The organism is Streptomyces sp. NBC_01717, assembly GCF_036248255.1.
Lineage (GTDB): Bacteria > Actinomycetota > Actinomycetes > Streptomycetales > Streptomycetaceae > Streptomyces.
On sequence record NZ_CP109178.1, the window covers coordinates 565670 to 676512 of the forward strand.

General features: G+C 68.4%; 114 protein-coding genes and 13 pseudogenes (2 of these 127 running past the window's edge). 71 read left to right on the forward strand and 56 right to left on the reverse strand.

All coding sequences use genetic code 11. From position 1 onward, the window contains the following. The 3 genes from OHB49_RS02725 to OHB49_RS02735 form a co-directional block, all read left to right on the forward strand. Positions 1-644: the final stretch of an MFS transporter gene (locus tag OHB49_RS02725; RefSeq protein ID WP_443079633.1), read on the forward strand. The gene continues 811 nt to the left of window position 1, outside the view; 644 of the gene's 1455 nt are visible here — the last part of the coding sequence; its start codon lies beyond the left edge, outside the window; the stop codon is at positions 642-644. 95 nt (positions 645-739) lie between these two features. After that, positions 740-1288 carry a cysteine hydrolase family protein gene (locus OHB49_RS02730; protein WP_329157578.1) on the forward strand — a complete coding sequence of 183 codons (549 nt, stop codon included), beginning with the start codon at positions 740-742 and terminating at the stop codon, positions 1286-1288. Between the two features lie 123 nt (positions 1289-1411). Next, positions 1412-1942, forward strand: coding sequence for a GNAT family N-acetyltransferase (locus tag OHB49_RS02735; RefSeq protein ID WP_329157580.1), 531 nt, complete (start codon positions 1412-1414; stop codon positions 1940-1942). A 754-nt stretch (positions 1943-2696) separates the two neighbouring features. Here OHB49_RS02735 and OHB49_RS02740 read toward each other — a convergent pair. Beyond that, positions 2697-2966: pseudogene (locus tag OHB49_RS02740) on the reverse strand (hypothetical protein); the annotation flags it as partial. A 76-nt stretch (positions 2967-3042) separates the two neighbouring features. Next, positions 3043-3174 (reverse strand): hypothetical protein, encoded by a 132-nt coding sequence (locus OHB49_RS02745; protein WP_329157581.1) that lies wholly within the window; start codon positions 3172-3174, stop codon positions 3043-3045. Between OHB49_RS02745 and OHB49_RS02750 the strand changes: the two genes are divergently transcribed. Further along, a complete protein-coding gene (locus OHB49_RS02750) occupies positions 3175-3525 on the forward strand; it encodes a VOC family protein (protein WP_329157582.1) in 351 nt (116 codons plus the stop codon). Between the two features lie 238 nt (positions 3526-3763). Here OHB49_RS02750 and OHB49_RS02755 read toward each other — a convergent pair whose 3' ends face one another. Both OHB49_RS02755 and OHB49_RS02760 read right to left on the reverse strand, forming a co-directional pair. After that, the gene (locus tag OHB49_RS02755) at positions 3764-4582 is read right to left on the reverse strand and encodes an SGNH/GDSL hydrolase family protein (RefSeq protein WP_329157584.1); all 819 of its coding nucleotides are present in this window, start codon (positions 4580-4582) and stop codon (positions 3764-3766) included. Next, positions 4569-5138 carry a PadR family transcriptional regulator gene (locus OHB49_RS02760; RefSeq protein WP_329157586.1) on the reverse strand — a complete coding sequence of 190 codons (570 nt, stop codon included), beginning with the start codon at positions 5136-5138 and terminating at the stop codon, positions 4569-4571. The genes OHB49_RS02755 and OHB49_RS02760 overlap by 14 nt, the downstream gene beginning before the upstream one ends. An 86-nt stretch (positions 5139-5224) precedes the next feature. Between OHB49_RS02760 and OHB49_RS02765 the strand changes: the two genes are divergently transcribed. Continuing rightward, entirely contained in the window at positions 5225-5656 is a 432-nt protein-coding gene (locus OHB49_RS02765) for a nuclear transport factor 2 family protein (protein ID WP_329157587.1), read from the forward strand. Between the two features lie 907 nt (positions 5657-6563). Here OHB49_RS02765 and OHB49_RS02770 read toward each other — a convergent pair. From OHB49_RS02770 to OHB49_RS02790, 5 genes and pseudogenes are all read right to left on the reverse strand, one after another. Continuing rightward, complete coding sequence (locus OHB49_RS02770; RefSeq protein WP_078853137.1) at positions 6564-6737, reverse strand: CsbD family protein; 174 nt, start codon at positions 6735-6737, stop codon at positions 6564-6566. Positions 6738-7015: 278 nt separating this feature from the next. Beyond that, positions 7016-7372 (reverse strand): DoxX family protein, encoded by a 357-nt coding sequence (locus OHB49_RS02775; RefSeq protein ID WP_030980383.1) that lies wholly within the window; start codon positions 7370-7372, stop codon positions 7016-7018. A gap of 280 nt (positions 7373-7652) precedes the next feature. Beyond that, positions 7653-8134, reverse strand: a pseudogene (locus tag OHB49_RS02780) (transposase); the annotation flags it as partial. Positions 8135-8386: 252 nt separating this feature from the next. Beyond that, a complete protein-coding gene (locus tag OHB49_RS02785) occupies positions 8387-9382 on the reverse strand; it encodes an SRPBCC family protein (RefSeq protein WP_329157592.1) in 996 nt (331 codons plus the stop codon). 6 nt (positions 9383-9388) lie between these two features. Continuing rightward, positions 9389-10177 carry a histone protein gene (locus OHB49_RS02790; RefSeq protein WP_329157594.1) on the reverse strand — a complete coding sequence of 263 codons (789 nt, stop codon included), beginning with the start codon at positions 10175-10177 and terminating at the stop codon, positions 9389-9391. A gap of 521 nt (positions 10178-10698) precedes the next feature. Between OHB49_RS02790 and OHB49_RS02795 the strand changes: the two genes are divergently transcribed. The 9 genes from OHB49_RS02795 to OHB49_RS02835 all read left to right on the forward strand — a co-directional run bounded on the left by OHB49_RS02795 (position 10699) and on the right by OHB49_RS02835 (position 15074). Further along, positions 10699-11289, forward strand: a complete 591-nt coding sequence (locus OHB49_RS02795) for an RNA polymerase sigma factor (protein ID WP_329157596.1) — start codon at positions 10699-10701, stop codon at positions 11287-11289. Further along, complete coding sequence (locus tag OHB49_RS02800) at positions 11280-11837, forward strand: Asp23/Gls24 family envelope stress response protein (RefSeq protein WP_329157598.1); 558 nt, start codon at positions 11280-11282, stop codon at positions 11835-11837. Before OHB49_RS02795 ends, OHB49_RS02800 begins: the two co-directional genes overlap by 10 nt. Before the next feature lie 44 nt (positions 11838-11881). Further along, complete coding sequence (locus OHB49_RS02805) at positions 11882-12319, forward strand: Asp23/Gls24 family envelope stress response protein (protein WP_329157600.1); 438 nt, start codon at positions 11882-11884, stop codon at positions 12317-12319. Beyond that, the gene (locus OHB49_RS02810) at positions 12316-12636 is read left to right on the forward strand and encodes a hypothetical protein (protein WP_329157601.1); all 321 of its coding nucleotides are present in this window, start codon (positions 12316-12318) and stop codon (positions 12634-12636) included. Before OHB49_RS02805 ends, OHB49_RS02810 begins: the two co-directional genes overlap by 4 nt. Positions 12637-12740: 104 nt before the next feature. After that, positions 12741-13241 (forward strand): Asp23/Gls24 family envelope stress response protein, encoded by a 501-nt coding sequence (locus OHB49_RS02815; protein WP_329157603.1) that lies wholly within the window; start codon positions 12741-12743, stop codon positions 13239-13241. 157 nt (positions 13242-13398) lie between these two features. Further along, positions 13399-13608: a hypothetical protein gene (locus tag OHB49_RS02820; RefSeq protein WP_051879454.1), complete on the forward strand. Its 210-nt coding sequence runs from the start codon at positions 13399-13401 to the stop codon at positions 13606-13608. Then, the gene (locus OHB49_RS02825; protein WP_329157609.1) at positions 13580-13981 is read left to right on the forward strand and encodes an Asp23/Gls24 family envelope stress response protein; all 402 of its coding nucleotides are present in this window, start codon (positions 13580-13582) and stop codon (positions 13979-13981) included. Before OHB49_RS02820 ends, OHB49_RS02825 begins: the two co-directional genes overlap by 29 nt. After that, positions 13978-14505 carry a DUF6286 domain-containing protein gene (locus OHB49_RS02830; protein ID WP_329157612.1) on the forward strand — a complete coding sequence of 176 codons (528 nt, stop codon included), beginning with the start codon at positions 13978-13980 and terminating at the stop codon, positions 14503-14505. The genes OHB49_RS02825 and OHB49_RS02830 overlap by 4 nt, the downstream gene beginning before the upstream one ends. Continuing rightward, complete coding sequence (locus OHB49_RS02835; RefSeq protein ID WP_329157614.1) at positions 14502-15074, forward strand: hypothetical protein; 573 nt, start codon at positions 14502-14504, stop codon at positions 15072-15074. Before OHB49_RS02830 ends, OHB49_RS02835 begins: the two co-directional genes overlap by 4 nt. 118 nt (positions 15075-15192) lie before the next feature. Here the strand turns inward: OHB49_RS02835 and OHB49_RS02840 are convergent, their stop codons facing one another. Together OHB49_RS02840 and OHB49_RS02845 are read right to left on the reverse strand one after the other, a co-directional pair. Further along, entirely contained in the window at positions 15193-15714 is a 522-nt protein-coding gene (locus OHB49_RS02840; protein WP_329157616.1) for an HAD domain-containing protein, read from the reverse strand. 201 nt (positions 15715-15915) lie between these two features. Continuing rightward, on the reverse strand, positions 15916-17004 hold the full coding sequence (locus tag OHB49_RS02845; RefSeq protein WP_329166337.1) for a glutamate--cysteine ligase: 1089 nt from the start codon (positions 17002-17004) through the stop codon (positions 15916-15918). 248 nt (positions 17005-17252) lie between these two features. On the opposite strand from OHB49_RS02845, the gene OHB49_RS45740 reads away from it, so the two are divergent. Then, positions 17253-17642 carry a hypothetical protein gene (locus OHB49_RS45740; protein WP_443079480.1) on the forward strand — a complete coding sequence of 130 codons (390 nt, stop codon included), beginning with the start codon at positions 17253-17255 and terminating at the stop codon, positions 17640-17642. A 200-nt stretch (positions 17643-17842) separates the two neighbouring features. Continuing rightward, positions 17843-18295 carry an SRPBCC family protein gene (locus OHB49_RS02850; protein ID WP_329157618.1) on the forward strand — a complete coding sequence of 151 codons (453 nt, stop codon included), beginning with the start codon at positions 17843-17845 and terminating at the stop codon, positions 18293-18295. 152 nt (positions 18296-18447) lie between these two features. On the opposite strand, the gene OHB49_RS02855 is transcribed toward OHB49_RS02850, so the two are convergent. Next, a complete protein-coding gene (locus OHB49_RS02855) occupies positions 18448-19233 on the reverse strand; it encodes a VOC family protein (RefSeq protein WP_030979032.1) in 786 nt (261 codons plus the stop codon). A gap of 591 nt (positions 19234-19824) precedes the next feature. Here OHB49_RS02855 and OHB49_RS02860 point away from each other — a divergent pair. Then, positions 19825-20385, forward strand: a complete 561-nt coding sequence (locus tag OHB49_RS02860; protein WP_030979034.1) for a hemerythrin domain-containing protein — start codon at positions 19825-19827, stop codon at positions 20383-20385. 270 nt (positions 20386-20655) lie between these two features. Further along, positions 20656-21810: a magnesium and cobalt transport protein CorA gene (locus OHB49_RS02865; RefSeq protein ID WP_329157625.1), complete on the forward strand. Its 1155-nt coding sequence runs from the start codon at positions 20656-20658 to the stop codon at positions 21808-21810. Positions 21811-22202: 392 nt separating this feature from the next. Here the strand turns inward: OHB49_RS02865 and OHB49_RS02870 are convergent, their stop codons facing one another. Further along, positions 22203-22673 (reverse strand): ArsI/CadI family heavy metal resistance metalloenzyme, encoded by a 471-nt coding sequence (locus tag OHB49_RS02870; RefSeq protein WP_329157626.1) that lies wholly within the window; start codon positions 22671-22673, stop codon positions 22203-22205. A gap of 96 nt (positions 22674-22769) precedes the next feature. Here OHB49_RS02870 and OHB49_RS02875 point away from each other — a divergent pair, with 96 nt between their 5' ends. Next, the gene (locus OHB49_RS02875) at positions 22770-23153 is read left to right on the forward strand and encodes an ArsR/SmtB family transcription factor (RefSeq protein ID WP_329157628.1); all 384 of its coding nucleotides are present in this window, start codon (positions 22770-22772) and stop codon (positions 23151-23153) included. Between the two features lie 92 nt (positions 23154-23245). Here the strand turns inward: OHB49_RS02875 and OHB49_RS02880 are convergent, their stop codons facing one another. Beyond that, positions 23246-23416 carry a hypothetical protein gene (locus tag OHB49_RS02880; protein ID WP_329157630.1) on the reverse strand — a complete coding sequence of 57 codons (171 nt, stop codon included), beginning with the start codon at positions 23414-23416 and terminating at the stop codon, positions 23246-23248. 59 nt (positions 23417-23475) lie between these two features. On the opposite strand from OHB49_RS02880, the gene OHB49_RS02885 reads away from it, so the two are divergent. The 3 genes from OHB49_RS02885 to OHB49_RS02895 all read left to right on the forward strand — a co-directional run bounded on the left by OHB49_RS02885 (position 23476) and on the right by OHB49_RS02895 (position 26882). Beyond that, the gene (locus tag OHB49_RS02885; protein WP_329157632.1) at positions 23476-24483 is read left to right on the forward strand and encodes an NAD(P)H-dependent flavin oxidoreductase; all 1008 of its coding nucleotides are present in this window, start codon (positions 23476-23478) and stop codon (positions 24481-24483) included. Between the two features lie 593 nt (positions 24484-25076). Further along, on the forward strand, positions 25077-26114 hold the full coding sequence (locus OHB49_RS02890; RefSeq protein ID WP_329157634.1) for a YihY/virulence factor BrkB family protein: 1038 nt from the start codon (positions 25077-25079) through the stop codon (positions 26112-26114). Positions 26115-26357: 243 nt separating this feature from the next. Continuing rightward, the gene (locus OHB49_RS02895; protein ID WP_443079634.1) at positions 26358-26882 is read left to right on the forward strand and encodes a GNAT family N-acetyltransferase; all 525 of its coding nucleotides are present in this window, start codon (positions 26358-26360) and stop codon (positions 26880-26882) included. 78 nt (positions 26883-26960) lie between these two features. On the opposite strand, the gene OHB49_RS02900 is transcribed toward OHB49_RS02895, so the two are convergent. The 3 genes from OHB49_RS02900 to OHB49_RS02910 form a co-directional block, all read right to left on the reverse strand. After that, on the reverse strand, positions 26961-27941 hold the full coding sequence (locus OHB49_RS02900; RefSeq protein ID WP_329157638.1) for an aldo/keto reductase: 981 nt from the start codon (positions 27939-27941) through the stop codon (positions 26961-26963). Between the two features lie 213 nt (positions 27942-28154). Next, positions 28155-30185, reverse strand: a complete 2031-nt coding sequence (locus tag OHB49_RS02905; RefSeq protein ID WP_329166339.1) for a prolyl oligopeptidase family serine peptidase — start codon at positions 30183-30185, stop codon at positions 28155-28157. A 325-nt stretch (positions 30186-30510) separates the two neighbouring features. Then, complete coding sequence (locus OHB49_RS02910) at positions 30511-31056, reverse strand: YciI family protein (RefSeq protein WP_329157640.1); 546 nt, start codon at positions 31054-31056, stop codon at positions 30511-30513. 137 nt (positions 31057-31193) lie between these two features. On the opposite strand from OHB49_RS02910, the gene OHB49_RS02915 reads away from it, so the two are divergent. From OHB49_RS02915 to OHB49_RS02930, 4 genes and pseudogenes are all read left to right on the forward strand, one after another. After that, positions 31194-31721 carry a nuclear transport factor 2 family protein gene (locus OHB49_RS02915; protein WP_329157643.1) on the forward strand — a complete coding sequence of 176 codons (528 nt, stop codon included), beginning with the start codon at positions 31194-31196 and terminating at the stop codon, positions 31719-31721. A 401-nt stretch (positions 31722-32122) separates the two neighbouring features. After that, on the forward strand, positions 32123-32593 hold the full coding sequence (locus tag OHB49_RS02920; RefSeq protein ID WP_329157644.1) for an SDR family NAD(P)-dependent oxidoreductase: 471 nt from the start codon (positions 32123-32125) through the stop codon (positions 32591-32593). A gap of 347 nt (positions 32594-32940) precedes the next feature. Beyond that, positions 32941-34116, forward strand: a complete 1176-nt coding sequence (locus OHB49_RS02925; protein WP_329157646.1) for a UDP-N-acetylglucosamine--N-acetylmuramyl-(pentapeptide) pyrophosphoryl-undecaprenol N-acetylglucosamine transferase — start codon at positions 32941-32943, stop codon at positions 34114-34116. Between the two features lie 397 nt (positions 34117-34513). Continuing rightward, positions 34514-34785 (forward strand): annotated as a pseudogene (locus OHB49_RS02930) (transposase); the annotation flags it as partial. A gap of 118 nt (positions 34786-34903) precedes the next feature. Here the strand turns inward: OHB49_RS02930 and OHB49_RS02935 are convergent. Then, a pseudogene (locus tag OHB49_RS02935) lies at positions 34904-35400 on the reverse strand (GNAT family N-acetyltransferase). 122 nt (positions 35401-35522) lie between these two features. On the opposite strand from OHB49_RS02935, the gene OHB49_RS02940 reads away from it, so the two are divergent. After that, complete coding sequence (locus OHB49_RS02940) at positions 35523-36059, forward strand: phosphate-starvation-inducible PsiE family protein (RefSeq protein WP_329157649.1); 537 nt, start codon at positions 35523-35525, stop codon at positions 36057-36059. Here the strand turns inward: OHB49_RS02940 and OHB49_RS02945 are convergent. Continuing rightward, complete coding sequence (locus OHB49_RS02945; RefSeq protein WP_329157651.1) at positions 35987-38209, reverse strand: FUSC family protein; 2223 nt, start codon at positions 38207-38209, stop codon at positions 35987-35989. The two genes, OHB49_RS02940 and OHB49_RS02945, sit on opposite strands and share 73 nt — an antisense overlap. Positions 38210-38467: 258 nt before the next feature. Between OHB49_RS02945 and OHB49_RS02950 the strand changes: the two are divergent. Then, a pseudogene (locus tag OHB49_RS02950) lies at positions 38468-39471 on the forward strand (IS5 family transposase). A 19-nt stretch (positions 39472-39490) separates the two neighbouring features. On the opposite strand, the gene OHB49_RS02955 reads toward OHB49_RS02950, so the two are convergent. Together OHB49_RS02955 and OHB49_RS02960 are read right to left on the reverse strand one after the other, a co-directional pair. After that, positions 39491-40612 (reverse strand): hypothetical protein, encoded by a 1122-nt coding sequence (locus OHB49_RS02955; protein WP_329157653.1) that lies wholly within the window; start codon positions 40610-40612, stop codon positions 39491-39493. Between the two features lie 112 nt (positions 40613-40724). Beyond that, on the reverse strand, positions 40725-41021 hold the full coding sequence (locus OHB49_RS02960; RefSeq protein ID WP_329157655.1) for a hypothetical protein: 297 nt from the start codon (positions 41019-41021) through the stop codon (positions 40725-40727). A 78-nt stretch (positions 41022-41099) separates the two neighbouring features. On the opposite strand from OHB49_RS02960, the gene OHB49_RS02965 reads away from it, so the two are divergent. Next, positions 41100-41243 carry a hypothetical protein gene (locus OHB49_RS02965; protein WP_329157657.1) on the forward strand — a complete coding sequence of 48 codons (144 nt, stop codon included), beginning with the start codon at positions 41100-41102 and terminating at the stop codon, positions 41241-41243. A gap of 110 nt (positions 41244-41353) precedes the next feature. Continuing rightward, entirely contained in the window at positions 41354-43822 is a 2469-nt protein-coding gene (uvrA, locus tag OHB49_RS02970) for an excinuclease ABC subunit UvrA (protein WP_329157659.1), read from the forward strand. A gap of 278 nt (positions 43823-44100) precedes the next feature. Here the strand turns inward: uvrA and OHB49_RS02975 are convergent, their stop codons facing one another. Then, positions 44101-45294, reverse strand: a complete 1194-nt coding sequence (locus OHB49_RS02975; protein WP_329157661.1) for an MFS transporter — start codon at positions 45292-45294, stop codon at positions 44101-44103. A gap of 260 nt (positions 45295-45554) precedes the next feature. Here OHB49_RS02975 and OHB49_RS02980 point away from each other — a divergent pair, with 260 nt between their 5' ends. Beyond that, complete coding sequence (locus tag OHB49_RS02980) at positions 45555-46445, forward strand: LysR family transcriptional regulator (protein ID WP_329157663.1); 891 nt, start codon at positions 45555-45557, stop codon at positions 46443-46445. Between the two features lie 142 nt (positions 46446-46587). Here the strand turns inward: OHB49_RS02980 and OHB49_RS45745 are convergent. The 3 genes and pseudogenes from OHB49_RS45745 to OHB49_RS02990 form a co-directional block, all read right to left on the reverse strand. Beyond that, positions 46588-46980 (reverse strand): annotated as a pseudogene (locus OHB49_RS45745) (PucR family transcriptional regulator); the annotation flags it as partial. A 9-nt stretch (positions 46981-46989) separates the two neighbouring features. Beyond that, positions 46990-48702 (reverse strand): annotated as a pseudogene (locus tag OHB49_RS02985) (FAD-dependent oxidoreductase). After that, a complete protein-coding gene (locus OHB49_RS02990) occupies positions 48702-48965 on the reverse strand; it encodes a UBP-type zinc finger domain-containing protein (protein WP_319329921.1) in 264 nt (87 codons plus the stop codon). The pseudogene OHB49_RS02985 and the gene OHB49_RS02990 overlap by 1 nt, the downstream one beginning before the upstream one ends. Between OHB49_RS02990 and OHB49_RS02995 the strand changes: the two genes are divergently transcribed. From OHB49_RS02995 to OHB49_RS03005, 4 genes are all read left to right on the forward strand, one after another. Then, positions 48958-49611: a hypothetical protein gene (locus OHB49_RS02995; RefSeq protein ID WP_329157668.1), complete on the forward strand. Its 654-nt coding sequence runs from the start codon at positions 48958-48960 to the stop codon at positions 49609-49611. The two genes, OHB49_RS02990 and OHB49_RS02995, sit on opposite strands and share 8 nt — an antisense overlap. A 99-nt stretch (positions 49612-49710) precedes the next feature. Continuing rightward, positions 49711-49917, forward strand: coding sequence for a CBS domain-containing protein (locus OHB49_RS45750; protein ID WP_443079635.1), 207 nt, complete (start codon positions 49711-49713; stop codon positions 49915-49917). 44 nt (positions 49918-49961) lie between these two features. Further along, positions 49962-50204, forward strand: coding sequence for a hypothetical protein (locus OHB49_RS03000; protein WP_329157670.1), 243 nt, complete (start codon positions 49962-49964; stop codon positions 50202-50204). After that, on the forward strand, positions 50191-51309 hold the full coding sequence (locus tag OHB49_RS03005; protein ID WP_329157672.1) for an acetate/propionate family kinase: 1119 nt from the start codon (positions 50191-50193) through the stop codon (positions 51307-51309). Before OHB49_RS03000 ends, OHB49_RS03005 begins: the two co-directional genes overlap by 14 nt. A gap of 573 nt (positions 51310-51882) precedes the next feature. Here OHB49_RS03005 and OHB49_RS03010 read toward each other — a convergent pair. Together OHB49_RS03010 and OHB49_RS03015 are read right to left on the reverse strand one after the other, a co-directional pair. Next, positions 51883-52155: a hypothetical protein gene (locus OHB49_RS03010; protein ID WP_329157675.1), complete on the reverse strand. Its 273-nt coding sequence runs from the start codon at positions 52153-52155 to the stop codon at positions 51883-51885. After that, positions 52155-52307, reverse strand: a complete 153-nt coding sequence (locus OHB49_RS03015; RefSeq protein ID WP_329157676.1) for a hypothetical protein — start codon at positions 52305-52307, stop codon at positions 52155-52157. The genes OHB49_RS03010 and OHB49_RS03015 overlap by 1 nt, the downstream gene beginning before the upstream one ends. 26 nt (positions 52308-52333) lie before the next feature. Here OHB49_RS03015 and OHB49_RS03020 point away from each other — a divergent pair, with 26 nt between their 5' ends. Then, the gene (locus OHB49_RS03020) at positions 52334-53065 is read left to right on the forward strand and encodes a class I SAM-dependent methyltransferase (RefSeq protein ID WP_329157678.1); all 732 of its coding nucleotides are present in this window, start codon (positions 52334-52336) and stop codon (positions 53063-53065) included. A 339-nt stretch (positions 53066-53404) separates the two neighbouring features. Here the strand turns inward: OHB49_RS03020 and OHB49_RS03025 are convergent, their stop codons facing one another. Both OHB49_RS03025 and OHB49_RS03030 read right to left on the reverse strand, forming a co-directional pair. Next, positions 53405-53971: an HD domain-containing protein gene (locus OHB49_RS03025; RefSeq protein ID WP_329157679.1), complete on the reverse strand. Its 567-nt coding sequence runs from the start codon at positions 53969-53971 to the stop codon at positions 53405-53407. Between the two features lie 278 nt (positions 53972-54249). After that, positions 54250-54816 (reverse strand): TetR family transcriptional regulator, encoded by a 567-nt coding sequence (locus OHB49_RS03030; protein WP_030979065.1) that lies wholly within the window; start codon positions 54814-54816, stop codon positions 54250-54252. Between the two features lie 150 nt (positions 54817-54966). On the opposite strand from OHB49_RS03030, the gene OHB49_RS03035 reads away from it, so the two are divergent. From OHB49_RS03035 to OHB49_RS03055, 5 genes are all read left to right on the forward strand, one after another. Continuing rightward, complete coding sequence (locus OHB49_RS03035) at positions 54967-55905, forward strand: SDR family oxidoreductase (RefSeq protein WP_030979067.1); 939 nt, start codon at positions 54967-54969, stop codon at positions 55903-55905. Positions 55906-55968: 63 nt separating this feature from the next. Continuing rightward, the gene (locus tag OHB49_RS03040; RefSeq protein ID WP_329157680.1) at positions 55969-56811 is read left to right on the forward strand and encodes a DUF1206 domain-containing protein; all 843 of its coding nucleotides are present in this window, start codon (positions 55969-55971) and stop codon (positions 56809-56811) included. A gap of 318 nt (positions 56812-57129) precedes the next feature. After that, positions 57130-58278 (forward strand): PP2C family protein-serine/threonine phosphatase, encoded by a 1149-nt coding sequence (locus tag OHB49_RS03045; RefSeq protein ID WP_329157682.1) that lies wholly within the window; start codon positions 57130-57132, stop codon positions 58276-58278. 154 nt (positions 58279-58432) lie between these two features. Beyond that, entirely contained in the window at positions 58433-59200 is a 768-nt protein-coding gene (locus OHB49_RS03050; protein ID WP_329157685.1) for a D-Ala-D-Ala carboxypeptidase family metallohydrolase, read from the forward strand. A 102-nt stretch (positions 59201-59302) separates the two neighbouring features. Then, the gene (locus OHB49_RS03055) at positions 59303-59770 is read left to right on the forward strand and encodes a DUF5990 family protein (RefSeq protein ID WP_329157686.1); all 468 of its coding nucleotides are present in this window, start codon (positions 59303-59305) and stop codon (positions 59768-59770) included. 113 nt (positions 59771-59883) lie between these two features. Here OHB49_RS03055 and OHB49_RS03060 read toward each other — a convergent pair whose 3' ends face one another. Further along, on the reverse strand, positions 59884-60591 hold the full coding sequence (locus tag OHB49_RS03060; protein ID WP_329157688.1) for an SDR family NAD(P)-dependent oxidoreductase: 708 nt from the start codon (positions 60589-60591) through the stop codon (positions 59884-59886). Positions 60592-60692: 101 nt separating this feature from the next. Here OHB49_RS03060 and OHB49_RS03065 point away from each other — a divergent pair, with 101 nt between their 5' ends. Next, entirely contained in the window at positions 60693-61523 is an 831-nt protein-coding gene (locus tag OHB49_RS03065; RefSeq protein ID WP_329157690.1) for a helix-turn-helix transcriptional regulator, read from the forward strand. Positions 61524-61689: 166 nt separating this feature from the next. Here the strand turns inward: OHB49_RS03065 and OHB49_RS03070 are convergent, their stop codons facing one another. Together OHB49_RS03070 and OHB49_RS03075 are read right to left on the reverse strand one after the other, a co-directional pair. Next, entirely contained in the window at positions 61690-62334 is a 645-nt protein-coding gene (locus OHB49_RS03070) for a DNA alkylation repair protein (protein WP_329166340.1), read from the reverse strand. Between the two features lie 71 nt (positions 62335-62405). After that, positions 62406-62603 carry a hypothetical protein gene (locus OHB49_RS03075; RefSeq protein ID WP_329157692.1) on the reverse strand — a complete coding sequence of 66 codons (198 nt, stop codon included), beginning with the start codon at positions 62601-62603 and terminating at the stop codon, positions 62406-62408. 225 nt (positions 62604-62828) lie between these two features. On the opposite strand from OHB49_RS03075, the gene OHB49_RS03080 reads away from it, so the two are divergent. Continuing rightward, a complete protein-coding gene (locus tag OHB49_RS03080; protein WP_329157694.1) occupies positions 62829-63242 on the forward strand; it encodes a YciI family protein in 414 nt (137 codons plus the stop codon). 1 nt (position 63243) lies between these two features. Further along, positions 63244-64389 (forward strand): RNA polymerase sigma factor, encoded by a 1146-nt coding sequence (locus OHB49_RS03085; RefSeq protein ID WP_329157695.1) that lies wholly within the window; start codon positions 63244-63246, stop codon positions 64387-64389. A 206-nt stretch (positions 64390-64595) separates the two neighbouring features. On the opposite strand, the gene OHB49_RS03090 is transcribed toward OHB49_RS03085, so the two are convergent. From OHB49_RS03090 to OHB49_RS03110, 5 genes and pseudogenes are all read right to left on the reverse strand, one after another. Next, a complete protein-coding gene (locus OHB49_RS03090) occupies positions 64596-65675 on the reverse strand; it encodes a sensor histidine kinase (RefSeq protein WP_329157697.1) in 1080 nt (359 codons plus the stop codon). Beyond that, positions 65668-66384: a response regulator transcription factor gene (locus OHB49_RS03095; protein WP_329157700.1), complete on the reverse strand. Its 717-nt coding sequence runs from the start codon at positions 66382-66384 to the stop codon at positions 65668-65670. Before OHB49_RS03095 ends, OHB49_RS03090 begins: the two co-directional genes overlap by 8 nt. 68 nt (positions 66385-66452) lie before the next feature. Further along, entirely contained in the window at positions 66453-67160 is a 708-nt protein-coding gene (locus OHB49_RS03100; RefSeq protein WP_329157702.1) for a VanZ family protein, read from the reverse strand. Positions 67161-67839: 679 nt separating this feature from the next. Continuing rightward, a complete protein-coding gene (locus tag OHB49_RS03105; protein ID WP_329157703.1) occupies positions 67840-68835 on the reverse strand; it encodes an iron-containing redox enzyme family protein in 996 nt (331 codons plus the stop codon). Then, a pseudogene (locus tag OHB49_RS03110) lies at positions 68832-69236 on the reverse strand (VOC family protein). Before OHB49_RS03110 ends, OHB49_RS03105 begins: the two are co-directional and overlap by 4 nt. A gap of 416 nt (positions 69237-69652) precedes the next feature. Here OHB49_RS03110 and OHB49_RS03115 point away from each other — a divergent pair. The 4 genes from OHB49_RS03115 (at position 69653) to OHB49_RS03130 (ending at position 73711) form a co-directional block, all read left to right on the forward strand. Beyond that, on the forward strand, positions 69653-70897 hold the full coding sequence (locus OHB49_RS03115) for a histone protein (protein ID WP_329157704.1): 1245 nt from the start codon (positions 69653-69655) through the stop codon (positions 70895-70897). A gap of 6 nt (positions 70898-70903) precedes the next feature. Then, a complete protein-coding gene (locus tag OHB49_RS03120; RefSeq protein WP_329157706.1) occupies positions 70904-71938 on the forward strand; it encodes an SRPBCC family protein in 1035 nt (344 codons plus the stop codon). 329 nt (positions 71939-72267) lie between these two features. Then, the gene (locus OHB49_RS03125; RefSeq protein WP_329157707.1) at positions 72268-72798 is read left to right on the forward strand and encodes a hypothetical protein; all 531 of its coding nucleotides are present in this window, start codon (positions 72268-72270) and stop codon (positions 72796-72798) included. A 325-nt stretch (positions 72799-73123) separates the two neighbouring features. Beyond that, positions 73124-73711 (forward strand): histidine phosphatase family protein, encoded by a 588-nt coding sequence (locus OHB49_RS03130; protein WP_329157709.1) that lies wholly within the window; start codon positions 73124-73126, stop codon positions 73709-73711. A 15-nt stretch (positions 73712-73726) separates the two neighbouring features. Here OHB49_RS03130 and OHB49_RS03135 read toward each other — a convergent pair. The 10 genes and pseudogenes from OHB49_RS03135 to OHB49_RS03180 form a co-directional block, all read right to left on the reverse strand. Beyond that, positions 73727-74041: pseudogene (locus OHB49_RS03135) on the reverse strand (transposase); the annotation flags it as partial. A 117-nt stretch (positions 74042-74158) separates the two neighbouring features. After that, positions 74159-74332 carry a CsbD family protein gene (locus OHB49_RS03140; RefSeq protein ID WP_329157711.1) on the reverse strand — a complete coding sequence of 58 codons (174 nt, stop codon included), beginning with the start codon at positions 74330-74332 and terminating at the stop codon, positions 74159-74161. A gap of 17 nt (positions 74333-74349) precedes the next feature. After that, positions 74350-74754 carry a gas vesicle protein K gene (locus OHB49_RS03145; RefSeq protein WP_030979103.1) on the reverse strand — a complete coding sequence of 135 codons (405 nt, stop codon included), beginning with the start codon at positions 74752-74754 and terminating at the stop codon, positions 74350-74352. Next, complete coding sequence (locus tag OHB49_RS03150) at positions 74744-74992, reverse strand: gas vesicle protein (protein ID WP_030979104.1); 249 nt, start codon at positions 74990-74992, stop codon at positions 74744-74746. Before OHB49_RS03150 ends, OHB49_RS03145 begins: the two co-directional genes overlap by 11 nt. Then, positions 74989-75804, reverse strand: coding sequence for a GvpL/GvpF family gas vesicle protein (locus tag OHB49_RS03155; protein ID WP_329157715.1), 816 nt, complete (start codon positions 75802-75804; stop codon positions 74989-74991). The genes OHB49_RS03150 and OHB49_RS03155 overlap by 4 nt, the downstream gene beginning before the upstream one ends. After that, positions 75801-76226 carry a gas vesicle protein gene (locus OHB49_RS03160; RefSeq protein ID WP_030979107.1) on the reverse strand — a complete coding sequence of 142 codons (426 nt, stop codon included), beginning with the start codon at positions 76224-76226 and terminating at the stop codon, positions 75801-75803. Before OHB49_RS03160 ends, OHB49_RS03155 begins: the two co-directional genes overlap by 4 nt. A gap of 106 nt (positions 76227-76332) precedes the next feature. Further along, the gene (locus OHB49_RS03165) at positions 76333-76584 is read right to left on the reverse strand and encodes a gas vesicle protein GvpG (protein ID WP_030979109.1); all 252 of its coding nucleotides are present in this window, start codon (positions 76582-76584) and stop codon (positions 76333-76335) included. 9 nt (positions 76585-76593) lie between these two features. Then, a complete protein-coding gene (locus OHB49_RS03170) occupies positions 76594-77307 on the reverse strand; it encodes a GvpL/GvpF family gas vesicle protein (protein ID WP_329157717.1) in 714 nt (237 codons plus the stop codon). A gap of 3 nt (positions 77308-77310) precedes the next feature. Next, positions 77311-77766, reverse strand: coding sequence for a gas vesicle structural protein GvpA (locus tag OHB49_RS03175; protein ID WP_030979113.1), 456 nt, complete (start codon positions 77764-77766; stop codon positions 77311-77313). Between the two features lie 73 nt (positions 77767-77839). Further along, complete coding sequence (locus tag OHB49_RS03180) at positions 77840-78241, reverse strand: gas vesicle protein GvpO (RefSeq protein WP_329157720.1); 402 nt, start codon at positions 78239-78241, stop codon at positions 77840-77842. Positions 78242-78689: 448 nt separating this feature from the next. On the opposite strand from OHB49_RS03180, the gene OHB49_RS03185 reads away from it, so the two are divergent. Continuing rightward, positions 78690-78845, forward strand: coding sequence for a DUF6131 family protein (locus OHB49_RS03185; protein WP_329157722.1), 156 nt, complete (start codon positions 78690-78692; stop codon positions 78843-78845). A 29-nt stretch (positions 78846-78874) separates the two neighbouring features. On the opposite strand, the gene OHB49_RS03190 is transcribed toward OHB49_RS03185, so the two are convergent. After that, positions 78875-79444: a type 1 glutamine amidotransferase domain-containing protein gene (locus tag OHB49_RS03190; RefSeq protein WP_329157723.1), complete on the reverse strand. Its 570-nt coding sequence runs from the start codon at positions 79442-79444 to the stop codon at positions 78875-78877. A gap of 649 nt (positions 79445-80093) precedes the next feature. Between OHB49_RS03190 and OHB49_RS03195 the strand changes: the two are divergent. From OHB49_RS03195 to OHB49_RS03230, 8 genes and pseudogenes are all read left to right on the forward strand, one after another. After that, positions 80094-80558: pseudogene (locus OHB49_RS03195) on the forward strand (zinc-binding dehydrogenase); the annotation flags it as partial. Between the two features lie 333 nt (positions 80559-80891). Then, positions 80892-81266, forward strand: coding sequence for a DUF2255 family protein (locus OHB49_RS03200; protein WP_329157724.1), 375 nt, complete (start codon positions 80892-80894; stop codon positions 81264-81266). Between the two features lie 56 nt (positions 81267-81322). Then, positions 81323-81988, forward strand: a complete 666-nt coding sequence (locus tag OHB49_RS03205) for an SDR family NAD(P)-dependent oxidoreductase (protein ID WP_329157726.1) — start codon at positions 81323-81325, stop codon at positions 81986-81988. Between the two features lie 285 nt (positions 81989-82273). After that, a complete protein-coding gene (locus OHB49_RS03210) occupies positions 82274-82483 on the forward strand; it encodes a ferredoxin (protein WP_326746178.1) in 210 nt (69 codons plus the stop codon). Continuing rightward, positions 82473-83846 (forward strand): NAD(P)/FAD-dependent oxidoreductase, encoded by a 1374-nt coding sequence (locus OHB49_RS03215; RefSeq protein ID WP_329157729.1) that lies wholly within the window; start codon positions 82473-82475, stop codon positions 83844-83846. Before OHB49_RS03210 ends, OHB49_RS03215 begins: the two co-directional genes overlap by 11 nt. A gap of 31 nt (positions 83847-83877) precedes the next feature. Beyond that, entirely contained in the window at positions 83878-85083 is a 1206-nt protein-coding gene (locus OHB49_RS03220; RefSeq protein ID WP_329157730.1) for a cytochrome P450, read from the forward strand. A 338-nt stretch (positions 85084-85421) separates the two neighbouring features. Beyond that, positions 85422-85892, forward strand: a complete 471-nt coding sequence (locus tag OHB49_RS03225) for a MarR family winged helix-turn-helix transcriptional regulator (protein WP_329157731.1) — start codon at positions 85422-85424, stop codon at positions 85890-85892. After that, on the forward strand, positions 85889-87961 hold the full coding sequence (locus OHB49_RS03230) for an MFS transporter (protein ID WP_329157732.1): 2073 nt from the start codon (positions 85889-85891) through the stop codon (positions 87959-87961). Before OHB49_RS03225 ends, OHB49_RS03230 begins: the two co-directional genes overlap by 4 nt. A gap of 148 nt (positions 87962-88109) precedes the next feature. Here OHB49_RS03230 and OHB49_RS03235 read toward each other — a convergent pair whose 3' ends face one another. After that, a complete protein-coding gene (locus OHB49_RS03235; protein ID WP_329157734.1) occupies positions 88110-88730 on the reverse strand; it encodes a GNAT family N-acetyltransferase in 621 nt (206 codons plus the stop codon). A 313-nt stretch (positions 88731-89043) separates the two neighbouring features. Here OHB49_RS03235 and OHB49_RS03240 point away from each other — a divergent pair, with 313 nt between their 5' ends. Then, the gene (locus tag OHB49_RS03240; RefSeq protein WP_329157736.1) at positions 89044-90069 is read left to right on the forward strand and encodes a PP2C family protein-serine/threonine phosphatase; all 1026 of its coding nucleotides are present in this window, start codon (positions 89044-89046) and stop codon (positions 90067-90069) included. A 137-nt stretch (positions 90070-90206) separates the two neighbouring features. Here OHB49_RS03240 and OHB49_RS03245 read toward each other — a convergent pair whose 3' ends face one another. Further along, positions 90207-90341 carry a hypothetical protein gene (locus OHB49_RS03245; RefSeq protein ID WP_267881607.1) on the reverse strand — a complete coding sequence of 45 codons (135 nt, stop codon included), beginning with the start codon at positions 90339-90341 and terminating at the stop codon, positions 90207-90209. Between the two features lie 231 nt (positions 90342-90572). Here OHB49_RS03245 and OHB49_RS03250 point away from each other — a divergent pair, with 231 nt between their 5' ends. Continuing rightward, positions 90573-90974: a PPOX class F420-dependent oxidoreductase gene (locus OHB49_RS03250; protein ID WP_030979145.1), complete on the forward strand. Its 402-nt coding sequence runs from the start codon at positions 90573-90575 to the stop codon at positions 90972-90974. A 135-nt stretch (positions 90975-91109) separates the two neighbouring features. Then, a complete protein-coding gene (locus OHB49_RS03255; RefSeq protein ID WP_329157739.1) occupies positions 91110-92042 on the forward strand; it encodes an aminoglycoside phosphotransferase family protein in 933 nt (310 codons plus the stop codon). A gap of 351 nt (positions 92043-92393) precedes the next feature. Here the strand turns inward: OHB49_RS03255 and OHB49_RS03260 are convergent, their stop codons facing one another. Continuing rightward, positions 92394-93626, reverse strand: a complete 1233-nt coding sequence (locus OHB49_RS03260) for a hypothetical protein (RefSeq protein ID WP_329157740.1) — start codon at positions 93624-93626, stop codon at positions 92394-92396. 401 nt (positions 93627-94027) lie between these two features. Here OHB49_RS03260 and OHB49_RS03265 point away from each other — a divergent pair. Both OHB49_RS03265 and OHB49_RS03270 read left to right on the forward strand, forming a co-directional pair. Next, positions 94028-94219 (forward strand): annotated as a pseudogene (locus OHB49_RS03265) (IS481 family transposase); the annotation flags it as partial. A 149-nt stretch (positions 94220-94368) separates the two neighbouring features. After that, positions 94369-94734: a nuclear transport factor 2 family protein gene (locus tag OHB49_RS03270; protein WP_329157742.1), complete on the forward strand. Its 366-nt coding sequence runs from the start codon at positions 94369-94371 to the stop codon at positions 94732-94734. A gap of 87 nt (positions 94735-94821) precedes the next feature. Here the strand turns inward: OHB49_RS03270 and OHB49_RS03275 are convergent, their stop codons facing one another. After that, on the reverse strand, positions 94822-95655 hold the full coding sequence (locus tag OHB49_RS03275) for an aquaporin (protein WP_052190092.1): 834 nt from the start codon (positions 95653-95655) through the stop codon (positions 94822-94824). A 38-nt stretch (positions 95656-95693) separates the two neighbouring features. Further along, positions 95694-96008, reverse strand: a complete 315-nt coding sequence (locus OHB49_RS03280) for an ArsR/SmtB family transcription factor (protein ID WP_030979158.1) — start codon at positions 96006-96008, stop codon at positions 95694-95696. A gap of 296 nt (positions 96009-96304) precedes the next feature. Between OHB49_RS03280 and OHB49_RS03285 the strand changes: the two genes are divergently transcribed. After that, positions 96305-96724, forward strand: a complete 420-nt coding sequence (locus OHB49_RS03285) for an arsenate reductase ArsC (protein WP_030979159.1) — start codon at positions 96305-96307, stop codon at positions 96722-96724. Between the two features lie 271 nt (positions 96725-96995). Beyond that, positions 96996-98627: an IS200/IS605 family accessory protein TnpB-related protein gene (locus OHB49_RS03290; RefSeq protein WP_443079481.1), complete on the forward strand. Its 1632-nt coding sequence runs from the start codon at positions 96996-96998 to the stop codon at positions 98625-98627. A gap of 8 nt (positions 98628-98635) precedes the next feature. Here OHB49_RS03290 and OHB49_RS03295 read toward each other — a convergent pair whose 3' ends face one another. Both OHB49_RS03295 and OHB49_RS03300 read right to left on the reverse strand, forming a co-directional pair. Beyond that, on the reverse strand, positions 98636-99244 hold the full coding sequence (locus OHB49_RS03295; protein WP_329157751.1) for a DJ-1/PfpI family protein: 609 nt from the start codon (positions 99242-99244) through the stop codon (positions 98636-98638). A 410-nt stretch (positions 99245-99654) separates the two neighbouring features. Beyond that, the gene (locus OHB49_RS03300; RefSeq protein ID WP_329157752.1) at positions 99655-100569 is read right to left on the reverse strand and encodes a helix-turn-helix transcriptional regulator; all 915 of its coding nucleotides are present in this window, start codon (positions 100567-100569) and stop codon (positions 99655-99657) included. A 276-nt stretch (positions 100570-100845) separates the two neighbouring features. On the opposite strand from OHB49_RS03300, the gene OHB49_RS03305 reads away from it, so the two are divergent. The 4 genes and pseudogenes from OHB49_RS03305 to OHB49_RS03320 all read left to right on the forward strand — a co-directional run bounded on the left by OHB49_RS03305 (position 100846) and on the right by OHB49_RS03320 (position 105928). After that, positions 100846-101880: a zinc-binding dehydrogenase gene (locus OHB49_RS03305; RefSeq protein ID WP_329157754.1), complete on the forward strand. Its 1035-nt coding sequence runs from the start codon at positions 100846-100848 to the stop codon at positions 101878-101880. 85 nt (positions 101881-101965) lie between these two features. Continuing rightward, positions 101966-102817: pseudogene (locus OHB49_RS03310) on the forward strand (aldo/keto reductase). A gap of 147 nt (positions 102818-102964) precedes the next feature. Further along, on the forward strand, positions 102965-103858 hold the full coding sequence (locus OHB49_RS03315; RefSeq protein WP_329157756.1) for an aminoglycoside phosphotransferase family protein: 894 nt from the start codon (positions 102965-102967) through the stop codon (positions 103856-103858). Between the two features lie 531 nt (positions 103859-104389). Beyond that, positions 104390-105928: a glycoside hydrolase family 43 protein gene (locus tag OHB49_RS03320; RefSeq protein WP_329157759.1), complete on the forward strand. Its 1539-nt coding sequence runs from the start codon at positions 104390-104392 to the stop codon at positions 105926-105928. Positions 105929-106086: 158 nt separating this feature from the next. On the opposite strand, the pseudogene OHB49_RS03325 reads toward OHB49_RS03320, so the two are convergent. Further along, a pseudogene (locus tag OHB49_RS03325) lies at positions 106087-106680 on the reverse strand (oxidoreductase); the annotation flags it as partial. A gap of 19 nt (positions 106681-106699) precedes the next feature. Here OHB49_RS03325 and OHB49_RS03330 point away from each other — a divergent pair. The 3 genes from OHB49_RS03330 to eccCb form a co-directional block, all read left to right on the forward strand. Further along, positions 106700-106846 (forward strand): hypothetical protein, encoded by a 147-nt coding sequence (locus OHB49_RS03330; RefSeq protein WP_329157761.1) that lies wholly within the window; start codon positions 106700-106702, stop codon positions 106844-106846. 258 nt (positions 106847-107104) lie between these two features. Continuing rightward, positions 107105-107551 (forward strand): hypothetical protein, encoded by a 447-nt coding sequence (locus tag OHB49_RS03335; protein ID WP_329157762.1) that lies wholly within the window; start codon positions 107105-107107, stop codon positions 107549-107551. Further along, positions 107514-110843: the 5' portion of a type VII secretion protein EccCb gene (eccCb, locus tag OHB49_RS03340; protein ID WP_329157763.1), read on the forward strand. The gene runs 1002 nt beyond the window's last position; only the first 3330 of its 4332 coding nucleotides appear in the window; its start codon is at positions 107514-107516; the stop codon falls past the right edge of the window. The genes OHB49_RS03335 and eccCb overlap by 38 nt, the downstream gene beginning before the upstream one ends.

Consider the following 110843-nt stretch of genomic DNA (forward strand, 5'->3'; position numbering starts at 1 on the left):
TCGACGTACGCGTACTCGGCGGCAACCTGCCGATGCTCGCCACCTACGCCCGGACCCTGCTCTCCTACGTGGTCAGCTACGCCTTCCTCTACGGCTACACCCAGTGGACGCAGGAGGGCCGCGGGCTGTCCGCCTCCCAGGCCGGCCTGGTGCAACTCCCGCTCTTCGCCACCGCGATCGTCGTCTCCACCCTCACCGGGCGCCACCAGGCCATCCGCGGGAAACTCCTCGTCGGCGCCGTCGGCCAGATCACCGCCTGCGCCCTGCTGCTCCTCCTCCACGCCCACAGCCCCCTGTGGATGCTCCTGGCCGTCGTGCTCGTCCTCGGGGTCCCGCAGGGCCTGAACAACCTCGCCCTGCAGAACTCCGTCTTCCACCAGGCCGACGCCGAACGCATGGGTTCCTCCGCCGGGCTGTTGCGCACCTTCGGCTACCTCGGCGCCATCATCGCCTCCGCCGCCGACGGCGCATTCTTCGGACAGCACGCCGACACCAGCGGCTTACACCACCTCGCCTTCTTCATGCTCGCCGTCAGTGGCCTGTTCCTCGCGGTGACCGTCATCGACCGCTCCCTGCGCCGCATCGGAGCCCCACCCGACGACGACACCACCACCGAGACCCAACCCCAGGACACCCACCGGTGACCGAGATCTCCGGGCCCCGCCCGACCAGAACCGCCCCACGGCACCCTGCCGCACAGGAGCGACCCGACCCACCCCGCAACACGTGAGGACCAACCGTGACCAACACCGCCCTGCTCGTGATGGACGTTCAGCAGGCCATCACCGAGCGCGTCCCCGACCCCGCCTTCACACCGCGCCTCGCACGAGCCGTCGCCGCCGCGCGGGCCGCGGGCGTCCCCGTGGTGTACGTCGTCCTCGGCTTCCGCCCCGGCCGCCCCGAGGCCAAGTCCAGTCCCTCCTTCAGCGCCCTGCCCGACGGCGCCTTCACCGAAGGTGACCCCGGAGCCACCATCCACCCCGACGTCGCGCCTCGACCCGGCGAAAGCATCGTCACGAAGAAGCGCGTCAGCGCCTTCGCCGGCAGCGACCTCAACCTCGTCCTGCGCGGCGGCGCCATCGACCACCTCGTCCTGACCGGCCTCGCCACCAGCGGCGTCGTCCTGTCCACCCTCCGCCAGGCCGCCGATCTCGACTACCGCCTCACCGTCCTGGCCGACGGCTGCGGCGACGCCGACCCCGAGGTCCACCGGGTGCTGACCGAGAAGGTCTTCCCCCGCCAGGCTGACGTCACGACCATCGACGCCTGGATCTCCGACCTCGCCTGACATCACCCACAGGGCTGCGCCGAGCCGGGGCGCGTCCACCCAACAGCTCGACGAGAACGGCGATGTCCGCGCGCGCGAAAGTGGTTTGCCGACTTGGATGTCGCGTGAGTAGCGTCGCCTTTTATGCCCCCGACTCTGCGCACCGAGCGTCTACTCCTCGAGCCGTACCTCTCCGAGGACGAAGAGGGCTTCGTCGCTCTGTTCCAGGACACCAGGGTGTCGCAGTGGATGGGTGACGGCACCGCTTCCGAAGCAGCAGACCGCGCCCTGTTCGGGCGCATCTTCACGAAGGTGTACGCCCAGGACCTGTTCGATGTCTGGGCTGTTCGTCGCAATGGACTCCTCGTCGGGCATGCCGAGATCAAGCCGAACGATGTCCTCGGAGGCCACGAGATCATTTACGCTCTGTCGCCGACGGCATGGGGGTCCGGCCTGGGGACCGAGTTGGCCGAGGCGATCGTCGCCCATGGTTTCGACACCCTCGGGCTGACCAAGGTGTACGCCACTGTCGACCCGGCGAACGAGGCCTCGCTGACCCTGCTGGACGGAATCGGTTTCGAGCATGTCCAGGACATGAAAGAGGATGACGGCAGCACCACCCACGTGCTGGCCCGCCGTCTGACCGCAAGCGGCAAGTCGCCCCTCGCCCCATAGGGGCGAGAGCCGGCCGCTTGGGTGGCGGACACCTTCGAGACCTCAGGAATCGCACTCCGGCCACGGCGCAGGTGCAATTACCTCCGAGGCGCCCCTGTACCAAGCGGCACGACCGCACACCCGAACGCACAAGTACCGCAGCGGGGTACCTCCTCCCTTCTGCTGGTCACGTATGTACTGGGGCCTGGGCCTGCGCCCGTCCAGGGCTGGAGCCGGCGGGAGCACCGCCGGTTGGAGGGCTGATCACTCCTCCATCACGGCATCGCATTGCGCACAGACCAGCTGGGCGTACTCCGCTGTGTACCACGAGGAATCGGGATCCGTGGGCCGGCCGGGAGATGACTCCATGGCGAAGGTGTCCTTACCACAGAGGGTGCGCGGCCCTGGGGTCGTGGTGGACCCAGGGGCGGCTGGCGCTGCGTGCACGCAGCGGACGGGTCGCCCCTCAACCCGTGATACACCGGTCAAGGATCGCGCTGCACTTGGCTGATCGAGCTCGTACATCACGAAGATCTCGCTCATGTCCTGACGGTAGGCCGATACAGCGGTTCATGCAGTGGGACGTGAGACATACCGGCGTGGGCCGCCCTCGCCGCGATGGCCGCGGCACCCTTCAACTTGTCCGTCAGTACGCCGACGCCGCCAAGGGCTCCCGACTTGCCCAGGAGGACGCAGCCGCAAACGGCGGGAATGTGCGACCTTGCGGACCGGGCGGCCGAGCTGGGAAGCCAAGCAGTAGCCCGGAAGCCACGCTTCAGCCCCGGGCGATGGACTCTTCGATGAGGGCCACGGTGGCGCGGGGATCGTCGACCTCGATGACGAGGAGGTCGTAGGTCTCGGCGTCGGCGAGTTCGATGACGACCGCCTTGTCCGGGTTCTTCACCTCCCAGAAGAGGCGTTCACCGTTGCTGAGGAAGCGGCCGGCGGTGATCACACCGGGGAGGTTGGTGCCACCGACGCGGATGCCTTTCCGTTCACGGGCGATGCCGGGGTCGTGGGTGGCGCCACGCACGTGGGGCAGCGGTGGCGGGGTGGATCACGTGGGCGAGGTGGTTGCGGAGGGTGGTCAGATACAGGCTCCGTTTGGAGCCGAAGACTCCTCAGGGGGCGCCCCTGGCGATGCCGATCCAGGTCACGGCGGGCTCGAACGCCTTCCTGTAGGCGCCGTCGCGCTGCCGGCGGCGGAACAGACGCGGCAGCGCGGTGTCCGCGTCGGGGCTTACCCTGACCACATGATCACCGGTGGACACGTCATCATTTACAGCCGTGACGCAGAAGCGGACCGGGCCTTCTTCCGGGATGTGCTGGAGTATCCGCACGTCGATGCGGGAGGCGGCTGGCTGATCTTCAAGCTTCCGCCGACCGAGATCGCCGTGCATCCCACGGACGGTCCGGAGACGCAGGAGCTCTACCTGATGTGCGACGACATCAGCGCGACGGTGAAGAACCTGGCCTCGAAGGGCGTGGAGTTCACGCAGGCAGTCACCGATGCGCGCTGGGGACGGCTGACCAGGTTCCGTCTGCCGGGCGGCGGCGAGGTGGGCATGTACGAGCCCCGCCACGAGCGAGCTACCGAGCTGTAAAGCGCACATGCCGTACAGCCTGCGCTCGCTGGAACCGACCGACGAGATCACCGTCAAGGCCCGCTGGTCGGAACCCGCGACGCAGAGTGCAGGTCACGTACTGCGCCATTTCCGCCCAGCCATGTGTCGGCGTACGCACAAAAGGGGCCCAGCCGGGCACGAATGAACGTGCCCACTCCGGTGTACAGCACAGCGCGGAACCCTTTCGGGAGAAGCCTGCCCGGTGCAGATGCCCTCCCTACGGCGATTCCCATGGACCGGTGTCTGCCGGGGAGTCGGGCGTGGTGCTCAGGGGCAGGAGCTGAGGGCGTTTTGCGGTGCGGCCGTCGCCGGAGGACCGGCCGCGCAGACGGCGTGCGAGCCAGGGGCCGAGGAATGCGGCCGCCCAGCGCAGTTCGGCTGCTGCGGCTTGCCAGCCGGCAGGGACCGCCTGTGGAGGCAGCGGGAGCGTCCAGGCGTCGTCGCTTCCGGGCAGGTGCATGGCGTGGGCGACGGCTGCAGCGATCCGCTCGTGGCCCAGGGGGCTCGCGTGGAGTCGGTCAGCGCTCCACAGCCGTGGGTCGGTGGTGACAGCGTGCCCGGCGGTGTCGGCGACCGTTACCCCGTGCCGGGCGGCAGCAACGCGGATGCGGGCGTTGAGGTCGAACACGCGGGACCTGACCGGCCGGGCAAGTGGCGCGATCTTCCCGACGTCGGGGAAGGTGAGGGTCACCACGTGGGCCCCGGTGGCTGTGAGCGCGGCGAACACTTCTTCCAGATGCCCGGCCACCTCCGCGGCGTCGAACCGGGGCCGGAGCAGGTCGTTGACCCCGGCGACGACGGTCGCCAGGTCGGGACGCAGGGCCAGGGCGGGCTCCAGCTGTTCGGTGCGGACCTGGCCGGCGACACGTCCTCGTACGGCCAGGTTGGCGTACTCGAGAGAGGGGTTGACGGCCGCGAGGCGCTCGGCGAGCCGGTCGGCCCAACCCCGTAGACCGATGATGTCGTCGCCGTCGCCGAGACCTTCGGTCTGGCTGTCGCCCAGGGCCACGTAACGCAGGTATTCACCGCTGTTCATGACTCGTCCGCCTTTCCCGCAGTACAGCTGAGATCCGCAGGCACCAGTCCCGGTTGCCCTGTTCAAAGGCCAGGCCGCGCAGGCAGGTCAGGTACGGCCCGATCCGCTCGCCTCGACGCAGGAACTCTTCCTCGTCCGCTTCGCCGCGCATCTGTCGCAGCAGCTTGCCGAAGAGCTCGATCCTGGCCTCGGCTGCGGACGCTCGCTCTTCGAGCTGCTCGATCACCGGCGCGGCGCCGATGTGGTCGGCGGCCTGCACCTTGACGAGCAGGTCGTCGCGGATGAACGAGGGCTTCGATACGGATGCGGCAAACTTTTCCAGCTCGGCGAGGCCGGCGTCGGTGACCCGGAACAGACGTTTGTTGGGCCGGGTTTCCTGGACCACCTGCCGACCGGCGACCAGCCCTTCCTTCTCCAGCTTGGTCAGCTCGGCGTACAGCTGCTGGGGCAGTGCGTGCCAGAAGTTCGCGACGCCGATGTCGAACGCCTTGGCCAGTTGGTATCCGCTGTATTCGCCGTCCAGCAGCGCCGCCAGCACGGCGTGTCGCAAGGCCATCGAGGGTGCCCCTTCCCTTTCCTTGTCCGCCACTGCATCATACTCAAGAAAATGACTAGTCACATTCTTGAGTATCAGGAGGGGTCATGGAGACTGCTGAACGCTTCCGCACCATCGTGGAGAAGCGCGACCTCGCGGCGCTGGAAGACCTGTTCACCGAGGACATCCGCCTCTACAGCCCGGTGAAGTTCACCCCCTTCGAGGGCAAGCCCATGGTGCTGGGACTCTTCGGCGTCCTGCTGCGCGCCTTCGAGGACTTCCGCTACACCGGGCACTTCGAGGGCGCGGCCGAGACCAGCACCGATGGCGAAGAGGCTCCGTCGGCGATCCTCCTCTTCCGGGCCACCGTGAACGGCAAGGAGATCCACGGCATCGACCTGCTCCAGTTCGACGAGACGGGCCGGATCAAGGAGTTCACCGTGATGGTCCGCCCGCAGTCCGCGGTGCACACCCTGGGCGAGGCGGTACTCGCCGGCCTGGTCGCCGACGGCCTCATTCCCCGGCCCGACGGCCGCTGAAGCGGACACATACGGGAACGGCCGCCCCGACACCAAGGATCCCGGTGCCCGCCGAGCCGCCACGCATCCTCGTTCGAGCCACTCCAGAAACTGGGCAACTGTGCGTTCGCGGAGCGGCGAGCGTCGGCGGGCGAGCGTCGGCGGGCGTGCGTCGGCGGGCGTGCGTCGGCGGGCGTGCGTCGGCGGATTGAGATGATCTGCGCTCTGGGCGCGGCGCTTGCTGAGCACGATGACGTTCGTGTCGATCAGGCCGCGTTTCGCCCCCCGGGCCCGAGCAATTCCGCCCGGACTCGGCATGCGTATCGCGCTATAGGCAGGTGCTGCTACTGATACCTGGCGCGCACGTTGCCTCCCGGGCTGCTCCGCACGTGAGCGGTCCCACGCCGTTCGAGCACGAAGTTCGAGAAGTTCGAGAGGTGAGGTGGCCGCAACTGCCTCCCACCCTCGCTCAAGCCGCTGGGCGGCGTTCCGGTAGGTGGACTGCGGACATGAGCGAATTCAAGGACCGCTCGGGACAGGTCTCAGACCCTGGCCATCCAGCAGCCCAAGCGCCCTTTCGCGGCAGGCAAGGGGCCCGTTCCCGTCGGTGATCACAGGCGGATCATCGATTCCGGCTTGCCGCAGTCGTCGGAGTCGGTTTGGACAGCCCGCCTTGTGGACTGGACGCCGACCGCCTCGAGACCACCGGAGCCAGTCCGGCTCTCCTCCGGCGCCGGGCGCGTCGACGATGACGCAGTGGGGCCGGGCCTACATCCCGTGCCCGGCTCCACTGGTCGAAGCGGCGACAGAGGGAGGGTCGGCGTGGTTGCGGGAGCATCTGCCGTATCCGGACGGCAATGCATTCTCCGCCGGGCCATGACGCCGGACCCCGCAGCTTTCCTTTCGCACCGGACCTGCCGGGCCCATTTCAGCGCTTGAAGGCGTCCTTCGCCTTCTCCTTCGCCTGACGAACGTCACCCTTGGCCTTCTCGGCGCGACCCTTGGCCGTCAAACCCTCGTTGCCTACCGCGCGGCCGGCGGTCTCCTCCACCTTGCCCTTGGCCTGTTCTACCTTGGCCTTGGCCTTCTGGTCCTTGGCCACGACACTCACATCCCGCTTCTCAAACTCGATGGACAACTTCTAGCTCAACCGTAAATGGCTCCTTGGACGCCATCTACCGACCGGTCGGACCGAAACGGGATTATGTGAAGTCGGGGCGAGATCGAACACCCTCGGCCGACGCCCCCCATCAGCGCTGCCGCGCCCGACGCCCCGCACGGCTCCGACAGCGGTTCGAGGGCGTGATCCGGCGGGACAGTGAGGCAGGGGGACGGCGACGACCGCCATGGTGACGGGCGCGGAACTTCTGGGCCCGCGGGTTACCAGGGGCCGTGGTAGACCAGGCCCAGAACCAGGGCGGCCGCCGCGGTGGCGAGGAACACGATCCCGCCTACGATGTTGCGGGAGCCCACCCGCAGGTGGGCGATGATTGCGCCGATGAAGTACAGCACGAGACCGGAAGCGGCGAGGGTCCCCAGGAACGGCACGGCGAGCCCGGCCAGCAGCCCCACGGTGCCCGCTGCCAGCAACATGCCAAGCACCGGCACATACTTCCGGGGCACGCCTTTCATGTCCGCCTGGGTCTTGGGGTATTCGTGGCCTATCAGGTAGGTGACGGCGGCTGCGCCGTTGAAGACCGCACCGAGGATGGTGACCGTGACGTAGGCGGCGAACACGTTTTCTCCGTTTCTGTCGGGAATAGTGCTGCTGGGCACTCCGTCGTGGGATGCCCTTCTCCTGGACGACGAGCCGGCGACCCGATTTGTGACATCGGCTGGCAGCCGGGCGTGCCAGTGCTGCCGAAGGCCTTCTAACCGTTGAGCAAGACCGCGAGATGGTGCTGTCGGGGCTGGGGTGCTTCCTGTCCGGTGGTGATCGTCCCGGGTCGCCCCGGCACGACACCAGGGCGGCCAACCGACCGTACGCGCTACTCCTGGAGCTCGAACAGGGTTGTGATCAACGGGCGACCCGGATGAGGTCTTTGATCCAGATCATCGAGGCGCGCGGGTGCGGGCCGGCGAGGTAGCTATCTGGGGCCTGTCGTATCGGGTGACGATGCCTCGCCGCGCCTTGAGCTTGTTGATCTGGCATTCCACGGTGTTCCGCTCCGAGTAGGGGTCGGAGCCGTGACCGAGGGGCCGACCACCCCCGGAGAGCCCTGCTTCTTCCGGTGGCGGCTCGGCCCCTCTTCTCCGGGATGACTGCCTCGATGCCGCATCTACGCAGCCGCCGGGCCCAGTTGCCGCAGGACGGGTAGGCCTTGTCCCCGGCAACCGCGTCCGGCCGGGTGCTGCGGCGACCGACTAGCCCTCGGACCCGTATCCGCCCCAGCACGGGGATCAACTGCGGGCTGTCCGCGCGGCCTTCCCCGAGGTCAGGATGAACGCCATTGGACGGCACTTCCGGTCGGCGGCGACGCGGAGAGGGAGATGAACTCCCGCTCCGCCTGCGACAGTTACCGTCGGATACAAGAAGACCTACCGGAACAGCCCCGCCACAAGGGCGAATCCGCAGGTTGATCACAACTCCATGCACGCCCTGGCGGCGCTTCGTTCGCCGGGCAGGTCCTTTATCGGGCCGTCATTCCAGCCTTGCAGCTCAATACTGCGGCATCGCCTCCTGCCGACAGGACAAGGCAGGAGACGGACCGTCACCGTGTGGGCCACCTGGTCCCATGTTGCATGCCGGGATCATTCCTCCCGGTCATCGGCGGCCTCGTCCTCCCACTCGTCTTCCTCCAAGTCCTCTCCGTCGTCCTCTTCTTCGTCCTCTTCTTCGTCCTGTTCTTCGTCCTCTCCTTCGTCCTCAGCATCGCCGTCATCCGCGTCTTCGTACTCGTCGTCGTTCTCCGAGTCCTCGGCCTGTGCTGCTTCTTCCTCTTCCATGGCTTCTTCGTGTGACACGACGACTTCGCCGTCTCGGATCTCGCCCCGCCAGCCTTCCGGCTCGTCCCCGGTGAGAGTGACGTACCGCTGGAAGTGCTTGAAGTCCAGCCGGACCCGGCGGCCCTGAGCCCGCCAAATATTTCCGGTCTTTTCGAAGAACCCGGACGGGTAGTACTCCAGGAGCAGGACGATCCGCGTCAGCGTCGGCGCCAGTTCGTGGAAACTTACGGCACCCTTGGTCGTCCCCTTGGCCCCTTCGGAGGTCCAGACGATCCGGTCGTCCGGAATCTGTTCCTGAACAGTCGCTTTGAAGCTGCGGGATGAGGGTCCGACCTTCACCTTCCAGTCGCTGGACATCTCGTCGCTCATCGAGACGCTGCGAACGCCCTTGGTGAAGCTGCTGAAATCCTCGTACTGGGTCCAGTAGTCGTAGGCCGTGCGAAGAGGCACGCCGACATCGAGGACCTCAATGATGTTCATGCTCTTGCTACTGCCGGACTTGCCCTTGCCGCCGCCGAACGCCTCCTTGACCTTGCCCACGACACTGTCCTTGACGCCTTTGGCCTTCTCGGACAAGAACGCCTTCACGGGGGATTCGCCCCCGAGGACGCGCGAGCCGACTTTGAGCAGTGACCCGCTGTCGGCGGCATCGGTGAGCTGCTCCGTGACATCCTTCAGCTTGTCACTGGCCTTCTCCGCGAGCCGTCCCACCTGTGCTTCCACGAAACCCGACAGCGCCTCGCTCAGTCCCCCCGCCCCCGGCCCCTGCGCCTCTCGCTCCTTCGTCTCCTTCCCAGCCATGTCGGGTTACCTCCCGCGATCGGCGCGCTTGGATGTCTTCTTCGCCGGCCTCCCTGAGGACGCCGCCCTCTTCGCGGGAGCCTGCTTCTTGGGCGCAGACTTCTTCGCTGGGGCTGCCTTCTTCGCGGCCGGCTTCGTCGCAGAGGACTTCTTCCGGGATGGCTCCTTAGACGCCGCTCCGGAAGAGCTCCGGGCAGCGGGGGCCCTCTCTCGCCGTGACGCAGTGCCCCTCTCGGTCCGCCCCGGCTTCCGGGAGCTTCTCCGGCGCTGCGGGCGTTCGGGTTCAGGCTCCTCCTCCTCTTCCTCCTCTTCCTCTTCTTCCTCCTCCGGCCCCTCTTCCTCCGGCTCCTCTTCCTCTTCCTCCTGCTCCGGCCCCTCTTCCTCCTCCGGCTCCTCTTCCTCTTCCTCCTCCGGTTCCTCTTCCTCTTCCTCCTCCGGTTCCTCTTCCTCCGTGTCCTCCTCCTCCGGCTCAGCTCCCTTCTTCGCACCCAGGGCCGTCGTGCGGTCACGGAGCGTGTCTGCGAGCGTCCCCATGCCGCGAGTCGCAGCAGCTGTCACTGCCTTGCGGCCGGCCTCGAGGAGTTCCCCTTTCATCTGGTCCTGCAGTTCGGCCACCTGCGGGATCTCCCCCAGCCTGCGCATTCCCTCGGTAGCGAGCTGGCGTGGCTCAAGGCCGAACCGTTTGCCCGCCAGATAAGTCCCCACGCTCAGCGCGAGTTTGCCTTTCTTCGTGCGGCCCAGCACGTATCCGCCGACAAGGGCAGCGGCGAGAGTCATCTTGGTCTGATCGTCCATGCGCACGTCACCTTCAACGTTTCCGCGAGACCCGCCTGTGCTGCGCAAAGTGCAGCTCTGTGGCTGTCAGTGGTCTCTACCCTGGCGGCGGCCACTGCCGATTTGGGAGCGCAACGAAGGGGGAACCTAGTCCTGCTCACTTCGGGCGGCGCCGGCCCTCTGCAGCCCGGCGGTTCCGGCCACGGCTGTTGGTCGCCTCGGCGCGAGAGCCATCACTCGATGCCGGACCTGTACTCAACTCATTGCCGGTCCTGTACTCACCAGTCTCGCCCGTATCGCGGCAGTCGCATCTTGGAATGCCCTGCCTCCTGATACGGGGCGCGCAGTTGTGGCATCCACGGTTGCGGTCGTCGGCGTCAGCGCCGACCACCGCAGTTGTCCCGGTGTGTGGCAGATACTTGATGTGCCGTGACGTTGGGCGTGGCCGTTGTGTCCTTCTACTGCGAGGCGGGTTCTGCCGGTATGCCAGCAGGTCCGTGAGAAGGGTCCGACAGCCTGCCCGGCGCAGGAAGGTTGTGCAGGTGTCGTCGTCTGCCGGTGTCGGTTCACAGCCCGCCTCCCCGGCCCCGGAGGTGGTACTGGACGATGCCACGTTGGTGGTCCGCGCCCGTGACGGCGACATGCGCGCCTTCGAGGTGCTGGTGCGCCGTTATCAGGGGCCGATGTACCGCTTGGCGGTGCATATGCTCGCGAGCCGTGGCGACGCCGAGGACGTGGTGCAAGAGGTGTTCCTGACCGCTTGGCGGCGGCTGGGGCAGTTGCGGGACGACGCAGCGCTCGTGGGCTGGCTCTACCGGACGACGAGTAACCGGTGCCTGAACATCATCCGGGCACGTAAACCCGTCGCGGAGACTGACCTCGACAATCGCGAATCCGCCGAGGCGGCTGGATCACCGGAGCGGGCGGCGCAGGTCAGCGAGCAGATGATCGCGCTCGCTGCCGCTTTGAAGCAGCTGACGCCCGAGCAGCGAGCATGCTGGCTGTTGCGGGAGGTGCACGGTCGCTCCTATGAGGAGATCGCCGGAGTTATGGGCACGACCCGTACGGCGGTGCGTGGACGCATAGCGCGCGCTCGAGTGCAATTGGCGGAGGCGATGGCTCCATGGAAATGAGCGAAGCTCAGGGCTATGTGCTGCCTTGCGGCCGCGATATGGAGACGGTGTGGGAGCGGCTCGATCCGGCCGACGCCGCCCTGGCTGACACCCATGATCCCACCTGCGAGCACTGCTCTGCGGCTCGGCAGAGCCTGGTGATCCTGCAGGAGGTGACCGGCGAGCTCGCCTCGGCGGAGATCGGACCTCCGCTGGGCTTGGCCGGACGGATCATGTCTGCGGTGCGCGCAGAGGTCCGCCGTCACCACATGCTCGCGCTGCCCGGCGCGGAGCCGGGCGGGGTGCAGATCAGCGAACAAGCGGTCGCTGCCGTGCTGCGATACGCCGCCGATTCGGTCGACGGTGTGCGCGCACGGCACTGCCGGATTTCCGTCACAGAGACCGAGGGCGCGGTGGAGGTGGAGATGAGCCTCGCGGTGGCCTACCGCAGGTTTTCCGCCGACGCCGTCGACGAGGTGCGCGAGCGGGTCCGAGCAGCCACTGCAGCACGGGTCGGAATAGCCCTGGTGCGTCTGGACCTGACCGTGGAAGACCTGTACGACGCATGAAACCCCGCGATCGGGCAGCAGACTGTCGAGAGAGGCTGAAGCACATGGACACGGTGTTCGTTACGTCAACGACCGTGCCGGACGACGAGACACGGGGTCCCCGTGCACAGTGGGTGATCGCCGAGCCCGTGATCGCCGCGCTTGCCGCCCACGCCGCTGTCGGCGTCCCTGGTGTTGTGCGGCTCGAACCCGGCCTGACCGGACTCGCCTCCCAGGTGGCGCGTTCGGTACGCCAGAAGATCAACGGCCTTGCCCCGGCCCCGACCGAGGGTGTGAGAATCACGGTCGACCACTCAGCCGTACCGTCGAACCTCAGCGCCTCCATCGACATGGTCGCCTCCGGGCATGACCAGGCTGGGGCCGTGGGGCGGGCCGTTCAGCGTGAGGTCACGCGTGCCGTCGCCGATGCCACGGGCCTCGCTCCGCAGGCCGTCGTGGTGTCGATCATGGACATCGACTTGTATGGGACCGGTGCGTGGTGACTCCGAGATCAGAACTGACACGCTCACTTCTGGCTGTCCTGGGCAGGATCCCCGGTCTGCGCCCGGCGACCCCCGCCACCACCCACGTCGGCTCACGCGTGCCGTGGAACCTCGACACCATGGCCGTCGGCATCGACGACGAACTCATCGAGATCCGCGTCGTCGCCCTCGCCCTCCCTCTTCCTCCGATCCTGCGCGAGGCCGAGGCCGCCCTGAACGCAGCGCTGAGGGAGACCCCGTGGAAGGACGCTCGTCTGCGCCTTGTCGTCACCGACATCGATGCCACCGCCCTCACCCCCTCTCGATCACGCGAGTGACGCGGGTGCCTGAAAGGCCATGACGTTCTCCCCTGGCACGGGTCGTTCATATGTGACGAGCGCGAAGCCGCCTCGTCCAGAGCCAGGAAACCGAGGAGAGCACCATGACGAACCCGGCCACCACGAATACTGCCGTGCCCTCCACTTTTGCCGCAGGCGACACGGAGAAGAGTGCCACCAGCACACCGGAAGCTTCCTCTGCACAAGCCTCCGGGCAGGGCTCCACCACCATCGCCGATGTCGTCGTCCAAAAGATCGCCGGTCTCGCCGCCCGCGAGGTACCCGGCGTATATGAGCTGGGTGGCGGAGCGGCACGGGCGTTCGGCGCAGTCAAGGGGCGTATCCCCGGAGCCTCCGCCAGCGCCGGACAAGGCGTCTCCGTCGAGGTCGGTCAGAAGCAGACGGCCGTGGACCTGGAGATGCTGGTCGAGTACGGAGTGTCTATACCCGAGTTGGCCAAGGACGTCCGCAACAACGTCATCGACTCCGTCGAGCACATGACGGGCCTGGAAGTCGTCGAGGTCAACATCAGTGTCAATGACGTCCACATCCCCGCTGACGACAGTGACGGCGGCGACCAGGACACCGGCGGCCGCGTCCAGTAGCCGTTCCCGGGCCCCGGCACCGCACACACCGTGCGTCACCCACCGCGGGCACGGGGGCCTGCCCACGGGGTCCATGCGGCGCACGGTCCATGTGTGCGACCTCGCACACCCCGGCTCAATGCCGCATGGCAACGTACGCGCACCAAGGAGAAATGACATGACGTCCACTCAGATGGGTCTCCTGACAGGGCTCGTCCTCGGCCTCGCCGCCGCGTTCGGCGGGTTCGAAGCCTTTCTCATCGTCCTTGTTCTCGGGACGGTCGGGCTGTTGGTAGGGCGATACCTCGACGGCAAGCTCGACCTCGCCCAACTCACCGGCCGTGACAGGGACGACTTCCATGGACACCGCGATCACCACGTCAGCTGAAGGTGAGTCCGGCGACGCGCAGCGAGGCCGGACAACGATCTCCGACCGCACCGTGGAACGCATCGCCGCCCGGGTGTTGACCGAAGTCGAGAACATCGGCGGAGCAGCCGGCCGGCTGCTGGGCATAGCGGTCCCAGGAGAACACGCCGAAGACTCGGCCCGGGTTGCCGCGAAGGTCAGCGGCGACTCAGTTGCGGCGCTCGATGTTCGCCTGTCCGTCGCCTATCCAAAATCCGTCGCTCACACCACCGAAGACGCCCGCGCACGCTTGGTACGCCGCGTTGCGGACCTCACCGGTCTGACCGTGACCCGTGTCGACATCACCGTCACTGCACTGCGCGCTCCCGACTCACCGACCAGGAGAGTCCGATGAAATGCCGGCCCCGCCGCACCATCCCGGCCACTCTCACCGCGCTGGTCCTGCTGGCGGCCTGCGTGCTGATCGCCGTCGTCGCCATTCAGCTGATCATCGGTCAGAGCCCGCTCTTCAGTTACCGCTCCGTCACTGACACCCTGCACAGCACTCACTGGAGCGACACCACCACCCTCATTGCCGGCGGCGCAATTGCCCTGCTCGGGCTACTCCTGCTGGTCGCGGCACTCCTGCCGGGGAAACCGACCGTTCTGCCCCTGACCGGTGACCTGGACGCCGGCATCACGAGGCGTAGCCTGCGCCGCGATCTGCAGAACACGGCTTCGAGTGTCGACGGGGTCAGCAGAGCAAAGCTGAAACTGGGCCGTCGAACGATCGTCGCCCGCATCCGCACCGACCGGACCAACACCGCGGGGCTCACCGATGCCGTGCGCGCCGCCCTGGGTCGGCGCCTCGACCAGGTCACCCCGCTGATCCGTCCGGCCGTGAAGATCCAGCTCCGTGCCACCAGGAACGCACCATGACCAGCCTCAACCGCCCAGCCCGCCTCAACCGCACCCTTCTCGCCGCGTTCGGCGTCCTCCTGCTCGCCTCAAGCTCCTTCGCCGTGGCCGCTCATTTCGGCCACCTCACCTTCCTGGATTCGGACGCCACACTTGCTCCCAGCATCGCCGAGCCGCCCACCTGGGCACTCTGGATTGCTGCCGCCACCGCCATCGTTCTGGGGCTGCTCATCCTGCGCTGGATCGCCGCGCAGCTGACCCGGCGCCCCAAAACCCACACCTGGCACCTCGAGCAGAACCCCGAGCAGGGCAGCACCGAACTGGCTGCGAACACTGCCACCGCCCCCTTCCTCAGGGAAGTCGCCGCCTACCCAGGCGTCCACCACGCCCGCGCCACGCTCGCCGGAACCCGCCAAAACCCCACCCTCGCAATGGTCATCAGCACTGAGCAGGGCGGGGATCTCACCACCATCAACCATCACCTCAACACCCACGGGCTCCCCCGGCTCCGTCAAGCGCTGGACCTCGACACCCTCCCGTTCACCGTCGAGTACCGCTTCACCACCCACGCCGGCATCCGCGCACGCTAGACCGTTGTGGGCGTACGGGTCGTAGATGCCTGCCGGGCTCGGGCTCCCCGGGCAGGGGGCCGCGCCGTGCGCTGCCGCTGGGTCCCCTTGCCGCCTCTTCACGTTCTGAAGGCGAATATCAGATCTGCTGTCGCAGCCACGAGTCGAGAGCCGCAAAGTCGCTATCAGCCAGACCATGGCAGGGATCGACACGATGGAGCAGGGACGGTCCCTGGTGGTGGGCAGCAACCCAAGCTCGATCGATGTCGGTGACCTCGTCGTCGACCCAGGCGAACGGACGCCCCGCAGCCCATTCGACAAGTGCACGGGTCTTCCAGTGCAGTCCGTTCCACGCGTCCTGGTCATCGATGTCGGACGGCTCCGGCCAGACCACCACTGCCATTTGCGGCAGACCGATGCGAGGGGCGATGCACTCGTTCGCGTCAGCCATCCACGTCGTCGCCCAGACCACCTCGCACGGGAGCGCCGCCAGCCGGGGTCCGTGCTCCGGATTGATCCTGGTCAGGAGTGGATTCGCGTCGGCACCGAGCGGTTCAGGACCCCTCGCATAGGTCGGATACGTCTGGGACGCCGCGCCGAATGGGATGAGTGGTCCATCGACATCGAGAAACAGCAGCGAAGCCTGCACAGAGCCAGTCACGGGAGCACGATAGCGACAGACCTCACCGAGGACCGCCTCGATGGCCCAGGCCCGGCAACTGACCGCCGCCCCACTTGCTGCTCTTTCTCGTGGACATCCACGGGCCCCAAGATCCGCAAAGGCTGCCCACAGCGGCAGAATCAGAAAGGGGCGCCCGACCCGTCCTGCAGCCCACGCTGCGATGAGCGCGAGGCTTCGTCGTCATCCTCGGGTGCGCCGTACGCACTCCGTGACGGTGGCGCGGAGGCTACCGGTCCGCCGCATCAGGTCTCTCTGGACACGCGCTCCGTTTCCCGCAGTGAGCAAAGAGCCCAACCCGTCCTCGGCCGCCTTCAGGTCGCCGCTCTCCTCCAGGGCCCCACACACATGCGCCAGCAGCGCACGAGCCACGGTTTCAGCGGGTTCGGGATGCATGGTGAGAGGGTGGAGCAGCCGGTCATCCAGCCCGGAACGGCTTGCTCGCCAGGCAGCCATGCGCAGGAGACTCGTACGGAATTCGGCAGGCGACTCACCGGCTCGCCATTCACACGCCGCTGTCTCGACCAGACCACGAATCAGGGTGGCCAGCAGCACCGTGACCAGCGGATCGAGACACACGTCCGCAACTCTGACTTCGATGGTGGGATAGCGGTGGCTGAGGCGCGCATCAAAGTAGATCATTCCCTCGTCCCGCAACACTTCGGTGTCGAGCAGCGCCTGTATCTGCTCGTGATAGCGCTCCGCGGAGCCGAATACGTCTACCGGGCCCGCCGACGGCCAGCGTCCCCAGACCCTGCTCCGATAGCTGTTGTAGCCGCTGTCCTGGCCCTGCCAGAAGGGCGAGTTCGCGCTCAGGGCCAACAGCACCGACAACCAGGGCCGCACGCGGTCCAGCACGGCGACGCCCTCCTCGTCCGACTCCACCGACACGTGGACATGGCATCCACATGTCAGCTGCTCCTGCGCGGTCAGTCCGAAATGCTGCTCCAACCACTGGTACCGCTCACCGGTTCCGACAGTCGGGCTGACCGGGAGCGGGGACGTGGCCAGCGCAACCACGGCGGCCCCCACATCGGCCGCGTGACCGGCGGCCTCCACCCGTCGGCGGATAATCTCTTCCGCCAACTCGTCCATGTCGGTCTGAGGCCGGGTGGCAAATTCGAGTTGCTGGCGGTGCAGCTCGGGCTCGAAGGCACACTCCCCTTCGGCATGTCCGTCTGCCATGGCCAGAACCGCTGTCGACACTGCCTGTGGTTCACCACTCTCCGGGTGGACCAGAAGAAGTTCCTCCTCAACACCCACGCTCCGCACAGCCGTGCCCTTTCTCCTTGTGCCGAGTGTGCGCGCTTCCGACAGGGCTACCGACCAAAGCATCCCATCTAACCACATATTCGTTCGAATAATTCGCCTCGACTCCCGTGCGCACACTCAGAGCTATGCGGCATCTACCCGATATGCCCACCTTCGTAATGAATGGGATAATTTTTTGCAAGGAGGCTGCGAAGCGTTTTCGCGTTCGCAGACCGGATCCCAGCCCCCACAGGCAGGCAGGTCTACTCATGCCCAAACATCCGAAGCCATCCCAGCCGCCACACGGCGAAGGTCCGAGCCGGCACAAAGGAACCCAGCAACACGGCTGGGCGTCGGACGTGGACGAGACTCGCCAACAGGACAATCCGAGCGCGCATCGGTCCTTCCACCCCGAGGAGCACGCACCCGGCCCGGGACCCGGCAGGAAGGTCTCCAAAGAGGAAAGCCAGGACGTCACCGGAGATATCGCGAAAAGCACCGGCCGCAGAGGCGAAGAGCACGCCAAGGGTTCTGAAGAGGGCATGCACGACACGGGTCGCAGAGGCCGTTCACAGCGCCCCAGCGGCACCAAGGACGCCTCGGCAACCACCGGGGTGGACCCTCAGGATCCCCCCGACAAGAAGTCCAGGCACGGCTAGACCCACTCGATCACCTCATGCCCGGCTCGCGGGCCGGCCCGATCCGGTCACCTGAGGAGATCGGGTGGCAGTACGCAGCAGCTCCGTTCCTCAGAGCTCTGCGTTCCCCGGCCCGCCTGTAATGGGGGCTGTGCGTCGGCTGCCGACGGCCGAGCAATCCGAGAACCTCGACAGCGAAGCCGCATACGTGGGAGGCAGTCATGGCCGTACGGCACCAGCTCATCCTCCGTAAGCCCGGTGTGGTGTGGTCCCTCCTCGAGGACGAAACCCGTTACGGCGACTGGGTCGTCGGCACGCACGAAACCGGTCCGGGGGAAGGCCGATGGCCCGAGGTCGGATCTTCGATCGACTACACGGTGCGTCTGGGCCCCAAGGAGTTCCAGGGCCACACCACCGTCCGTCGCATCGATCGGCCCGGTGCGCTCGAACTCGAGGCAGACAACGGTCCGCTCGGCACCGCACGAATCGCGTTCGACATCCGGCCCTGGGGCGACGACACTCTCGTGATCGTCGACGAACACCCCTTGCGCGGGCCGGGAGGGCAGTTCCACAACGCCGCCCTCGACGCCCTCCTGCAGATCCGGCACCGCACCATGCTCGGGCGACTCGCCAGGGTCGTCGAGGACATGCCGCCCGACGCCGACCACCCGTGAAGACAGCCGACCGACCGCAAGAACGGTACGGAACATCCGTTCGTCCGGGACGGCTCCGAACCGGTCGAAGAGCCCGCATGTCGTCCGCTCTCGGGCCGTCGAGGCCTTGGCCGCGCGCCGGCGGAGGCCCGGTGAGCCCGCCTCCGGACGGCTCAGCCCCCGAACCGGGGCGAGGTGACGGTGAACAGTCCACCGTCCGGGTCACGCAACGTGATCCAGCGGTCGGTCTCGGATTGCTCCACCGGAGAGACGCTGCCGCCCCCGAGGCCGGTGGCCGTCTGAACGGCGGCCTCGATGTCAGGCACCCGGAAATGGACGTGCCAGCGCGGTCTGACCTGCGGGTCGGGAGCAGCCTCCACGGCTCCGCCGCTGAGCCGCGCCACCGTGTCCTGGCCTTGACGAAGTACGACATGATCGTTTTCGTAGGCGACTTGGCAGCAGCCCGGTCGCTCGCCGCCCCAGTCGAGGACTTCGCCATAGAAGATGGCGGCATCGAAGGCATCTCTGGTACGCAGTTCGAGCCAAGCGGGGGCCCCTTTGCGACCCACCCCCCAGTCCGGGATGACCTCTCCCTCCCAGATCCCGAAAACTGCGCCGTCACGGTCCGCGGCCAGTGCCGCCCGGCCGGTGCCGAAGGAGAGGGGGCCGACGGCCAGCGTGGCGCAGCGTTCGCGGATCCGTGCTGTGGTCACGTCTGCGTCGTCAACGGCGAAGTACGGCATCCACGCCACGGCCACAGCGAGATCCCGTGCGAGTGCGCCGATGCCGGCGATCGGAATCCCCTCGTGAAGACCGACGGAGCAGGCATCCCCGAGCCGAGCGGGGCGGAACGTCCAGTCGAGGACAGAACCGTAGAACTGCTGCGCCGCTTCGAGATCGCGGGTCATGAGGCTGACCCAGCACGGAGCGCCGAACATCGCGTGGCTTGAAGTTGACATGCCTGCCATCTCCTCCGCCGTCACATACAACCGGCACGTCCCACAGTAGCGCCGGGCAGGTCGAGCCACTGGGGCTCAGCACCGTACCGGCTGCGGCACAACAGGTGTCGCACCCACCTACCCTTCTCCCGGGCTGCGTGGCTCACCAGCTGTGACAGTGGCCGGCCGCAGACGAACGGCCGCAGGTGTCGCCCGCCGACGGCGGCTCTTCCCCGGGGCCCGCCGGGCCGTCCAGCTCAAGCGCCGCAGAGTGGACCGCAAGTCCGGCAGGATCAGCCCCAAGACCGTCCACACGGCCACCCGCCTCACCGCCGCGCAGGCCACACCCACCCACTCACGAACCTGGTCGAGCCGGTTCTCATATCCGTTCCACGGGCGGACCGCACCGCCCGAAGCAGGGCAGGTGCTGGGCTTGGTGCTGCGTCGCGGGCGTGCGCCGGGGCGTGCGGCAGCCCCCTTTCCCGCGTTCCCGGCCCTACCGCCAGTCCCCCAGCGTGCTGTGCTGGTGTGCGTGTTGAAGAGCTCCGGGGGTACGCGTGTGGAACGGTGAGCTGTTTCAGCTCATGCCATACGAGTGGAGGGGCTCCCCTTATGGGACACGGCGGAAATGTGATCGCGGAACTCACCACCGACCACCGCGAGGTCGACGAACTGTTCGAGAAGATCGAGGCGCAGCCGGTCGGCGACAAGCGGCGCCGGAAGCTGGTCGATGCACTGACCATTGAACTGGTACGGCATTCCGTCGCCGAGGAGATGCACCTGTACCCGGCGGTCCGCAAGCACGTCGAGGGCGGTGACTGGATCGCGGACAAGGAACTCTCCGATCATGCAGAGGCGGAACAGCACCTCAAGGGCCTGGAGGGCCTGGCTGCGGACGACCCGCAGTTCGACCACTTGGTAGCGAAGCTGAAGCTCGAGGTGAGCGAGCACATCCGCGATGAAGAGGAACGGCTGTTCCCTCTCCTCGCCGCGGCTTGCACCCCCGAAGCTTTGAACGAACTGGGCGACAAGGTCCGCACAGCGAAGAAGACGGCCCCCACCCGCCCGCACCCCTCCGCCCCGGACACCCCGCCCGGCAACAAGCTGCTGGGCCCCGGCGTCGGCCTGGTGGACCGGGCGCGCGACCTGCTGACCGGACGCGGCAAGAGCTGAACACCCTCAACAGACCGTGATGAACCGGTTCCCCTTGCTGATCACGGCCTCCGGCCTGGTGCTCGCCCTCCACAGCGCGGGAACGCGCCAGCCGTCCCCGCAGAAGGGGTGCGGTGCCCGGGTGAATCCATCGCGCAGCGGCACGAGAGCAAATAGGCTGTTTTGTGCCGAGGGCCGGTTTGCAAGAGACCTCGCCCGGCCAGGTACCACCTGATTCGGAGCCGCCACACGGACCGAACTCGGGTGGGTTTCCTTCTGGAGGTTTCTGTCATGTCCGATTGGCGGTCGCGTGCGGCCCGAGCAGGTAAGTGGCCGCTGAGCCCGGGCGGACACGGGCCGGACCCCGCCCCCGAGCATTCGATGGATCCACGGGCGGAGCAGGAAGAGCCCCCCGCGTCCCTGGCCCGCAGCGTGGTGGACGCGGCGATCTACCGTGACGGGCGGCGGATCGCGACGCCCTCGACGCTCGAGGAGATCTACGAGCGACTTCCGGGAGAGCCGGGCACCATGGCGTGGATCGGGCTGTACCGCCCTTCCCCCGCGCAGCTGTGGGAGGCGGCGGAGCAGTTCGGGCTGCACGAACTGGCCGTCGAGGACGCCATCGTGGCCCACCAACGGCCGAAACTGGAGCGCTACGGGGACACGCTTTTCGTCGTGCTGCGCTCGGCCCGGTACATGGACGAGGCCGAGGAGGTGGACTTCGGGGAACTCCATCTGTTCGTCGGCCCCGGATTCGTCCTGACCGTACGGCACAGCCAGGCACCCGACCTGGCCATTGTCCGCAAGCGACTGGAGGGCGACCCCGAGCTGCTGGCGCTGGGCCCGGAGGCGGTGCTGTACGCGATCCTGGACGCGGTGGTCGACGGTTACGCGCCCGTGGTGGCCGGCCTTCAACACGACATCGACGAGATCGAGACCGAGGTGTTCGGCGGCGACCCGAAGGTCTCCCGCCGTATCTACGAGCTCTCCCGCGAAGTCGTCGAGTTCCAGCGCGCCACCCGGCCGCTCCTGACCATCATGCGCGGGCTCGAGGCCGGTTTCGAGAAGTACGGCACGGACGAGGAGCTTCAGCGTTACCTGCGTGACGTCGCCGACCACGACACCACCGTGGTCGAGCGCGTGGACAGCTTCCGCGAGATGCTCGGCGACATCCTCACCGTCAACGCCACTCTGGTCAATCAGGCTCAGAACGAAGAGATGAAGCAGTTGGCCGAGGCCGGCCACGCACAGAACGACGAGATCAAGAAGGTCTCCGCCTGGGCGGCCATTCTCTTCGCGCCCACCCTCATCGGCACCGTCTACGGCATGAACTTCGACCACATGCCCGAGCTGCACTGGGTCCTCGGATACCCCTTCGCCATCGCCCTGATGGCCGTGGTCTGCGTCGGCCTGTACGTGGTTTTCAAACGCCGCGACTGGCTCTAGCAGCCCCGTGGGCATCCCTCCGGATCAGCGCTGTGAACTGCTGCCGGGTTGCCGTTAGTTGTCAGCATCGGCCATCGTCGAGCGCCCTTCCACGGCCCGGAGACGGCCCCGGGAGGGCGCTCCCGTGGTGCGATGAGGCATCCGCTTTCGGAGTCCGGGCGCGGCAGCCGCTGTGACAGCTCCGCTCCGGGTGCCAAGCCCGCTCGAGCCCATTCAGCAGTGCAGTTGTGGGCCGCCGTTGATGTCAACGGTGGATGTCGGAGCGACCGCTGGGCACGTCTCGGTGGCCGCGACCGACGCTTGTCCTGCCGGTCCACCCCCACCCGTCGAAGGGCGTCCGGACCCGACGCGGGAGCCCACCCGCCGACGCTTTGATCCGGTGTGCTGCGGCACTAACTGCCGCAGGCGCATCCGGTGCCAATGGCAACGGGCTCGGCCTGCTCGTCGGAGGTGCAGCAGGCGGCCGGTGCACTGCCGGCGCTCTTACCGAGGGTGTCGGCGTCGGCCTTCACGACGTAGACCTCCCAGGGCTCCTTGCCGGGTCCTGAGACCCAGACCTTGTCCTGGAGGGCGTAGCAGCAGGAGGTGTCGTTCTCCTCGAAGGTGGCCAGGCCCGCTTCCTGGAGTCGGCCGGTCGCCGCGGTGACCTGGTCGGCGGACTCGACCTCGACGCCGAGGTGGTCCAGGCGGGTGTCCCGGCCGTCCTCGCCCTCTATCAGAACGAGCTTGAGCGGGGGCTCGGTGATGGCGAAGTTGGCGTAGCCGGGGCGGAGCTTGGCGGGCTCGGCGCCGAAAAGCTTGGAGTAGAAGGCGATCGAGCCTTCGAGGTCGGCGACGCGCAGGGCGAGCTGAACGCGGGACATGACGGTCTCCCTCATCTGATTCTGCATCGACATCTATCGATACAGCTCGACAAGCTTGAGGTTGCCACCGGAATTGATAAGCGTCAACATAGACACATGTCGAAATCAGAGCTTCGGGTTCTCGCGCAGAACGAACAGGCGGTGTGCTGCTCGCCGATGGTCCGCGAACCGCTGGGCGAGGCGGATGCCGTCGACCTGGCACGCATGTTCAAGGCTCTCTCGGACCCGGTGCGGCTTCGGCTCCTGTCGCTGATCGCCTCCCACGAAGGCGGTGAGGCCTGCGTGTGTGACCTGACCGGGCCGTTCGACGTGTCACAGCCGACGATCTCGCATCATCTGAAGGTGCTGCGGGAAGCGGGCCTGGTGGGCTCCGAGCGGCGAGGGACCTGGGTCTACTACTGGGTGCTGCCGGCCGCGCTGGCCCGGCTGTCCTCGCTTCTGCAGACGAGCGACGAGCCGACCGGGGTCGGGGCCCGCTGACGACTTCCACAGCCTCTCCCGGCCACAGCGTCGCAACCGATTTCATCGGTACGCCCGGTCTGGTGACAGTCCTGGTGTGCTCCGGCGTTCAGTCAACCGAGCCGTCCCGCGAGGTCGCCGCCTACCTGACCGCCCGGATTGCCGGCGCCATCGGCGAAGCAGTCGTGGCCGATGCCGTGTTCACCGAATCCGTGGTGCGCCTCGCCACCCACGACCGGTCCGCCGGGCACTTGCATCCGGGCGAAGCGGCCGCGACCAGGCATCCAGCGGCCCTCTTGACATGCCTCCCATAGGCGTTTCGTCAATCCGCTAGTGTTCACCCATGTTGCAGACGAGATTCACCGATATGTTCGGGCTCGCCCATCCGGTGATGTCGGCCCCCATGGCCCTGCACAGCGGCGGGACACTCGCTGCCGCGGTCTCCGCCGCCGGTGGACTCGGCTGTTTCGGGGGTACGCATCCCTGGAAAGGGCCCGACTGGATCCGCGCGGAGATCGCGACCATCCGTGCCACGACGGACCGGCCGTTCGCAGTCGGGTTCATCACGCCTTTCCTCCCTTTCACCGAGCCGCTGTTCGACGCCACGCTGGAGGAGCGGCCAGAGGTCGTCGCATTGTCGTTCGCCGATCCCCAGCCGTGGCTCACCCGGGCCAAGGACGCGGGAGCCCGGGTGATGTGCCAGGTCCAGAACTACGAGGACGCCGCGGCAGCGGTTGCCGCGGGGGCCGATGTCCTCGTGGCGCAAGGCAACGAGGCCGGCGGGCACACCGGGATGATGGGCCTGCTGCCGTTCCTGACCGGGATCGTGCGGAGGTACCCCGATGTCCCGGTGCTGGCCGCAGGCGGCATTGGCGACGGACGAACACTCGCAGCCGTCCTCACCGCCGGTGCGGACGGTGCCTGGCTGGGCACGGCATTCCTCGCCACACCCGAAGCGGTCGAGGTGCACGACATCCACAAGCGCCTGATCGTCGAGAGCGACGGCGGCGACACCGTGTGGACGAGGTCTTACGACATCGTGTCAGGACTGCCGTGGCCGACCGGTATCGGCGAACGCGTCCGCCGCAACCGGTTCACCGACGAGTGGTCGGAACGCGAATCGACGCTGCGGGACCGCGCGGAGGAATTCAGGCCTGCGGAAGGCGCCAACCCGTTCGGGGCCGCGCCCGACCCCGACACCAGCGAGATCATCTACGGTCAGTCGGCGTCGTTCGTCGATGGAGTGCGGCCGGCCGCTGACGTGGTCCGCGCGATCAGCGACGAGGCCGAAGCGATCCTGGACTCGCGGCCCCGCTCGCTGATCCAGCCTGATCGAAACGAAAGACCCTGAGGGCTGTCCCGTCATTCCTGGTGGATCAGTGCGCGGCGTCGGATGCGGTCCATCGCAAGGCGGAGGGGCGTCCTCATACCGGGCGTATTCGGGCGTTCCGACAACGCGGCGAGGTGCCGTAGCTGTCATCGTGCGCCCGCCGGGGATGACGGGGCAGCCTTTAGGTGTCCGGGGCGTCGGGAGCGTAGCCGAACACGTCGCACGGCGTGGAGCGGTCACCAGGATCCGGCCCGATCCGCCTTCGTCCGCCGCTGTTGGTGTCAGCCGCTGATGTCGGACACCGGAGAGCCGTTCAGCGGTCACCAGTCCATACCGCGGCCCTGACGCCCAGGTTGCGTTCGCCGGACGCGCGCATCTGCCTCGCTTCTCATCGGTGACCCATTCCACGTAGGTGGGGTCGGCTGGTCCGGATGGGCGCCATCCAGTCGCCGGGACCTGGCTCAGTGAGTGTGATGGATATGCGGCCGCTCGGCCGCTTCAGTGGGCTGCATGCTGGCCGCCTGCTGGAGGCAGCGGGGTTGCGTGCATGCGAAGCAGAGTGCAACTGAGCGCGTCGGCCATCGCGAGCACCGGCGCCGGAGGAAGGAGTCCATATGGCAACGCCGTCCTCTGACGGGCCGGATCACGCACACGCTGACGTCAACGGCGCCGACCACATCGGCGGCGCGGGCCGGCCGCCCCACGACGGCGAGGGTGGCGACCGCGGCGATGCCGGCGGTCCATCCCGGGGAGATGCCGCGGAAAGCGGTTCGGCCAAGGGCGCTGTGAAGCGCACACTGCGGGAGTTCAAGGAGGACAACCTCACGGACTGGGCGGCCGCCCTGACCTACTACGGAGTCCTGGCGATCTTCCCTGCCCTGCTGGCTCTGGTGTCCATTCTGGGCCTGCTGGGCCCTGCCACCATCGACTCACTGATCAAGAACCTCTCCAGCATCGCGCCCGGGTCCATGCGCGACATCCTCACCACGGTGCTGGAGCAGCTCAAAGGCGGTCAGGGAAAGGCCCTGCTCGCGTTGATCATCGGTGTCGTCCTGGCGCTGTGGTCGGCCTCCGGCTACGTCGCTGCCTTCATGCGGGCATCCAACATCGTCTACGACATCGGCGAGGGCCGGCCGGTCTGGAAGACGCTGCCGGTCCGCTTCGGCATCACCGTGGCCGTGGTGGTCCTCCTGGCCCTCACTGCGGTCGGCGTCGTCTTCACCGGACCACTGGCCAAGAAGATGGGGTCGTTCCTGGGGCTGGGCGACACGGCGGTGACTGCCTGGAACATCGCCAAGTGGCCCGTCATGTTCGTCCTGGTGGTTCTGATCATCATGCTGCTGTACTGGGCCGCCCCCAACGTCAAGCGGCAAGTCCGGCGCGTGGTGCCCGGCGGTGTCCTGGCCGTGGTCATCTGGCTCATCGCCTCCGCGCTGTTCGCCCTCTACGTCGCCAACTTCAGCAGCTACAACAAGACCTACGGTGCCTTCGCCACCCCCATCGTCGCGCTGATCTGGCTGTGGCTCACCAACATCGCGATCCTGCTGGGGCTGGAGTTCAACGCCGAACTCGAACGTGGGCGTGCCATCGACAGCGGCCACCCTCCGGGTGACGAGCCCTATGCCGAGCCCCGCGACACCCGCAAGCTCTGATGCCGGCCGCTTCGATCTCCTGTTGTGACTGTGCCTGATTCCTGCCCTGTGCAGGGGAGAGACGGCGGGCGGGATGGGAACACCCCGCGCACGCCCCGACGCGCGAAGTACCGGTCGCCGTAGCTCCTGTCAGCTCCCGCACTTGCCGACGTGCGGGTGCCCGAGAGTGTGGTGAGCGCATCCGCGACAATGTCCGAGGGGGGGCACCACATGACACCACAGGAAACCATCACGGTGGAGCGCATGGGCGGCTCGGCCGCAGCACAGGCTGAGGACGCGTTCAGACTGGTCTATGCCGACGTCTTTGCGGAACCGCCGTACAACGAGACCGCGGACGACGTCGCGGCCACGTTCCGGCACTTTCGCTGCCAGACCCGCAAGCCCACCTTTCGCGCCGCCCTGGCCCATACCGAGGACGGCGAGCCGGTCGGCATGGCCTACGGCCATCCAGTCGAGCCCGACACAAGGTGGTGGGACGAACTGACCGAGCCGGTGCCCGACGAAATGCGGCGCGAGGACGGGCACCGCACCTTCGGTCTCATGGAACTTGCCGTGCGCGGACCGTGGCGCGGGCAGGGTGTCGCGCGGCGCCTGCACGAGTCCCTGCTTGACGGCATCAAGGCCGCACGGGTGCTGCTGAACGTCCACCCGGACAGCCAGGCAGCGTCGGCCGCCTACCAGACGTGGGGCTACCGCAAGATAGGCGAGGCGCGCCCGTGGCACGGCCCGGACCTCTATGACGTCATGCTGCTCGACCTGCGCACATGACGACCACCTACAAGCGAGTCGCCCACCGGGGATGGAAACCTTCTGCGGCTCGCCCGGAACGGCGCTTTGCCAGACCTCTTACTGCAGCAACTCGGCGACCTCGGACAGCTGGGCCTTGGACAGGGGGCCGCGTTGGAGGGCCCCGGCGTTCTCCTCGGCCTGGGCGACGCTGCGGAAGCCGGGGATCGGCACCGTCCGCGGGCTGCGTGCCCACAGCCACGCGAGGGCGCCCTGTGCAAGCGTGCGGTCGTCGGCGGTGAGCACGTCCCGTACGGCGTTGATACGCGCCCTCCATTGCGCTGCGGGCACGCCACCCTCGTCGAACCAGCGCAGCCACGCGGGCGGCACCGAACGGATGTCCCCCGCTGCGCCGCGGCCCGAAGAGCCCTGTTTGCCGGCGAGCAGGCCCATGGCGAGCGGGCTGCGCACGATCGACGCGAGTCCGTGCTGCTCGCACAACGCCAGCATTTCGGGCGCGTCCACCAGCACATTGCACGCGTGCTGGACCCCCACGCAGTGCTCCCCCTGAGCGAAGAGCGCCGCCCGCCCGGGATCGTCGGTGCTCCAGGCGTACGCGCGAATGAGCCCTTCTCGTACGAAGTCCTCGCAAGCTTCGCGCAGTTCGGTTGCCTCGTCCAGCGGTACGTCGCCCAGATGCAGCTGGTAGACGTCGATCCAATCGGTGCCCAGCCGCCGCAGCGACGCGGTCAGGGCGCGGCGCGCATACGCGACGGTTGAGTCCTCACCGATGAGTGTGCGGGTCTCCTCGTCGAAGACGTTGCCCCACTTGGTGGCGATGACCACCTCGTCCCGCCGACCCGCGAGTGCCCGCCCCAGTACCCGCTCGCTGCGGCCGGTGCCGTACACGTCCGCGGTGTCGAAAAAGGTGACCCCGAGCTCCATCGCCCGACGGATCGCCGCGATGGACTCCTGATCGTCGACGGTGCCCCACCCGAGGGGGTTCCCGTCGGCATCCTGCCACTCACCGCCGATGGCCCAGCACCCGAATCCCAGCGCACTGACCTCGATCTCGCTGTCTCCCAGCGTTCTGTTCTCCATGTCTACGCACGCTACGAGTTGGAGCGCACACGAGGGCAAGGCCGCCGAGTGATCCAGGTTTCCATGTCCACCAAGGTGATCGACCGACCGCTCGAGCCCACCGGCCCGGCTCCCAAGCCGGGGGCCATCCCGGTCACAGCAGTCGAGATCGGACTCCAAGTCGAGCTCCTACGCTGCAGACGCTCCCCTCGGCTCGGGATGAGTCCCGCCCGATCAGCTGGAGTCCGGCAGAACCGGTTGGGTGAGATGCCGCCACAAGAAGGTATGCACCAAGGCGTTGTTGTGGGCGGACTGTTCGTTGTCGCTGGCGCCCGCGTGGCCGCCGCCGGTGTTCTCGTGGAGGAGGACCGGGTGGCCGAGTTCGCGCAGCCGTGCGGCCGCCTTGCGGGCATGGCCAGGGTGGACGCGGTCGTCACGGGTGGAGGTCGTCAGAAGAACCGGTGGGTAGACCTGGTCCGCGGTGAGTTGGTGGTAGGGGGAAAGGGCACGGAGGTGGGAGCGATCGGCTTCGTTGTCCGGGTTGCCGTACTCGGCGATCCAGGACGCGCCGGCGAGGAGCTTATGGAAGCGGAGCATGTCCAGCAGAGGTACCTCGGCGACGATCGCGCCGAACAGGTGCGGGTAGCGGGTGACCATCGCGCCCATGAGCAGGCCGCCGTTGCTGCCCCCGGCGGCGCCCAGCATGCCCGGGGTGGTGATGCCCCGCGCGATGAGGTCTGCGGCGACGGCCGCGAAGTCCTCGAAGGCCCGCGGCCGGTCCGCGCCGAGCGCGGCCTGGTGCCAGTCCGGTCCGTACTCGCCGCCACCTCGGATGTTCGCGATCACGTAGGTGCCGCCGCGCTCCAGCCACGCCCGGCCCGTCACCGCGTCGTAGAAGGGGGTGAGGGAGACCTCGAAACCGCCGTATCCGTGGAGCAGTGCGGGTCCCGGGCCGGTGGGGGAACGGTCGGGACCGATCACGAAGTACGGCACCCGCGTGCCGTCCTGGGAAATCGCGAAGAACTGCTCCGCCGCCAGACCGGCCATGTCGAAGCGGGCCGGAGCCTGCTTGAGGATCTCTGTGTCGACGCCGATCTGCCCGCGGTGGAGGGCGGCGGGCTGCAAGAACCCCGACACTTCCAGGAAGTACTCGTCGGAGACGTCCGGGTCCGTGTCCATGACAGTGACGGCGGACAGCGCCGGGACGTCCGCGAGCGGCTTGCGTGCCCACCCACCGACGGGGGTCGGGGTGAGGACCTCGATGCGGGTGCTGACGTCGCGCATCGTCTCCAGGATCAGATGGTGGCGGGTCCAGGAGTACCCGGTCAGAGCCGTTCGCTCATCCGGGGTGAACAGCACCTCCGCGGTGCGGTCACCCGCCAGGAAGGCGTCGAAGTCGAACGCCAGCAGAGAGCCCGCCCTCTGCCCCAGCCAGTCGGACTTCAAGGTGACGATCAGATGCTGCCGATGGACACGGGTACTGGCGTCATCGGGAACGTCGATCCTGACGAGCGTGGCGTCAGGAGTCAGGAGATACACCTCACTGCGGAAGAAGTCCATCGACCGGGCGACGAAGTCCCGCTCGAAACCGGGTGTGGTGTCGCGCCAGCCCCCGGTCGAGACATCTCCCGCCTCGCCCTCGAAGACCAGGGCGGCTTCCTCCAACGGCGTGCCGCGTCGCCACCTGCGAACCGTACGCGGATAGCCGGAGTCGGTCAGCGATCCCTGCCCGAAGTCCGTGCCGATGAAGACGGTGTCGGTGTCGATCCACCCGATCCGCGTCTTCGCCTCCCCCACCTGGAACCCACCCTCGACAAAAGCCCGAGTGGCCAGGTCGAACTCGCGGACCACAACGGCATCACCACCGTCGCGCGACAAACACACCAACGCCCGGTCGTAATTGGGATGACGCACCCGCGCACCGGCCCACACCCACTTCTCGCCCTCCGCGGCAGCAAGCGCGTCGACGTCGAGAAGGACCTCCCACTCCGGGGCATCCTTGCGGTACTGCTCCAGCGTCGTACGCCGCCACACACCACGGACGTGCTCGGCGTCCCGCCAGAAGTTGTAAAGGAACACGCCGCGACGGATGGTGTAAGGGATGCGGTCCGAAGCGTCCAACACCTCCCGCAGACGCTCCTTCAATGAAGCGAAGCCGGCGCCGGCGGCCAGCACGTCCTCCGTCTCGGAGTTCCGCTCGGCCACCCACTCGAGCGCGGCCTCGCCCTCAACGTCTTCCAGCCACAAATACGGGTCGTCATCCATCACACGCCGAATTGTGCAGGCCCGGAACGCGTGGCGGTACCACATCCACCGAATGTCCGGGCGTGCGCTCTCGGCTGTGCTGCCATCCGGTGCGCCCGCTCGGGCATACCGGACGTACCCGATGGCCACCACGACGGCTGCCCCGGCTGACCGGCGGTGGCTCAAGGGCCATGATCCCGGGGTTCAGGGAAATTGGGGGTGCTTCAGCGCGAACTCACGGCCCGCCGGTGTGCATCAGGCCGATGTGTCCGTGGGCTCGAGTGAGACACGAGGATGCTGAGCGATCCGAGGGGCTCGGCGTGACATCGGCCTGGACGTCCTCGGGTCATGACGGTCGCCCGCCGAACTGCCAGTTGTGTACCTCGATGTCGGCGTACCGGCCCGCGGTCAGGACGGCGCGCGCCGTGTCCGGGTTCGGCGCCCGGACCAATGCCGCAGTACCCAGCCAGGTGGCGCCGCTGTCGGACAGCAGCGGCCCGTAGGCGATCAGCTCGTCACTGTCGGGCGGCACCGTGAGGTCGGCGGCGGGCCCCGTACCGAGGCCGAGCACCAGGTACCTGTTGCCACCGGTCCGGCCGCCGGGGAAGTCCCACATGCTGCGCCTCAACATGTTGCGCCACCGTCGCACCAGCACGTCCCTGTACACACCGGCCTGGTAGCCGGGCTCATCGAAGGCGAACGCGCGGGCAGCGGTGGGGTCGGGCAGGTCGACGATGTGCACGCTGCCGGTGGGTGTGTCGCCGGCGAGAGTCGGACCCCGGGCGATCATCTCTTTCGCGTACCGGTCCATATAGGACCAATGGTCTTCCAACAACTCGTCGCGCAGCTCTACGGATCCGGGCCGGTCGCGGTGGTAACAGAAGAACTCCATGCCCACAGGGTCTCTACAAGGAGGTGACCGGGTCGAGCGAGTTTCACCGCGATCGCTGCCCGGCGCGATCGCTGCTGGGTAGGAATTTTTTCGTCTTCTTGGGCAATAGAGCGTGTATCGAAAGTGGATCTTTGGCTGTGACCGCACATTCGACAGACGTCCTGGACGGCGTAACAGCGCACGTGTCGGCCACCGCTGCCGGGGTTACGCTGATTCTCAGAAGCTGGGAAACCGGGAAATGGATCTCGTCCGACACTTCAGTGATCGGAGGGAACACAGTGGGAGACCAGGAGACCCGAGCGGCGCTGGACCGGCATTGGGCAGCGTCTGCTGCCGGCGACCAGGACGTCGAGCACGAGATCTATCACGACGACGTCATCACTGACTATCCCCAGTCGGGTGAGCGCATCCACGGCCGCCGCAATCTACAGGCGCTGCGCTCGAACCACCCGGCCAAGCTCACCTTCACCATCCGTCGGATTCTCGGCAGCGGGGATCTTTGGATCACGGAATATGTGATCGCCTACGATGGAAAACCCGCATCCACCATCAGCATCATGGAATTCCGCGACGGCAAGGTCGCCCACGAGACCCAATACTTCGCGGATCCGTTCAATCCGCCCGCCTGGCGCGCCGACTGGGTCGAGCCGATGCCCTTCATCTGACGCGCGCCTCCGAACCGGTCGCGTGCCACATCAAGACCAGGGCGGAGCGGGGACTGACGGGGCGGTCCCGGCTTCGGAGTTGAGGGACCAAATCCGGAGCGAGTCCGGATGCTCGCGACGGCGGGAGACCGGCTCCGCTTTCCCAGCCACCTGTTTGAACCAGCCCCTAGCGATACCTGCAGTCAGAGCTGGTGGAGACGAAGACAGCCGGATCCGATCGCGAGTGGGCCCAACCACCACCGCCTGCCCCTTGACCTCGTCAAGCCGCTGGCCGCTGCCATGCCGACGATGGAGACCGAGATCCTTGGCCACACGATCTACATCCTCGGCGCCACCCACGCCCCCAAGGCATCGCCTTCAACAACGCCGGCACCGAGGGCAAGCTCACTCCGGTCACCGAGGTGACCGACGAGAATTACCAGGCCACCTTCGACACCAACGTCAAAGGCACGCTCCTCAGCCTGAAGCACGAGTTCCGAGCCATGCAGGCGCAGGGCGGCGGCAGCATCATCAACGTCAGCTCCACCTACGGATTGATGGGCTACCCCGACCTCAGCCTGTACGTGGGCAGCAAGCACGCCGTCATCGGAATCACCAAGGCCGCCGCCTTGGAGGGCGCCAAGCACGGTATCCGCGTCAACGCCGTGGCCCCCGGCTACACGCAGACCTCAATGTACGAACGCGCCACCGGCACCGGCACCATCCGGGACGCGATCAACTCCGTACTCCCCATGGGCCGGCCCGGCACTCCGGAGGAGATCGCCGCGGCCGTCCAGTATCTCGGCTCCGACAAGGCCGGTTACGTCACCGGCCAGACCCTCACCCTGGATGGCGGCCTGATGGCCGGCTGGCCCCTCTTCCCCGACTCCTGACGCCTCCCCGCCCCTGGCCGGCCCTTCGGCGGGCCGGCCCACGTGGGTGCTGAAACGGAACGAGAGCGTGCTGTCGAGACCCGGTCGGCCGTCACACGGGCCAGAGGTGGGCATCCACGGTGACCTTGATCGTCGCCTCCGGGGCCAACCGGTGCGAAGCGGCGCGATCTACCCGAAGCGGTAGAGGAGGCCGAAGACGATAGCGAGCAGCATGATGCCGCCGACGATCAACTGCTCCCGGGGGACATCGAAGACGTTGAACTTGTCTGGCGCATCTCTGTGACATCACGCCGATGAGCGGCCGGATGTGCGCGTCTGGGCTCTTGGCAGCCAGTAGCGTGCGCCGGATGAATAGTGCTTCCCCTCTCTCGCACACCTTCCGCTTGATCGTCACGGGGGGTGGGACCGGTGGTCACACGTACCCCGCCCTGACTGCGATCCGGACGTTGCGCGGCAGGTTGGCAGCTGAGGGTAGAACGCTCGATGTGCTGTGGATCGGCACGGCGGATGGCTTGGAGGCGCGGGTAGCCCCAGCTGAGGGCATCGCGTTCACCACGGTCGCTACGGGCAAGATCCGCCGTTCCAGCAACCCGCTGAAGATGGTGACTCCGGCCAACGTCCGGGACATGGCCCGGGTGCCGCTCGGTGTGGCGCAGGCTCGGAAGATCATCGCCGATTTCCGGCCGGACGTCGTTCTCGCCACCGGTGGGTACGTCGCTGTCCCTGCGGGGCTGGCCGCCCGCCTGTGCCGACGCCCGCTGGTTCTCCACGAGCAGACTGTGCGCTTGGGCCTGGCCAACCGGAAGTTGGCGAGCTCGGCGACGAGGATCGCGGTGTCGTCGGAGTCGTCGGTGCCGCTTCTGCCGGAGTCGGTGCGGGGTGCCGCCGTCTTCACTGGTAATCCGGTCCGCCCGGAGGTGCTGGCGGGGCACGCGGACAAGGCGGTCGAGGTGCTTGGGTTGCGCGGCTTCGACCGGCGCCTCCCGACCGTGTACGTCACCGGCGGCGCCCAGGGCTCCCAGCAGATCAACGACGTTGTTCGTGACTCGCTGCCGTGGCTGCTGAGCAACGCGAACGTGATCCATCAGTGCGGCCCGTCGAACGTCGGAGCCCTGCAACAGCTCGCGACGGTCATGCCTTCGGAGTTGGCCGGACGGTACTACCTCACTGGGTTTGTTGGCCCGGAGCTCCCCGACGTGCTGGCTCTGGCCGATGTCGTGGTCTCCCGGAGCGGTGCGGGCACGATCGCCGAGCTCACCGCCCTTGGCAAACCGGCGGTGTTCATTCCGCTCGCCTCTTCGGCCGGGGGCGAGCAGGCGCACAACGCCCGTCACTTGGAGGCGGCCGGGGCCGCTGTGGCTCTGCTCGGCGAGGTCACCGGGGCGAGCCTGCGTGACGCGGTGGGCCCGCTCCTCACGGACCCCGGTCGGCGGGACGCGATGGCGAAGCGGGCCCGGGGGTACGGGCGACCGGATGCGGCGGACAGGCTTGTGGACGTGATCCTGTCCGCCGCGTCCGGCTGACCATGTCCGGACGGTGTCCGGGCTGGTCACGGGCGTTGTCCGATATCGGCGGCGTGGCGGTGGCCTGTACGGGGTGGCCCACGGCGGCCGGTCGCGGCGGGATCCGGTGGCCTGCTGGGCGACGGGCTGAAGCGCGCGGCCGAGCTCGGCCATCGCAGCGGCGGCGGCCTCGGCCAGCGGCTGGAACGCCTCCATCAGGGAGCACATCGGAGCGATCGCCTCGGCAAGGACGAGTTCCGTGTGCGGGCCGGTCTCCCGTCGGCGGCGCTGGGCGACGGCGGTGACGGCTTTCAGCTCGCCGCGCAGCGCCGGGTCAAACTCGGGCCCGTTAATCAGCGCGGTGAGCACCTCCAGCCGGCTCCGCCGCGTGCGGGCATCTTGCTGCGGCAGCAGGGGCAGCGCCGTCACCTTTGCCGCTCTCTGCGGTGTGAGCCCGGTCGAGGCTTCATCAGGCAAAACTCAGCGCCGCAGGCTCAACCGAGGCGGTGCCCGGCAAGCCAACTGCGCGCTCTACACCATCGTCCTGGCCCGCCTCCGCTGGGACGCCCGCACTCGCGCCTACCTGGAACGGCGCGTCACCGAGGGCAAGCCGCGACGCGAAGCCTGAAACGCTACGTCGCCCGCGAGATCTACCAGACCATCATTATTCCCAGGAAGAACGTGCTGAGGCCAGCATCAACTGGTTGGCATCCATGCGGGCATCGAGCCCGCCGTTCGGTACGAAGCGACCGTGCTGGTCGCTGCCATCAACGAATGCCTCTGACGTGACGTGTCGTGATCCGGCTGGTCACGCAGGCGCGGCATAGCAATGCACAGTCACTGTCTGGGTCGAACTCCACTGCTGATCGATGGTGGCCAGCAAGCTCCAACCCAGGCGTTCGTACAGGGCTGCGGCCGACGTGTCGGAGGCCAGGACGTCGAGGACCCGATGCAGAGCACGCTTTTGGGCGTCCTACACGGCCCGCGCCATCAGCAGAGCTCCAATCCCGTGGCCACGAGCTGAGGGTGAAACGAACAAGCGGCTGATCACAGCGGCGTCCTCGACGGGCACACCCTCGCGGCGGCTCCACAGGATCGGTGCCATATCTCCGGCCCCGCTGCGTGACAGACCGATGTGACCGACCACGTGTCCGTTCAGTTCCGCCACCCAGGCCGCGAAGGGGAAGGCTGCACAAGCCACTCGCTGGGATGCTCAGGCCAGTTCGCCGGATAGCCGTCACCGTCATGGACCTCGGCGAGCACGTCGACGCACTCATCGAGATCAGACGCGTCGGGCCGCCGGATGCGGCAGGTCGGGGTTTCGTCGGCCGTAGGAGCACCCTGTCGATTCACCGGAGCATGAAAGCACAACACGACCAACCCAACCCTGCATGTCTGTGACCAGCATTTTCGCGACAGGCCCTAGCATGCTGACTGTGCGACCCACTCTCCCGAAGATCGAGGGCGGCCGGGTACAGGGCCTCCTGCAGCTCATTGAGGACGGCATCCATCTCGTCGTCGCGGCGCTCCTCGTACTGCTCGCGGGGCTCCTGACCGTTGGGGTCGTCCACGACGTCATCAGGTCGATCCAGGGGCCGTACCGCGAGGATACGGTCGTTCTCTCCGCCTTGGACAACGGCCTTGTGCTGTTCATCGTGGCCGAGCTGCTCCACACCGTCCGCCTCACCATCAGGAACCAGACCCTCGACGCGGAGCCGTTCCTCGTCGTCGGCCTGATTGCCGGCATCCGCAAGGTGCTCATCGTGACGGCCGAGGCGGAGAAGTCCTTCCGGTGGAACGTCGAGGGGATCGAACTGCTCATCCTGGCGGGGCTGATCCTCGTGATGGCGACGGCGGCGTACGTGTGGCGGCGCTCGACGCGGCCGGGAGACTACTTCCCGCTCCAGGAGGCGGGGCGCTCCCCGTCGCCGGCGCCGTCACCCACCCCGGTGCGTGGGTCCTGATCATCATCTTCCGCCTCCACGGCCGCCCGCACCCGCTGCTCCTCGCGAGCGGAGCCGACGTCCCGTTCCAGGGGTGTGCGGCCGACGGCCGTCGTGAGGTCCTCCAAGGCCCGCTTCTGTAGTTCTGCCCCGCGCCGCATCACCGGGCTCCGGTCTTCGGCGGCGGCGCCCTCCCACGCATGGAGCGCCTCCTCCACGCGCCCCCAGTCCGGATTCCTGTGCTCGCGCACGTCGACTGCCGCCTGCGCGGTGTCCGCCTCCAGGGCCTCGGCGAGCCGCTCCGCCTCGGGGACGAAACGGCTGTCGTCCCGCGGGACGTGGCTCTCCATGAGCATCGCCGCCCGGCCGAACCCCTTGAGCGCCTCCTGCGCCTCCTCCGCCTCGCGCGACGTCAGGCCCCTGGGGCGGACCGGTTCCTGCCTTGCCCGGTCGTAGGCCTCCTGCCAGGCGGCACGTGCCTCCCTGCTCGCCAGCAGTGCCCTGCGCATGTCGGCGCGATGCTCCCGGGTCGGTTCGGCGTAGCTGCGGAGCACCGCGGCCGCATAGCGGCCGTTGGCGGCGAGCCAGTCCGCAAGCCGGCCCGGCAGCCGGGGCGTCTCCCATGCGGGGAACACCACGTACGCCAGCATTGCCAGGGCCCCGCCGAGCAGGGTGAGCACCACGCGCTCCGGGACCGTCTGCTCCCATGCCTGGCCGCCCATGCCGAGCAGGAAGACGACGTACGCGGCAGTGAAGCACTGGGAGTAGGCGTAGCCGGTACGGATCAGCGTGTACGACAGGCCCGCCGAGACCACCGTCAGCGCGCCGAACACATGGGCGTCCGGGCCCAGGGCCCGCACCATCCCGGTGGCGAGCGCGACCCCCGCCAGGGTCCCGGCGAGACGGGCCACCGCACGCGCGTATGTCCGGTGGAAGTCCGGCCGCATCACCATCACCGAGGCGATGGGTGCCCAGTAGCCGTGGCCCAGGGGTAGCCGGGCGGCGATCAGATAGCCGAGCGTGGCCACCGCCGCCAGGCGGACGGCGTGCCTGAACACGGGCGAGTCCCGGCGGAGCTCACAGCGGACCGCCCGGACGACGACGGGTACCAGCCGGAACATTGTCGGGCGCACCAGGAACTGGGCGCCTGCGGGGCCGTGCAGCGTGGGCGTCTTCCCGCGCGCGCCGCCGCTCCCGGCGATCTCCACCGCCTCGCCGAGCAGTTCCACGAGCCGCTCGGCAGTCTGCCGCGCGGGGCCCTCCAGCACCTCGTGCTCCTCGTCGACGCGCAGGACGTCCGCGCTCCCGGGCGGCACCTCGGCGGGAGTGCCGCGGCGGATCGAACGGGCGGCCGCATCCAGGACGTCGGCGGCCGCGTCGAGCAACTCCCGCGCGCGGTCCCGCCCGGGTCCCTCCGCCGGGGCGCCGACGTCCGGGTCGGCGAGGGCGGCGACGACCGGCCGAATGCGCTCGGCGAGGCCCCGGGGGCCGTGGAGGACGGGGGGCCGGGTGCGCGCCTGTGATGGCGTCACGGCGGCCGCGTCCCGGGCCGTCATCAACGGCTCCGGGTCGAACGGGGCGGTCGGGTCGTGCCGCAGCCGGCGGGCGTAGTCCGCCACGGCGGCCAGGGCGTCGGCGAGCGCGTCACGATGCGCCCCCCAACGGCGGATCGGGAACAGCAAGATCAGCACGGCCTGCGCCACGCCTCCGAGCGCGATGACCCCGGCGTGCTCCAGGGCTCGCCCGACGCTCGTGGGCAGGGTGATGGTCACCAGCATGCTGCCGACGGTCGTCGCTGCGACGATCCCAGCGGTCGATCCGACGGCCCACGCCATCCCCGCGGCAAAGGCCCATACGGCTAGCAGTGGAAGGAACGTCACCAGTCGCCCCGCCGCCAGGTAGCCCACGAAGGTGCTGAGCGCCAGACCCGCGCCCGCGCCGAGCGCGATCACCTTGCGTGGACGCCAGGTGCGCTGGAAGGTGGCCCCACCCGCGGAGTAGGCACCGAGGGCGGCGGACGCGGCGTACGCAGGGGAAACCAGCCACAGCGCCAGCCCGATGACGATCGCCACCCCAGCAGCCGTGCGCAGCGCGAGCAGGGGCTCCAGCCGCGTCTCCTCGAGCGTGAGCCCGGATCGCACGACCTCCCCGAAGGCCCGCAGCCACGTCACGGGTGCGAGCCTAGCCGGAATGCCCTGCCGGTTCGCGTAGGCCTGGTTGAGGTGCGCGAGCCGTCGGGCAAGGAAGCCTCCGGCACGGGTCCAGGAACAGGCTGCGGCCGCAGCCGCTGGGACGGGGTGCTACCACTGCAGACACTGTTGGGCGTCCACCGTCCTACCGGGCCGGAGCCAACTAGGGCGCGTATCGAGTCGTGATCAATCTGCGGGATTCGCCCTCGTGGTGGGGCCTGGACCGGTAGATGTTCTCGCATGACGCGAGTGCAACTGGCGGACACGGAGTGGGAGTTCATCGAGCCGTACCTGCCGATCGGCGAGTACGGCCCGTACCCGGAGCGGCTGCGGCAGCAGTTCGAGGGGGTGATCTGGCGGTTCAAGACGGGCGGGCAGTGGCGGGAGATGCCGCAAGAGTTCGGTGCCTGGTCGACCGTCCACAACCGCTTCCGGCAGTGGCGTGACGCCGGCGTCTTCGAGGCCCTGCTGGAGGGGCTGATCGCGGAAGCTGCGAAGCGGGGCGAGGTGGACCTGTCCCTGGTCAGTATCGACTCCACTACCGTGCGGGCTCACCACGACGCCGCCGGAACGCACCTGGACCAGGACGTCGTCGCCGCGCTGGAGAAGGCCGCCGCCGAGGAGGAGAAGGCCCGGTCAAAGGGGGCGGCCTCGAAGAACAAACCGGGTCGGACACAGAAACCAGTCCCGGGCGGGAAGAGCGACGACGTATCCGGCGTCGGTGCAAACTGCGGCTGAAGGCCGCTCTCCTCGGACGCTCCAGAGGTGGGCAGACCAGCAAGGTGCACCTCGCCGCCGACCGCAAGTGCCGCCCGCTGGCGTTCGTCCTGACCGCGGGGCAGGCCGCGGACAGCCCGCATTTCATCCCCGTGCTGGGGAAGATACGGGTCCGCGGGCCCGTCGGCCGCCCCCGCACCCGGCCGGACGCTGTCGCCGGGGACAAGGCCTACTCGTCCCGCGGTAACCGGGCCTACCTACGGAAACGCCACATCAAGGCAGTCATCCCGGAGAAGAGGGACCAGGCCGCCAACCGGACGAAGAAAGGCTCCAACGGCGGCCGGCCCGTCAGCCACGACACCGACCTCTACAAGGAACGGAACACCGTCGAGCGCCTGATCAACAAGCTGAAGGCCTGGCGCGGCATCGCCACCCGATACGACAAGACCCCCGACAGCTACCTCGCCGGACTCCACCTGCGCGCCTCGATGATCTGGATCAAAGACCTCACCCGGACCACCCATTGATCACGACTCGATACGCGCCCTAGTCGCCGTGGTCGTCCTGGAGCATGTGGCGACGTTCCTGTTCGCGCTTGGAGTAGGCGGCTGCCCGGATCGCCTCGTCGCTCTCCAAGCCTGATCCCAGCGCGCCGCCCACGGTGGCGACCGAAGCGACGAACCATGACAACGTCAAGTATTCCGCGGCGTGCAGCGGGGTCCGTGTCACGGAAGCGAACACTTGGCCGTTGATGATGAACAGAGCCCACACCAAGTTGATGACCATCAAACCGCCGTAGCAGACGAGCACCCCGATGCCCACGGTCATGACCGTCGAGGCGTTGTAGAGCCTCGCCCTCTGCCTCGCCTCCGGCGAGACCTCTGTTGATCGATGCCACAGTTGCGCGTCGACGATCAGCCAGCCGACCATGAGCCCGACAGACCCGACCATCGCGATCACCAGGCGTGGCGCGCTCAGGTACTCGGCCAGGCCCCAGATGGTGGAGTTCACGGTGGCGACTGCTCCCGTGGCGAGTGCGGCCGCCAGGGCTTTCGACAAGCCCGGCACCAAACGCCACGGCCGGTTGGCGCGGACCATACCGACGAGCACCCTCAGGTAACCGCGCGGCCCGCTTACGACGTACCGAAGATCAGCGGTCTCCTCCTCACCGACCGGGCCCGGGTGAACAGGCGCGAGACGACTGACGAAGTGCCCCAGAAGCGGCTCACTCTGCGGAGGTCCCTCAGCCCCGGTGGCCCGCGGACCCGCCAAGCCAAGCACGGCTTCTTCCACAGCCCGCCGGGCTCTCGTCTGCAGACGCAAGCCCCCCAGCGGAGGAAGAGACAGCAGCGCCAAGCCGTGTTCGTGACTCACATCCATAACGAGCTTGCGCCCGTGTGAGTGCAGCGGAAGGTCGGTGAGGGCCACGACAATGTCCCAATTCTCAGCTCTTCCGCGGTCCATGATCCGGCGCATCAAGGTGGGCGGGTCCTCGGTCCCTGCGGTGAAAGGCTCACTGACCACCTCGACGTCGAAACGTCGGCCCTGGCCCGACTTGTCGGCGAGCCGAGTGGAAAGTATCCGGGCCATGCGCTGCGCGATCTCCGTCGGCGCATCCGGATCCGCCAGGAGAGCTACGACCGTAACGCCCTGAGACGACACCCGCATGACTCCTTCTCGTCGGCTGCCCCCCCGATCGCCCGTGCCCACAGGATGCCCCCGAGGTATCGCCGACGCCGCGTGACACGCTGGCCCCTGCCAGCAGGTGCAGGCGGTACGGTCAGATCTCCTCGTCCTCCCCGTGCAGGGCCTGCTCCACCACCGGGCCCCGGTTGCGTGCGCCACCGCGAACACCCGCTCCGCGCCACCCCGGGTACCGCGACGAGATCGATCGGTAGCAGGCCCGCCTCCTGTTCAACCTCGTCACCGTGATCACCTTGTTCATGGGCATCACTGCCTCTACGCCGCGCTGTTCCTGCTCGTCCATGTCACTGCGGCGTTCCTGCTCACACCGCAGTCGTTGCGTCCCCTCGTCCGACACCAGCACGATGCCGAGTGCCTCTCTATGGCCCGCCACCGGCCGGGGCCCTCGGGGCCCGCGGTGCGGACCAGGTTGCCCGTCTTTTCCCGGTGCTCGTGCACGAGGCGGATAGCCATGGCACTCTCACCGGCCGCCGACGCCACCCGTTTGACCGAGCCGCTCCTGACGCCGCCCGCCGCGAAGACCCCGGGAAGGGTGGTCTCCAGCAGCAACGCCACCTTGTCGGCGTCCGCCAACAGCGGAGTGTGCGCCGCCTAGGCTAGGCCGTGACCGCAAATGGATCCGAGATACTCCGGACGCTCGTGTGAGCGGGGCCCGGTGATGGCGTCTGTCGCGCGGTTCCCGGTGCGAACGGGTAATCAGGAACAGTGAACAAGGACGCGACCGACCCCTTCGTGCATGTCCGGGGCGCCAGTGAGAACAATCTGCGGAACATCGATGTCGACGTTCCGCGGGACGCGATGGTCGCCTTCACCGGCGTCTCCGGTTCGGGCAAGTCCTCGCTCGCGTTCGGCACGCTCTACGCGGAGGCCCAACGGCGCTACTTCGAGTCCGTAGCACCGTACGCCCGAAGGCTGTTGCAACAGGTCGGCGCACCGCACGTGCAGGAAATCACCGGACTGCCACCCGCCGTGGCCCTGCAGCAGCGACGCGGGTCGCCCAGCTCGCGATCGACGGTCGGCACCATCACCACGCTGTCCAATCTGCTGCGCGTGCTGTACTCCCGCGCCGGCACCTATCCGCCCCGGGCCGCGCGGCTGGAGGCCGAGTCGTTCTCACCCAACACCGCGGCCGGCGCCTGCCCGGAGTGCCACGGACTGGGCGTCGTGCACGACGTCGCCGAGGACCTGCTCGTCCCGGACCCCTCGCTGAGCATCCGCGAGGGGGCGATCGCCGCCTGGCCGGGCGCCTGGCAGGGCGCCAACCTGCGCAGTGTCGTGAGCGGCCTGGGGATCGACATCGACCGACCGTGGCGCAGGCTCAGGAAGAAGGACCGGGACTGGCTGCTGTACACGGACGAGCAGCCCTCCGTGTACATCGAGCCGGAGGAGGACCGCGTCGACTACGGCTACCAGGGCAAGTTCTGGAGCGCCCGCAAGCACGTCATGCACGTCCTCGCCGACTCCAAGAGCGAGAAGATGCGCGAACGGGCGCTCCGGTTCGTCAGGAGTGTGCCCTGCCCCGAGTGTCACGGCAGCGGACTGCGGCCCGAGGCGCTCGCCGTGACCTTCGCCGGACGTTCCATCGCCGAGATCAACGCGATTCCGCTCACCGAGGTCGTGGCGCTGCTGCGGCCCGTCGCGGGGCGGTCCGAGGCCGACGCCACCACGTCGACCGCCCGATCCGGGGAGACGACCGAGGTCGCGGTCCGGATCTGCGGCGATCTGGTCGCGCGGGTCGACGTACTGCTCGACCTGGGCCTCGGATATCTCAGCCTCGGGCGCCGCTCGACGACCCTGTCGCCCGGCGAGGCGCAGCGCCTGCGGATCGCCACCCAGCTGCGCTCGGGGCTGTTCGGCGTCGTCTACGTTCTCGACGAACCCTCCGCGGGCCTGCACCCGGCTGACGCGGAACCCCTGCTGGACGTGCTGGACCGCCTCAAGGCGGCGGGCAACTCGCTGTTCGTCGTGGAGCACGACATGGACGTCGTACGGCGGGCAGACTGGGTGGTCGACATCGGCCCCGGCGCGGGTGAGGGCGGCGGACGCGTGCTGTACAGCGGCCCGGTCGCCGGTCTTGAGCGGGTCGGGGAGTCGGCCACGAGCCAGTACCTGTTCGGGCGTGCCCAGCCGCTCGATCACCGCCCGCGCACACCGCATGGCTGGCTGCACCTGAGCGGCGTCTCCCGCCACAATCTGCACGACGTGTCCGTCGACGTACCGCTCTGTGTACTGACGGCGGTGACGGGCGTGTCCGGTTCCGGAAAGTCGACGCTGGTGACGCAGGTGCTCGCCGAGGTCGTCCGCGGCCACCTCGGACTCGTACCCGAGGAGCCCGACGAGGCGCAGCTGGAGGTCGACGTCCAGGACGCGTCGGGGGTCGAGTCGTTCGACCGGCTGGTCCGGGTCGACCAACGGCCCATCGGCCGAACTCCCCGGTCCAACCTGGCCACGTACACGGGGATGTTCGACGCGGTGCGCAAGTTGTACGCGGCGACGGACGAGGCCAGGGCGCGCGGCTACTCGGCCGGGCGGTTCTCCTTCAACGTGCCCGAAGGGCGGTGCGAGACCTGCCAGGGCGAGGGATTCGTCGCGGTGGAACTGCTGTTCCTGCCCGGCACCTACGCGCCGTGCCCGACCTGCCAGGGCGCCCGGTACAACGCCGAAACGCTGGAAGTCACCTACCGCGGCAAGAACATCGCGGAAGTTCTGGCGCTGTCCGTCGACGCCGCCGCCAAGTTCCTGTCCGCCGTCCCGGCCGCCTCCCGCAGTCTGGAGACGTTGCGCGAGGTGGGACTGGGGTACCTGCGGCTGGGCCAGCCCGCGACGGAACTCAGCGGTGGTGAGGCGCAACGCATCAAACTGGCCACCGAACTGCAGCGAGCCCGCCGCGGTCACGCGCTCTACCTGCTCGACGAGCCGACGGCGGGGCTGCACCCCTCGGACATCGCGCTGCTGCTGCGACAGCTGCACCGGCTCGTCGACGCCGGCAACACGGTCGTCCTCGTCGAGCACGACCTGGACACGATCGCCACCGCCGACTGGGTCATCGACCTCGGGCCGGGCGGCGGCGACGCGGGCGGGCGGGTGGTCGCGGCGGGCCCGCCGGCCAAGGTGGCGAGGGCCCGCCGCAGCGCCACCGCGCCCTATCTCGCGGCCCGGCTATCGCGCTCCTGACGACGGCGCGAGGGGCTGAGCACCGGTCAGCCGGGTTCGGGGCGCAGGGTCGCGCGCGTCGCCATGCTGCGTTCCAGCTTGTGGCGGATATCGCTCGCGAGGTGTCCCGCCTGGGCCCACTACACGATGAGTTCGGCGACGTGGCGCATCTTGATGTCGGTGTGCTGGGAGATCTCTCGGGCCTCCCGTCTGCCGTGGATCCGTGTCACGCGCGCCCGCACCCGAGTGCCCAGGTCCGCGCCTCCCAGACAACCGGTGTCGCATGCGCCGCAGGGAGGTCAGGAGGGGCGAGCGGACTGCGCCGAGAGCGCGCCGGGACCGGGTGCGCGGTCGCGCAACGCGACGGCGACCGACACAACGGCGCCGCAGGAGAGGACCGCCGCGAAGCTGATCATCGCGGTCTGCACGGCGAAATGCCGCAGGGCGATGCTGAACAGGACGGAGGGCAGGCCCATTCCCAGGTACGCGACGACGAAGAACACGGCGAGGACCCCCGCGCGTGAGGCGGGCTCGGCCACTGAAACGGCACGTTCGACGCCTCCCTTGAACAGCAGCCCGGAGCCGGCTCCCGACAGGGACACGGCGACCAGGTAGAGCCAGAGCGCCGGGTGGTAGAGGGCGACGGCGCACAGGCCCAGGCCGACCGGGAATACCACTGCCCCCACGGTCAGGACCCGGGGCAGTGGGAGGCGGCCCAGCACCAACTGGGCGGCCGCCGCGGAACCGAACATGAGGAAGGCCGACAAGCCGACCACGAGGTGCGAGTCGGTGTGCAGGGTGCCATGGAGCACGCTCGCCCCGAGGGAGGAGATCAGGCCGAGGATCGCGAAGGCGAAGGCGCCCAGCGCGCCGGCCGCGCCGAACGTCCGCCCGCCGCCGGGGCGCAGGACGAACCTGCTGGGCGGTTCGGCCGCGGGCAGCTCCAGGTCCACGGTCTCCGGGGTGGACAGCACCAGCGCCAGGCACACTGCCATGGCGAGCGTGAAGATCGCCTGGGCGGTGATCAGGGGCGTGGGAAGCCACTCGGCGGCGGCTCCGGCGACCAGGGGACCTGAGGCCAGGCCGCCGAGGTTGGCGGCGGTGGCCACGATGCCGGGCAGCACCGAACCCGTCCGTTCCGGACGAGCCTCGTGGTGGAGGTCGTGCAGGTACGTCGTCGCGGTCGAGGCCATCAACCCCAGTCCGACACCGTTCAGGATCCTGCCCGTGATCAGCCCCGGCAGGTCCCGCCACGCGATCAGTACGACCGACGCGACGATGCCAACCAGCAGCGCCGGGACGATGACGCGCCGTCGGCCGAGCCGGTCCGACAGGTGTCCCAGTCCGAGGAAGGCGGCCGCTGCGCCCACGACCATCGAGGCGTACGCCACCGTGACCGTGGTCGCGCCGAAGTGGTCCCGGGCCTCGTACAGCGGCCACAGCGGGGTCGGCGCGGTACCGAAGGCCATAAGCACGGTGAAGGCCACCGCCACGAACCAAAAGCCGGTCGTGTGCGAGGCACGACGCCGGGCGGGGGCGCGGGGCGGCAGGTCGGCGGGAGCGGGTGCTGGGATCGGATGGGTCGGGTCGTCGGGAGCGTCGGCTGTGGGACGGCTCAGCGGCGTCGGAACGGCAGGCAGGGGTACCCCTCCTCGGGCGGAAGTGGATGACGCTTTCCATCCTCCTCACCAGCCGGGATCAGTGCCAACGAATGTTTTTGCTGGGCTCGAGCAATGTGAGTGATACTTCTCGTGTGGAGCTACGTCAGCTGGAGCACTTCATCGCGGTCGCCGAGGAGCTGAGTTTCACGCGTGCCGCCCGACGGCTGCACGTGGTGCAGTCCGGGGTATCCGCCGCGATCCGCTCCCTGGAGCGCGAGCTCGGTTGCGCGCTGTTCGAGCGCACGTCGCAGCAGGTCCGGCTCACCGGTGCGGGCGCGGCGCTGCTGCCGGAGGCTCGGGCCACCCTGCACGCCGCCCAGGCGGCCCAGGACGCCGTGCGCGCCGCACAGGACACGCTGCGCGGCACGGTGAATGTGGGCGCCATGGCCTCGGTCGAGGTGGTGGACCTGCCTGCGCTCCTCGGGCAGCTGCACGCGCGGCATCCGGCGATCGACGTCCGGCTGCGGTTGGCGACGACCGGATCGGCGGGACTGGCGCACGCACTGCTCAGCGGGGACCTGGACGTGGCTTTCCTGTCGCTGCCCGAGCACAAACCCGCCGGGATCGACGCACGGGAGCTGACCACCGTGCCGCTCGTCCTGGTGGTGAGCGCCGCCCATCCGCTCGCGCAGCGGGGGGAGGTGGCACTTGCGGACCTCGCGGGGGAGCCCTTCGTGGACTTCCCGCCGGGCTACGGCAACCGCGAGGTGGTCGACCGGGCGTTCGCGGTGGCGGGCGTCGTACGCCGGGTGGCACTGGAAGTGCCCGACATCGACATGGGGGCGGCACTGGTCCGGCACGGTCTGGGCATCGCCTTCCTGCCCGCGTTCGCCGTTGCCCGCACCCCCGGCCTGCAAGTCCTGGACGTCCACGGCACCCTGCTCCGCTGGAGCATGCATCTCGGCACGTCGTCGACCCGGCGGCCCAGCTCGGCCCTGCGGGCGCTGCTCGACCTGGTCGACCTCCACGTCATCGCCCTGTGACGCGCGGGCCGCGGCCCGCGCGTCTCCCGTCGGTCGTGTCCGGCCCCCTGCGCTCGCCTCGCTCCGGCCGCGACATCTGCCGCAGCATCCGCTGACGCTCAGGCTGCCGTCGCCCACAGGCGGCGTCGGTTCTAGCTAGGCATTAGCCGGGGCCGCCCAGCACGATCTTCCACACTCGGGTCGCCACCTGGAGGTTGAGCCGGTCCTCGACGTTCGCGAGGTCGTTGTCGCTGATGTCGCGGATGTGCTGGAGCCGATAGCGCAGCGTGCTGCGGTGGATCGCGAGGGATTCGGCGGTCTCGTCGTAGTTGCCGCCGCAGTCGAAGTACCGGGACAGGGTCTCCACCATGGCCGCGTGGTGCCGGGAGTCGTAGTCGATGGGCTGCCCTAGCCACTCGTGGACGAACGTCTCTAGTTCCCGGTAATCGTTGCCAGGTCCCAGGATGCGGTAGAGGCCGAGCTTGTCGAAGAACGTCGTGCCGTAGGGCTCGCGGGAGCGGCGGCGCACTTCCAGGGCGCGCTGCGCCTCCTCGTAGCCGACGCCCTACGGGCCAGCGGAGCGGACCAGATTTCCCGTCTTTCCTCGGTGCTCGTGTACGAGGCGGATCGCCATGGCACCCTCACCGGTGGCCGAGGCCACCCGTTTGACCGAGCCGCTCCTGACGTCGCCAGCGGCGAAGACCCCAGGAAGGGTGGTCTCCAGCAGCAACGGACCACGGCCGAGCGAGGCCCACCGGGTCGCGTCGGCCGCCGCCTGGGCCTCGGCGCCGGTGAGGACGAAGCCCTTCTCGTCCAGGGCCAGCACGCCCCTGAGCCATTCCGTGCGCGGCCGGGCCCCGATGAACACGAACAGCGCCGCGGCCCGCAGCTCCCGGCGCTCACCACTTGCGTTGTCCTCCACCGTCAGCGACTCCAGCTTCTCCTCCCCGGAGACGCCCCGGACTTCGGTGCGGAGCAGCACCTCGATCTTCGGGTGCCGTTCCACCTGGTCCACCAGGTAGCGCGACATGTCCGCGTTGAGGTCACCGCCCCGGACAAGGAGGCGGACCCTGGACGCGTGGTTCGCGAGGAACAGCGCCGCCTGCCCGGCGGAGTTCCCGCCGCCGACCACGGCGACCGGATCCGCCTGGCAGAGACTGGCCTCGTGGACCGTCGCCGCGTAGTAGACGCTGACGCCCTCCAGTCGGTCGATGCCGGGCACCTCGAGCCTGCGGTACCACACGCCCGAGGCGAGCACCACGGCGCCCGCCCGGGCCTGGGGCCCGTCTGTGAAGGTGACGACGTAGTCGTCGTCCTGCGGGGTGAGCCCGCTGACCTGGGCCGGCACCATGAGGCGGGCACCGAACTTGTGGGCCTGGAGCACCGCGCGTTCGATGAGCTCGCCCCCGGAGATGCCCGACGGGAAGCCAAGGTAGTTCTCGATGCGAGACGAGGTACCGGCCTGGCCCCCGGTGGCCACGGCGTCGACGGTGACCGTGGTGAGGCCGTCGGAGGCACCGTACACGGCGGCGGCGAGTCCCGCGGGGCCCGCACCGACCACCATCACGTCGCACCGCCCGGCCTCCGGCGAGGGGGCGGGCAGCCCGATGAGCCGGGCGAGTTCGGCGTTGCTCGGATTGCGCAGCACCTGCTCGCCCTTCCAGATGACCACCGGAGTCTCCTCGGGACGGATGGAGAACCGGCGCAGCAGCGCCTCCGCCTCCTTGTCCTTCTCCAGATCCACCCAGCGGTGGGGCAGCCGGTTGCGGGCGGCAAACTCACGCAGCCGCAGCGTGTCCGGTGAATAGCACTACCCCAGGATCCGGAAGCCGGCGCCGAGGCCGATGAGCAGATACCGGCGGCCCAGGTAAGCGCGGAGGATCAGGTCGCCGAGGACGGGGTCGCGGCCGACCAGGGCGCGTTGCCGCTCCACCGGCACGGCCAGGACCTCGCCCGCCTCGCGCACCACGGCGGTGTCGAACGCCGCCTGGCCCTCCAGCAACCCGAGTTCACCCAGGAATCTGCCGGGTCCGTGCACCGCCACCGTGCGCTCGTCGGGCCCGCCGAGGTCGTGGAGTATCTCGACGGTCCCGCTGAGGATCGCGAGGAACTCCCGGAACGGCTCGCCCTCGCGGTACAGCACCTCGTCCTCGGCGGTCCTTCGGCGCTCACCGTACGTGGTGAGGTCCTCGAACTGCTCCGGTGTCAGGCGCGGGAACGCCCCGTATCGGTCCGGTGTCTCGCGGACCGCTCTCTGCTTGTGCTCGGCCGCGCTCATCAGACCATGGCCTCGTGGACGTAGCACCAGCGCCAGTCCTCTCCCGGCTGGAAGGACTGCACGATGGGGTGACCGGCGCTGCCCGCGTGCCGCCTGGCGTGCTTGAGGGGCGAGGAGTCACAGCAGCCGACGTGCCCGCAGGTGAGGCAGAGTCGCAGGTGCACCCACGGGGAACGCTCCATGAGGCACTCCTCGCAGCCTTCCGGGGTACGCGGCGTCACTGGGCGCACCATCGCCATGTGCGGGTCAGGAATCGTGGCCATCAGAGTTCTCCTTCCGTGGGCGGGACTGCTCAGCCGCGGCCCCGGCCTGCGCGGACATCTGAGTCTCGTCACCGGCATGGTGCGGGCCAACCGGCCCTGGCGTCTCTTCGCCACCCTCTCCCGCGCACTGGCCGGTGTCTTCGCAACCGCCGCCTTCGGCCTGATCAACAACTCGACCTGGACCCTCTCCTCGGGCATGGACGTGGGGCGTTTGATCGGGGCCTCTGTAGTGTCCCTTCTCGCCCTCACGGCATGGATCATCATCGATCACGAGCTCTGGGAACGCCCTCACGGTTCGCTCTCCCGCTCCTTCTCCCGCCTCTACAACACAGTGACGTGCGTGACGATCACCTCCGGTGTGCTCTCCCTGTACGTGATCCTGTTCTTCACCCTCTTCGGCGTCTCCAAGCTCATCCTGACCCCGTCGGCCTTCGGCACGGTTATCGGGCAAGACGCAACGGTCCGTGACTACGCCGTGCTCGCCTGGTTCGTCAGCTCGATGGGCATGGTCGGGGGTGCGTTCGGATCCGGACTCGAAGACGACGGCACCGTCCGCAACGCGGCGTACGGCGAGCGGCAGCGCCAGCGATGGCAGAAGCTGCGAGAGGAGAAGAAGGTGCGGGAAGAGCTGGAGAGCGAGACGTAGAGCGCCCCTGAGCCGAGCCCTTACCCATTGCAGCCAACGCAGGTCGTCATGCTGCTGCCCATTTGAGGAGGGAACATGGTCCAGCAGGTTCGCGAGGTCATGACGGAAGATTCTGTCGTCGTGTCGTCGCTGACGTCCGTTGTGAACGTTGCCCAGCTGATGCGACGCAAGGACATGGGTGTCGTCCTCGTGGTCGCTGACGATCGGTTGCGTGGTCTCGTCGCCGACCGGGAGCGACATGTCCATCGAGCGCGATACCGGCCCCGGGCGACATCAGCGCTGCCAGGCCAAACGAGTGCACGATGACCTCGGAGTCACCTGCCCCCTGGACCCCGGTAAGGGATGGACCCATGCAACGGATCAGGACGGCGGTGAACGCCCGGCCAATGGTGAATTACGACCTCCTCGCGAGCAACGGCGTACCTCGGCACGACCTGGCCGTTACCGCGCTGGGCTGTGTGCGCGGACGCTCCACCGTCACCGGCGACCTGGCCGTCGCCTACCACACCATCGTGATCGGCTGCGCGAGGCGATCCGCCGCACCGATCCTGCCGAGACCACGAAACGAAAGTTGCAGCTGTGAACGGCCCTGACATCCTCGTCGTCGACGCTGGTTCTTCCAGCCTTCATCTGACGGTTCTGGGCGGCGACGGCCGCGAACGGGCCGCGAGGCACCTCACCGAGCCACCCGGCCCGGAGACCGCCGACACGATCGAGGACTTCCTGCGTGACGCGCCTCCGGTCGGGGCGACCGGGCACCGCATCGTTCACGGCGGACCGCACCTGCTGCGCCCTACGATCGTCGACGACGACGTACGCGCCGAGCTCGAACGTACGGCACGGCTCGCCCCGCTGCACATGCCCCCGGCCCTCACCGCCCTGGACGCGACCCGCGCTTTGCTGCCCGACGTGCCGCACGTCGTGTGTCTGGACACCGCCTTCCACGCCGACCTGCCACCCGCCGCCCGCACCTACGCGGTGCCTCGCGAGTGGACTGAGCGGTACGGTCTGCGCCGGTACGGGTTTCACGGCCTGTCCTACGCGTGGGCCCTGCAGCGGGCGGCCAAGCTGATTGGCCGTCCGGCCGGCTCCCTGCACGTCGTCCTGGCGCACTTGGGAGGCGGCTGCTCGGTCTGCGCGGTGCGCGACGGGCGCAGCGTCGACACCACCATGGGCTTCACCCCGTTGGAGGGCCTGGTGATGAGCAAGCGCAGCGGGAGCATCGACCCGGGTCTGCTGCTCTGGCTCCAGACATCGGCAGGCCTGACGGCCGCGCGGATCGAGGACGCCCTCAATCACGAGTCCGGCCTCCTCGGCCTGTCCGGCATGTCCGGGGACACCCGGGACCTCGTCCGCGCAGGCGCCCGGGGGGACAGTAAGGCGACCTTCGCGCTGGACGTGTTCGCTGTTGGCGTGCGGCGCGGCATCGCGAGTGTCGCCGCCTCCCTCGACCGGATCGACGCGCTCGTGTTTACAGGCGAGATCGGCGAAGACCAGCCGGAGGTACGCGAAGCGGTCTGTTCGGGCTTGGGTGTCCTGGGCATCACCGGCGGGCTGACGGAGGGAAACCCGCCGGATGGCGCCGTCGTCAGTCCGCGTGGCGCAGCCGTGCCCGTCCTGGTGATCCCGACAGGCGAAACCCAGCAGGTGGCAGCGGAAACGCGCGGCACCCTCACGAAGCGGGCTGAGGACCGATAGCAGTGCAACACAGAGGTTGGACCTGCCACGTTTGACCGTCAGCAGCGCCCCAGCCGCACCATCCACCGCTTCTCCACGAGTGTCCTGCACGCGACCCCGTGCCATCCCGGGTGGTGTACGGGGGGTTGTGGGCGTAGGGGTGGACTCCATGCGGCAGCCCCGACAAGGATCCTATGGGGACCGCTGTCCGAGAACTTCGGGACGCCTCAATCGTCGGTGCCGTTGGTGTCGGCGGACTCGGCGACCGCCCGGGACAACGCGAATGCGGTGTCCTGGTCCCGGCTGGCCCACGCGGTGACGAACCGTGCGGCGAACCGGATGGGCGACGGCAGGGCACCGGCGTCCGAAGGCCCATCGGGGCCGTCGACTTTCGATCATGTAGAGCGTGCCAGGGCCGTTCTCCAACCGGGCGCGTCGCGAGGCAGTTTCCGCGAGGCAGCCGAGGAGGGCGTACGAGGAGCGGGGCCCGGCGTCCACGATCGGCTGGAGCAGTTTCCAAACCGGCGTGGGGGTCTCCGACGACACCCTTCGTCAGGGCCTGGAGGATGATCTTTGGTTCAGGGGCAGTGGACATCAGCCACGGTCCTTCCGGTCGGTGGTCTCGTCGGCGATCCAGGCCCGCAGGCCCTCGGTGTAGTTGGCGCGGGCCTCGGTCGCCGCCGCTTCGGCCCGGTCCACCGCGTCGCGGAGTTCGGCGAGGTGCGGGGCGTGCTCGGTGAGGGAAGCCGCAAGCCCGTCCGACATGATCAGCGCGAGCTGCGTGACCGACCGCTTCTTACCGCCGAGGCCGGGGTCGAGGCACAGGCGGAGGAAGTCCCGCACCTCATCAGGCGTCTGGAGCTGCATCAGATCTTTCCGTCGTCGTGCGGCTGGGCCGGAATGCCGGGCCGCTGGGTGGAGGGGTGCCGGTCACCGAGGGCCAGCGCACGGGTCACTGCCTGCGCCCCGTACCGTTCGGTGGCCGCGTCCTGGCCGTGCTCCTCGAGGAACCGCAACACCTCAACGGGCCGGACGCCTTCGGGCATTGGGCGGGCCGGCCTGGCATCGACGACAGCGCCAGGCACCGGATTCGGGAGCTGGTCCCGCAGCTGGCGGGGCAGAAGCCCGATCACGCACCCGATCGCCGCAGCTTCAACCTCATCCGCGTGCCCGTCTGCCAGCGCGGCGGAGCCGCCAACGCCCGGCCCCCACCCGCGCCCTAGCTGCCCGCGGTGCGTGGGCCCAGGGCATCGATCCGTTCCCGCGCATGATCGAGCACGCGCAGGCCGCTACGAAGGACGGCCCGCCCGGCGCCCACTACGCGGTCGACGACGGGTGCACCCTGGCCACGGTGGCCACATGCTCCGTCGACTGGGTCACCGCCGGGCTGTCCCTGAACAACGTCCCCGATCTTTCCGCCGCACTCACGGCAGTACGACGTGTCCTGGTACCAAGCGGACGTCTCGCCTTCACCATCCCGCACCCCTGCTTCGAAGCACCGCATACGACCTGGACGGATCACGCACAAGGACGTCCCCGCCGTGTGGTGGGCGACTACCACGCCGAGGGACTCTGGCGCTCGGACAACCCGCACGGCGTGCGCCGCGCGGGAAACCAGCACCGAATGCTGTCCACCTACCTCAACGCCCTGGGCGGACACGGTTTCCTGCTCGAAGCAACCGCAGAGCCCATCCCCAGTTCCCCGGTCGCGGCTGAACAACCGCAACGGGCCGAGCTGCCACCCTTCTTCCTTGTTCAGGCGAGCAGCAAGAAGTGACGGACACGGTCTAGGACCAATGCCGTTGCTTTTGCCGTGGGCGTAGGCTGGTTGGCAGTGGGTCCCGGGGGTGGTGTGGGTGGCTGCGAGTGCGTCTGACTTATCGGGTCTTGGTCTGTTGACCTGGGTGTATCCGCCGGGGTTGGTGGACCGGGTGTCCCAGCGCCACGAGCCGCGCAGTTTCGCCGCGCTCGGATTCGTGACGACCTTTAGCTACGTTTTCCCACCGTCTTCCCAGTCACCCATTTGAACCAGCCAAGTTCTATCGATACTTGCAGGTCAGAGCCAAGAGCGACAAAGACAGCCGGAGCCGATCGCGAGTGACCTCGAGAACAAGTCCTACGCGGCCCTGTCTCGCGCCGTCACCGCGGCCACGCGCTCCACCACTGGACGCCAGCAGTCCAGCCCCGGCACGCGCAGGCCCACGACTTTGCCCGCGTCGTCGGCGCGGCGCAGCGCGATGGCCGCTGTGGAGTCGGGGTCCGCCTCGAAGACGGCGACTTCCTCCGACGTCATGACGCCACCCTGGCAGCCGAGGGTGCGGGCGCTTTCCGGGGACAGCACCAGGCGCGCGTCGGTGGCGGCCAAGTAGCGCTTGGCGGGGATGTGGAGGGCGACCAGGCGGGCGACCCGGGCGCCGAGGAGCTCGACGACGGCCGCCGCGGCGTGCTCGCCGTGGCCGGCCTCGTCGCCGGGCAGCAGGTGGTGGCCGATGTCGTGAACGAGCCCGGCGACCTGCAGCTCTTCGTCGTCGGGGTGACGCTCGGCGAGGACCGCCGCAACCTGCAGGCCATGGTCGAGGATGTCCACCAGGTCGCCTGAGCGGTCTGGGGTGTCCCAGACATCCTCGCAGTCGGCCAGCAGTGCCATGAGCTCGTCCACGGACGACAGTCGCTCTCCGTTCATGCCCGCACGCTGCCGGAGTCGTCCGTACGGTGGGTGTACGTGCGCCGTACTCCATGGGGCCGGGCGGCCAAGAAAGCCCGAGGTGGGATCGCTGCTCCTGGCAGCCAAATGCGCCGCACCCGGTGGCACCGGTGCGGGCCGGCGCCCGCTTCGAACACGACGTCCCGGTCGAGGCGTCCCGAAGCCGCTACAGCCTGATCACCAGTCACATTTTTCGGATACGGCCAACCGCTCACCGACGGACCGGCGGTGGCCTGCTGCCCGCACCGGACCTGCGGTCACTCGCCCGCGGCCACCACTTTGAGTTCGTCGAGCGACTCCCGAAAGAAGTCCGCCAGGGTACGTTCCCCGCTGTCGCCGACCCAGCGCTCGAACCCGACCTTGAAGACGGCGATACCCGCCTCCGCGGTGAGGCTCGCGGCCGGGTCCTTGACGCCGCGTCGGCGCAGCGTGGCAGCAAGCGCCGCGGACAGAGACGCAAGCTTGATCAGCTCGCGCTCGCGCAGCTCCGCGTTCGCCATGATGACGGCCTGGCGCTGCCGGGCGAACTCGTGGCGCTCCAGGAAGAAGGTGGCGACGGTCTCCAGCGTCGAGGCCATCGCGTCGATCGGCGCGGCTGAGTCCGGGGTGCCGGCGAGGGTGTCCACGAAGATCTCCTCCAGCGCGTGCGAACCCCCGAACAGCACCTCGCGCTTGTCGGCGTAGTGCCGGAAGAACGTCCGCTCGGTGAGCCCGGCGCGTTTGGCGATCTGCGCGGCGGTGGTCTGCTCGAACCCGCGCTCGCTGTAGAGGTCCAGCGCTGCCTGCTCCAGCCGCCCGCGCGCGTTCGGCTCCCATCGACCCATGGCCCGATCCTACGTGATGGCAGTGACTGACATCAGGTGCTACGGTTGATGACAGTCACTGACATAGGCACGTGCGCCACGCCACGCGAGTCCTGGTTCCCCCGGTACCGCGCGGCGCGGAGACGGTCGCCCTACCCGGAGGTTCTCCTCATGCGTGTGTTCATCACCGGCGCGTCCGGCTGGATCGGTTCAGCCGTTGTTCCGGAACTCATCGGCGCCGGCCACCAGGTCGTCGGGCTCGCCCGCTCGGACGCCTCGGCTGACGCCCTCGCCGAAGCCGGCGCCGAGGTACGCCGCGGCACGCTCGACGATCTCGACACGCTGCGCAGCGCGGCTGCCGACGCCGACGGCGTGATCCACCTCGCCTTCAAGCACGACATCGCGTTCAGCGGCGGCTTCGAGGACGCCGCCGATGCGGACCGGCGTGCCATCGACACGTTCGGCGAGGCGCTCACCGGCTCCGACCGCCCGCTCCTCATCGCCTCCGGCACACTCGGTCTGGCGCCGGGACGGGTCGCGACCGAGCAGGACGGCCAGGAGTCCGGCCCGGTCGGTGCCCACCTGGCCGGCGGCCCGGCCAAGCGGCTGGCCAACGCTCACGCGACGGTCGCCCTCGCGGACCGCGGCGTCCGCTCGTCGGTCGTCCGGCTCCCTCCCACCGTTCACGGCGACGGGGACCACGGGTTCCTCGCCACCGTGGTCGCCATCGCCCGCGAAAAGGGCTTCTCCGGCTACATAGGCGACGGCGACAACCGCTGGCCCGCCGTGCACCGGTCCGACGCCGCGCACCTCTTCCGCCTGGCACTGGAGAGCGCTCCGGCCGGCTCCACGCTGCACGCGATCGCGAACGAGGGCGTGCCGATCCGTACCGTCGCCGAAGTGATCGGGCGACACCTCGGCCTGCCCGTGGCCTCGGTCTCCCCGGACGACGCGCCCGGGCACTTCAGCTGGCTGGCCGGCTTCCTCGGCATGGACAGCCCCGCCTCCAGCTCGCACACCCGCGAACTCCTGGGGTGGCAGCCGACCCGGTCCGGGCTCATCGACGACCTCGACAAGGGCCACTACTTCGCCACCGTTCCCAGGAACTGAGCGGGAGTGAAGCAGAGGGCCGACTCCAGGAATCGCATGCCCCTGCGGGGGCACACGGTGGGCATGGCAACTGGACCGGCGAAGGCACGTGGACGCGTGCACGCCCAACGCGCGGCGAACAGCACAGCAGTTTCGGCCGCAGCCCGTGCGGGCTTCGTCGCCCGCGGGGTCATCTACGTACTGATAGGCGTCCTCTCGCTTCGGATCGCACTCTCCGACGGCGGTGGCAAGCAGGCGGACCGCGGCGGTGCGATAGCCGAGATCGCCGAGAAGCCCTTCGGTACCGTTCTGCTCTGGCTGCTCGGCACAGCCTTGGCGGGCATGGCCCTGTGGCGCCTGTCAGAAGCCGCTTTCGGTCAGGCGGGCCCGGACGGCAGGAAGGCGAGTAAGAGGGCGATGGCCGCCGGCCGTTTCGTCTTCTACGGATTCGTCTCGTACTCCGTGCTGTCCTACGCCGCCGGAGACAAGGGCAGCGGCAGCGGCAGCTCCGACAGGGACTCCCAGGACGTCACGGCGAAAGCGCTGGACTGGCCCGGCGGGCAGTGGATCGTCGCCGTCGCCGGTATCGCGGTGGCCGCGGCCGGTATATGGATCGCGGCGAGGGCGATCATGCAAAAGTTCCATAAGCACCTGAAGATGTTCGAGATGTCGGAGAAGGCCCGCAAGGTGATCGATTTCCTCGGGATGTTCGGCGGCGCCGCCCGAGGCATCGTCTTCGCTGTCGCGGGCACCTTCGCCGTCGCGGCAGCCGTCCAGCACCAGCCCGGCAAGGCCAAGGGCATGGACGACACCCTGCGCTCCTTCACCGAGACCCCTGCAGGGCCCTGGCTGCTGGTGCTCATCGCCGTCGGCCTCGCGGCGTTCGGGGTCTTCTCCTGGGCCAATGCCCGCTGGCGCAAGGTCTGACAGGCGGCGGTGGATCCGTGCGGTACGCGGGGTGGCTGCGGCGACCGGAATTCCTACCGTTCACCTCGGCGACCCGACGGGGGCGCACCGATGCCGATGACCGGCCGACAGCGCTCCGGCGAGTGGTAGCCGATGACGTCGGCAATGGCACGGTCGGTCACTTTCTCACCGATCCCATGCAGCACCGATCCCGTCGGTGCCTTCCGCCGGAGCGCCGGTACCGAGGGCGGTGCGCGACACGCAACGTCAGGCCTCGCCCTTGATCGACCGCACCTGGCCGACTCGTCAGCGGCCCCGGGGCGGTGCACTGTGGAAGACGTGGGCCTAAGGGAAGGTGTCACAGGTCTGCGGGAGTCATGGCGGCCGAGCCATGCGCTCCTGGCGATTCCCGTCGCGCTCATCGTCGTGATCGCAACCGTGGACATCCTGCTGCCGGAAGACATCTATCTGGGACCGCTGCTGGTCATCGCGCCCGCGATCACTTCCTCCTTCGAGGGCCCCGTACTGACCGGAGTGGTCGGGTTCCTGGCCGTGGGGGCCCAGGCATTCATCGCCCTGCACTCCGGCGTACTGACCTCCCGGAACGCTTTGGTGCAGATTGCCGCCCTCGCGATCCTCTCGGCCCTGACCGTGTTCTTCTGCCTGATACGCGAGCGGCACATCCGACAGCTCGCCCGGGTGCGCTCGGTGGCCGAAACCACACAGAAGGTATTGCTGCGGCCGCTCCCGGACCGGATCGGCCCCCTGCGGATCGCTTCCTTGTACCTGGCCGCCGAGGACGAGGCCCAGATCGGGGGCGACCTCTACGCGGCCACCCGCATCGAGGGCGGAACCCGCATGATGATCGGCGACGTGAGAGGCAAGGGCCTGGCCGCCATCGAAGAAGCAGCCCTCCTGCTCGGCGCCTTCCGCGAGGCCGCCCACCAGCACACCGGTCTGCCCACACTGGCAGCAGCCCTCGATCAGAGCGTCACCCGCTACCACGCCGACTTCGAGCCGGAGGATGGGGATGACGCCGGGGAGCGCTTCGTGACAGCGCTGCTGCTGGAGATCCCCGAGGAGGGCCCCATCAGCCGAATGACCAGCTGCGGCCACCCTGCTCCCCTGCTGCTCAGCCCAGGACACGCGGAAGCCGTACCGAGTCGGCACCCAGCGCCCCCGCTGGGGATCGGCGACATGGGGCCGGCGGGCTACACCGTCGACGCGTTCGCCTTCGAGGCGGGAAACACCCTCCTCCTTTTCACCGACGGCGTCATCGAAGCGCGCGACCGAGGCGGCGACTTCTACCCGCTCGCGGAACGCGCCGCCCAGTGGACCGAGAGCCCCCCGGAGAAACTCCTGCACCACCTGCGACGCGACCTCCTCGCCTACGTCGGCGGACGCCTGGGCGACGACGCCGCCATCATCGCGATCCACCGCAGCCCCGTCCCTCATCCGGGATACCGCCCTGGAGATCCCCGACCCTGACGGCTTTTCGGCGCGACTCCGGAGGAACCAGTACCGACGGACGCCGGCAGGAGCGATGTCGACAGCGGCGCTCTTCCGCCGCACCCGCATGTCCATGACACTGGCGCAGTTCGCGTCATCCACTGCACTGCGACAGGTCCGTGAAAGGACGAAAATGGCTCATTCCCGCTCCTTTTTCCGCTTTCCGCACTCGTTCGACCGCCGTACGGCGCTGCGCGGGACGCTGGCCGCCGGTATCGGTGCCGTACTCGGGCCCGTGCTGCTGTCGGGGACCGCGCAGGCGTACTCCTGGTCGCGCACCCTGAACCAGGGGGCCACCGGCGCCGACGTGACCGAACTGCAGATCAGAGTCGCCGGGTGGGCCGCGGACAGTGCCGGCCAGACCCGCGTGGCCATCGACGGCAACTTCGGTGCCGGCACTGCGGCGGCGGTCCGCCGGTTCCAGGCGGCCTACGGACTCACCGCCGACGGCAGCGCCGGCCCCGCGACCCAGTCGCAGCTCAACGCCCTGGAGCAGTCGGACGGTTCGACCGTGCACTTCGACTTCAGCGAGTTCACCGACCGGATCAGCGGCAACTTCTCCGGCGGCAAGCTGAGCGCGACCGACGTCAAGGAGAACGTCCGCCGCGCGATGTACAAGCTGGAGGCGCTGCGCAAGAAGCTCGGCAACGTCCCCATCACGGTCAATTCCGGTTTCCGCAGCATCGCTCACAATGCCGACGTCGGCGGTGCCAGCGACAGCATGCACCTGTACGGCACGGCGGCCGACCTCGCCGTCTCCGGAGTGCCCAACAAGACCGTCTACCAGAAGGCGGAGACCTCCGGCTTCTCCGGCCTGGAGACCTACACCGCGGACCACCAGCACGTCGACAGCCGGGCGGACCTCGGCCGGGCCTGGTGGTGGGAGAACGGCACCGTCTAGAAGTCTCCTGAAAATCTTGTCGGTGGAGGGGTGTCCCGCTTGCGGGATGCCCCTTCGCAGTCGTGCGGGGATGGTGACGAGGGATGGAGGATGATGGCCGGCATGCACATCCGCATCGACGCCGTCGACCTGCCCGGCCTCACCTGCCCGGCTCCCGCCGACGCCAAAGTCCCCGCGTACGGCAACATCCACGCCGCCGTGCAACGCCGCGACCGTCCGGCCGAACTCCTCGACCCGCAGCCCGGCGACGCCGCGTCCGCGACGTGGACCCTGGAGTGCACCGCGATCTCCTCGCCGACCGGCACCGAGGTGAAAGGCCCCTACGTGCAGGACCGTCTGGGCCACCGGTTCATCTATCTGTCGTGGGGCACGGTCGACGAGTCGGGCATCTTCACGATGTTCCGCCGCGCCAAGCTCATGCTCGACGCGGTCCCCGCCGACGTACTCGCCGCCGCCGCACAGAACGGCCTGCTGGTCGGACGGCTCGGGCTGACCGACGCGTGCGGCAACCCCCTGTGCGCACGGGTAGTGCCCCCGCACATCTCCTGGACCGCCGAGCCCGCCGCGTAGAAGTGGCTTCAGCCGGGCTGCGCGACAGCCTCTTTGGACAGGAGACCGCGCCCACCCGGCCGGGCAGGTCGGGGCGGACGCGGCGCCGTCGAGTGATGGCGGCTGGTGCGGCCTTACCAGGGCAGGATGCCCTCGACGTCGAGGAAGCCTCCGGTGGGGCCGTCGGGGCTCACTTGTGCCATACGCACAATGATCTCGGCGCCCTGCTCGACGCTTTGGACGCCGGTGTTCCCGTTCAGGTCGGTCTTGGTGAAGCCGGGCTCCACCGCGTTGATCCGCATGTTCGGGAACGCCTTCGCGTACTGCACGGTGATCGCGTTGACCGCTGTCTTCGACGCCGGGTAGGCCACGCCGGGGTAGGCGTAGGACGGGGTTCCCGCCGCGGTGAGCCGGGTCAGCGAGGCCAGACCACTGCTGACGTTGACCACGACCGGGGCCTCGGAACGCTCGAGCAGCGGCAGGAACGCGTGCAGGACCCGCACGGTGCCGAAGACATTCGTCTCGAACGTGTTCCGCATCATGTCTGCGGTCACGTCCGCGGCGCCGATCACGACGTTGCCGGCACCCCTTTCCTCGATGCCTGCGTTGTTGATCAGTACGTCCAGCCCTCCATCGGCCTCGATGGTCCTCGCCGCCGCCTCCACGGACGCGTCGCTGGTGGTATCGAGCTGGACCAGCCGTGCGCCCAGCTGCTCGGCGGCGCGGCGCCCGCGTTCGGCGTCCCGGCTTCCGATGTAGACGGTGTGGCCCGCGGCGGCGAGGCGGCGGGCGGTCTCGAAGCCGAGACCCTTGTTCGCTCCGGTGATCAGTGTCGTTGTCATGCCTCCAGGCTGCTGCTGACTGTCGGAAGCAGCCAGGCGTCCCGTCTTCCTGGGACTGCCGGTACCAGGAAGTTCCGCGTGCGGCGGTGCACAGTGGTGACATGACGAGCACGGATTTCGGGCGCACGGTGCGGCGCTGGCGCGACCGGGTCTCCCCGGAAGCGGCCGGGCTGCCCGCGGGCGGACATCGGCGCGCGGCCGGACTGCGCCGGGAGGAGCTGGCCCTGCTGGCCGGGATCTCGGTCGACTACGTGACCCGTCTGGAACAGGGCCGGGCGACCAACCCCTCGGAGCAGGTCGTCGAGGCCCTGGGGCGTGCCCTGCGCCTCTCCGCGGCCGAGCGCGAGCACCTGTTCCACGTCGCCGGGCTCGTACCCCCGGGGCAGGGCACGGTGCCTGCCTACATCACGCCGAGCGTGCACCGGATGCTGGACCGGCTGACCGGGACGCCCGTCGCGGTCTTCGACGCGGCGTGGACGCAGTTGCTGGCCAACCCTCTGTACACGGCGCTGATGGGCGAGCGGCACGGCCGGGAGCGCAACGGCGTATGGCGCGCCTTCCTCGGGTCGGGTGATCGCGTCCGCCATACGACGCAGTCCCGGCGCGCGATGGAGACCGCGGTGGTCGCCGACCTGCGCGCGACTGCTGGCCGGTACCCGGATGACCAGCAACTGCGGCGCCTGGTCACAGAGTTGTGCACGAACAGCGAACGGTTCGCCGAACTGTGGGATGCGGGCGCCTTGGGTCAGCACGAGGCTGCGCGCAAGACCATCGATCACCCGCAGGTGGGCTCCCTGACGCTGGACTGCGATGTGCTCAGCGTGGCGGGCAGCGACCTGCGCATCATGATCTACACGGCTGAGCCCGGCACCCAGGACACCGAACGCCTGGAGCTCCTCGCCGTCCTCGGCACCCAGACACTCGTCGGATAGCCGCCCTGCCGCAACCGCGACTGCCTCGCGGCCATCGTCCTCAGGTCACCGGCCTGCGGGTGGCGAGACAAGGTGAGTCGTCCTGGCGAACGGAACCCGCGCCTGCCTTGCGGTTCCGTTCGAGCCACGGGCCGGTCAGCAGGCGCCACCGTGAGCGCGAACCTTCCTACTTGTCGTGCTGTCGGCGCACCATCTCGGTGATCCAGACGGGCGCGAACGGAGACGTACAGCCCGGGGAAGTCGGGTAGTCCTTGAGCACCTCCAGGCGCTCACCGATGTCGATCGCGCGGGTGCGGTGCTCGGCGTGCTCGATCCCGATCTGAGCCAGACAGTGGTTCATCGCCCACTGCAGGCGAGCCGGGGCCTCTTTCATCTGCGCCTCGATGACGTCGAGCAGTCCTGCGAGGTCGAGGCCCTCGGGCTTCTTCGCCACGCGTTCGGTGGTCAACGCCCAGCCGGCACTCGCGACCACCGGATCCGGATCGGCGGACCAGGCCAGGCGCAGCTCTTCGGAGTGCGGGTTCTTCTTCACCACGTAGTTCACGAGCCAGTCGTGCACCTTGGGTGTGCGCGCCTCGCGCAACATGACGTCCAACTCGTCACGCTCGAACGCCTTCGGGCGGCAGATCAGGATCGCCAGCAGTCTCGCCGCGGTGTCATCCGTCTCCCAGAGCCGGCTCGCGAGTTCCTGCTGCGTCTTCAGCCGCTTCGCGAGCGCGCGCAGCTTGCTGAGGTTCACACCGTGATCGTCACCGTGTTTCTCGTTCACCTCGCGTGTCTTCGGGTCCTCGAGTTCGGCCAGCTCGGCCATCACCTCGGCCACCGTCGTCTCGGTCAGCGCCGTCTCGGCCACCTCAGCCTCCTGTCCATCACGTGCGCGATTCAGCCTACGACGGAAGTCGGCCTCCTGGCGTACACGCCGTTCGGCGGCAGCAGCCAGCGGGTGTGCCGGTGCACCCCGAGCCGCCGCGCGATGGCCGACAGCGTGATGTCGTCGAGCCGCAGCGGGCTGACCGCCCGCTTCGCCGCCTGGCTGGTGGGCTTGGCCCGTGGCGGCGCGAAGCCGTCAGTGACGCACACGAGGCCTTCCCTTGATTCAGTTGCTCGGTCGCTGCTGATCTTGGAAGGCCCCGCGCTCCGTCTCGCCCTCGCGCCATGCCGTGGACCCGGACACCGCGAGCCGGCTCACCAGGTTCATGTACGAGAGCCAAAAAATCGGATGGCGATGTCGAGAACCCACGGCCGGCTCCGTCCCCGGGGTGAACGCGACCACAATGGGTCGCACGAGCACAGAGGAGAAACACGATGGCCAAGTACTTGCTGCTGAAGCACTACCGCGGCGCCCCGGCTGCGGTCAACGACGTGCCGATGGACCAGTGGACGCCGGAGGAGATCTCGGCGCATGTGCAGTACATGAACGACTTCGCGGCCCAGCTGGAGAAGACAGGCGAGTTCGTCGACGGTCAGGCGCTCGCCCCCGAGGGAGCATGGGTCCGCTACGACGGCAATGGCCGCGCGCCGGTCACCGACGGCCCGTTCGCCGAGACCAAGGACCTCATTGCCGGCTGGATGGTGATCGACGTCGACACCTACGAGCGCGCCGTCGAGCTGGCCGGGGAGCTGTCGGCCGCCCCCGGGGCGGGCGGGAAGCCGATCCACGAGTGGCTCGAGCTGCGCCCGTTCCTGGGCGTGCAGCCCACCATCACGGAGTGCCACTGAAGTGAACGAGGCCCTGCTCCGGAGCCTCACGCCGAGCGTGCTCGCCATCCTCGTCCGCCGCGGAGCCGACTTCGCGGCGGCCGAGGACGCCGTACAGGACGCGCTGGTCGAGGCGGTCCGCGTCTGGCCGGCCGACCTCCCGCGGGACCCGAAGGGCTGGCTGGTCACCGTGGCCTGGCGCCGATTCCTCGACGCCACCCGGGCGGACACAGCCCGCCGCCGGCGTGAGGACGTCGTCGACGAGGAGCCGGCGCCCGGGCCCGCGCCCACGGTCGACGACACGCTCCAGCTCTACTTCCTGTGCGCCCATCCGTCGCTGACGCCGTCGTCCGCCGTCGCGCTCACGCTTCGCGCCGTCGGCGGGCTGACCACCCGACAGATCGCCCAGGCCTACCTGGTGCCCGAGGCGACCATGGCGCAACGCATCAGCCGGGCCAAGCGCACCGTCTCCGGCGTGCGGTTCGACCAGCCCGGCGAAGTCGCCACCGTGCTGCGCGTCCTCTACTTGGTCTTCAACGAGGGCTACTCGGGCGACGTCGACCTCGCCGCCGAAGCCATCCGGCTCACCCGACAGCTCGCGGCCGCGATCGACCACCCCGAGGTCGCGGGGCTGCTCGCCCTCATGCTGCTCCACCACGCCAGGCGCGCCGCCCGGACCGCGCCCGACGGCAGCCTGGTGCCGCTCGCCGAGCAGGACCGCGGCCAGTGGGACACCGAGTCGATCGCAGAGGGCGTCGAGATCCTGCAGGCAGCCCTCGCCCGTGACCGGCTGGGCGAGTTCCAGGCCCAGGCCGCGATCGCGGCACTCCACGCCGACGCGCCCACTGCCGAGGAAACTGACTGGGTGCAGATCGTCGAGTGGTACGACGAACTCGCGCGCCTGACCGACAGCCCGATCGTCCGGCTCAACCGCGCCGTGGCCGTCGGCGAGGCCGACGGACCGCGCGCCGGCCTGGCGGCGCTCGTGGCGCTGGACGACTCACTGCCCCGCCATGCCGCGGTGGCGGCGTACCTCCACGAGCGCGACGGCGACCTGGCGACGGCGGCACGGCTGTACGCCGAGGCGGCCCGAAAGGCACCCAACCTCGCCGAGCGCGACCACCTGACGCGCCAGGCCGCCCGGCTCAACGCCCGCGGGTGTCGCTGACAGGTCGCGCTCGGACCTTCTCGCGGCACTGGGCGCGGCCCGATGCCCGACCGCCAACCATGCACGAGATCGTTCAGGCTGTTCCGTAACTGCGGAACGAACCCGAAAAGCGTCTCGACGCTCCTCTGACCAATCGCTGCCACGCTCCCCTGGCCTGCACCGAACTTCCAGTCAATGATCTGGTGAGCTCCGCTGGGGGACGATGCCTACGGCGTGCCGGGAAGCCGGACCGTGACGAGGAGACCGCCGGTCGGGCGGGGGGCGAGGTCGAGGGTCCCGTCGTGGGCGCGGACGATGCTGTGCACGATGGCCAGGCCGAGGCCGACGCCGGCGTGCTCGTCGGTGCGTACGCGTTCCGTTCCGCGCTGGAAGGGTTCGGTGAGGGTCGGTACCAGTTCCGGTGGGAGCCGACGGCCCGTGTTCTCGACCCGCAGCACGCTCGTGTCGCCGTGCGCCTCGGTGTGGACCGTCACGGTGCCGCCGGCGGGGAGGTTATGGACGACGGCGTTCTGGACGAGGTTCGTCACCATCCGCAGCAGGAGCTCCGCGGAGCCGCTGGTCCAAGCCGCTCCGCCGGTGACGTCGAGTGTGATCCGGCGCTGTTCGGCGAGAGGAAGCAGCGTTTCGGCGGCTTCTTCGGCGATGAGAGAGAGGTCGACCCTCTCGCGGGTGAAGTTTCCGCGCTCGCCGCGGCTGAGCAGCAGGAGGGCCTCGGTGAGGTCGATCGCCCGCGTATTGACAGCGTGCAGGCGTTCGATGAGTTCGCCCCGGTCCCGCGTGGGGTCCTTGCGGGCGACGTCGAGGAGCGTCCGCGAGATCGCCAGCGGGGTGCGCAGTTCGTGGGAGGCGTTCGCGGCGAACCTCTGCTGCTCGGCGACGTGGGACTCGAGTTGTTCGAGCATCAAGTCGAACGCGTCGGAGAGTTCACGGAATTCGTCCTGGCGGCCCTTCATGCGGATCCGGTGGGACAGCGACCCGTTCCCGGCCATCCGTGCCGCTTCCCTGATCTGTGTGAGTGGTGCGAGCATCCGGCCGGCGAGGATCCATCCCCCCAGGAGGCCGAACACCAGCAGGAAGACCATCGCCACGGCCGCGGCGGGGGCGAAGGTGTGCACAAGGAGGTAGCGGTTGGGCGAGATCCCGAGAAGGCCCTTGGGGCTGTCGGGTACGTAGCGCAGCAGGAACACCCACACCACGGCCAGCAGGAGAGCGCCGGCGACGGCGAGGAATCCGGCATAGCTGAGGGTGAGTTTCAGTCGGGCGCTGAGCCCTGGGCGTCTATGCATGCGTACTGCCGGGGCCGGTGGTGCCCTTGCCGGAGGCAGTGGTGTCCATACGGGTGTCGATCCGGTAGCCGACGCCGGGCACCGTGGCGATGATCCATGGTTCGCCGAGCCGTTTGCGCAGTGCGGAGACGGTGATGCGCACGGCGTTGGTGAGGGGGTCGGCGTTCTCGTCCCAGGCCCGTTCCAGCAGCTCCTCGGCGCTGACGACCCCGCCCTCGGCGGCGACGAGGACTTCCAGCACGGCGAACTGTTTGCGGGTCAGCGCGACGTAGCGTCCGTCGCGGAAGACCTCCCGGCGGAAGGGGTCGAGCCGCAGGCCCGCGATCTCGCGGACCGGGGGCCGGGCGTACGCGCGTCTGCGGTCGAGCGCCCTCAGCCGCAGGACGAGCTCCCGCAGCTCGAACGGTTTGGTGAGGTAGTCGTCGGCGCCGAGTTCGAACCCGGAAGCCTTGTCGTCGATCCGGTCGGCAGCGGTGAGCATGAGGATCGGGATGCCGCTGCCGGAGGCGACGATGCGACGGGCCACCTCGTCGCCGGAGGGGCCGGGGATGTCGCGGTCGAGGACCGCGAGGTCGTAGGAGTTGACGCTGAGCAGTTCCAGGGCGGAGTCGCCGTCGCCTGCGATGTCGGCGGCGATCGCCTCCAGCCGCAGGCCGTCACGGACGGCTTCGGCAAGGTAGGGCTCGTCCTCCACGATCAGTACGCGCATGTCTGAAGCGTAAGCAGCACAACATATCGCCGACGTATGCGAGGACGTGTGCACACCGGACACCCGACTCAGCCTGCCGGTGCCAGCGCGGGGCGAGGCTGGTCCGACGGCGTTTCCGTCGCAGTACGCCACCACCAGCGGCGCGACGCCAGCGCGGCCAGCACGGCGCCGGCGGTGTTGACCAGTACGTCGTCCACGGAGGACACCCGGTCCAGACGCAGGACGTACTGTGCGGTTTCGACCAGGACCGAGCAGCCCGCCCCGAGCGCCAGGATCCGCGGCACGGACGCCAGCGCCGCGAACCGCATCGGGGCGAAGAACCCCAGCGCCGCGAAGACCAGCAGGTTGCCGACGATCCCGAGCGGCCCCATCGTGAGCAGGTCCCGCAGCGGTACCAGGCTCACCCGGCCGGGGACGGTGCCGGCCCCGGCGCCCGGCATCATGGTCAGCCATAGGAACGGCACCGTCCCGTGGACCATGCCCACCTCGGCCAGCGACGTCCGCCATGCCGATGTGCCGTCGGCGGCGCGTCGACGGCGCGCCAGAACCCACACCACCAGCGCGGCCAACGGCAGCGCGACCAACGTGATGAGCACCACACCGTTGAACGTATCGAAGCAGCCGTGCCACCGCCCGGCCATGCACATCGGAGCGGACATCATGAGCGGCCGCCGCACGACGAACGCGCCGCTCGCCACGCCGAGGATCGCCAGGCTGAGGAGCACGATCCTGCGCCTGCGGCGGGGTGGTGCTGACAGGGATGCGTCGTGGTTCATGCCCCCATTGGAGACGGCGGGCCGTTGCAGTGGCATATGCGATTTTCGATACGCCCGCGATACATGGAATCCCCGGCAGCAAGGAACTGGCCCAAGCCGGCGGTGAGATGGTCCCGCCGCTGATGATCGCGCCGGCCCAACTACTGCTCAAGACACCGAAATCTTCTCCGGATTCAACCAACCGGTCATGGCCCAGGAGTTGCCTCCAGCGACCGCTCGTCGGGCACCGGCACGCGGGTGCGCGATGGGAAGTGATGACACAGCCGAAGCATGAGAAAATATAGGCGAAGGCCTAGCGCGCTGATGGGACAGTCCAGTTCACCCCTAGCCTTTGGGCTGATGAACATGAAGAAGACAACCTTGCGGACCATCACTGTCGCAGCGGCAGCCTCCTTGTGCTTGGAGGCCGGCATATTGGGCACATCAGCGAGTGCCTCCGTTGCCTCACCGCAGATTTCCCAGGTCGCGCCGTCGGCACTCCAGTGCTATACGACCATGAGTGATCCGAACGCGATCGTGTGCTACCGGGTATCGAAGCGGGTTGTGAACAGGGGTGGCCAGATCGAGTTCTTTCCCTTCCTCATTCAGGTGCCCACTCCTTCGAATCCCCCACCCGCGATCGTCGTGAACGCTTTGCCGCCACCACCGCCCTATCTTGGGGACATGTAACCCCGGCGGTCTACTCTCCGCCAGTGTCGAGCAGCGGCACGCGGAGTGAGGACCCGCCGTCCCGCCAGGCGCCGAGCAACTGCTCCCCGAACCGGTCTTCCAACCATCCGGTGGCCGCAATGCCGAACGCGACATCTGGTGCCAGACCCGGCTCCGCCTGGAGCAGACCGGCGACGACCTCATGCCGCATGAGTTGCTCATGCACGGCGTCGGCCTCGACATGCTCCGTATAGAAGTGGACCGCCGCAGGCCCGGCACCGGCTCGCTTCAATGCCTCCGCGAGGCGCCTCGACCCCGGGGAGGAGGTGATCTCCACCGAGGCGAAGTGACCGACCAGCGCACCACGGTGTGAGCGGTGGAGCCCGAAGAGCGACATGAGGTTGACGGTCGCGAGCATCTGCCCCGATCCGGCGTCGAGGTAGCGCCCGTACGAGGTGTCCAGGTGGAGGTCGGCCATCAGATCGGCGAAGAGCTTCGAGTGGATCCGTTCCGCCCGTCCCGCTCCGAATTCGTCGTACTCCACAGCTACCATTCCCGCCTTGGCCCGACCAGTCAGGCGTGGAATCACCCACACATGCGGATCGGCCTCCTTCAAGTGGTACAACGAGCGTTGGGCGGCGTACTCGCGCAGATGCCACAGCTCGCCCTCGTCCCGCAGGAAGTACGACACACCTTCGGCGTCCACCGGCTCGAGCAGGGCTTCGTCCAGTGCGCTGCCGACATCCTCGGCAACCGGCACGTCAGCGCGCAGAGCCACCAGAAATCCCCGCTCCAGCGCGGCACGCACCCTGAGCAGTTCCGGATCCCACTCCCAGGCGCCGTCCACCCCGTCGAAGCCGCGGTAGTGCAACTCGTAACAGAGATACAGGGCCAGCTGAAGATCGTCGCCGTACGGGTCGGCGCTCCCCACCAGGGACGTGTCTGGCAGCATTCGCCGACCCGGTTCCCGGCCGAGCGCCTCGATCAAAGCCGTAGACACCTCTCCTCGGGCTTCCGGCAGCTTCATGGCGCTTCCCTTCCTCGACCCGTCGGCTCGTTCCGTGGGAACACCGCGAAGGAGAAGGAGTGCCCGGCGGGGTCGGCGTAGAAGCGCACGCCGCGTGGCCCACAGCTGTCCTTGGTGACTGTCGGCATCGCGCCGAGCTGATCGCCTCGCGTTCCGCCTCGTCCAAATCACCGTACGCAACGAGTATCCGAAGATGGGCCTGATGGGCGTTCTCCGGCCGCGGCCAGCTGGAAGGTGCGTAGCCGTGATCCCTGCGGATCGCCAGGTGTACGCCCCTGTGGCCGGCCAATTCCACACAATCAGGATCGCTCATCACGTGGATTTCCGCATCGAGGAATGCGGCGTAACTCCGCAAGGTCTTCGGGCTCCGCACATTCGAGAACGATGACACTTGCGTCCACTGATCCGGTCGGCACAGTGATCACCAGCTCGTTCAGGCCACCCACGGATCCGCCAGCGTTCTGGCGTTCCCAGGTGCGGCGTGACACTGCCCGGCACGGAAGGCACCAGCAGTAGCAGGCATCGCCTTGCGGCGGCGGCCGGACACTCGGCGGCCGTGACCCATATGGCGGCCCGTAGAGACACGAATACCTAGTGGCGCCACCCACGACTACGGCACGGCCCATGCCCGCCCGGACGTCCCGTCACACAGCGGGATCAGCCTGTTTTGCAGCTCGCCCAAAGGTGTCTCACGGGCCGCTCGGGATGCGCGGGCCAGGACGCCCATCAACCCTGGATATGGCGGAGCAATGCCGCTCGTGGCGGCCCCCTGCGCAGACGCCGATCGGCTGCCTGCCCATGAAAAGGTGACGCACCCATGAATGACACAAACAAGATCTTGCTCGCCGCAGCCCTGGCCGGCGGCTATGTGCTGGGCCGTACGAAGAAGGGCCGGTTCGCTCTTACGGCGGCGTCCTATATTGCCGGGCGTCAATTCGGGCTGGAACCGCGACAGCTCGTGACTCAAGGGATCCGCAAGCTCGGAGAGATCCCACAGGTTGCGGATCTGGGTGAGCAGCTGCGTGGGGAGGTCATGAACGCGGGCCGGGAGGCAGTCACCGCCGCTGCCAACCGTCGCCTGACGACCCTCGCCGATTCACTCCGGGAACGTACCCTCCAGCTCGAAAGCGGCGGGGAAGAACCGGAAGAGGGGGAGGAAGAAGAGGAAGAGGGCGAGGAGGAGTACGCCCGCGACGAGGCCGAGGAGCCGGAAGAGGAATACGAAGAGGAAGAGGAACCCGAAGAGGAATACGAGGAGGGCGAGTACGAGGAGGAAGAGGAGCCCGAAGAAGAAGGCGAGGAAGGGGAGCCCGAAGAAGAAGAAGAGGAGGAGGAACCGGAGGAAGAGGCGGAGGAACCGGAGCTCGAAGAAGAGGAACCGGAAGAAGAGGAACCGGAGGAAGAGCCCGAGGAGCGGCCACGCCGTCGCAGTCCCCGAACTGCTACGAAAGCGGCGCCGAGTAAGCGTACGCCCAGCAAGCCGGCCGCTGGCCGGCGTGACGCGACAAAGCGGGCAGCCCCCGCGAAGAAAGGGGCGGAAAAGCCGGCCGCGAAGAAGGCTGCCCCAAAGAAGGCAGCCGCGAAGAAGAAGACAGCACCCGGCAAGAAGACCGCCGCCAAGAAGACGGCCCCTGCTAGGAAGGCTGCCGCGAAGAAGGCGGCGCCCGGCAAGAAGACCGGCGCGAAGAAGACGACACCTGCTAAGAAGACTGCCGCGAAGAAGACGACACCCGGCAAGAAGACCGGCGCGAAGAAGACGACACCTGCTAAGAAGACTGCCGCGAAGAAGACGACACCCGGCAAGAAGACCGGCGCGAAGAAGACGACACCTGCTAAGAAGACTGCCGCGAAGAAGACGGCTACCAAGAAGACCGCGACCCAGAAGGCCACCGCGAAGAGGCCAGGGAAAAAGACCGCCGCCCAACCTGCGAAGAAATCTGCCGCGAAGAAGACAGCACCCGGCAAGAAGACTGCCGCACGGAAGAAGGCCGCTCCCGCTGCGAAGAAGACCGCCCGGAAGAGCGCCAAGAAGACATCATCGCGCGTCGAGCGCCGGAGGTAACCGGTCATGGCAAAAACGGAACAGGACAACGCGGAATCGGGACTCGACCGGCTGCGTGAAGAAGTCGGGGACTATCTCACAGCGTGGGTGGGGGATCTGGCCGAACGGGCCGGCGACAAGCTGATCGATGTGACGGACCAGCTCACCGACGTCGCGCAGAACGGCGGATCACTCTCCAAGGTCGGATCCGCCCTCCTCGGAGGTGACTCCCCCCTCAAGGCTGCGCTCTCCGGGACGGCGAAGCACGTCAAGGACAGCGTCCTGGGGAAGGCCAAGGAAGCGCTCGGCGGCGGGCATGGGCGCAAATCAGGCGACAAGAAGGTCACCAACATCATCGAGGTCATCGATGTGGGGGTGCCGTTGCGTACGGCCTACGACCACTGGACGCAGTACGAGAAGTTCAGCAGCTTCACCAAGGGCGTACGGAGTGTCTCACCGACCGACGAGACGACCAGTGACTGGAAGGTCAAAGTCGGTCCGTCGACTCGGGGTTGGAAAGCGACCGTCCAGGAGCAGGTGCCCGACGAACGCATCGTCTGGACGTCCGAAGGCGCCAAGGGATCGACCCGGGGTGCGGTCAGTTTCCATGAACTGGCACCCGGACTGACCCGCATTGTTCTGGTCGTCGAGTACTACGCCTCTGGGCTCTTCGAAAAGACCGGAAATCTGTGGCGTGCTCAGGGGCGGCGACTGCGGCTGGACCTCAAGCACTTCCAGCGCCACGTCACCCTCACCGACGAAGAGCCGGATGGCTGGCGCGGCGAAATCCGCGACGGCGAGGTCGTACGGAGTCACGAAGACGCTCTTGAGGACGAAGAAGAAGAGGGCTACGACAGCGAAGAGGACGAAGACGAGGGCGAAGAGGGCGAGGACGAAGAGGGCGAGGACGAAGAGGGCGAGGAAGAGGACGAGGAGGACGAAGGCGAGGAAGAGGACGAGGAGGACGAAGGCGAGGAGGACGAAGGCGAGGAGGACGAAGAGGACGAGGGCGATTGGGAAGAGGACGACGAAGAGCAAGGAGACGAAGAAGAAGAGGAGTGAGCTGAGTGAGGCCCTTGGCAAGCGCCTCCCGGTCGAGCGTTTCGGGATTCAGGACCTCGGCCGCGACCGGTGCGCCCACAACTGCTACATCGACGAAGAATGCCGGACCGTGAACTGCCGCGACGCGCGCCGCAAGCGGCCCGCCCGCCCGGCCGATGCGCACAAGGTCCCGGGCAACGTCACCGTCCCTTGGGCTGAGGCAGCCAAGCGGCTACAAGGCCACAACGAGGGCATAACGGATGGCTGGCGGTGCTGCGGCTCGACGCGGTCGTCCCTACCATCCGGAGTACAGGGGGTACAAATGGCGGTCCCCCGAGCAAGGGGGCGCTGTGCAGCCGACCGTTTCATGGCGGGTATTCCGGCGCTTCCTCGGCGCTTTCGCGGCCGGCGTGGCCCTGGCCGCAGCCTCAGGGTGCACGGTTCCCGTCGATGCCGTCGCTGGCATCTCCGTGACCGACGACGGCCATCTGCTCGGCGTCATGATGGTCTGCGGGCATCAGATCGATGGCGCGACCCTGTACGTGGACAGCGCCGACGTCGACAGTGAGATGACGATCGGTTCATGGGCCGCCGACCGACCCCTCACGGCCGGTCTTGCCACCTGGACCCTCGATTCTCCTTCCGCCGGCTGGACCGCGACCAGATCTCTCGAACCGCTCACCGCCAAGACCACCTATGCCCTGTACGGCTGGACCAAGGACAACTCGTGGTCATCGAGTAGCGTCTCCTTCACTCTGATCGACCGGGACCGGCTCACCCCGGGAACGGTCCGCTATGACGACGTCTCGGGCAACGGCGACGAGTCCACAATCACTGTCCCCGTAACGGAGTTCAAAGCCAGGGCCTGCGAGAACAGTTAACGCCACGGCGCCCTGCGCCAGGCCAGGCACTCACAAGATCACGATCTGCAGCTGGAGTAGTAGGGAACACGGCAACGACTTTCGGCTGAGCGAGCCGGGGGCCGTTGTGCGGCGTGCGGACAACACCCGTGCCCAGCCCGGACACGACGACCGCCGATACGCTGACCCGCAGAACGCACCAGGTTCTTCCCGTAGTTGGAGCACGGGAAGGGCCTCGCTGCGTTTTAGACGTCATCTCATTCGGTGAGTCGGCTGCAGCAGATGAGGGCGCAGGTGACGAAGTGTCCGGCCGTGTCGCATGATTGATCAGATATCGTGCGCAGTCATGGGTGAACTGATATTGATCAGGCACGGCCAGACCGAATGGAGCCTGTCGGGCCAGCACGCCGGCCGTACCGACATTCCGCTCACTGACGCGGGCGAGGCCGCAGCCAAGTCGCTCGCTCCGAGGCTTGCCCGACGCCATCTGGCCGCCGTGTTCAGCAGCCCGCTGAGCCGCGCTGTGCGGACGGCCGAGCTGGCTGGCCTGACCGGCGTCAGACCCGATCCCGACCTGATGGAGTGGGACTACGGCGGCTATGAGGGCCTGACCGCAGCGCAGATCCAGGAGACGAGGCCGGGTTGGGACCTGTGGCGGGACGGCGTCATTCCCGGCGACGCGGCCCATCCTGGCGAGCAGCTCCAGCAGGTGGCAGAGCGCACGGACGCGGTGCTGGACCGGATCCGGCCGCTGCTAGGCGCTGGTGACGTCGCCGTCGTCGCCCACGGTCATCTGGCGCGCGTACTCACCGTGCGCTGGCTCGGCCTCGATGCATCCGCCAGCCGACTGCTCGGCCACCCGCATCCAGGCACTCTCAGCTTCCTGGCCGGCGAGGACGAGCAGCCCTTCATCGCCGCCTGGAACGTCCCGTAGCGGGAGCCCGCTGCTTCACTCCTGTCGCGAGAGGCGCCGGAAGCAAATGAGCGCCGCGGCGATACCGGCGAAGGCCAGGAAGTGTTCCGCCTTGCGCTCGTAACGGCGGTGCAGGCGGCGGCACCCGGCCAGCCACGCCACCGTCCGCTCCACGGTCCAACGGTGACGGCCCAGCCGCTGAGAGGACTCGATGCCCTTGCGGGCGATGCGCCGGGTGATGTTCCGGGACCGGAGCCATCGGCGCAGGTGGTCGTAGTCGTAGCCCTTGTCGGCGTGGAGCTTGGTGGGCCGTCGTCGACGGGGCCCTCGGCGGGAGCGGATGAGTGGGATGCCCCGCACCCGGCAATGGCACCGTCCACGTTCAGCTGCCGGGCGCCGGTTGAATACGCAAGGGTGTGTCAACGGCCCAGAGCGTTCGGAAGCTGCTGCTTCATAGCTTGAGGGTCTTCAGTGCCGGAAGGTTTCCTTGCCCTTCTCCACCGCGTGCCTCACTTTTCCCTTGACCATTTCGGCCTTTCCCTTTTTCTCCATACTCTTGTTGCCCACGGCCTTCCCGGCCATTTCCTTGGTCTTTCCCTCGATCATTTTTCCGATGCTCCTGGTTTTCTTTCCGATGCCCATGATGTGCTCCTTCAAGGTCATTCTGTGGGTGGCAGCAGGGTTCCGAGAGGACCGAGATCCAGATTGAGGTCTTGCATGGAAAGGTCGTATCGAGCGCAGAGTTCAATCATACGATCGTGCAGAATCATCAGCGTTTCTCCCAGGCGCTCCTCCTGCTCCTCGGTGAGGCCTCCGGCGTCCACCCGCTGCAGAGCCTGGCGTTCCATGAGCTGTCGCAGCAGCTCGACGATCGTGAGGACGAGCTTCATCAGATCTCGTTCCACCGTGTCGGGGTCGGTGGTGATCCGCTGAGCCGGCCTGCGGTCCGCACGACCACAGGTCATGACATCCTGCGGCGGCGCGGGCAGCAGGCGGAAGGCGCGCGTGGCGGCGTCGGCGACTTCGTCGAAGCGGTTGCCGGGCGGGTGGTCCTCACCTGTCATCGTTGTCTCCTGCGGGTGCTGAAATGGCCTGCCACGGGGACGGATTCTGTTCGCTGATGGAGACGATCAGCGCGCGCAGCGATATGCGTACGAGGTCGATATCGGCGATGGAGAGCACGATGTCACCGGTGAGGACCACGCCCCCGCTGAGCAGTCGGTCCAGCAAGTCGATCAGCGCGATCTGCCGCTCCGCCAGCGGTTCCTCAGATATGGCCTGCGGCCTGCCCGGCGCCTTCACGGGACGACCCTCTTCATCTGCTCGACATCGGCCGGCGTGGCGAAGGAGTAGGGGGCCCAGGGCCCGGTGACTTCGACGCGCACCCCTGGAAATCCTTCCGCAGCCTGCAGCACGCCGGCGCGGAAGGATTCAGCATGTTGGAGCGGCACGAGGTACGCGTCGTTGATGACGTTCTCTCCGGGCCCGCGGGCGAGTTCGCCCTGCTGCGGCCGGTGCTGTACCCGGTCGACTGCATGGACACGGGCTGCGGATTCGATCCGCTCGGCTGCCTGTGAGGCGCTCCGATAGACGTCTTCGCGGGCGTGTCGTTGTGCTCTGCGGTGGCTGAGGTAAGCCCGTCCCGGACTCAGATCCGCTTCCGTGGGTGGGTCTGCCGGACTGGCGGCTGCCTCGGGCGCCTCGACATAGATCTTGACGCCCCACTCCACCTGCTCGGCCAGCGCGGTCAGTCGGCCGGCAAATGCCTCGCGACGGGTCTGGAGCATGAGGCGCACTCGCTCGTCGTCGAGGTAGACCGTCGCCAGACGAAGTGGCAGGACGGTGGTGCGAGCAGCCAACGCGTCGATCACACGGTTATGGGCGCGGGCGACGGACTCCAGCCAGTCCAGGTCCTCGAGATGCGAGCGCAGCGCGGCCTCCTGGAAGTCCTGCTCAGGCACCGCGCTCACGGCAACTACCACATCGTCACCTTGCGCTGCGCGCACCAGATGCACAGGCGCATCCGCCACTCCGGGAAGCCCCGACAGAACCTCCTCCAATGACCCGTCAGCATCCCGCGCGACGGCGTAGGCATAGGCGATGACTTCGGTCATGGCGTGTCCCGCCTCTGGCTGCGGGCTCTGGGGGCTGCACGTTTGGTACGTGAAGCGCGGCGCGGGGCTGCAGAGCCGCTCACCTCGCCCTCGGCCGGTGGCAACTCACCGCCCTCGCGCATCGCCTCTATCTCGGCACGCAGCCTCTTGTTCTCCTCGGCGAGTGAGCGGTAGCCGTCGTTGGCGCGTGAGGACAGCGAAGGATCATGCTCCCACCAGTCGATGCCCATCTCCTTCGCCTTGTCCACCGACGCGATCAGCAGGCGCAGCTTGATGGTGAGCAGTTCGATATCCAGCAGGTTGATCTGGATATCGCCCGCGATGACGATGCCCTTGTCCAGGACCCGCTCCAGGATGTCGGCGAGATTGGCCGAGGACCCCTGACCGCCGTAGGGGGCGGCCCTGGACGGGAAGTCGCCCATCCTCCTGGCGACGGGTTCGTTCACGGCGCTGCACCTCTATCCCGGGTGTCCCGGCGTTGCGACGGGAGCGCCTCGCAGCGCTCCGGCTCTGCGGCAGCTGCCGCAATCAAGTGTCGGTGCCCTGGACATGGGCCCTGATCTCGTCCAGCCGGTCCAGCAGTTCGTCCTCGCGTCGGTCGAAGGTTTCGTCGTCGATGTCTCCCGCCAGCAGCGCCTTCTCGAGCTCGGCGAGTTCCCGCTCGACGGGGGCTGGGTCGTAGTACTCGTTCTCCGCGGTCTCGACGACGCGCTCCATGACCCAGGCCACGCCGCGCACCGGCGCCAGTGGGAGGGTGGCGAGTTGAGTGAACAGTCCCATGAGGACTCCCTAGACGAAACTGTATGCGGGCAACGGGCCGACGAGCCTGAGGTCGAAGTCCTCCCCCAGCTCCTTGGCGAGACCCTGCTCCTCGCTGAGGAAACTCTGCTCCTTGTCCCGCTCCACCAGAAAGGACACGCTCAGGAAGTCGTTTCCCGTCGCCTGCGACGAGCGTTCCTCCCGTGCGAACCCCCGCAGGGCATCGAGGACTCCAGCGGCGAGCCGGTCCTGCCTCTCCTGCACTTCCCGGGAGACCAGCTCGCCGAGGGCGAACGACAGGTCCGGGCTGCTGTTGCCGCTCCTGATCTCCTCGTTGAGCCCGCGCGCCTCGTCGGACTCCAAAAGGATCTCTCGTAGCAGGGCATCCTCGTCCTGGGCAGCCTTCAGGTGATACTCAACGCAACCTTCCAGCACCTGCAACCGCTCGGTGAACTCGTCCTTGCGGTCCTCCAGCACCGCTCGGACGGCGTCGTCGTCAAGAGTGGTGAAGCCGAACTGCAACGGTAGAACCGTGCCGTCGGCCATCAGTCGCTCCTGCACGGCCTGATGTGCGCCGAGGTCCCTGCGTTTGGGACGTAGGTCCTCGGGTGAGTCGCTCACGACCGCCGCCAGCTTGTCGGTCTTCACGGTGCGAAGGCTCGTGGGCGGGTTCCCTACCCCGTCGAGGTCGTCCAGGCGCTGCGGATGGTCGGCCGCGACGATGGAGTAGACGTATACGGCCATGGCTCACTCCTCACGACGTCGGGCGGCAGGCCGACGCCTCGGCCGCTCCCGCCTCTCCTCGGGCTCCTTGCGGCTCTCTTCGGACTCCTCGTCGTCATGCCCTCCCTTGAGCGCGTCGGTCACCGCTTCTGCGGCCCCGCTCAGGGCTCCCTTGGTCTTGCCGTGCGCCCCGCCTTCGGTCACTTCACCTACGAGGTCGGTCAGCTGGGCGGGTGCCTTGCGGCCCGACTCCAGGTCGAGGCGGTTACAGGCCTCCGCGAAGCGCAAATAGGTGTCGACGCTCGCCACGACGATACGGGCGTCGATCTTGAGGATCTCGATGCCCACCAGCGACACACGCACGAAGACGTCGATGACCAGTCCGCGGTCCAGAATCAATTCGAGGATGTCGTAGAGGTTCCCGGACCCTCCGCCGCCGCCCCTGGAAATGGTTCCTCCACCTTGCGGCACCACAGTCATGGTGCCTCCTTTCACGGCTCGCTCCTGGCGCGGCCGTTTCCGTTCATGCGGTGTTGCGTGGCATTCCCGAACCTCAGCCACGTGGGTCGATCTGCCCTCGGGTGTAGCGGCGGGTGCGCTCGTATGCGACCAGTTCACCCTCCTTGTCCAGCGTCACTCGATAACTCGCCATCACGCTCGTGGTCCCGGGAACACGTTCCAGCTCCATGACTTCCACATTCGCCTGCCAGCCTTCTTCCGTCGGCTTCAAGGCCGAGACGGACTCGGGTGGGCGACCAAGAAGCTCCTGGAGCTGCTCAGCCGCGTACCGCATGGCCCGCGGTGCCGAGAGCCGCCTGGACGTGCGCTTGGTTTCGCCTTCGCTCGTTCGGCTGCTCGCCCGTTCGGTGCTGGTTTTCCGGGCGCTTTTCTTGGCGGGCGTCTTGCTGGACGAGCGTCGGACGCGCTCAGTCCTGTCCTCTTCGCCTGCGGCCATGTTCCCTCTCCGGAATCGGAGACGACGAGTCGCTACCGCGCCACATTCACTGGGCGCCATTTCATGATATACAGCCTCGGTTAACCGTATCTCGGACTGTCTCGCACGGCCTGGGGACCGCCATCACTGCACGCAACGGCTGGTGGCCGCGCTGTGCAGTGTCGCGTGCAGGACGCGGGGCACGCTCGTTCGTCCCAGGCAGAGCCGAAGCAGGAAGAGAAGGCTGCTGCGCCGTCTCGTGCCCTCTGTGCTGCGTCGCTCGCTGCTTGCTTCTCGGAGCCGTCCGAAACGGCAGGCTCGTGGGGCGGCAGACGAATCCGGGAGACCGTCGCCGTCGGACGACGGGGCTTTTGGGGCCGGGCTTGTCCCCCCTTCCCCGAGCAGTTGCCCATGCGGCATATCGGGATCACAGTGGAAAGTGAACCTATATGCGAGATCGGAGCACGCTGTGATCGTTCTCGGAGTCATTCTGCTTGTCATCGGATTCCTGTTCGGAATCTCCATCCTGTGGACAATCGGCATCATTCTCGCCGTGATCGGGGTTGTCCTTTGGATCCTCGGATCGCTGGGGCACGCGGTCGCCGGTCGCAAGCACTATTGGTAGAAGCCGCGCAGCGGCAGGGCCAGTAATGGTCAGTGAGCGTTTACGGCGAGCGCTGCGTCGATCTCGCGGAGGAACGGCCCCAGGTCACCTGGATTGCGCGAGGTGATGAGGGGCCAGCCGCGGGAGTCATCCTTGATGACTGGCGCGTCGACCCATTCACCACCGGCATTGCGGATGTCGGTCCTCAGCGACGGGTAGGAGGTAAGTTTCTTGCCTTCGAGCACACCCGCTTCGACCAGGGCCCAGGGGCCGTGGCAGATGGCTGCTACGGGGCGGCCTGTCGACGTGAAGGAGCGGACGATCTCCGTCGCCGAGTCCTGCCGACGCAGCCTGTCGGCGTTCAACGTGCCACCCGGCACAAGCAGTAGGTCGTAATCGGCCGGGTCGACCTCCCTCAGAGTGAATTCGGGCCGAACGGTTTTTCCGGGGGCCTTGTCGCCGACGAGGGTCTGGACGTCGCCCGCTGACACGGCAGCTACATCCACATCCGCGCCCCAGCCCCGCAGGTGTTCGAGAGGTACCAGGAGTTCGTCCTGCTCGACACCGTAGTTCGTGACGATTGCCAGCACTTTCCGCATGCTCACGTCGTTGTCAGACATTTCCAGATCCTCTCGGGCCAGAACGGTCCGCCGGGAGCCATGTGCTGTCATGGAATCTCAGGTCCCGCCGACAGGGCCGCCTTGCTGCAGAGCGGGACAGTGCCATGGGTGTCGCACAACAGGGCCGTGCGGTGATCGCCCTCCGCCGCCTGGCCAAATGGCTCCGCCGCCGTACCGGGATGCGGCCTACGCCGCCCTGCCGGCGTTCGGTACGGGAACCTCGCCGCAGCTGGGCCCAGCGCCGTGCGGCTGAGGGGTCGGGGTGGCGAGACGGCAAGGGGCACCCTTCGTCAGAATGCCCGTCCGGCGCCCCGAGGGCGAGCGCACAGCGGGGGTGAGAGGCGGGAAGCCTCTGCGCTTGTCGGCGACCACGCGATGAGCTGGGAAATGGGGCTGTGGAACAGCGATATCTGCACCATGTTTCCGCTGGAGATCCGATCCGCCGGTTCGCCCGCAACGCATACCGGCACCGCAAAGTGTCGAAGGGCAGCCGGTCGTGAGCGATGGGCAGGAGCCACTCCGCCACTCGGCCGCACCGGTAGTGCTGCGCCCGTGCCGGATTGGACCCGCCGCCATTCGCAGTTGGCTGGATACGGTCAGGGCTGCTGCTCTTCGGTCCGCGTCGTGGTGGCCGTAATCGTGTCCTCGGTTGGGCGCCGGCCGCATCATCTCCATGTCCCGGCACGAGCCCCGGCAGAATCTGGCCCGCAAGTTCGGTGCCACCGACATCGTCGCCGGGCGCGGCGACGACGGCATCGCCCGCGTCAAGGAGCTGACCGGCGGTATCGGCGCCGACCGAGTGCTGGAGTGCGTGGGCACCGAACAGTCCATGCAGCAGGCGCTGCGCTCGACGCGGCCCGGCGGCAATGTCGGCTTCGTCGGCGTTCCCCACGGTGTGGCGATCGACGGCGAAGAGCTGTTCTACTCCCACGTCGGCCTGCGCGGCGGCACGGCACCCATCCGCGAATTCCTGCCGGACCTCATCGACCGGGTGCTCTCCGGCCGCATCGACCCGGGCAAGGTCTTCGACCTGGTACTACCGCTCTAGCAGGTCGCCGAGGGCTACAGAGCGATGGACGAGCGGCGCGCCATCAAGACGCTCTTCAGGCCCTGAGCCACAGCCGGTCGGCCCCTGCTCGGCCTTGCCCTGGTTCTCAGGGCCGGGCCGCATCGGCCGCGGGCAAGTCGGGGCACGGGCCGTTGCCGCCGTAGGCGGGCAGGACGCCTACGGCGGGGTGATCCTCGCGCGGCGGCCGGCCGGGAAATCCCGGATGTTCTTGGTGTTGTCCTTGTGTTGTTCTTGGTGCTGTCCACAAGATCCGGCTGAACCCCGTGCGCGAAAGGGGGTTCCGCCAGTACCTGCAACAACCTGCTGATCGCGGCCCGTCCGGTGCAGGCGGCCGGTACCGGGGCGATGATGCCGCGCAACTCGGAAGGAGGCCCACGGATGACCACCTGGACACCGGACGAACTGTCCCGTATCGCGAGCGCCGACGAACTGAGCATCCAACCCCGTCGCACGGACGGCAGCTTGCGCCCACCGACGCCGATCTGGGTCGTGCGCGACGGCGACGACCTGTACGTGCGCGCCTACCGCGGCCGCAGCGGCGCCTGGTTCCGCACCGCCCGGGCCACCCACACCGGCCACATCGCGGCCGGCGGCGTCGACCGGGACGTGACCTTCAAGGAAGTCGACGACCCGGCCCTGACGGAACGCCTGGACGACGCCTACCGCACCAAGTACGCCCGCTACAGCGCCTACGTCCCGCCCATGGTCGCGGACACCGCCCGTGCCGCGACCCTGCGTCTCACCCCCGGCTGACACCCCGTCCCGTCGCCCGCTCACCGCAGCAGCGGCCCCTTCGTGAGGAAGACACCATGACCACTGTCGCCATCATCGGCGCAGGCCCCGGCCTGGGCCTGGCCACCGCTCGCCGCTTCGGGCGCGAAGGCCACGACATCGCCCTGATCGCCCGCACCCCCCAGCACCTCGACGACCTCACCGCGGTCCTGGCCAAGGAGGGCGTCCGCGCCCAGGGGTTTGCCGCCGACGTCAGCGACCCGGATTCCTTGCAGGCCGCTCTGGACGCTGCCGCCACCCTGCTCGGCCCGATCGAGGTCTTGCAGTACAGCCCGATCCCCCACCGCGACTTCATGAAACCGGTACTGGACACCAGCTCCGGAGACCTGGCCGCCCCGCTCGCGTTCTCGGTGCACGGCCCCGCAACGGCCGTACAGCAGGTTCTGCCCGGAATGCGCCAACTGGGCCGCGGCACCGTCATCTTCGTCAACGGCGGCACCGCGGTACGCCCGCACCCCGACCGCGCCGGCACCTCCGTCGCGTTCGCCGCCGAGAGCGCCTACGGCCAAATGCTGCACGACGCGCTGCAAGCAGAGAACATCCACGTCGCCCAGCTGATCATCCCCGGCGCCATCACGCCCGGGGACCCGCGCAAGGACCCCGACGTGCTCGCCGACACCCTGTGGCAGCTGCACACCGGCCGCGGCCCCTACCGCACGTTCGCCGAACCCCTGGACGCCTGACCACCACCTTCCTTGCCGCACACCGATCCGGAGGTCACACCCCAGACCTGCCCACGCCACGCCACTGGTCCAATGGGCCAAGCATTTTCCCGACCTGCTGCGGGTCGGTGGGTTTCCGTCGGTGCTGAGCCCACGTCCTGCGGACCGCCTCCGTCACCCCTTGCAGGACCCGCAGAACGAGTACCGAGGTGGGCACCTGGTGCGACACGGGCGTGAAGGGCGCCCGGTGCGATACCGGCGTAGAAAGGTAAGGGGACGCCGGGACGACTCAGGGAGTGACCAGCCATGCAGATCGTTGTGGACCTCACGCGCTGCCAGGGCTATGCGCAGTGCGTGTTCCTCGCGCCGGAAGTGTTCGAGCTGCACGGTGAAGAGGGGTTGCTGTACGCCACGGCCGTCCCGGACGACCAGGTTGAGCGCGTGCGCCAGGCTGCGGCGGCGTGCCCGGTCCAGGCCATCCTCGCCGGCGAGGGGGTGAGCGCCCGTGCCCGGTGATCTGCGGGACGGCCGTATCGTCATCGTCGGCGCGTCGCTGGCCGGGTTGAGGGCCGCGGAGACGCTGCGCGACGAAGGCTTCACCGGCTCACTCACCGTGGTGGGGGATGAGCCCCACCCGCCGTACGACCGCCCTCCGCTGTCCAAGCAGGTACTGCTCGGCAAGGCGTCGGCGGACGCCACGGCGCTGCCGATGCGCCGGGATCCGGACGCCGACTGGCGGCTGGGAGTAGCCGCCACCGGCCTGGACCCTTTGGAGAAACAGGTGATGCTGGCCGACGGCGAGTCGCTGCCGTTCGACCGGCTGCTCATCACCACCGGGACCCGGGCGCGCCCCTGGCCGAACCCGGAGGAGGCCTCCCTGGACGGGGTGTTCACCCTGCGCACCAGTGACGAGGCCGGGGGCCTGGCCGAGCGGTTGGCCGCCGGGCCGGGTCGGGTGCTGGTGATCGGCGCCGGCTTCACCGGTTCGGAGATCGCCTCGGCCTGCCGCGAGCGGGGTATCGAGGTCACGGTCGCAGAACGGGGCCCCGCACCCCTGGTGGGCGCGCTCGGCGGCACCCTGTCGAAACTTGCGGCCGTCATGCATCGCAACCACGGCGTGGACCTGCGCTGCGGGGTGACGGTCACCGCCCTGCGCGGGGACGGGAACGGCAGATTCGTCGGTGCGGACCTGTCCGACGGAAGCCGTGTCGACGCGGACTTGTGCGTCGTGGCGTTGGGGGCGGTCCGCAACGTCGAGTGGCTGGCGGAGTCCGGGCTGGCAGCGGGTCCGCGCGGAGTCGCCTGCGACGCCGGGTGCCGGGCCTTCAACATGTACGGGATCGTCACCGACGACGTCTTCGTGGCCGGCGATGTCTCCCGGTTCCCGCACCCTCTGTTCGGGTACCAGATGCTCTCCCTGGAACACTGGGGCAACGCGGTCGCACAGGCCGAGGTGGCGGCCCACAACATGGTCTGCCCAGGGCCGCTGCGGCGCCCGCACCTCGCTGTTCCGACATTCTGGTCGACCCAGTTCGGGCTCAACATCAAGTCGGTGGGCGTGCCCACCTACTCCGACCACGTGGTCATCGCCCAAGGCTCTCTGGAGGCGCGCCGCCTGGCCGTGGTCTACGGCTTCCAAGGACGGGTCACCGCCGCCGTCACCGTCGACATGGCCAAGTCGCTCGACTACTACAAGCACCTGATCGAGACGGCCGCTCCGTTCCCGCCCCCGCCCGGCTCGGCGGACCGTGCGATCGCGGCCGACATCACGATTCCCTCCGACGTGCCGGACGCGAGCGGGCTGTCCCACGGCCCCACCGTGGCGCTCACCGGTCACCTGCCCGATCGCCGGCTGACGGTGGTACAGCCCACCCGCTGACCCACGTCCCGCCCAATCACGAGGAGCCACCATGGACTCCGAGACCTTGCTGGCTCGGATCACCGACTACGAGAACCGCCCCAACCCCTACCCGCTGTACGCGGAACTCCGCGAGGCCGGTCCCGTGGTGCGGCAGGCGGACGGCAGCTATCTGATCGGCACCTACCACGAGATCGCTGCTCTGCTCCACGACCCTCGGATGAGTGCCGATCCACGCATCCGCACGGCTCCGTCCCCGTACCCGGCCGGTGAGACGGTGAAGCCGCCGTTCCTGCGGCTCGACGACCCCGAGCACCACAGGCTGCGCACGCTGGCGATGCGCCCGTTCGGCCCGCCGCACAGCCCCGGCCGGGTCGACGCCATGCGCGGCGAGATCACCCGCATCACCGGGGAACTGGTCGAGGAACTCCGGGACCGCAAGCAGATCGATATCGTCGACGACTTCGCCTACCCCCTGCCCATCACAGTCATCTGCCGACTGCTCGGCGTCCCGCGCGAGGACGAGTCGCTGTTCCAGGCATGGACCGACGCCATCGTCGCGACTGCCGACATCGGGCCCGAGGAAGACACCACGGAACGGGACCAGACGGGCCGCCAGGCCCGGCAGGAGATGGGCCTGTACCTGGTCAACCTCGCTGAACAGCGCCGCGACCGGCCCACCGACGACATGCTCTCCGCCTTCGTCAACGAGCCGGATCCGGCCCTGCGGCTCAGTCAGGAGGAACTCGCGGAAACCACTGTGCTGTTGTTCATCGCGGGGCACGAGACCACGGTCAATCTGATCACCAACGGAGTCCTCACACTGCTGCGCCAACCCGAGCAACTGGACCACCTTCGTCGCGAGCCCGACCTGCTGCCACGGGCGGTGGAGGAACTACTGCGCTACGAACCCCCGGTCCACATGCGCGAGAGGGTCCCCCACGCCGACATCGACATCGCCGGCACCACGATTTCCCGAGGAACGTCCGTCGTACTGGCGCTGGCCTCAGGCAACCGCGACCCGAGGCGGTTCCACGAGCCCGATCGATTCGATCCCACCCGGCCGGACAACCAGCACTTCGGCTTCGGCAGCGGCATCCACCTGTGCTACGGCGCACCCGTCGCCCGCCTCGAGGCCGAGGCCGCACTCGGCGCGCTGATCCCCCACCTGAGCGCGGCAAGCCTGGCCCAGGACCCGCCCCCCTACCGGCAGAACGCCATGCTCCGAGGCCCCCGCCACCTGCCCATCCACCTGTGACTCGGCTGCGTGGCGGCCAACTGCAGCAGGCAGGAGTGGCGGTCCTTCGATACCGGACGAAGTACGCCGTGAGACCTGACGGCCGGCCACACCGTCGGCATCTCGCCCACCAAGGTCGGGAAGGTCATTGACGACAGGGCTCCCCTCCCCCCGCAACATCCGCCGCCACCGGGCGGGAAGGAACGACGGCGGCCAGGCCCTCGGAGGAGGCCACTGCCGTCAGGGGCATGGGGGCGGGCCTGCGAACAGCGGTTCCGGGGATGGCGGCCAGCAGCGCCAGCGCGGGAAACTCCACAAGTAACTTGGCAAAGTCACTTGTGGAGTTTTATGCTCGGGTCATGCACACGAACCCCACGCCGCAGCAGTCCACTGCGACCGCGCAGCGCCTCAACGACGCGATGAAACGACTGCGCGCACGCCTGCGCGCGGAGTCGGGGCAGCATGCGACCGGCCTGACCGCCACGCAGCTCGGCGTACTGGCAAGCGTGGTACGGGAGGGCCCCGTCACTGCTGCCCGACTCGCGACGCTGGAGCACGTCAGCGCGCAATCCATCGCGCAGAGCCTGGCGGTACTCAAGGCCGCCGGGATGGTCCACAGCGAGCCCGATCCGCAGGACGGCCGCAAGAAACTGATGAGCGCCAACGTGTCCGCGACCGAACTCGTCGACAATCTGCTCGCGGGACGCGCCTCCTTCCTGGCGCGGGCCATCGACCAGGTCGTCGCCCCGGACGAGCAGCAGGACGTGGAGAAGGCCATCGAACTGCTGGAGCGTCTGGCCGCGGCCGACCTGAGCGACGGCGCCTTGTGAGTACCGGCGCCGCACAAGCCGACTCTGCGACGAACGGTCTCGCACGCAGGCCCTTCGCGTGGACGTTCACCACCCCGCTCTATGTGGGTTCCAGCCTCAACCCGATCAACAGCTCCATCATCGCGACCGCTCTGGTACCCATCGCCGCCGAGCTGCACGTCTCGGTGGGGGCCACCGCCGTGCTGGTCTCCTCGCTCTACCTGGCCAGCGCCGTCGCACAGCCCACGGCGGGCAAGCTCGCGGAGGTGCTCGGCCCGCGCCGGATCTTCCTGTACGGCGTCGTGCTGGTGCTGCTCGGCGGTCTGGTCGGCGGCCTCGGCCAGAATCTGGCGATGCTGACCGTCGCCCGGGTACTGGTCGGCATCGGCACCTCGGCCGCCTTCCCCTGCGCGATGGTGCTGATCCGGCGCCGCGCCGAGGAGGCCGGTCTGGACGCGCCGCCGGGCGGGGTGCTCGGCGGCATCGCGATCGCGGGCATGGCCACAGCCGCCGTCGGCCCGCCGATCGGCGGACTGCTGGTGGGCGCCGCGGGCTGGCGCTGGGCCTTCCTGATCAACATCCCCGTCACCGCCATCGCCACGGCGATGGCTCTGCGCTGGCTGCCCAAGGACCCCGTGCCCGACCACGGACACAGCGGTTTCCGTAAGGTCGCCGACCGGATCGACCTGCCCGGCATCCTCGGCTTCGCCGGGTCGATGACCGCGCTGGTCATCTTCCTGATGAGCCTCCCCCACGTCGAGTGGATCGCTCTCGTCGTCTTCGTGCTGGCGGCCGTGCCCACGGTCATGTGGGAGCTACGGAAGACATCGCCGTTCTTCGACTTCCGCGGCCTCGCCGCCAATGGCGCGCTCGCCCGCACCTACCTGCGCCAGGCCCTCACCCTTCTCGGCGTCTACTCCGTGATGTACGGCATGACCCAGTGGATGGAAGCCGCACACGGGTTTTCCACTGTGGGGGCAGGACTCCTGCTGCTGCCGATGGGCGCCGTCTCCGCGCTGCTCTCGCGCCCGCTCGCCCGTCGCAACCTGGTGCGCGGACCGCTGATCGCCTCGGCGGTGACCATGCTGCTCGGCTCGGTCGGCATCATGCTGCTCACCTCGCACAGCCCGGCGATCGCGATCGTGCTGGTCTCCCTGATCTTCGGCATCACATCCGCCTCCACCACCGTCGGCAACCAGACCGCCCTCTACCTCGCGGCACCGCCCGACCAGATCGGCACCGCCTCCGGACTGTTCCGGACCTTCGGATACCTCGGAACCATCACCTCCGCCGTGATCGGCAGCATCGTCTTCCGCGACGGGGTCAGCGACCACGGCCTGCACACCCTCGGCATCGTGCTGGTCGCGGCGGGCCTCGCGGTCCTGCTACTGACCGCCCTCGACCGCCGCCTGATGAACCGCGACCCGAACCGGCAGGCCGACACTCCCGACACCTCCCAGAACCCCAAGAGCCCCCACCAAGGAGAATCCAGCGTGAGCACCCCGACCCACCCCACGATCACCCCTGAGCGGACCGCCCTGCTGGCGATGGACTTCCAGAACGGGATCGTCCCCCTCGCCCCCGACGCCGACGCACTCGTCGAACGGGTCAAGGGCGCCATCGCCGACGTCCGCGCCGCCGGCGGCACCATCGGTTACGTCCGCGTCGCCTTCACCGAGAACGACTGGGCAGCTGTTCCGGAGACCAACAAAGCCTTCACCGCGGTCGCCGCGGGCAAGATGCTCCACCACGAGGACACTGCCACCCAGATCGACGAGCGGATAGCGCCCGAGCACGGCGACATCGTCGTCCGCAAGATCCGCTTTGGCTCGGCCTCCACCACCGACCTCCACCAACAGCTGACCGACCGCGGCATCGACACCCTGGTGCTCGCCGGGATCAGCACCAGCGGCGTCGTTCTGTCCACCCTCATGGACGCCGCCGACCGCGACTACCGGGTCTACGTTCTGTCCGACGGCATCGCCGACCCCGATCCCAGGACCCACCAGGTACTGGTCGACAACGTGTTCCCGTCCCGGGCCCATGTCATCGACACCCCCGGACTGCGCGGGCTGCTGGGGTCCGCCTGACACGTCGGACCCCAGCAGCCCTGGCCGGGCAGTGCGGATGCGGCCTCCTCCAGAGTGCGGCTCGTGGTCTCGGGCATTTGTCGTCGGGTCCGAGCAGCCTGTGTTCGCGCTGATCGTGGGTGGCCGGCTGAGTCGGCCCGGCCCATCGTCAGGGTTGGCCCGGGCCCGGAGGAGGGCTGCCCTTCTTCTCACTCGCGGAGCTGTGGGGGAAGTCCGTGAGCTGTCCTGCTGTTCGTACCAGCTCGGCGGTGATGGCCCATCGCTCGTGGTCCCTCCATTCGCCATTGACGTACTGGAAGGCGGCCGAATAGCCCTCGCGCTGGAAGCCCAGACGTTTGACGAGGTTCAGCGACGAGGTGTTGTCAGGCTGGATGTTCGCCTCCAGCCGGTGCAGTTCCAGGGGGCCGAAAGCGAACTGGAGCACGAGCCTCAGCCCTTCGGTCATATAGCCACGGCCGGTCGTGGAGGCGTAGGAGGTGTAGCCCAGAGTTCCGCTCTGGAGGGTGCCCCTGGCGAGGTTGTTGATGTTGACGCCGCCCACGATCGCGCCGCTGCCACGCAGACAAATCACCAAGCCCTCATGTGTGGGCTGCCCGAACCGCTCAAGGTGGCTCTCGAACGCTTCTACCGTGTTCTCGCGGGCGCCGAGCCAGCGGCGAAGCATCTCAGCGCTCTCCTGGGCCAGCACTGTGAGCTCGTCGTAGTCCTGGCGGCGGACGTGGCGTATGACCACTCGCGGCCCTTGCAGGAGGTGACTGGTGATTGCCATCCGGGGATCCTACGCAGCCTGTTCGTGCACACGTCCGGTGGCTCGTGAACAGGTGAACCGCCGGTCCGGCGAGGACCATCCCTGTCGAGGTGGCCATACCGACCCTTTGGTTTCAGCGCAGGACCCGCGCGGATCCGCTCGTCCGCTCTGACACTTCGTCACCCGCAATGCGAAGAAACGGATCTGATGTGCATAAGGTTCCCCTATGTCACATGCCGGTGAAGGGGGTGCGGGAAGGATCAAAGGGCTGCCGCGGTGGCGTCCTCGGCCTGGCAGCGACAGGACGTGGGTCTGGTGGCTCCCCCTGTGGCTGATGGCCGTGGACGTGATGGTGGACCTGGTACTGGTCCAGAACCGCGAACCGCTGAGCTTTCTGCTGGTCGGAGCCCCACCGCTGGCTGCAGCCACCCGGAGCCCGCGGCACACCGCCGCGATTGCCGTCGTATGCCTGGGGATGGAGATGTGGCTGGCATCCCGGCGCCCCGGGCACTTCGACGAACAGCACCACCTGGCCCTCTACATCGCCACTGTGCTGATCGGTATCGCCAGCATCGCACTGTCACGACAGCGGATCCGGGCCGAGGCCAGCCTGGTCCACGCCCGGTCCGTCGCCGAGGCGATGCAGATGACGCTGCTGCGCCCGTTCCCGGAACAGCTCGGTCGGTTGCGGACAGCGGGCTTCTACCAGGCGGGGGAGGGCGGCACGCTGGTCGGTGGTGACTTCTACGAACTGTGCGAGACCCCGTTCGGTGTCCGGGTCATCCTCGGGGACGTACGCGGGAAGGGACTGGATGCGGTCCAGACGGTCGCCACTGTCCTGGGAAGCTTCCGCGTATCCGCCCACGAGTGGAGGGACCTGAGCCGTCTCGCGGAGCGCCTGGAGCTCAGCATCGCCCGCAACTCCGGATGCCCGGACGGCGACGAGGAGCTGTTCGTCACGGCCCTCCTTCTGGAGTTCCCACCTGACGGAGGCTCGGTGAGGATCGTCGACCGCGGGCATCCGTCACCGCTCATGCTCACGCCGCACGGCACGCAACGGCTTCCTACCGCCCCTGGCCTGCCTCTGGGCCTGGGCGAACTCGGCCCCGTGAGCGCCGAGGTCACCACCCATCCGCTGCGGACCGGGGAAGTGATCCTGCTGTACACGGACGGGGTGACCGAGGCCCGGAACGCAGGTGGCGAGTTCTACCCGGTGATCGACCGGCTGACAGATCACTTCGGCGACGGCCGCAGGGCACTGGACCCCGAGGCTCTCGTGTCCTTCATCAAGGCCGACACGGAAAAGTGGTCGGTCGGAGCGGACGACGACCGGGCCGTGATCGCTCTCAGGCTCATGTAGCGGTCCAGGGGCCTTTCGGACCCCGTAGCAAGGAGTCGGCCCGGGCGTCGACGCAGACGTGGGAGCGGCGAACCACGCCCCGAGCAGTGACCGGCGGGCTCGGCTTGGCACGGAACAGTGACTGACAGATGTACTTCTCACTCCACCGGCACGTGCTCCGTGAGTTCGTCGCCGCCGCACCGGTAGGGGTGCAGGCAGGTGGTGCAGTGAAGCACCGCGTCCACGGTCCGTCCGCAACTGGTCGAGCTGTACGGGCGATCCGGCGGAACCATCGCGGCAGCATGTCGATGCGGGAGCCCCACCGCAAGCGCAAAGTGATGTGGCGGACGGTGCGGAAGGCCCTGAATTCGGCTCGGACGGAGCCAGGCGAGAAGCTGTCGGCCCGGGCAACCCCTCTGGATCCGTACAGCCGGTGATCGAAAGTTCAAGGCGGCGGGGGCCGGGTACCCCGCCGCGGCTACCGTTACCCCAGCACCCCACCGAACCGACCCCTGGAGAACCCCGTGCCCGTACCCCTCGGCGAGGACGTGGTGGCGCTGCTGCGCCGCCCCAGCACCTGCTACATCGCTACAACGATGCCCGACGGTTCTCCCCAGCTCACCCAGACATGGGTCGACACCGACGGCGAGCATGTCCTGATCAACAGCGTCGAGTCGCATCAAAAGACCCGAAACATCGCGCGCGACCCGCGGGTCGCCGTCGCAATCGCCGATCCCTCGGAACCGGCTTCCTACGTCCAGATCCGCGGCCGTGTGGTGCGGGTGACCACCGAGGGAGCGGTCGAACACATCGAGGCGCTCGCCAAGAAGTATCTCGGCGGCCCCTACCCATGGTTCGGCGGCCGTGACCAGGTCCGGGTCATCTATGTGATCCAACCCGAACGGATCAGCAGCCCCCGCGGCTGATGATCGTGATGGATGGGTCTTCCGTCCCGACCCCACCCCTGTGAACAGGCAACTCGATGTTCGGCGGGACAACCTGCCGATCGCCAGCTTCGGTGACATCGATCAGCCCTCGGGGCCGGCGCGTAGGGTGCCTGGATGATCGGGATTCCAGAGGCGTTTGCACGGAGCACCGTGGAGCGTGAAGGAGAGCGCGGAGCGGCGTGGCTCGCCGAACTACCCGGGGCCGTAGAGGAGTTGCTGGCGCGCTGGGGGTGCGTGCCGGACGTTGAGGTGATGCATGGGGGTGTCGGGGTCATCGTCCCGGTGCGACGGCGGTCTGACGGGACCGCTGTGCTGAAGGTGTCGTTTCCGCATCCCGGCAACGTGCATGAACCGGACGCATTTTCGGCGTGGGGCGGGCGTGGAGCTGTCCTGCTTTACGAGCGCGACGACGAGCGGTTCGCGATGCTGTTGGAACGGATCCGGACGTCGACCCTTGCAGAGGTTCACGACGGCGATGAGCTGGTGACGATCGCCGGGCGGATCAGTCGCCGACTGGCCATCCCCGCGCCTCCCGGCCTGCCCCGGCTGCGGGAGCAGGCCGGCGCCTGGGAGGTGCAGCTGCGCAAGGATGCCGGGGAGCTGGCGCACACACTGTCGCGTTACGTGGTGGACGCCGCCGTAGCGACCGTCCGCGAGCTGGGCCGCGTGCAGCCGGACACCCTCATCCACGGCGACCTCCACGCCCGAAATATCCTGCGCGCCGACCGCGAGCCATGGCTGGCCGTCGATCCCAAGGGGTACGCCGGAGATCCTGCTTACGACAGCGGCACGCTGCTCAAGTCGCGTGCGCTGACGCTCCTCAAGGCGGACGACCTGCGCAAGGCTGTCCACCGCACGCTGTCCGTCTTCGCCGAGGCCGCGGAACTCGATCGCGAACGCGCCCGACGCTGGGCGCAGTTCCACGCCGTCCAGGCTGCGTTTTGGGGCCGCCGACACGGATTCCGTACAGCCCGCAGCGGATCACGACTGGACTGGCTCACCGAATTCGTGGACCGCCTGGCGGAGTTGCTCACGGAAGACGCCTAGGCGGTTCACCGCAGCCATGCCGCCCGGCCACGGCACCGGCACCGGCACCGGCACCGGCACCTTGACCGTCCTCGCCATGGCATACGCCGGTTCAACTTGCCTTGCCGCAGGGACAACGCCCAGGGAGACGGAGCGCCGAGGGCCCGCAGACGGTCCTCCGCCTGCGGGCCCTCAGGACACACCTCGGGATCAAGTACGGGTTCTGCACCCACAGCGGGCCCCTCGGGCCAGGCGGCGGTGTGAAGTGCCACGGGGTGGGCGGAATCGGGAGTGGAGCGGAGTCCGCGAGGCAGACGGGAGGTGCCGACCCGAGCGTGTGATTGGAGCAGAAGTCCCCGGTCAGGTCTGGTGTCAGTTCACGCAGCCGGTGACGGCGCCGGTGGGCGCGCAGTGGTTGGGATGGTTGTTCGCGACCTTCGTCCGGTCGATCGTGGCAGTGCCGCCGGGCTGCTCGTAGATCCCGCCGCCATCACTGCCCGTGCCATCGGCACGGTTCCTACTGACCTCGGAACGGATCAGAGTCGCGGTTCCCGAGCCGGCGAACAGGCCGCCGCCCTGAGAACCCGCAGCGGTCGTCCGATTGCCCTTGAGCTTGGTCCCATCGAGGCGCGTGGTACCGCCGCTCCAGATGCCGCCGCCCTGGGTACCTGCGGTGTTGTCCTGCACCGTGCTTCTCCGGGCGTTCAGCTCCTGCTGGCTGAGGATGCCGCCGCCCACGTCGGTCGCGCTGTTTCCGCTGACCCAGCTGGAACGAAGATTGATGATCGAGTTCCCGGAACCAAGGATGCCGCCACCGTCGGCTCCCGCGCCGGTCGCCTTGTTCCGGCTCACATCCGTGGAGTCAAAGGTGCCGGTTGTGCTGACGAGGTACACGCCGCCACCGCCGCTGGCGCCAGTGGCAGTGTTTCCGTTCACCTTGCTGTGGTTGAAGGTGACGGGGCCCGAGACCCCGACGCCGCCCCCGAAGCCGGCCGTGTTCCTGCTTACCTCGGTGCGCGTGAGGGTGACATCGCCCAACGATGAGATTCCGCCGCCGGCGCTATCGGCGGTGTTCTTCTCCAGCTCGCTCGAAGTCACGGTGATGGTGCTCTCGGGCTGCCCGTTGATGGCGCCGCCGTCGATGGTGGCGTGGTTGCCGGTCAGCTGGCAGCTGATGACGGCGATGGAACCAAAGACGAGGGCGACGCCGCCGAAGGGGGTGCTGCCGTTGCGGAGGGTGAGGCGGTTGAGCGTGAGTTCACCGTCGGTGGCGCCGACCCGGAACAAGCGGAACTCCGGGGTACCGGGAGCACTGGAACGCTCGATGACCGTGCGCTTGCCACCCTTGAGGGTGATGTCCGTTGTGATGTCGGGAAAGCCGTTTTGGCTGCCGACGGTGTTGGCGTCGGTGAGGGTGTAGGTGCACTTGGGTGCCAGATCGATGGTGCCGCCGCCCGCGCCGTTGGCGGTGTCGATGGCATCCCTGAGTTCCTCGACGTTGCAGCCGACGTGGACGACAGCTGCCTGGGCGGGGACGGCCGGCACCAAAGCCAGGCCGAGGGACAGTGCCGCGACGGCGCCGCCCGTTCTCGCGACGAGTCTCATGAGCACTCCAGACATGAGTGAGGCCCGAGGGCCGGTCCCCGAATACACCGACGGCATCCGGGAGCAGGGAAGATTGACGACAGCCACAACCGGGGCGGGTGAGGGGGCCGTGCCTGCCGGGTGCGAGACTTAACCGGGCCGATTGACCCGTAAACACATCTGCCGCCAGGCGGATCAACCCACAGCCCGCCTGACACGGCATCAGCCTCGGCGGCCCATGCGGGCGAGGCCTCGTCAGCTGGAACCTGATAGAGCCCAGTCCGGATGCCTGGCGGGCACCCAGCTCATGAGCCGCTCCTGCACAGCCCGCTCCCGTCGGTCAGGTACTCCCCCGCCTCCTGCCGACAACGGCAGTGGCCTGGCAAGCAGCGGCGGTCGACGGCCCGGACAAGAACCTCCTCAACGGCGTCGGATACGCCTACCCGCATGCCGCCCTGGACGACCACACCCGCCTCGCTCACACCGAGGTCCTGCCCGACAGGACCACCTCGACCTGCACCGGCTTCCTGACCCGCGCCACAGCGTGGTTCGCCGCACGAGGCATCAACGTCGAACGTGTCCTGAACGACAATGCCTGGGCCCACACCAAGAATGACAGGACTTGTGCCTCGGTTCCGGAGGCAGTTGGTGCTCAGTCCAGCCCCACATGTTGACGGGAAGCGACGTCGTCACCGGTGTCGCTGCTTGTGCTGCGTGAACCAATTCGCTGTGACGTGATGGCGAACATCCGTAGGGTCCATACATGACAGACGAGAGTGAGCGTGCCGTACAAGCGGCCATTGAGGCGGAGATGCGGCTTCTCGACCCTGCCGTGCGCGCTTCGCCGTCCCTGGTCTCCCAGCTGCTGGACCCGGAGTTCCTCGAGATCGGAGCGTCGGGGCGGCGCTGGGACGTGACGTCGATTCTCACGGTGCCGAGCGACGGTTCGGTGGCCCCCGAAGCTCGGGTCGAGGTCAGTGACATGTCGGGGGCCGTACTCGCACCCGGCATCGTTCATCTGACGTACTTCACCGACCACAGCGGGCGCCGAGCGTGGCGGAGCTCCGTGTGGCGTCTGACGGAAGTCGGCTGGCGCATGTACTTCCACCAGGGCACTTTGACGGGCTGAACGATCAGTGGCCGCTCGTGCCGGCCCCCTCGGGGGCCAGGCAGTCAGCCGGATACCGAATGCGCGGCCGGACCTCAATCGCCATCGTCAGGGATGAGGTTCGCCATCCCGGGGTAGGCCTGCGACGCCACGACCCACCGTTGGACGGGCAGGCTGCTCGGCGACGTCCCGACCTGGCATGAAGATGAGCGTGACCAGCGCCAGTCCCACCACTGCGCCGACGAGTTGCACGCCGATGAAGCCCGCGACAGAGCCCGGCGCGATGCCGGCGAAGGTGTCGGTGAAGGCGCGGCCGATCGTCACCGCCGGGTTGGCGAAGGATGTCGAGGACGTGAACCAGTAGGCGGCGCCGATGTACGCGGCGACGGCCGCGGGGGCAAAGCGCAGGCGGTCGGTGCGGGCCAGGCCGAAGATCAGCAGGATCAGTCCCGCGGTGGCGACGACTTCGCCCAGCAGCAGGTGCCCGGCCGAGCGGTCGTGCGTGGACCACTTCATCAGCGGCTCGCCGAACATCGCGTCGGCCAGCACGGCACCCGCGATCGCGCCGATGATCTGCGCGGGGACGTACACGGCCGCCTCCCGCAGGGTGACTCCGGCACCGCCGCGCCGGGCGGTCCACCACTCGGCCAGCGTGACGGCCGGGTTGAAATGAGCGCCGGAGACCGGGCCGAGCAGGGTGATCAGAACCCCGAGCCCGAAGACGGTGGCCAGGGAATTGGCCAGCAGTTGGAGCCCGACGTCGTGGGTCAGCTCGGTGGCCTGGATGCCGGAGCCGACCACGACCGCGACCAGGGCCGCCGTGCCGAACAGTTCGGCGGCGGCCTTGGCGACCAGTGGGGTACGGGGAGGGGTGGCGCCCGGAGCGGGCTGCGGCTCGGCCGCTATGGGGGACCCCGCGGCGGACTCGTGGGTGGCGGTCAACAAGGACTCCTCGGTGCTGTCGCAGCGGGCGACGGGGATCAGGGGCAGGACCGCTTGACGTTGTTCTCGGCGGTGGCGCGCGCGGCCTCCGCGAGGTCGGCGAACTGGCCGGCGAGGGAGGCGATGACGTCGGGCTTGAGCCGGTAGTAGGTGAATCGGCCGCACGGCTCCGTCTCGACCACGCCCGCCTCCCGCAGCACCTTCAGATGGTTGGAGAGGTTGGTCTGCTTGGCACCCGTCTCCTCGACCAGATGCGTGGTGCAGAGCGTCTCCTGGGCGAGCAGGGTCACGATCCGGAGTCTGAGCGGGTCGGCCAGAACCCGGATCAGATCAGTGTCGACTGACGTCATCATGGACTGATACTCTCACATCACTCCGAGCTGATACCAGCCCGGCCTGAACCCTGGGACCCGAACCCCAGCGAGCGGATTGTCATGACTTGGTCCTCATACCCCGTTCGGCCCGCGGCCGGTGGTCGCGCAGGCCATGACGAGGCAGGTGCCGACGTGGCCCATCGCTTCCGCAAGCCGCTGACCGACGAGGTGATCCAGGCAGCCGACAACGCCATCGCCATCGGCTGCCGAGCGCTTGAACCTCCGTCCCGCACCGCCGACTGAACCACTCGATCCACACAGTGAAGGACGAATCGATGCCCTCCGCCCCGCTCGCCTCCGTGCTCTTCGTCTGCGTACACAACGCCGGTCGCTCGCAGATGGCCGCCGGATTCCTGAACCACCTCGCGGGCGACCGGATCGAGGTCCGCTCCGCCGGTTCCATCCCGGGTGACCAGGTCAACCCGTCCGCGGTCGAAGCCATGAAGGAACTCGGCATCGACATCTCCGACCAGAAGCCGAAAATCCTCACCACCGAGGCCGTGCAGGCGTCCGACTACGTCATCACGATGGGCTGTGGCGACGCCTGCCCGATCTTCCCCGGCAAGAAGTACCTCGACTGGGCGCTGGAGGACCCGGCGGGCAAGGGCGTCGAGTCCGTCCGTCCGATCCGCGACGAGATCAAGACCCGCATCGAGGCCCTGATCGCCGAGATCGACGCCAAAAAGGAGGCGTGAGCGCGGTGACCGCGGGAGACGTCATACGCGGTGATCGCCGGATACACCGCCCGCCTCAACACCGCAGATCTCTTGCAGGCGGCCGCGACAGGTTGATGGCGGGGGGGTGGTGAGCTGCTGTCGGTTTACTGAGCTGAAGTGAGTAGTGGTGAGCGCAAGTGAGTCCTGTGGGTGGATTGGCGGGGGTGGGAACGGGAGTTCTGGAGCCGAATGGGTGACCTTGGCGGCTGCTGCTCGTTGACTGGATGGCGGGTGTCCTTGAGGGGGTGATGTGGTGGGTGATTCACGGAAGCTGACGGCATCCTTCGTGGCGTCCGGGCCGTGCGGGGTGGCGATCCGGGACCGTCTCAAGCACCTCACCCCCCAGGACGAGGGGGTGCTGCGTGCGGTCGGTGCGCACCAGGGTGCGCTGGCTTCCCGTGATCTCAAGGCTCGCTGCGCGGACGGTCTGGAGCACAATGCGGACACCTGGGCGGCGCGCAAGCGGGAACTGACCGGGGTGTCATCGTCGCGGATCGCGGGTGCGATCACGAAGGCCACCCACGATCAGTGGGCGCTGGCGCGCCGCTGCCAGGCGGCGCACATCCAGAAGCTGGCGGCCGGGATCAAGACGCTGCGACACCGCCTGTCCCTCCCGCTCGGGGAGAAGGGGACCAAGCGGGCCGCGGGCGGCTATCGGTCGAAGAACGAGTGGTTCCGCAAGTCCCGCCGCCTCGCGATGCTGGAGGCGCGGCACACGGCTGCTGTCGCCGACTGGCAGGCCGGACGGGTCCGGGTGGTACGGGGCGGCAAACGTCTCTTCAACACCCGCCACCACCTCGCCCAGGCACAGCTGAGCGAGGAGCACTGGCGGGAGCGGTGGGAGGCGGAACGCTGGTTCATCGCTGCCGATGGTGAGTCGGGGAAGCGGTTCGGGAACGAGCCGATCCGCGTCACCCCGGACGGCGAAGTGTCCATCAAGCTGCCCGTTCCGCTCGCGCACCTGGCCAACACCCGGAACGGCCGGTACGTCCTCACCGCCACCGTGGCGTTCGCGCACCGGGGCGCGGAGTGGGCCGACCGCATCACCGCGAACCGGGCCGTCGCCTACCGCATCCACCTCGACACGGAGCGCGGCCGCTGGTACCTCACCGCATCCTGGCAACGCCCCGCCGTGCAGACCATCCCGCTCGCCGCCGCATGCGCCCGGGGCGTGATCGGCGTCGACACCAACGCCGACCACTTCGCCGCCTACCGGCTCGACCAACATGGCAACCCGGTCGGCGACCCGCACCGCTTCGGCTACGACCTGTCCGGGACCGCCGGCCACCGCGACGCACAGATCCGCCACGCCCTGACCCGGTTGATCAACTGGGCGGTGCGTGCCGGTGTCGCCGCGATCGGCATCGAAAACCTCGACTTCACCGCCGAAAAAACCCGGGAGAAGCACGGGGGCCGCAAGCAGTTCAGGCAGCTCATCTCCGGCATGCCCACCGGCAAGCTCAAGGCCAGGCTGGTATCGATGGCCGCCGAGCACGGCCTGAGCGTCGTCGCGGTCGACCCGGCCTACACCAGCCTGTGGGGTGCGCAGCACTGGCAGAAACCACTGACCACCCCACACCGAAAGATGTCCCGTCACGATGCCGCCGGTATCGCGATCGGGAGACGCGCCCTTGGACACCCGGTCCGGCGTCGGACGGCACCGCCCCCACACGACCGGAGTGATCGTGCGGGGCATCGGACCGCCCAGGCCGAACCAGGCGACCGGGGACGTGAGGGAACCCGCCCACCCACAACGGACCGGCCCCCTGGAGGGCCGTCGCCGAGCGGGAAGCGAAAGCGGGAACCCAGTGCATCCAACACCGTTCGGGATGCACCCAGCACGCAGCAGTGGGTCCAGGACTCACTTGTGTGCACTGGCTAGGAACGGTCTCAGTGCAGTGCAACCTCGCCCGCGTGGACAGCACGCATGGCGCGCCCGACAGTCTCCTGATTTTCGCCGACCGGAGCCACGTAGTCGATGACGTGGCGCGCGGCGTCCTCCCCGAGCATTCGAGTGATCACCCACGTGGCGAGATACTGGGACGCCAGGCAACCACCCGCCGTAGCGATGTTCCCCTCGGCGTGGAACGGCGCGTCCAGCACGGTGACGTCACAGGCTTCGACGAAGGGCCGGCTCTTGCTGTCCGTGCAAGCCGGCATGCCATCCAGCAACCCGAGCCTGGCGAGCACCAGTGCGCCGGAGCACTGCGCACCGATCAGCTGTCGCGAAGGGTCGAGCAGCAGCCTGGAGATCAGCCGGTCGTCGGCGACCACGTCTCGCGCCTTCACCCCGCTGCCGATCAGCACGACGTCGGCTTCGGTCACGAACTCCAGCGGGCGCTGTCCGGTCACCTCGACGCCGTTCATCGACGTGACCACCGGCGTCGGTGTCGTAATGAAGGCTTCCAGGCCGTCCTTACGGCACCGGTTGATCAGCGCGGAAGCGATGAAACTGTCGAGCTCGTTGAACCCGTCAAAGGTGACCACGGCTACCTGCATCACATCTCCTTAAAGCAAGAACGGCAGCAGATCTGCAGTCTCCCCGGCGAGCCGTTCCGGAGCGAGAGCCAATCAGCGGTCGGTGGCCTGCCTACCGCCACTCGGCATTTCGAGCCCCGCGCCTGAGTGCCGTACTTACGGGCCCGCCGACCTGCTGACCTCCCGAGGCTCGCCCTGGAACGGCGCCACCGCCGACGTTCTCGACAGCCTCTCGAAGTCAGCACCTGACGACGATGAAGGCCACCAACAACATGCCACCAAAGCGTTCGCCCAGCCGGCCCGAATCCGTCGGCTGACCGCGCTCGGCCTGAGCTTGGACGAGGTCAGGGGCGTGCCGGCGGACGGCGCGTGGTCGGGGCAGAGCCGCGGGTCGTAGCGGCAGAGGGCCCACCGTGCTTCGACGCATGGCGTCAGGACGGTGTGTGCGGGTTCGCCTCGTCGGTCGCAGCCGGGCGCGCTACCGGTTGGGGGGCGGTCATGTCCAGCAGGAGCATGGCGTCGTGGTCGGGAGTGCCGGGTTCGGCGACGTAGACACCGAGACGCTGGCCCGGGGTGCCCTCCAGCTGCATGGACTGGGCGGCGAGCGTGATCGTGCCGACGTGCGGGTGGTGGAACGTCTTGTGCGCCGGCTTGCGGCCGGTGACGTCGTAGCGCTCCCACAGCTTGGCGAAGTCAGGGCTCTTAAGCAGCAGTTCACCGACGAGGGCAGTCAGGTCGGGGGCGTCGGGCGCCGTTCCGGCCAGGGCGCGCAGGCGGGCGACGCAGGCGCGGACCTGCTTGTCCCAGTCGGGGAACAGACTGCGGGCCGTGGGGTGCAGGAAGAAATAGCGGGCGAGGTTCCGCTGCTTGGCGGGCCAGTCGTCCAGCCCCGCATACAGCGCCAGCCCTCCGGGGTTCCAGGCGAGCATGTCCATACTGCGGCTGACGATGTACGCCGGGCTCGGGCGCAGCGTCTCCAGCAGCAGCTTCAGGTGAGGGCGGACGGTGCGGCTCGGTGCGGGTGGCGGCTCGGGCGCGTAACGGGCGGCACGGGCGGCCAGCTGTCGCAGATGGTCGTGCTGCTGGTCGTCCAGCTGCAGGGCGCGGGCGAGGGCGTCGAGCACGGAGGGGCTGGGGCGGGTCTCCTTGCCACGTTCGAGGCGGACGTAGTAGTCGATGCTGATACCGGCCAAGGTGGCCAGCTCCTCGCGGCGCAGACCCGGGGTACGGCGCAGGCCCACGCCGACGGTGAGGCCGACCTGGTCGGGCGTGGTCTGGGTGCGGCGGGCGCGCAGAAACCGGCCCAGCTCGGAACCGCCGTCACTGCTGCTGTCCTCGGATGCCATGTACTTCAGTCTCACACCCTCTGACCTGTATGGCGTGCGTGCTGGGGGGCCCTGTCATTACCCCTGAACGCCATTCCCCGGCATGACCCGGCCTGCCTGTCCGGCGCGCGGGGCGGCACGGTGGATGACGTCGCCACTTCACGTCTTTCCAGTGGGGGTGCCCCTTGGGCCCCGGTGCCAGGACGTGCCCCGATCCGGCAGTGCCAGGCCGAACCTCATAGAAACGCCCCCTCTCCGCCGCGAGCGGCGGAATCCTCCAGAGCAGGAGCACCTTTCATGCGTGCAGCAGTGATGTACGGAGCCGGAGACGTCCGGATCGAGGACCGTCCCGACCCGAAGATCCAGCAGCCCACCGATGCCGTCGTGCGCACCGTCCTGTCGTGCGTGTGCGGCAGCGACCTGTGGCCCTACAAGTCGATGCCCGCCACCGACACCGGCCGCCCCATGGGACACGAGTTCCTCGGCGTGGTGGAGGAGACCGGTCCACGGGTCACCTCCGTCAAGCCCGGGGACGTCGTCGTCACCCCGTTCACGTACTGCGACAACACCTGCGACTTCTGCGCCAGGGACCTGCACATCTCGTGCCGTCATGGGGGCCGGTACGGCATTGACGGCGTGGACGGCGGCCAGGGCGAGGCGGTGCGCGTCCCGCAGGCCGATGGCACCCTGGTCAAACTGCCCGTCGGCGCCGACTCCGCCATGCTGCCCTCGCTGCTGACCCTGTCGGACGTGATGGGCACCGGCCACCACGGCGCCGTCACGGCGGGCGTCAGCCACGGCGACTCCGTGCTGGTCGTCGGAGACGGCGCGGTCGGCCTCTGCGCGGTCATCGCCGCCAGGCGGCTCGGTGCCGAGCAGATCATCCTCATGGGGCGACACACCGATCGGACCGACCTGGGCCGCGAGTTCGGCGCTTCCGAAGTCGTTGCCGAGCGCGGAGAGGAAGGCGTCGCCCGCGTACGGGACCTGACCGGCGGCGACGGCGTCGAGAAGGTCATCGAGGCCGTCGGCACCCGCCAGACGCTGGAGACCGCTCTCGGCGCGGTCATCGACGGCGGCACCGTCAGCCGCCTGGGCGTCCCACAGTACGAGGAAGGGCCCGTCGGCCCGTCCATGATCATGCGGAACATCACCCTCACGGGCGGTGCGAGCCCGGCCCGCGCCTACATCGAAGAGTTGCTGCCGGACGTCTTGGACGGCAGCATCGCCCCCGGCCGCGTCTTCGACAAGAGCTTCTCCCTCGACCAGGTTCCGGACGCCTACCGGTCCATGGCCGACCGCCGCGTCCTCAAGGCCCTCATCACCCTCTGACCAGGACTGCCACCCACGCGGTGCCGGCCTCTGGCCGACCCCTGGCCGGCCCCCACCCCCCATCACCCGCGAAATGGAAAATTCGATGCAGACCGTCACCCTGAACAACGGCATCGACATGCCGATCCTGGGCTTCGGCGTATTTCAGATCCCCCCGGAGGAGACCGAGCAGGCCGTCGCCGACGCTCTCGCGGCCGGCTACCGGCTGCTCGACACCGCCGCCGCGTACCAGAACGAGGAGGCCGTCGGCCGCGCGGTCAAGAAAAGCGGCGTCCCACGCGAAGAGCTGTTCGTCACCACGAAGTTGTGGATCCAGGACGCGCCTGCGCAGGGGAACACCGAGCGCGCCTTCGAGACGTCGCTGAACAAGCTCGGCCTCGACTACCTCGACCTGTACCTGATGCACCAGCCCTACGGCGACGTGTACGGCCAGTGGCGCGCCATGCAGGACCTCTACCGCGAGGGCCGCATCAAGGCGATCGGTGTCGCCAACTTCTAACCTGACCGGCTCGTCGACCTCATCGTCAACAACGACGTCACGCCCGCGATCAACCAGATCGAGACCCACCCGTTTTTCCAGCGCACCGCCGACCAGGAGCTCATGCGCGAGCACGGGGTCCAGATCCAGTCGTGGGGCGGGTTCGCCGAGGGCCGCAACAATCTGTTCACCCACCCGGTCCTGAGCGAGATCGCCGAGAAGCACGGAAAGTCCGTGGCTCAGGTCGCGCTTCGCTGGTTGGTCCAGCGCGGCGTCGTCGCGATCCCCAAGTCGGTGCGCACCGAGCGCATGGCGGAGAACATCGACGTCTTCGACTTCGCACTCACCGACGACCAGATCGCGTCCATCACCACCCTGGACACCGGCGGCTCGCTGTTCTTCGACCACCGCGACCCTGCCGTCGTCGGCCGGCTCGGCAAGCGGCGCCTGGACAACTGACCGATCGGGGCGCATGGGCTTCCTCGACGACGAGGACCGGCTTCCGCCACTGGCCCTGATCCGGCAGCGCGGCAGGCGGATATGGGCTCCGGGGCATGGTCCGACTATGCGACGATCACCGCAGGAACGGAGAGATCTGGGAGGAACATGGGCAAGATACACGCGGACGAAGCGGAGACCGACGACGACCTGGTCCGGCGGCTGCTGCGTGCTCAGTTCCCCCAGTGGGCGGACCTGCCGATCACCCGGCTCGCCTCCGGAGGCACGGTCAACGCGATCTACCGGCTCGGCGAGGACCTGACCGTCCGGCTGCCGCTGCGCGCCGGCGGTACCGAGGCCATCACGATGGAGGCACGGCTCCTCCCCCGGCTGGCGCCGCTGCTGCCACTGCCGATCCCGGAAGTGGTGGCGACCGGCGCCCCGGGTGAGGGGTACCCCTTGGTCTGGGCAGTGCACCGGTGGATCGAAGGTCGCAACCCGGTCGAGGGGGATCTGGCCGAGCCCGAACTCGTGGCCCGTGACCTCGCGGAATTCGCCGTCGCCATCCGCAAGATCGATCTCCCCGGCGGACCGCCCGCGCACCGGGGCAAGCCTCTGATGGCCGAGGATCAGGAGATGCGGGCAGCGATCGAAGCGCTGCGCCGCACCGACGAACCCTTCGACGCCGACGAGATCACCGCGGCCTGGGAGGAGGCGCTCGCGGCACCACTGTGGACGGGCCCGGCCTGCTGGACGCACTCCGACCTCATGCCGAGCAATGTGCTGCTCGCCGGCGACCACGTCTCGGCAATCATCGACTTCGGCACCGTGGGGATGGGTGAACCGGCCACCGACCTCATCCCGGCCTGGAACCTGCTGCCCGCCCCGGTGCGGCGGGTGTACCGCGAAGCGGCGGATGTGGACGATGCGACCTGGGCCCGCAGCCGGGGCTGGGCGCTGTCCATGGCGGTCATCCAGCTTCCGTACTACCGGACGACCAATCCGATCATTTCGGCCAACGCCCGGCACGTCATCCGAGAGATCCTGGGGACCTCAACGTAGGGAAGGTCAGGGTCGACGCCCCCGGGCGTCTGCCGGGTCCTCCACGTCCCGAGCCCATTCTTCACCGCGCGAGCCCTCCAGCAACGTCCCGAAGTAGGCGTCGGCGCCGGCCGGCAGGTGATCCCATCGAAGCGCTTCGACGTCGCGGCGAAGGCTATCGATGGATTTTTGCATGGGAAGAATGAGATGCGACACTGGCATCTCAAGTAGGCCTAATTCATCAGTTCATGATGGGTCGTTGACATCTCACTGGCCCATATGCCAGTTTCGAAGCGCTTCAACGATCCTGGACATGTGGCCCGCTTCGGCTCTGCCGCGCCCGGTCGCCACCAGCCGTCGCCGAACCACCGCACGCCTAGGGGGTTTCCCGCAGTGAGTTCCGCCTCCGTGCCTGCCGACCTGCCCTCCGAGGCACCCGCCGGGCTGCCCGGAGACCGGCTCCCGTAGCGCGCCCCCCTGACAGCCGTCCACCGGACTTCATCACCCCGCGAGGGAAGTTCCCCGCGGCCCGACCACACCTCAGGGACGGACATGGCGTTCTTCGACAATCCCGTGATACCCGGCTTCAGTCCGGACCCGAGCGTCTGCCGGGCCGGTGACGACTACTACGTGGCGACGTCCAGCTTCGAGTACGTACCCGGCGTACCGCTGTGGCACAGCCGTGACCTGGTGCACTGGCGGTTGATCGGGCATGCCTTGGACCGGCCCTCGCAGCTGGGGTTGCCCGACACGGCCCCGGCCTCCACAGGGGTGTACGCGCCCACGCTGCGATACCACGACGGCCGGTTCTGGCTGATCACGACCGTGGTCGCCGGGGCGGGCAACGTCCTGGTGACCGCGGACGACCCCGCGGGACCGTGGTCGGATCCGGTGCCGGTCGACGTACCGGGCATCGACCCCGACCTCGCCTGGGACGAAGAGGGGAACTGCTGGTGCGTGTTCTCGTCGGACGGCATCCGCGGGGTGCGGATCGAGCCGAAAACAGGCGAACTGCTGGGCGAGCCAGTGGCGATGTGGTCGGGAAGCGGGCTGCAGTATCCCGAGGGCCCGCACCTGTACCGCGTCGGCGACTGGTGGTACCTGCTGCTGTCGGAAGGCGGAACGGAACGCGGGCACGCCCTGTCGGTCGCCCGGGCCCGCACACTGCCGGGGCCGTTCGAACCGCACCCGGCCAACCCCGTGCTGTCCCACCGAAGTACCGGCCACCCGGTGCAGAACACCGGCCACGGCGATCTGGTGCAGGCACACGACGGCACATGGTGGATGGTGCTGCTGGGCACCAGGCCCCGCGGTGACACACCCATGTATCACGGTCTGGGCAGGGAAACATTCCTGGTACCGGTGCGGTGGGAGGACGAGTGGCCGCTGCCCGGACCACTGGAGCTGCGCGCGCCGGCTCCGGCGCTGCCGCCGCATCCCTGGCCGGACGAACCGCACCGGGACGACTTCGACTCCACCACACTCGCACCCTGCTGGGTGTCGCTCAGGCGACACGACACGACCGCCGTTCGCCTCGACGAGCGGCCGGGCCACCTGGTGCTGCACGCTCGCGCGGACAGCCTCGACAAGCCCGGCGCACTCTTCGTGGGACGGCGCCAGCGCGACCCCGACTGCAGCGCGCGCTCGCTGGTCGAAGTCGCCGAAAGCGGCAGGGGCGGGCTCGCGGTACGGCTGGACGAGGCACACCACTACCAGGTGGAGACGGGCAACGGCACGGTCCGCGCGGTCGCCAGGATCGGCCCGCTGCGCCACACCATCGCCGAACAGACCGTGCCGTCCGGTCCCGTGACCCTGCGGATCGACGTCACCACCACGGATGTACTGCCACCCACCGTCACGTTCCGCAGCACGGACCCGGAGCACGCTGTCCCGCCCGGCCTCCGCGTCGGCGGCCCCGACACCCTCCGTCTGGGGTATGAGACGCCCGGCGGCGACTTCGAGGTCCTCGCCGAACTCGACGGCCGCTACCTCACCACCGAGGTTGCCGGGGGCTTCACCGGACGCGTCATCGGCATGTACGCCACACACGGCAGTGCGGCCTTCGACTGGTTCGAGTTGCGGCCCGCCTGACGAGCGCTCCCCCACCACGGCCCACCCCCGGCCATGGCGGATCGGGCCCCGGTGGGGACCGTCGGGCGATGCCGAGGGCGTGCGAGCCCGACCAGGTGCGCAAGCAGGGGGCGGCTCGGCCTGGAAGGGTGACGTCAGGCTTCTCACCCCCCGCGCTGTCATGGCGGGTCGGGGAAGGTGATGCCGGTCAGCCCCTCGGAGACGGTCCACAGGCGTCGGGCGGCGGCCGTGTCACTGGCCGCCTGCGAGCGAGCGGCCAGGGTCGGCGCGCCGCGCCTTTCGAACCTGCCGTCGGGGCCGACGAAGCTCGCGCCGGGCAGGTCCTGGACGGCGGCGTACAGGGTGTGCAGCGAGCCGGCCCGGCTGTCCTGGGCGATCAGCCGGTTGCCCAGCCGGAGGAAGACGCCCCGCAGGGAGCTGGCGTCGTTTCCCTGGAGGTTGGTGCCGGCCCAGCCGGGGTGCGCGGCCAGCGCGCGTACGGGCGAGCCCGCCGCGACGAGCCGTCGTTGGGGCCCCAGCGTGAAGAGCAGGTTTGTGAGCTTGGACTGGCAGTAGGCGGCCATCGGCGCGTACTCGCCGGTCAGGTCGAGGTTGTCGAAGTGGATGCGGGGACTGCCCGGGGTCTTGTGAGCGGTGGACGAGAGGGTCACCACGCGGTCGGTGATGTGTGGCAGCGACAGGTTGGTCAGGGCGAAGTGGCCCAGGTGGTTGGTGCCCAACTGCATCACGAAGCCGTCCTTGGTGCGGGCCTCGCGGCGAGGTGCGAAACGGGTGCTGGAACGTGTTGCTCTTCCGGTCTTCGCGGCGTTGCACGGCTATGCCGGCCTGACCGTGAGCGGCATGCTGCCACCAGAAGTCGCCGAGCACGGACTGGACGACGTGATCGCGTCCATCGTGCGTGGCTGTCTGCCTGAGTAGAGCCCGGAGCAGAGCGAGCGGGCCGGCCCTCGCACGCCGCCTGAAGGTCTGGTGCGCACTCCCGCGCGGCGGTCGGTCCTTCGACATCGGCCCACCAACCCGTTCTTCCAGTCCGGCCCGACCCGACGACGCCAGTCACCAGCCGGGCTGGACAGCGACATTGGGAATCAGTAGTGGACAGCGATTGACTCACACGGCGCGCCGGACTCGCTATACGATCAACTGTCGACGGTGAACTGCGTTGCCGGGGAGGCGCGGGTGTACGAGCTGGTGCTCCGAGTAGATGCCGGACCCTCGGCGTCCGATGAGCAGGTGGAGCGCCAAGTGCGCAGCCTGTACCGGGACTTGCGAACGCTTGGCCTGTTCCACGTGGAGCGCAAGGAGGCTCCTGCACCGGCCGGCTCGATGGCCTCCGCGGGGTACGAGATCGGCGCCCTCGTCGTCAGCGGTGCCTTCTCAACGGCGGCGCTGAAGGCCATGAGCAACGTACTGGTGGCCTACATCCAGCGCTCGAAGGGCCGTTCCGTGGAATGGGAGTTCGACGGCAACAGGGGCGCGTTCCAGGCGCTGTCCGCGAAGGACCAGAACAAGTTGGTCGAGGTCGTGGCCGCGCGGATCGCCGCAGGGGTCGGCACGGACGGCGGCAGCGGGGAGCCGGGAGGAAGTGATGGCGGGACGCCGGATCGCGCTGCTGGTCGCGACTAACGGATACGCCGACCCGGGCCTCAGCCAGCTCCGTGCACCGGCGCGCGGCGCCGACGAACTGGAAGCCCTGCTGAAGGACGAGGCGGTGGGCCGCTTCGACTTCGTCCGTACGCTCACCAACCGGACCAAGGGGGAGATCGAGGGGGAGATCGAGGCGCTGCTCAGCAATCGCGCGCCCGACGACCTGGTCCTGCTCTATTTCGCGTGTCACGGCGTCAGAAACGACGCCGATCTGCTGTTCTTCGCGACCACGGCCACGGACCTGAGCCGTCCACACACCACCGCCGTCCGTGCGGACCTCATCCACCAACTCCTGGACGCGTGCGAGGCCCGCACCAAGATCGTGCTCCTCGACTGCTGCTACAGCGGCCTGTTCCACCGGGGCACCCCCATGTCTCCCGCACCGGTCGACGTGGAGGCGGCCCTGGTCGGCCGCGGTACCTTCGTGATCACCGCGTCCACCGCGCTCGAGTACGCCTACGAGGGCGGCCAGTTGACCCAGGAAAACGCCCGGCCCGGGTCACGCTTCACCGCCGCGGTCAACGAGGGGCTCAGCACCGGACTGGCCGATCTGAACCGTGACGGTGTCATCACACCGGATGAGCTGTACACGTATGTGCATGACGCCGTCCTCAATCAGAGCGGCCCGCAACAGACGCCTACCAAGTCCGGCCAGTGCGAGGGGCATGTCGCCCTCGCGTACGCGGTCCACACCGATCCGTCCACCGGCTTGTCCTTGCAGGGGACACGGTCGGACGAGCTGGTACTGGGGACACTGCTCCCGCCCCCGGTCGACACCCCGGACCGGGGCTTCATCTGCGACTCGTGGGAGGGCGCGTCCCGGCTCCTGGTGCCGATCGGCCGGACGGCGGCCGGCTCCGGTGGCGAGCTCATGTGCCTTGACCTCTCCAGCCGGGACGGAAACGCAGCGGTCGTCGGCAGGCTGGGCAGCGGCAAGACGACGCTGCTGCGTGTCCTCGCGATGTCGCTGGCGCTGAGCCACACACCGCATGAGGCGGAGTTCTATCTCCTGGAGGGAGCCGTCAACCGGCTCGGTGTGCTGCGGGCGATGCCGCATGTGAAGATGGTCGCCGCCGCACACGAGCACGAGGCCGTCGCGGAGGTCCTCACAGCGTTGAAGGACGCCGTCGCCGCCCGACGGGCTCTGTTCCGGGACCTGGACATCGACTCCATCGAGGAGTTCCGTGAGTTGCGGGCAGCGGGAAGGCTGCCGCACGACCACAGCAGCGACGTCTTCCTCGTGATCGACGGCTGGCTCGACTTCGATTATGAGATACCCGAGTTCGCCAAAGAGGTTCACCGGCTCGCCAACACCGGCCTCAACTACGGAGTTCACCTCCTCGTCTCCGCCCGGCGGTGGAGCGACTTCGGCAAGAGTCTGCTCGGCCTGCTCGGCACCCGTGTCGAACTCGCCCTGGAGGACCCGTCGGAGTCCCAGATCGACGCGGCTCTCTCCGCGAGGCTCGGGATCGGCTGGGCCCTGTCGCGCCGTCGGCGCTTCCGCGCGGCCGTGCCCCACCTGGAGGAGGTCAACAGTTCCGTGGAGGCCCGGCGGGCTCTGGCCGAGACGACCCAGCGGATGCGGGAACGCTGGCTCGGCGTGCAGCCTGACTCGACACCCCCGCCCCGCACCGACATTCCGTTCACGAAACTGCTCGCCATCGGCGACGCCGAGCAGTTCGACGTGGCCCGCACCTGGCGGCAGCGCCCACCGCAGGAGCGACTGCGGGTGCCGATCGGGGTCGACGGGGCCGGCCGACCCGTTGTGCTCGACCTCAAGGAGGCCGCTCACGGCGGGATGGGGCCACACGGCCTGTGCATCGGCGCCACCGGCTCCGGCAAGTCGGAACTGCTGCGCACGCTGGTCCTCGGCCTCGCCGTCACGCACTCGTCGGAGACGCTCAATTTCGTCCTGGCCGACTTCAAGGGCGGTGCCACCTTCGCCGGCATGTCAGACCTGCCGCACGTCTCGGCAGTCATCACCAACCTCGCCGACGATCTGACCCTCCTGGACCGCATGAGAGACACGATCGGCGGCGAGCTCGTCCGCCGCCAGGAACTGCTGCGGATGGGGGGCAATTATCCCAACGTCGCCCAGTACGAGAAGGCGCGCACGGCGGGCGCCCCGATCGCCCCCCTTCCCACGCTTCTCATCGTGATCGACGAGTTCTCCGAACTCCTCACCGCCCGGCCGGATTTCATCGAGATCCTGGTCCAGATCGGCCGTATCGGCCGTTCGCTCGGTGTGCACCTGCTGCTGGCCTCACAGCGCCTGGAGGAGGGCAAGCTGCGCGGCCTGGACACATACCTCTCGTACCGGATCGGCCTGCGGACCTTCTCCGCCAGCGAGTCCCGGAGGGCCATCGGCGTCCCGGATGCCTATCACCTGCCGCCGGTCCCGGGCTCCGGCTATCTCAAGTACGACACCGACGAGATGACCCGCTTCCGGGCCGCGTACGTCTCGGCCCCCTATGCGCCGGGAGGGCCTCCGTCCACCGCGGACGACGACGTCCTCGCCGACAGTCTGCTGGACGTGCTGGTCGGACGGATCACGGGCCAGGGGCCACCCGCGCACCAGGTCTGGCTGCCTCCGTTGGACGTGCCGGCCACCCTCGACGAGCTGCTGCCGGAACTGGCCGCCACGCCGGAGCGCGGACTGCACCCTCCGGCGTACGACGGGCTCGGCGGGCTCCGGGTACCGGCCGGGCTCGTAGACCGTCCCGACCAGCAACGCCGCGATCTGATGTACCTCGACTTCTCGGGTGCGGCCGGGCACGGCCTGGTAGTCGGCGCACCCCAGACGGGCAAGTCGACGCTGCTTCGTACCGTCGTCTGCGCGCTCGCCCTCACCCACACCCCGTCCGAAGTCCAGTGCTACTGCCTGGACTTCGGCGGTGGGAGCATGCAGCAGCTGCAGAACCTGCCGCATGTGGGGGGTGTGAGCTCGCGACTCGACCCGGAGTACGTACGACGTACAGTCGCAGAGGTCGCCGGCGTACTCTCCTCCCGGGAGGAGTTCTTCCAGGTCCACGGGATTGACTCCATGGCCGCGTACCGGAGGGGGCGCTCGGCCGGAAAGTGGCCGGACCAACAGTGGGGCGACGTCTTCCTGGTCATCGACGGCTGGTCGACCTTCAAGCACGATTACGAGTACGAGCAGTTGGAAGAGGCCGTAGCCGACCTCGCGGCACGCGGCCTCGCTTACGGCGTGCACCTGCTGCTCGCAGCCAACCGCTACGCCGACGTCCGCCCAGCGCTGCGGGACTACTTC

Bases quoted from the DNA above. Each gene is read 5' to 3' on its own strand.
- OHB49_RS02735 (WP_329157580.1), top strand. From the start codon at position 1,412: ATGCCCCCGACTCTGCGCACCGAGCGTCTACTCCTCGAGCCGTACCTC.
- OHB49_RS02875 (WP_329157628.1), top strand. From the start codon at position 22,770: ATGTCGAAATCAGAGCTTCGGGTTCTCGCGCAGAACGAACAGGCGGTG.
- OHB49_RS03225 (WP_329157731.1), top strand. From the start codon at position 85,422: ATGCACACGAACCCCACGCCGCAGCAGTCCACTGCGACCGCGCAGCGC.
- OHB49_RS03105 (WP_329157703.1), bottom strand. From the start codon at position 68,835: ATGAAGCTGCCGGAAGCCCGAGGAGAGGTGTCTACGGCTTTGATCGAG.
- OHB49_RS03280 (WP_030979158.1), bottom strand. From the start codon at position 96,008: ATGATGACGTCAGTCGACACTGATCTGATCCGGGTTCTGGCCGACCCG.
- OHB49_RS03240 (WP_329157736.1), top strand. From the start codon at position 89,044: ATGGCCGTGGACGTGATGGTGGACCTGGTACTGGTCCAGAACCGCGAA.
- OHB49_RS02965 (WP_329157657.1), top strand. From the start codon at position 41,100: ATGGCACTCTCACCGGCCGCCGACGCCACCCGTTTGACCGAGCCGCTC.
- OHB49_RS03115 (WP_329157704.1), top strand. From the start codon at position 69,653: ATGAATGACACAAACAAGATCTTGCTCGCCGCAGCCCTGGCCGGCGGC.
- OHB49_RS45740 (WP_443079480.1), top strand. From the start codon at position 17,253: ATGCCCAAACATCCGAAGCCATCCCAGCCGCCACACGGCGAAGGTCCG.
- OHB49_RS02855 (WP_030979032.1), bottom strand. From the start codon at position 19,233: ATGTCAACTTCAAGCCACGCGATGTTCGGCGCTCCGTGCTGGGTCAGC.
- OHB49_RS02820 (WP_051879454.1), top strand. From the start codon at position 13,399: ATGACGTCCACTCAGATGGGTCTCCTGACAGGGCTCGTCCTCGGCCTC.
- OHB49_RS02790 (WP_329157594.1), bottom strand. From the start codon at position 10,177: ATGGACGATCAGACCAAGATGACTCTCGCCGCTGCCCTTGTCGGCGGA.
- OHB49_RS02865 (WP_329157625.1), top strand. From the start codon at position 20,656: ATGTCCGATTGGCGGTCGCGTGCGGCCCGAGCAGGTAAGTGGCCGCTG.
- OHB49_RS45750 (WP_443079635.1), top strand. From the start codon at position 49,711: ATGACGGAAGATTCTGTCGTCGTGTCGTCGCTGACGTCCGTTGTGAAC.
- OHB49_RS03010 (WP_329157675.1), bottom strand. From the start codon at position 52,155: ATGCAGCTCCAGACGCCTGATGAGGTGCGGGACTTCCTCCGCCTGTGC.
- OHB49_RS03095 (WP_329157700.1), bottom strand. From the start codon at position 66,384: ATGCGCGTACTGATCGTGGAGGACGAGCCCTACCTTGCCGAAGCCGTC.
- OHB49_RS03090 (WP_329157697.1), bottom strand. From the start codon at position 65,675: ATGCATAGACGCCCAGGGCTCAGCGCCCGACTGAAACTCACCCTCAGC.
- OHB49_RS03205 (WP_329157726.1), top strand. From the start codon at position 81,323: ATGACCACTGTCGCCATCATCGGCGCAGGCCCCGGCCTGGGCCTGGCC.
- OHB49_RS02955 (WP_329157653.1), bottom strand. From the start codon at position 40,612: ATGCGGGTGTCGTCTCAGGGCGTTACGGTCGTAGCTCTCCTGGCGGAT.
- OHB49_RS02870 (WP_329157626.1), bottom strand. From the start codon at position 22,673: ATGTCCCGCGTTCAGCTCGCCCTGCGCGTCGCCGACCTCGAAGGCTCG.
- OHB49_RS02910 (WP_329157640.1), bottom strand. From the start codon at position 31,056: ATGGAGTTCTTCTGTTACCACCGCGACCGGCCCGGATCCGTAGAGCTG.
- OHB49_RS03180 (WP_329157720.1), bottom strand. From the start codon at position 78,241: ATGGCCGCAGGCGAAGAGGACAGGACTGAGCGCGTCCGACGCTCGTCC.
- OHB49_RS03000 (WP_329157670.1), top strand. From the start codon at position 49,962: ATGCAACGGATCAGGACGGCGGTGAACGCCCGGCCAATGGTGAATTAC.
- OHB49_RS02990 (WP_319329921.1), bottom strand. From the start codon at position 48,965: ATGGCCACGATTCCTGACCCGCACATGGCGATGGTGCGCCCAGTGACG.
- OHB49_RS03170 (WP_329157717.1), bottom strand. From the start codon at position 77,307: ATGGCCGTATACGTCTACTCCATCGTCGCGGCCGACCATCCGCAGCGC.
- OHB49_RS03155 (WP_329157715.1), bottom strand. From the start codon at position 75,804: ATGACCGAAGTCATCGCCTATGCCTACGCCGTCGCGCGGGATGCTGAC.
- OHB49_RS02765 (WP_329157587.1), top strand. From the start codon at position 5,225: ATGGAGACTGCTGAACGCTTCCGCACCATCGTGGAGAAGCGCGACCTC.
- OHB49_RS03295 (WP_329157751.1), bottom strand. From the start codon at position 99,244: ATGCAGGTAGCCGTGGTCACCTTTGACGGGTTCAACGAGCTCGACAGT.
- OHB49_RS02940 (WP_329157649.1), top strand. From the start codon at position 35,523: ATGCTGACTGTGCGACCCACTCTCCCGAAGATCGAGGGCGGCCGGGTA.
- OHB49_RS03315 (WP_329157756.1), top strand. From the start codon at position 102,965: ATGGGCAAGATACACGCGGACGAAGCGGAGACCGACGACGACCTGGTC.
- OHB49_RS03070 (WP_329166340.1), bottom strand. From the start codon at position 62,334: ATGGCCGAGCTGGCCGAACTCGAGGACCCGAAGACACGCGAGGTGAAC.
- OHB49_RS02825 (WP_329157609.1), top strand. From the start codon at position 13,580: ATGGACACCGCGATCACCACGTCAGCTGAAGGTGAGTCCGGCGACGCG.
- OHB49_RS03260 (WP_329157740.1), bottom strand. From the start codon at position 93,626: ATGAGACTCGTCGCGAGAACGGGCGGCGCCGTCGCGGCACTGTCCCTC.
- OHB49_RS02905 (WP_329166339.1), bottom strand. From the start codon at position 30,185: ATGGATGACGACCCGTATTTGTGGCTGGAAGACGTTGAGGGCGAGGCC.
- OHB49_RS02760 (WP_329157586.1), bottom strand. From the start codon at position 5,138: ATGGCCTTGCGACACGCCGTGCTGGCGGCGCTGCTGGACGGCGAATAC.
- OHB49_RS03165 (WP_030979109.1), bottom strand. From the start codon at position 76,584: ATGGGACTGTTCACTCAACTCGCCACCCTCCCACTGGCGCCGGTGCGC.
- OHB49_RS03120 (WP_329157706.1), top strand. From the start codon at position 70,904: ATGGCAAAAACGGAACAGGACAACGCGGAATCGGGACTCGACCGGCTG.
- OHB49_RS03235 (WP_329157734.1), bottom strand. From the start codon at position 88,730: ATGGCAATCACCAGTCACCTCCTGCAAGGGCCGCGAGTGGTCATACGC.
- OHB49_RS02805 (WP_329157600.1), top strand. From the start codon at position 11,882: ATGGACACGGTGTTCGTTACGTCAACGACCGTGCCGGACGACGAGACA.
- OHB49_RS03305 (WP_329157754.1), top strand. From the start codon at position 100,846: ATGCGTGCAGCAGTGATGTACGGAGCCGGAGACGTCCGGATCGAGGAC.
- OHB49_RS02895 (WP_443079634.1), top strand. From the start codon at position 26,358: ATGGGCGGCTCGGCCGCAGCACAGGCTGAGGACGCGTTCAGACTGGTC.
- OHB49_RS03255 (WP_329157739.1), top strand. From the start codon at position 91,110: ATGATCGGGATTCCAGAGGCGTTTGCACGGAGCACCGTGGAGCGTGAA.
- OHB49_RS02750 (WP_329157582.1), top strand. From the start codon at position 3,175: ATGATCACCGGTGGACACGTCATCATTTACAGCCGTGACGCAGAAGCG.
- OHB49_RS03030 (WP_030979065.1), bottom strand. From the start codon at position 54,816: ATGGGTCGATGGGAGCCGAACGCGCGCGGGCGGCTGGAGCAGGCAGCG.
- OHB49_RS03270 (WP_329157742.1), top strand. From the start codon at position 94,369: ATGACAGACGAGAGTGAGCGTGCCGTACAAGCGGCCATTGAGGCGGAG.
- OHB49_RS02890 (WP_329157634.1), top strand. From the start codon at position 25,077: ATGGCAACGCCGTCCTCTGACGGGCCGGATCACGCACACGCTGACGTC.
- OHB49_RS02800 (WP_329157598.1), top strand. From the start codon at position 11,280: ATGGAAATGAGCGAAGCTCAGGGCTATGTGCTGCCTTGCGGCCGCGAT.
- OHB49_RS03040 (WP_329157680.1), top strand. From the start codon at position 55,969: ATGGCAACTGGACCGGCGAAGGCACGTGGACGCGTGCACGCCCAACGC.
- OHB49_RS03220 (WP_329157730.1), top strand. From the start codon at position 83,878: ATGGACTCCGAGACCTTGCTGGCTCGGATCACCGACTACGAGAACCGC.
- OHB49_RS02860 (WP_030979034.1), top strand. From the start codon at position 19,825: ATGGGACACGGCGGAAATGTGATCGCGGAACTCACCACCGACCACCGC.
- OHB49_RS02835 (WP_329157614.1), top strand. From the start codon at position 14,502: ATGACCAGCCTCAACCGCCCAGCCCGCCTCAACCGCACCCTTCTCGCC.
- OHB49_RS03060 (WP_329157688.1), bottom strand. From the start codon at position 60,591: ATGACAACGACACTGATCACCGGAGCGAACAAGGGTCTCGGCTTCGAG.
- OHB49_RS02830 (WP_329157612.1), top strand. From the start codon at position 13,978: ATGAAATGCCGGCCCCGCCGCACCATCCCGGCCACTCTCACCGCGCTG.
- OHB49_RS02785 (WP_329157592.1), bottom strand. From the start codon at position 9,382: ATGGCTGGGAAGGAGACGAAGGAGCGAGAGGCGCAGGGGCCGGGGGCG.
- OHB49_RS02815 (WP_329157603.1), top strand. From the start codon at position 12,741: ATGACGAACCCGGCCACCACGAATACTGCCGTGCCCTCCACTTTTGCC.
- OHB49_RS02850 (WP_329157618.1), top strand. From the start codon at position 17,843: ATGGCCGTACGGCACCAGCTCATCCTCCGTAAGCCCGGTGTGGTGTGG.
- OHB49_RS02900 (WP_329157638.1), bottom strand. From the start codon at position 27,941: ATGGAGAACAGAACGCTGGGAGACAGCGAGATCGAGGTCAGTGCGCTG.
- OHB49_RS03145 (WP_030979103.1), bottom strand. From the start codon at position 74,754: ATGACAGGTGAGGACCACCCGCCCGGCAACCGCTTCGACGAAGTCGCC.
- OHB49_RS03245 (WP_267881607.1), bottom strand. From the start codon at position 90,341: ATGGTTCCGCCGGATCGCCCGTACAGCTCGACCAGTTGCGGACGGACC.
- OHB49_RS03190 (WP_329157723.1), bottom strand. From the start codon at position 79,444: ATGTCTGACAACGACGTGAGCATGCGGAAAGTGCTGGCAATCGTCACG.
- OHB49_RS03130 (WP_329157709.1), top strand. From the start codon at position 73,124: ATGGGTGAACTGATATTGATCAGGCACGGCCAGACCGAATGGAGCCTG.
- OHB49_RS02880 (WP_329157630.1), bottom strand. From the start codon at position 23,416: ATGCCTGGTCGCGGCCGCTTCGCCCGGATGCAAGTGCCCGGCGGACCG.
- OHB49_RS02885 (WP_329157632.1), top strand. From the start codon at position 23,476: ATGTTGCAGACGAGATTCACCGATATGTTCGGGCTCGCCCATCCGGTG.
- OHB49_RS03065 (WP_329157690.1), top strand. From the start codon at position 60,693: ATGACGAGCACGGATTTCGGGCGCACGGTGCGGCGCTGGCGCGACCGG.
- OHB49_RS02755 (WP_329157584.1), bottom strand. From the start codon at position 4,582: ATGAACAGCGGTGAATACCTGCGTTACGTGGCCCTGGGCGACAGCCAG.
- OHB49_RS03050 (WP_329157685.1), top strand. From the start codon at position 58,433: ATGGCTCATTCCCGCTCCTTTTTCCGCTTTCCGCACTCGTTCGACCGC.
- OHB49_RS03055 (WP_329157686.1), top strand. From the start codon at position 59,303: ATGCACATCCGCATCGACGCCGTCGACCTGCCCGGCCTCACCTGCCCG.
- OHB49_RS02925 (WP_329157646.1), top strand. From the start codon at position 32,941: ATGAATAGTGCTTCCCCTCTCTCGCACACCTTCCGCTTGATCGTCACG.
- OHB49_RS03200 (WP_329157724.1), top strand. From the start codon at position 80,892: ATGACCACCTGGACACCGGACGAACTGTCCCGTATCGCGAGCGCCGAC.
- OHB49_RS03100 (WP_329157702.1), bottom strand. From the start codon at position 67,160: ATGAACCACGACGCATCCCTGTCAGCACCACCCCGCCGCAGGCGCAGG.
- OHB49_RS03035 (WP_030979067.1), top strand. From the start codon at position 54,967: ATGCGTGTGTTCATCACCGGCGCGTCCGGCTGGATCGGTTCAGCCGTT.
- OHB49_RS03160 (WP_030979107.1), bottom strand. From the start codon at position 76,226: ATGGGCGACTTCCCGTCCAGGGCCGCCCCCTACGGCGGTCAGGGGTCC.
- OHB49_RS03140 (WP_329157711.1), bottom strand. From the start codon at position 74,332: ATGGGCATCGGAAAGAAAACCAGGAGCATCGGAAAAATGATCGAGGGA.
- OHB49_RS03025 (WP_329157679.1), bottom strand. From the start codon at position 53,971: ATGAACGGAGAGCGACTGTCGTCCGTGGACGAGCTCATGGCACTGCTG.
- OHB49_RS03300 (WP_329157752.1), bottom strand. From the start codon at position 100,569: ATGGCATCCGAGGACAGCAGCAGTGACGGCGGTTCCGAGCTGGGCCGG.
- OHB49_RS03175 (WP_030979113.1), bottom strand. From the start codon at position 77,766: ATGACTGTGGTGCCGCAAGGTGGAGGAACCATTTCCAGGGGCGGCGGC.
- OHB49_RS03285 (WP_030979159.1), top strand. From the start codon at position 96,305: ATGCCCTCCGCCCCGCTCGCCTCCGTGCTCTTCGTCTGCGTACACAAC.
- OHB49_RS03080 (WP_329157694.1), top strand. From the start codon at position 62,829: ATGGCCAAGTACTTGCTGCTGAAGCACTACCGCGGCGCCCCGGCTGCG.
- OHB49_RS03210 (WP_326746178.1), top strand. From the start codon at position 82,274: ATGCAGATCGTTGTGGACCTCACGCGCTGCCAGGGCTATGCGCAGTGC.
- OHB49_RS03320 (WP_329157759.1), top strand. From the start codon at position 104,390: ATGGCGTTCTTCGACAATCCCGTGATACCCGGCTTCAGTCCGGACCCG.